Annotated in this window: 115 protein-coding genes, 3 tRNA genes and 1 pseudogene (1 of these 119 running past the window's edge); 47 read left to right on the forward strand and 72 right to left on the reverse strand. The window is 66.9% G+C overall.

What is annotated here, in order from left to right; all coding sequences use genetic code 11:
* From A3ES_RS0109735 to A3ES_RS0109750, 4 genes are all read right to left on the reverse strand, one after another.
* On the reverse strand, positions 1-1,612 hold the 5' portion of the coding sequence (locus A3ES_RS0109735) for an ABC transporter permease subunit (protein WP_020386612.1). It extends 350 nt beyond the left edge of the window; 1,612 of the gene's 1,962 nt are visible here — the first part of the coding sequence; it begins with the start codon at positions 1,610-1,612; its stop codon lies beyond the left edge, outside the window.
* Positions 1,612-2,700, reverse strand: a complete 1,089-nt coding sequence (locus tag A3ES_RS0109740; RefSeq protein WP_020386613.1) for a quaternary amine ABC transporter ATP-binding protein — start codon at positions 2,698-2,700, stop codon at positions 1,612-1,614. Before A3ES_RS0109740 ends, A3ES_RS0109735 begins: the two co-directional genes overlap by 1 nt.
* 156 nt (positions 2,701-2,856) lie before the next feature.
* Positions 2,857-3,321: a group II truncated hemoglobin gene (locus A3ES_RS0109745; protein WP_020386614.1), complete on the reverse strand. Its 465-nt coding sequence runs from the start codon at positions 3,319-3,321 to the stop codon at positions 2,857-2,859.
* A gap of 26 nt (positions 3,322-3,347) precedes the next feature.
* Positions 3,348-4,253 carry an aminoglycoside phosphotransferase family protein gene (locus A3ES_RS0109750; protein WP_040454406.1) on the reverse strand — a complete coding sequence of 302 codons (906 nt, stop codon included), beginning with the start codon at positions 4,251-4,253 and terminating at the stop codon, positions 3,348-3,350.
* 48 nt (positions 4,254-4,301) lie between these two features.
* On the opposite strand from A3ES_RS0109750, the gene A3ES_RS0109755 reads away from it, so the two are divergent.
* Positions 4,302-5,054 carry a hypothetical protein gene (locus A3ES_RS0109755; protein ID WP_020386616.1) on the forward strand — a complete coding sequence of 251 codons (753 nt, stop codon included), beginning with the start codon at positions 4,302-4,304 and terminating at the stop codon, positions 5,052-5,054.
* Here the strand turns inward: A3ES_RS0109755 and A3ES_RS0109760 are convergent, their stop codons facing one another.
* From A3ES_RS0109760 to A3ES_RS0109770, 3 genes are all read right to left on the reverse strand, one after another.
* Positions 5,055-5,732 carry a class I SAM-dependent methyltransferase gene (locus tag A3ES_RS0109760; protein WP_020386617.1) on the reverse strand — a complete coding sequence of 226 codons (678 nt, stop codon included), beginning with the start codon at positions 5,730-5,732 and terminating at the stop codon, positions 5,055-5,057.
* Between the two features lie 38 nt (positions 5,733-5,770).
* The gene (locus A3ES_RS0109765; RefSeq protein WP_020386618.1) at positions 5,771-6,610 is read right to left on the reverse strand and encodes a siderophore-interacting protein; all 840 of its coding nucleotides are present in this window, start codon (positions 6,608-6,610) and stop codon (positions 5,771-5,773) included.
* Positions 6,611-6,690: 80 nt separating this feature from the next.
* Entirely contained in the window at positions 6,691-7,779 is a 1,089-nt protein-coding gene (locus tag A3ES_RS0109770) for a hypothetical protein (RefSeq protein WP_157630423.1), read from the reverse strand.
* Positions 7,780-8,022: 243 nt separating this feature from the next.
* On the opposite strand from A3ES_RS0109770, the gene A3ES_RS0109775 reads away from it, so the two are divergent.
* Entirely contained in the window at positions 8,023-9,363 is a 1,341-nt protein-coding gene (locus A3ES_RS0109775) for an AAA family ATPase (RefSeq protein ID WP_020386620.1), read from the forward strand.
* Here A3ES_RS0109775 and A3ES_RS0109780 read toward each other — a convergent pair.
* The 10 genes from A3ES_RS0109780 to A3ES_RS0109825 all read right to left on the reverse strand — a co-directional run bounded on the left by A3ES_RS0109780 (position 9,360) and on the right by A3ES_RS0109825 (position 16,597).
* Positions 9,360-10,136 carry a cation diffusion facilitator family transporter gene (locus A3ES_RS0109780; RefSeq protein WP_020386621.1) on the reverse strand — a complete coding sequence of 259 codons (777 nt, stop codon included), beginning with the start codon at positions 10,134-10,136 and terminating at the stop codon, positions 9,360-9,362. The genes A3ES_RS0109775 and A3ES_RS0109780 overlap by 4 nt on opposite strands.
* Positions 10,133-10,462, reverse strand: coding sequence for an ArsR/SmtB family transcription factor (locus tag A3ES_RS0109785; protein WP_026162720.1), 330 nt, complete (start codon positions 10,460-10,462; stop codon positions 10,133-10,135). Before A3ES_RS0109785 ends, A3ES_RS0109780 begins: the two co-directional genes overlap by 4 nt.
* Positions 10,463-10,504: 42 nt before the next feature.
* Complete coding sequence (locus A3ES_RS0109790) at positions 10,505-11,743, reverse strand: MFS transporter (RefSeq protein WP_026162721.1); 1,239 nt, start codon at positions 11,741-11,743, stop codon at positions 10,505-10,507.
* 108 nt (positions 11,744-11,851) lie between these two features.
* Positions 11,852-12,289, reverse strand: a complete 438-nt coding sequence (locus tag A3ES_RS0109795; protein WP_020386624.1) for a type II toxin-antitoxin system VapC family toxin — start codon at positions 12,287-12,289, stop codon at positions 11,852-11,854.
* A complete protein-coding gene (locus A3ES_RS0109800; RefSeq protein WP_202806475.1) occupies positions 12,286-12,558 on the reverse strand; it encodes a type II toxin-antitoxin system Phd/YefM family antitoxin in 273 nt (90 codons plus the stop codon). The genes A3ES_RS0109795 and A3ES_RS0109800 overlap by 4 nt, the downstream gene beginning before the upstream one ends.
* Positions 12,559-12,653: 95 nt before the next feature.
* Positions 12,654-13,076, reverse strand: coding sequence for a VOC family protein (locus tag A3ES_RS0109805; RefSeq protein WP_026162722.1), 423 nt, complete (start codon positions 13,074-13,076; stop codon positions 12,654-12,656).
* Between the two features lie 17 nt (positions 13,077-13,093).
* Entirely contained in the window at positions 13,094-14,221 is a 1,128-nt protein-coding gene (locus A3ES_RS0109810; RefSeq protein WP_040454376.1) for an endonuclease, read from the reverse strand.
* Between the two features lie 122 nt (positions 14,222-14,343).
* Positions 14,344-15,051, reverse strand: coding sequence for a hypothetical protein (locus tag A3ES_RS0109815; RefSeq protein ID WP_020386628.1), 708 nt, complete (start codon positions 15,049-15,051; stop codon positions 14,344-14,346).
* Positions 15,048-15,329: a sigma factor-like helix-turn-helix DNA-binding protein gene (locus tag A3ES_RS0109820; protein WP_020386629.1), complete on the reverse strand. Its 282-nt coding sequence runs from the start codon at positions 15,327-15,329 to the stop codon at positions 15,048-15,050. The genes A3ES_RS0109815 and A3ES_RS0109820 overlap by 4 nt, the downstream gene beginning before the upstream one ends.
* A 323-nt stretch (positions 15,330-15,652) precedes the next feature.
* Positions 15,653-16,597, reverse strand: a complete 945-nt coding sequence (locus A3ES_RS0109825; RefSeq protein WP_020386630.1) for a glycoside hydrolase family 16 protein — start codon at positions 16,595-16,597, stop codon at positions 15,653-15,655.
* 153 nt (positions 16,598-16,750) lie between these two features.
* On the opposite strand from A3ES_RS0109825, the gene A3ES_RS56700 reads away from it, so the two are divergent.
* Entirely contained in the window at positions 16,751-17,467 is a 717-nt protein-coding gene (locus A3ES_RS56700) for a GntR family transcriptional regulator (RefSeq protein WP_020386631.1), read from the forward strand.
* Here the strand turns inward: A3ES_RS56700 and A3ES_RS0109835 are convergent, their stop codons facing one another.
* The 6 genes from A3ES_RS0109835 to A3ES_RS0109860 form a co-directional block, all read right to left on the reverse strand.
* The gene (locus tag A3ES_RS0109835) at positions 17,468-18,301 is read right to left on the reverse strand and encodes a carbohydrate ABC transporter permease (RefSeq protein WP_020386632.1); all 834 of its coding nucleotides are present in this window, start codon (positions 18,299-18,301) and stop codon (positions 17,468-17,470) included.
* Entirely contained in the window at positions 18,298-19,269 is a 972-nt protein-coding gene (locus tag A3ES_RS0109840) for a carbohydrate ABC transporter permease (RefSeq protein WP_083933318.1), read from the reverse strand. Before A3ES_RS0109840 ends, A3ES_RS0109835 begins: the two co-directional genes overlap by 4 nt.
* A gap of 4 nt (positions 19,270-19,273) precedes the next feature.
* Complete coding sequence (locus tag A3ES_RS0109845) at positions 19,274-20,545, reverse strand: extracellular solute-binding protein (RefSeq protein WP_020386634.1); 1,272 nt, start codon at positions 20,543-20,545, stop codon at positions 19,274-19,276.
* 235 nt (positions 20,546-20,780) lie between these two features.
* Positions 20,781-21,785 carry an ornithine cyclodeaminase family protein gene (locus tag A3ES_RS0109850; protein WP_020386635.1) on the reverse strand — a complete coding sequence of 335 codons (1,005 nt, stop codon included), beginning with the start codon at positions 21,783-21,785 and terminating at the stop codon, positions 20,781-20,783.
* Positions 21,782-22,912 carry an aminotransferase class I/II-fold pyridoxal phosphate-dependent enzyme gene (locus A3ES_RS0109855; RefSeq protein ID WP_020386636.1) on the reverse strand — a complete coding sequence of 377 codons (1,131 nt, stop codon included), beginning with the start codon at positions 22,910-22,912 and terminating at the stop codon, positions 21,782-21,784. Before A3ES_RS0109855 ends, A3ES_RS0109850 begins: the two co-directional genes overlap by 4 nt.
* Positions 22,896-23,519, reverse strand: coding sequence for a helix-turn-helix transcriptional regulator (locus A3ES_RS0109860; RefSeq protein ID WP_020386637.1), 624 nt, complete (start codon positions 23,517-23,519; stop codon positions 22,896-22,898). The genes A3ES_RS0109855 and A3ES_RS0109860 overlap by 17 nt, the downstream gene beginning before the upstream one ends.
* A 433-nt stretch (positions 23,520-23,952) precedes the next feature.
* Here A3ES_RS0109860 and A3ES_RS55460 point away from each other — a divergent pair, with 433 nt between their 5' ends.
* The gene (locus A3ES_RS55460; protein WP_202806476.1) at positions 23,953-24,342 is read left to right on the forward strand and encodes a PASTA domain-containing protein; all 390 of its coding nucleotides are present in this window, start codon (positions 23,953-23,955) and stop codon (positions 24,340-24,342) included.
* Positions 24,343-24,492: 150 nt separating this feature from the next.
* A complete protein-coding gene (locus A3ES_RS0109870) occupies positions 24,493-28,164 on the forward strand; it encodes a S8 family peptidase (RefSeq protein ID WP_020386639.1) in 3,672 nt (1,223 codons plus the stop codon).
* Positions 28,165-28,198: 34 nt separating this feature from the next.
* On the opposite strand, the gene A3ES_RS0109875 is transcribed toward A3ES_RS0109870, so the two are convergent.
* Positions 28,199-29,176, reverse strand: coding sequence for a helix-turn-helix domain-containing protein (locus A3ES_RS0109875; RefSeq protein WP_020386640.1), 978 nt, complete (start codon positions 29,174-29,176; stop codon positions 28,199-28,201).
* A 133-nt stretch (positions 29,177-29,309) separates the two neighbouring features.
* On the opposite strand from A3ES_RS0109875, the gene A3ES_RS53910 reads away from it, so the two are divergent.
* The gene (locus tag A3ES_RS53910) at positions 29,310-29,483 is read left to right on the forward strand and encodes a hypothetical protein (protein ID WP_157630424.1); all 174 of its coding nucleotides are present in this window, start codon (positions 29,310-29,312) and stop codon (positions 29,481-29,483) included.
* A gap of 9 nt (positions 29,484-29,492) precedes the next feature.
* On the opposite strand, the gene A3ES_RS0109880 is transcribed toward A3ES_RS53910, so the two are convergent.
* Positions 29,493-29,996 (reverse strand): YbaK/EbsC family protein, encoded by a 504-nt coding sequence (locus A3ES_RS0109880; protein ID WP_020386641.1) that lies wholly within the window; start codon positions 29,994-29,996, stop codon positions 29,493-29,495.
* 132 nt (positions 29,997-30,128) lie between these two features.
* On the opposite strand from A3ES_RS0109880, the gene A3ES_RS0109885 reads away from it, so the two are divergent.
* Complete coding sequence (locus A3ES_RS0109885; RefSeq protein WP_020386642.1) at positions 30,129-30,734, forward strand: GNAT family N-acetyltransferase; 606 nt, start codon at positions 30,129-30,131, stop codon at positions 30,732-30,734.
* 192 nt (positions 30,735-30,926) lie between these two features.
* Here A3ES_RS0109885 and A3ES_RS52450 read toward each other — a convergent pair whose 3' ends face one another.
* On the reverse strand, positions 30,927-33,257 hold the full coding sequence (locus A3ES_RS52450) for a S8 family peptidase (protein WP_083933320.1): 2,331 nt from the start codon (positions 33,255-33,257) through the stop codon (positions 30,927-30,929).
* A gap of 53 nt (positions 33,258-33,310) precedes the next feature.
* Positions 33,311-34,315 (reverse strand): AAA family ATPase, encoded by a 1,005-nt coding sequence (locus tag A3ES_RS52455; protein WP_157630425.1) that lies wholly within the window; start codon positions 34,313-34,315, stop codon positions 33,311-33,313.
* A 42-nt stretch (positions 34,316-34,357) separates the two neighbouring features.
* Here A3ES_RS52455 and A3ES_RS57015 point away from each other — a divergent pair, with 42 nt between their 5' ends.
* Complete coding sequence (locus A3ES_RS57015; protein ID WP_083933324.1) at positions 34,358-34,636, forward strand: helix-turn-helix domain-containing protein; 279 nt, start codon at positions 34,358-34,360, stop codon at positions 34,634-34,636.
* 29 nt (positions 34,637-34,665) lie between these two features.
* Here the strand turns inward: A3ES_RS57015 and A3ES_RS0109910 are convergent, their stop codons facing one another.
* A complete protein-coding gene (locus A3ES_RS0109910) occupies positions 34,666-35,499 on the reverse strand; it encodes a carbon-nitrogen hydrolase family protein (protein ID WP_020386646.1) in 834 nt (277 codons plus the stop codon).
* 80 nt (positions 35,500-35,579) lie between these two features.
* On the opposite strand from A3ES_RS0109910, the gene A3ES_RS0109915 reads away from it, so the two are divergent.
* Positions 35,580-36,074, forward strand: a complete 495-nt coding sequence (locus A3ES_RS0109915) for a hypothetical protein (protein ID WP_020386647.1) — start codon at positions 35,580-35,582, stop codon at positions 36,072-36,074.
* 115 nt (positions 36,075-36,189) lie between these two features.
* On the opposite strand, the gene A3ES_RS0109920 is transcribed toward A3ES_RS0109915, so the two are convergent.
* A tRNA-Leu gene (locus A3ES_RS0109920) sits at positions 36,190-36,273 on the reverse strand.
* A gap of 233 nt (positions 36,274-36,506) precedes the next feature.
* Here A3ES_RS0109920 and A3ES_RS0109925 point away from each other — a divergent pair.
* The 6 genes from A3ES_RS0109925 to pknB all read left to right on the forward strand — a co-directional run bounded on the left by A3ES_RS0109925 (position 36,507) and on the right by pknB (position 44,168).
* Positions 36,507-37,334 carry an FhaA domain-containing protein gene (locus A3ES_RS0109925; RefSeq protein WP_020386648.1) on the forward strand — a complete coding sequence of 276 codons (828 nt, stop codon included), beginning with the start codon at positions 36,507-36,509 and terminating at the stop codon, positions 37,332-37,334.
* A 10-nt stretch (positions 37,335-37,344) separates the two neighbouring features.
* Entirely contained in the window at positions 37,345-37,833 is a 489-nt protein-coding gene (locus A3ES_RS0109930) for an FHA domain-containing protein FhaB/FipA (protein ID WP_020386649.1), read from the forward strand.
* Between the two features lie 123 nt (positions 37,834-37,956).
* A complete protein-coding gene (locus A3ES_RS46765) occupies positions 37,957-39,354 on the forward strand; it encodes a PP2C family protein-serine/threonine phosphatase (RefSeq protein ID WP_020386650.1) in 1,398 nt (465 codons plus the stop codon).
* A complete protein-coding gene (locus A3ES_RS0109940) occupies positions 39,351-40,748 on the forward strand; it encodes an FtsW/RodA/SpoVE family cell cycle protein (RefSeq protein ID WP_020386651.1) in 1,398 nt (465 codons plus the stop codon). Before A3ES_RS46765 ends, A3ES_RS0109940 begins: the two co-directional genes overlap by 4 nt.
* A complete protein-coding gene (locus A3ES_RS0109945) occupies positions 40,745-42,196 on the forward strand; it encodes a peptidoglycan D,D-transpeptidase FtsI family protein (protein WP_020386652.1) in 1,452 nt (483 codons plus the stop codon). The genes A3ES_RS0109940 and A3ES_RS0109945 overlap by 4 nt, the downstream gene beginning before the upstream one ends.
* Positions 42,197-42,323: 127 nt before the next feature.
* Positions 42,324-44,168, forward strand: coding sequence for a Stk1 family PASTA domain-containing Ser/Thr kinase (gene pknB, locus A3ES_RS0109950; protein ID WP_157630427.1), 1,845 nt, complete (start codon positions 42,324-42,326; stop codon positions 44,166-44,168).
* A 62-nt stretch (positions 44,169-44,230) separates the two neighbouring features.
* On the opposite strand, the gene A3ES_RS0109955 is transcribed toward pknB, so the two are convergent.
* A complete protein-coding gene (locus A3ES_RS0109955; protein ID WP_026162728.1) occupies positions 44,231-44,848 on the reverse strand; it encodes an aminodeoxychorismate/anthranilate synthase component II in 618 nt (205 codons plus the stop codon).
* 43 nt (positions 44,849-44,891) lie between these two features.
* Complete coding sequence (locus A3ES_RS0109960; protein ID WP_020386655.1) at positions 44,892-45,662, reverse strand: DUF881 domain-containing protein; 771 nt, start codon at positions 45,660-45,662, stop codon at positions 44,892-44,894.
* Positions 45,663-45,749: 87 nt separating this feature from the next.
* Between A3ES_RS0109960 and A3ES_RS0109965 the strand changes: the two genes are divergently transcribed.
* Positions 45,750-46,016 (forward strand): cell division protein CrgA, encoded by a 267-nt coding sequence (locus A3ES_RS0109965; protein WP_020386656.1) that lies wholly within the window; start codon positions 45,750-45,752, stop codon positions 46,014-46,016.
* Positions 46,017-46,046: 30 nt separating this feature from the next.
* Here the strand turns inward: A3ES_RS0109965 and A3ES_RS0109970 are convergent, their stop codons facing one another.
* Entirely contained in the window at positions 46,047-47,069 is a 1,023-nt protein-coding gene (locus tag A3ES_RS0109970) for an ABC transporter substrate-binding protein (RefSeq protein ID WP_020386657.1), read from the reverse strand.
* 278 nt (positions 47,070-47,347) lie between these two features.
* On the opposite strand from A3ES_RS0109970, the gene A3ES_RS0109975 reads away from it, so the two are divergent.
* Positions 47,348-47,956 (forward strand): hypothetical protein, encoded by a 609-nt coding sequence (locus A3ES_RS0109975; RefSeq protein ID WP_020386658.1) that lies wholly within the window; start codon positions 47,348-47,350, stop codon positions 47,954-47,956.
* A gap of 19 nt (positions 47,957-47,975) precedes the next feature.
* Here the strand turns inward: A3ES_RS0109975 and A3ES_RS0109980 are convergent, their stop codons facing one another.
* Positions 47,976-48,875: an alpha/beta hydrolase gene (locus A3ES_RS0109980; protein ID WP_020386659.1), complete on the reverse strand. Its 900-nt coding sequence runs from the start codon at positions 48,873-48,875 to the stop codon at positions 47,976-47,978.
* 96 nt (positions 48,876-48,971) lie between these two features.
* Here A3ES_RS0109980 and A3ES_RS0109985 point away from each other — a divergent pair, with 96 nt between their 5' ends.
* The 3 genes from A3ES_RS0109985 (at position 48,972) to A3ES_RS0109995 (ending at position 51,418) form a co-directional block, all read left to right on the forward strand.
* A complete protein-coding gene (locus A3ES_RS0109985) occupies positions 48,972-49,505 on the forward strand; it encodes an EXLDI protein (RefSeq protein ID WP_020386660.1) in 534 nt (177 codons plus the stop codon).
* 156 nt (positions 49,506-49,661) lie between these two features.
* Entirely contained in the window at positions 49,662-50,630 is a 969-nt protein-coding gene (locus A3ES_RS0109990; RefSeq protein WP_020386661.1) for a daunorubicin resistance protein DrrA family ABC transporter ATP-binding protein, read from the forward strand.
* Positions 50,627-51,418: an ABC transporter permease gene (locus A3ES_RS0109995; RefSeq protein ID WP_020386662.1), complete on the forward strand. Its 792-nt coding sequence runs from the start codon at positions 50,627-50,629 to the stop codon at positions 51,416-51,418. The genes A3ES_RS0109990 and A3ES_RS0109995 overlap by 4 nt, the downstream gene beginning before the upstream one ends.
* A gap of 45 nt (positions 51,419-51,463) precedes the next feature.
* Here A3ES_RS0109995 and A3ES_RS0110000 read toward each other — a convergent pair whose 3' ends face one another.
* Positions 51,464-52,159, reverse strand: a complete 696-nt coding sequence (locus A3ES_RS0110000) for a pyridoxamine 5'-phosphate oxidase family protein (RefSeq protein WP_020386663.1) — start codon at positions 52,157-52,159, stop codon at positions 51,464-51,466.
* Between the two features lie 67 nt (positions 52,160-52,226).
* On the opposite strand from A3ES_RS0110000, the gene pdxR reads away from it, so the two are divergent.
* Positions 52,227-53,606: a MocR-like pyridoxine biosynthesis transcription factor PdxR gene (gene pdxR, locus A3ES_RS0110005; protein WP_020386664.1), complete on the forward strand. Its 1,380-nt coding sequence runs from the start codon at positions 52,227-52,229 to the stop codon at positions 53,604-53,606.
* Positions 53,607-53,801: 195 nt separating this feature from the next.
* Here pdxR and A3ES_RS0110010 read toward each other — a convergent pair whose 3' ends face one another.
* Positions 53,802-54,074 (reverse strand): hypothetical protein, encoded by a 273-nt coding sequence (locus tag A3ES_RS0110010; RefSeq protein WP_020386665.1) that lies wholly within the window; start codon positions 54,072-54,074, stop codon positions 53,802-53,804.
* A 251-nt stretch (positions 54,075-54,325) separates the two neighbouring features.
* Here A3ES_RS0110010 and A3ES_RS46770 point away from each other — a divergent pair, with 251 nt between their 5' ends.
* From A3ES_RS46770 to A3ES_RS0110025, 3 genes are read left to right on the forward strand one after another with little or no spacing between them, the layout of a single operon-like run.
* Positions 54,326-54,520 carry a hypothetical protein gene (locus A3ES_RS46770; protein ID WP_020386666.1) on the forward strand — a complete coding sequence of 65 codons (195 nt, stop codon included), beginning with the start codon at positions 54,326-54,328 and terminating at the stop codon, positions 54,518-54,520.
* Positions 54,520-55,089, forward strand: coding sequence for a DUF6879 family protein (locus tag A3ES_RS0110020; RefSeq protein ID WP_020386667.1), 570 nt, complete (start codon positions 54,520-54,522; stop codon positions 55,087-55,089). Before A3ES_RS46770 ends, A3ES_RS0110020 begins: the two co-directional genes overlap by 1 nt.
* The gene (locus A3ES_RS0110025) at positions 55,086-55,928 is read left to right on the forward strand and encodes a helix-turn-helix domain-containing protein (RefSeq protein ID WP_020386668.1); all 843 of its coding nucleotides are present in this window, start codon (positions 55,086-55,088) and stop codon (positions 55,926-55,928) included. Before A3ES_RS0110020 ends, A3ES_RS0110025 begins: the two co-directional genes overlap by 4 nt.
* Before the next feature lie 54 nt (positions 55,929-55,982).
* On the opposite strand, the gene A3ES_RS0110030 is transcribed toward A3ES_RS0110025, so the two are convergent.
* From A3ES_RS0110030 to arfA, 8 genes are all read right to left on the reverse strand, one after another.
* Entirely contained in the window at positions 55,983-56,357 is a 375-nt protein-coding gene (locus tag A3ES_RS0110030; protein WP_040454377.1) for a helix-turn-helix domain-containing protein, read from the reverse strand.
* 2 nt (positions 56,358-56,359) lie between these two features.
* On the reverse strand, positions 56,360-56,758 hold the full coding sequence (locus A3ES_RS0110035; RefSeq protein ID WP_020386670.1) for a hypothetical protein: 399 nt from the start codon (positions 56,756-56,758) through the stop codon (positions 56,360-56,362).
* A 232-nt stretch (positions 56,759-56,990) separates the two neighbouring features.
* Positions 56,991-57,893, reverse strand: a complete 903-nt coding sequence (locus A3ES_RS0110040; RefSeq protein WP_020386671.1) for a glycoside hydrolase family 43 protein — start codon at positions 57,891-57,893, stop codon at positions 56,991-56,993.
* Between the two features lie 77 nt (positions 57,894-57,970).
* Positions 57,971-60,193: a family 43 glycosylhydrolase gene (locus A3ES_RS0110045; protein ID WP_026162732.1), complete on the reverse strand. Its 2,223-nt coding sequence runs from the start codon at positions 60,191-60,193 to the stop codon at positions 57,971-57,973.
* Between the two features lie 23 nt (positions 60,194-60,216).
* Entirely contained in the window at positions 60,217-61,044 is an 828-nt protein-coding gene (locus A3ES_RS0110050; protein ID WP_020386673.1) for a carbohydrate ABC transporter permease, read from the reverse strand.
* Complete coding sequence (locus A3ES_RS0110055; protein WP_020386674.1) at positions 61,041-61,922, reverse strand: carbohydrate ABC transporter permease; 882 nt, start codon at positions 61,920-61,922, stop codon at positions 61,041-61,043. The genes A3ES_RS0110050 and A3ES_RS0110055 overlap by 4 nt, the downstream gene beginning before the upstream one ends.
* Entirely contained in the window at positions 61,919-63,223 is a 1,305-nt protein-coding gene (locus tag A3ES_RS0110060; protein WP_020386675.1) for an ABC transporter substrate-binding protein, read from the reverse strand. The genes A3ES_RS0110055 and A3ES_RS0110060 overlap by 4 nt, the downstream gene beginning before the upstream one ends.
* 182 nt (positions 63,224-63,405) lie before the next feature.
* Entirely contained in the window at positions 63,406-64,908 is a 1,503-nt protein-coding gene (gene arfA / locus A3ES_RS0110065) for an arabinosylfuranosidase ArfA (RefSeq protein WP_020386676.1), read from the reverse strand.
* A gap of 218 nt (positions 64,909-65,126) precedes the next feature.
* Here arfA and A3ES_RS0110070 point away from each other — a divergent pair, with 218 nt between their 5' ends.
* Positions 65,127-66,128: a LacI family DNA-binding transcriptional regulator gene (locus A3ES_RS0110070; RefSeq protein WP_026162733.1), complete on the forward strand. Its 1,002-nt coding sequence runs from the start codon at positions 65,127-65,129 to the stop codon at positions 66,126-66,128.
* On the opposite strand, the gene A3ES_RS46775 is transcribed toward A3ES_RS0110070, so the two are convergent.
* Both A3ES_RS46775 and A3ES_RS0110080 read right to left on the reverse strand, forming a co-directional pair.
* Positions 66,125-67,786 (reverse strand): M14 family metallopeptidase, encoded by a 1,662-nt coding sequence (locus tag A3ES_RS46775; protein ID WP_020386678.1) that lies wholly within the window; start codon positions 67,784-67,786, stop codon positions 66,125-66,127. The genes A3ES_RS0110070 and A3ES_RS46775 overlap by 4 nt on opposite strands.
* Before the next feature lie 154 nt (positions 67,787-67,940).
* On the reverse strand, positions 67,941-69,089 hold the full coding sequence (locus A3ES_RS0110080) for an FAD-dependent oxidoreductase (RefSeq protein ID WP_020386679.1): 1,149 nt from the start codon (positions 69,087-69,089) through the stop codon (positions 67,941-67,943).
* A gap of 102 nt (positions 69,090-69,191) precedes the next feature.
* Here A3ES_RS0110080 and A3ES_RS0110085 point away from each other — a divergent pair, with 102 nt between their 5' ends.
* A complete protein-coding gene (locus A3ES_RS0110085) occupies positions 69,192-69,767 on the forward strand; it encodes a TetR/AcrR family transcriptional regulator (RefSeq protein ID WP_020386680.1) in 576 nt (191 codons plus the stop codon).
* Between the two features lie 6 nt (positions 69,768-69,773).
* On the opposite strand, the gene A3ES_RS0110090 is transcribed toward A3ES_RS0110085, so the two are convergent.
* Both A3ES_RS0110090 and A3ES_RS0110095 read right to left on the reverse strand, forming a co-directional pair.
* Positions 69,774-70,514: a rhomboid family intramembrane serine protease gene (locus tag A3ES_RS0110090; protein WP_020386681.1), complete on the reverse strand. Its 741-nt coding sequence runs from the start codon at positions 70,512-70,514 to the stop codon at positions 69,774-69,776.
* Positions 70,515-70,582: 68 nt separating this feature from the next.
* The gene (locus A3ES_RS0110095; protein ID WP_020386682.1) at positions 70,583-71,125 is read right to left on the reverse strand and encodes a peptidylprolyl isomerase; all 543 of its coding nucleotides are present in this window, start codon (positions 71,123-71,125) and stop codon (positions 70,583-70,585) included.
* Positions 71,126-71,311: 186 nt separating this feature from the next.
* On the opposite strand from A3ES_RS0110095, the gene A3ES_RS0110100 reads away from it, so the two are divergent.
* On the forward strand, positions 71,312-72,073 hold the full coding sequence (locus A3ES_RS0110100; protein ID WP_020386683.1) for a hypothetical protein: 762 nt from the start codon (positions 71,312-71,314) through the stop codon (positions 72,071-72,073).
* 197 nt (positions 72,074-72,270) lie between these two features.
* Here A3ES_RS0110100 and A3ES_RS0110105 read toward each other — a convergent pair whose 3' ends face one another.
* A complete protein-coding gene (locus tag A3ES_RS0110105; RefSeq protein WP_020386684.1) occupies positions 72,271-72,597 on the reverse strand; it encodes a hypothetical protein in 327 nt (108 codons plus the stop codon).
* Between the two features lie 211 nt (positions 72,598-72,808).
* Positions 72,809-73,288: a methylated-DNA--[protein]-cysteine S-methyltransferase gene (locus A3ES_RS0110110; RefSeq protein ID WP_020386685.1), complete on the reverse strand. Its 480-nt coding sequence runs from the start codon at positions 73,286-73,288 to the stop codon at positions 72,809-72,811.
* Between the two features lie 139 nt (positions 73,289-73,427).
* On the opposite strand from A3ES_RS0110110, the gene A3ES_RS0110115 reads away from it, so the two are divergent.
* The 3 genes from A3ES_RS0110115 to A3ES_RS0110125 all read left to right on the forward strand — a co-directional run bounded on the left by A3ES_RS0110115 (position 73,428) and on the right by A3ES_RS0110125 (position 77,232).
* The gene (locus tag A3ES_RS0110115) at positions 73,428-74,156 is read left to right on the forward strand and encodes a DUF4328 domain-containing protein (RefSeq protein WP_020386686.1); all 729 of its coding nucleotides are present in this window, start codon (positions 73,428-73,430) and stop codon (positions 74,154-74,156) included.
* A 204-nt stretch (positions 74,157-74,360) separates the two neighbouring features.
* Complete coding sequence (locus A3ES_RS0110120; RefSeq protein WP_020386687.1) at positions 74,361-76,448, forward strand: DUF4328 domain-containing protein; 2,088 nt, start codon at positions 74,361-74,363, stop codon at positions 76,446-76,448.
* Positions 76,449-76,452: 4 nt separating this feature from the next.
* The gene (locus A3ES_RS0110125) at positions 76,453-77,232 is read left to right on the forward strand and encodes a sugar phosphate isomerase/epimerase family protein (protein WP_020386688.1); all 780 of its coding nucleotides are present in this window, start codon (positions 76,453-76,455) and stop codon (positions 77,230-77,232) included.
* Here A3ES_RS0110125 and A3ES_RS0110130 read toward each other — a convergent pair.
* A complete protein-coding gene (locus tag A3ES_RS0110130) occupies positions 77,218-77,637 on the reverse strand; it encodes a PPOX class F420-dependent oxidoreductase (protein ID WP_020386689.1) in 420 nt (139 codons plus the stop codon). The two genes, A3ES_RS0110125 and A3ES_RS0110130, sit on opposite strands and share 15 nt — an antisense overlap.
* Before the next feature lie 57 nt (positions 77,638-77,694).
* Between A3ES_RS0110130 and A3ES_RS0110135 the strand changes: the two genes are divergently transcribed.
* From A3ES_RS0110135 to A3ES_RS0110145, 3 genes are all read left to right on the forward strand, one after another.
* A complete protein-coding gene (locus A3ES_RS0110135) occupies positions 77,695-78,288 on the forward strand; it encodes a TetR/AcrR family transcriptional regulator (RefSeq protein ID WP_020386690.1) in 594 nt (197 codons plus the stop codon).
* Positions 78,288-79,220 (forward strand): aldo/keto reductase, encoded by a 933-nt coding sequence (locus tag A3ES_RS0110140; protein ID WP_020386691.1) that lies wholly within the window; start codon positions 78,288-78,290, stop codon positions 79,218-79,220. The genes A3ES_RS0110135 and A3ES_RS0110140 overlap by 1 nt, the downstream gene beginning before the upstream one ends.
* A gap of 176 nt (positions 79,221-79,396) precedes the next feature.
* Entirely contained in the window at positions 79,397-79,576 is a 180-nt protein-coding gene (locus tag A3ES_RS0110145; protein ID WP_157630429.1) for a hypothetical protein, read from the forward strand.
* On the opposite strand, the gene A3ES_RS0110150 is transcribed toward A3ES_RS0110145, so the two are convergent.
* The 5 genes from A3ES_RS0110150 to A3ES_RS0110165 are packed head-to-tail and all read right to left on the reverse strand — an operon-like array spanning position 79,554 to position 84,700.
* Entirely contained in the window at positions 79,554-80,588 is a 1,035-nt protein-coding gene (locus A3ES_RS0110150; RefSeq protein ID WP_020386693.1) for an S-adenosylmethionine:tRNA ribosyltransferase-isomerase, read from the reverse strand. The two genes, A3ES_RS0110145 and A3ES_RS0110150, sit on opposite strands and share 23 nt — an antisense overlap.
* Positions 80,585-81,304, reverse strand: coding sequence for an SDR family NAD(P)-dependent oxidoreductase (locus A3ES_RS0110155; RefSeq protein WP_020386694.1), 720 nt, complete (start codon positions 81,302-81,304; stop codon positions 80,585-80,587). The genes A3ES_RS0110150 and A3ES_RS0110155 overlap by 4 nt, the downstream gene beginning before the upstream one ends.
* A 38-nt stretch (positions 81,305-81,342) precedes the next feature.
* Positions 81,343-81,762, reverse strand: coding sequence for a discoidin domain-containing protein (locus tag A3ES_RS55465; protein ID WP_202806477.1), 420 nt, complete (start codon positions 81,760-81,762; stop codon positions 81,343-81,345).
* Between the two features lie 4 nt (positions 81,763-81,766).
* Positions 81,767-83,062, reverse strand: a complete 1,296-nt coding sequence (locus tag A3ES_RS46780) for a glycosyl hydrolase family 28-related protein (protein ID WP_051084677.1) — start codon at positions 83,060-83,062, stop codon at positions 81,767-81,769.
* 12 nt (positions 83,063-83,074) lie between these two features.
* A complete protein-coding gene (locus tag A3ES_RS0110165; protein ID WP_020386696.1) occupies positions 83,075-84,700 on the reverse strand; it encodes an FAD-binding oxidoreductase in 1,626 nt (541 codons plus the stop codon).
* A gap of 84 nt (positions 84,701-84,784) precedes the next feature.
* On the opposite strand from A3ES_RS0110165, the gene A3ES_RS0110170 reads away from it, so the two are divergent.
* The 3 genes from A3ES_RS0110170 to A3ES_RS0110180 all read left to right on the forward strand — a co-directional run bounded on the left by A3ES_RS0110170 (position 84,785) and on the right by A3ES_RS0110180 (position 87,961).
* The gene (locus A3ES_RS0110170; RefSeq protein WP_020386697.1) at positions 84,785-85,417 is read left to right on the forward strand and encodes a TetR/AcrR family transcriptional regulator; all 633 of its coding nucleotides are present in this window, start codon (positions 84,785-84,787) and stop codon (positions 85,415-85,417) included.
* Entirely contained in the window at positions 85,414-86,961 is a 1,548-nt protein-coding gene (locus A3ES_RS0110175; protein ID WP_020386698.1) for a glycerol-3-phosphate dehydrogenase/oxidase, read from the forward strand. The genes A3ES_RS0110170 and A3ES_RS0110175 overlap by 4 nt, the downstream gene beginning before the upstream one ends.
* A gap of 79 nt (positions 86,962-87,040) precedes the next feature.
* Entirely contained in the window at positions 87,041-87,961 is a 921-nt protein-coding gene (locus A3ES_RS0110180) for a DUF4328 domain-containing protein (protein ID WP_157630430.1), read from the forward strand.
* Here A3ES_RS0110180 and A3ES_RS0110185 read toward each other — a convergent pair.
* On the reverse strand, positions 87,944-88,708 hold the full coding sequence (locus tag A3ES_RS0110185) for a protein phosphatase 2C domain-containing protein (protein ID WP_020386700.1): 765 nt from the start codon (positions 88,706-88,708) through the stop codon (positions 87,944-87,946). The two genes, A3ES_RS0110180 and A3ES_RS0110185, sit on opposite strands and share 18 nt — an antisense overlap.
* Positions 88,709-88,712: 4 nt before the next feature.
* Complete coding sequence (locus A3ES_RS0110190) at positions 88,713-89,624, reverse strand: NAD-dependent epimerase/dehydratase family protein (protein WP_237744903.1); 912 nt, start codon at positions 89,622-89,624, stop codon at positions 88,713-88,715.
* A gap of 76 nt (positions 89,625-89,700) precedes the next feature.
* Here A3ES_RS0110190 and A3ES_RS0110195 point away from each other — a divergent pair, with 76 nt between their 5' ends.
* Positions 89,701-90,312 (forward strand): pentapeptide repeat-containing protein, encoded by a 612-nt coding sequence (locus A3ES_RS0110195; RefSeq protein WP_020386702.1) that lies wholly within the window; start codon positions 89,701-89,703, stop codon positions 90,310-90,312.
* 86 nt (positions 90,313-90,398) lie between these two features.
* Here the strand turns inward: A3ES_RS0110195 and A3ES_RS51155 are convergent, their stop codons facing one another.
* Positions 90,399-91,037, reverse strand: coding sequence for a VanZ family protein (locus tag A3ES_RS51155; protein ID WP_020386703.1), 639 nt, complete (start codon positions 91,035-91,037; stop codon positions 90,399-90,401).
* Positions 91,038-91,065: 28 nt separating this feature from the next.
* A complete protein-coding gene (locus A3ES_RS56705; protein ID WP_272944608.1) occupies positions 91,066-91,188 on the reverse strand; it encodes a hypothetical protein in 123 nt (40 codons plus the stop codon).
* Positions 91,189-91,499: 311 nt separating this feature from the next.
* Here A3ES_RS56705 and A3ES_RS0110205 point away from each other — a divergent pair, with 311 nt between their 5' ends.
* Complete coding sequence (locus A3ES_RS0110205) at positions 91,500-91,967, forward strand: GNAT family N-acetyltransferase (protein WP_020386704.1); 468 nt, start codon at positions 91,500-91,502, stop codon at positions 91,965-91,967.
* Between the two features lie 261 nt (positions 91,968-92,228).
* Here A3ES_RS0110205 and A3ES_RS51160 read toward each other — a convergent pair whose 3' ends face one another.
* Positions 92,229-92,546 (reverse strand): hypothetical protein, encoded by a 318-nt coding sequence (locus A3ES_RS51160; protein WP_020386705.1) that lies wholly within the window; start codon positions 92,544-92,546, stop codon positions 92,229-92,231.
* Between the two features lie 159 nt (positions 92,547-92,705).
* On the opposite strand from A3ES_RS51160, the gene A3ES_RS0110215 reads away from it, so the two are divergent.
* Positions 92,706-93,035 carry a nucleoside triphosphate pyrophosphohydrolase family protein gene (locus tag A3ES_RS0110215; RefSeq protein ID WP_020386706.1) on the forward strand — a complete coding sequence of 110 codons (330 nt, stop codon included), beginning with the start codon at positions 92,706-92,708 and terminating at the stop codon, positions 93,033-93,035.
* Positions 93,036-93,066: 31 nt separating this feature from the next.
* Positions 93,067-93,741, forward strand: coding sequence for an alpha/beta hydrolase (locus A3ES_RS0110220; protein ID WP_020386707.1), 675 nt, complete (start codon positions 93,067-93,069; stop codon positions 93,739-93,741).
* A 545-nt stretch (positions 93,742-94,286) separates the two neighbouring features.
* Here A3ES_RS0110220 and A3ES_RS0110230 read toward each other — a convergent pair.
* The 6 genes from A3ES_RS0110230 to gyrB all read right to left on the reverse strand — a co-directional run bounded on the left by A3ES_RS0110230 (position 94,287) and on the right by gyrB (position 100,549).
* Positions 94,287-94,359, reverse strand: a tRNA-Ala gene (locus A3ES_RS0110230).
* Between the two features lie 13 nt (positions 94,360-94,372).
* On the reverse strand, positions 94,373-94,504 hold the full coding sequence (locus A3ES_RS55995; RefSeq protein ID WP_020386709.1) for a DLW-39 family protein: 132 nt from the start codon (positions 94,502-94,504) through the stop codon (positions 94,373-94,375).
* Positions 94,505-94,535: 31 nt separating this feature from the next.
* Positions 94,536-94,609, reverse strand: a tRNA-Ile gene (locus A3ES_RS0110240).
* A 106-nt stretch (positions 94,610-94,715) separates the two neighbouring features.
* Positions 94,716-95,738, reverse strand: a complete 1,023-nt coding sequence (locus A3ES_RS53425) for a DUF3566 domain-containing protein (RefSeq protein ID WP_085955553.1) — start codon at positions 95,736-95,738, stop codon at positions 94,716-94,718.
* The gene (gene gyrA / locus A3ES_RS0110250) at positions 95,738-98,389 is read right to left on the reverse strand and encodes a DNA gyrase subunit A (RefSeq protein WP_020386711.1); all 2,652 of its coding nucleotides are present in this window, start codon (positions 98,387-98,389) and stop codon (positions 95,738-95,740) included. The genes A3ES_RS53425 and gyrA overlap by 1 nt, the downstream gene beginning before the upstream one ends.
* Positions 98,390-98,470: 81 nt before the next feature.
* Positions 98,471-100,549 (reverse strand): DNA topoisomerase (ATP-hydrolyzing) subunit B, encoded by a 2,079-nt coding sequence (gyrB, locus tag A3ES_RS0110255; protein WP_420323131.1) that lies wholly within the window; start codon positions 100,547-100,549, stop codon positions 98,471-98,473.
* A 281-nt stretch (positions 100,550-100,830) separates the two neighbouring features.
* On the opposite strand from gyrB, the gene A3ES_RS0110260 reads away from it, so the two are divergent.
* Genes A3ES_RS0110260 through A3ES_RS0110270 form a run of 3 tightly spaced genes read left to right on the forward strand, consistent with a single transcriptional unit; the run spans position 100,831 to position 102,601 of the window.
* Positions 100,831-101,457: a hypothetical protein gene (locus A3ES_RS0110260; RefSeq protein ID WP_020386713.1), complete on the forward strand. Its 627-nt coding sequence runs from the start codon at positions 100,831-100,833 to the stop codon at positions 101,455-101,457.
* Positions 101,454-102,047, forward strand: a complete 594-nt coding sequence (locus A3ES_RS0110265) for a hypothetical protein (RefSeq protein ID WP_020386714.1) — start codon at positions 101,454-101,456, stop codon at positions 102,045-102,047. Before A3ES_RS0110260 ends, A3ES_RS0110265 begins: the two co-directional genes overlap by 4 nt.
* Positions 102,044-102,601 carry a hypothetical protein gene (locus tag A3ES_RS0110270; protein WP_020386715.1) on the forward strand — a complete coding sequence of 186 codons (558 nt, stop codon included), beginning with the start codon at positions 102,044-102,046 and terminating at the stop codon, positions 102,599-102,601. Before A3ES_RS0110265 ends, A3ES_RS0110270 begins: the two co-directional genes overlap by 4 nt.
* Before the next feature lie 23 nt (positions 102,602-102,624).
* Here A3ES_RS0110270 and A3ES_RS0110275 read toward each other — a convergent pair whose 3' ends face one another.
* The 6 genes from A3ES_RS0110275 to dnaA all read right to left on the reverse strand — a co-directional run bounded on the left by A3ES_RS0110275 (position 102,625) and on the right by dnaA (position 109,996).
* Positions 102,625-103,971 (reverse strand): hypothetical protein, encoded by a 1,347-nt coding sequence (locus A3ES_RS0110275; RefSeq protein WP_020386716.1) that lies wholly within the window; start codon positions 103,969-103,971, stop codon positions 102,625-102,627.
* Positions 103,972-104,027: 56 nt separating this feature from the next.
* Positions 104,028-104,636 carry a DciA family protein gene (locus tag A3ES_RS0110280; protein WP_020386717.1) on the reverse strand — a complete coding sequence of 203 codons (609 nt, stop codon included), beginning with the start codon at positions 104,634-104,636 and terminating at the stop codon, positions 104,028-104,030.
* Positions 104,629-105,771, reverse strand: coding sequence for a DNA replication/repair protein RecF (recF, locus tag A3ES_RS0110285; RefSeq protein WP_020386718.1), 1,143 nt, complete (start codon positions 105,769-105,771; stop codon positions 104,629-104,631). Before recF ends, A3ES_RS0110280 begins: the two co-directional genes overlap by 8 nt.
* Before the next feature lie 30 nt (positions 105,772-105,801).
* The gene (gene gnd / locus A3ES_RS0110290; protein WP_020386719.1) at positions 105,802-106,722 is read right to left on the reverse strand and encodes a phosphogluconate dehydrogenase (NAD(+)-dependent, decarboxylating); all 921 of its coding nucleotides are present in this window, start codon (positions 106,720-106,722) and stop codon (positions 105,802-105,804) included.
* 36 nt (positions 106,723-106,758) lie between these two features.
* Positions 106,759-107,904: a DNA polymerase III subunit beta gene (dnaN, locus tag A3ES_RS0110295; protein WP_020386720.1), complete on the reverse strand. Its 1,146-nt coding sequence runs from the start codon at positions 107,902-107,904 to the stop codon at positions 106,759-106,761.
* A gap of 511 nt (positions 107,905-108,415) precedes the next feature.
* Positions 108,416-109,996, reverse strand: a complete 1,581-nt coding sequence (gene dnaA, locus A3ES_RS0110300; RefSeq protein ID WP_020386721.1) for a chromosomal replication initiator protein DnaA — start codon at positions 109,994-109,996, stop codon at positions 108,416-108,418.
* 643 nt (positions 109,997-110,639) lie between these two features.
* Here dnaA and rpmH point away from each other — a divergent pair.
* The 4 genes and pseudogenes from rpmH to yidC all read left to right on the forward strand — a co-directional run.
* A complete protein-coding gene (rpmH, locus tag A3ES_RS52470; protein WP_083933330.1) occupies positions 110,640-110,777 on the forward strand; it encodes a 50S ribosomal protein L34 in 138 nt (45 codons plus the stop codon).
* 30 nt (positions 110,778-110,807) lie between these two features.
* Complete coding sequence (gene rnpA / locus A3ES_RS56925; protein ID WP_020386722.1) at positions 110,808-111,305, forward strand: ribonuclease P protein component; 498 nt, start codon at positions 110,808-110,810, stop codon at positions 111,303-111,305.
* Positions 111,302-111,613 carry a membrane protein insertion efficiency factor YidD gene (gene yidD / locus A3ES_RS0110310; protein WP_020386723.1) on the forward strand — a complete coding sequence of 104 codons (312 nt, stop codon included), beginning with the start codon at positions 111,302-111,304 and terminating at the stop codon, positions 111,611-111,613. Before rnpA ends, yidD begins: the two co-directional genes overlap by 4 nt.
* Positions 111,614-111,616: 3 nt before the next feature.
* Positions 111,617-112,600, forward strand: a pseudogene (gene yidC, locus A3ES_RS0110315) (membrane protein insertase YidC); the annotation flags it as partial.
* Between the last annotated feature and the right edge of the window lie 104 nt (positions 112,601-112,704).

Below are 112,704 nucleotides of genomic sequence, written 5' to 3' on the forward strand. Positions count from 1 at the left end.
TGCCGTCGGCAACGATCTTGGTGGTCACCGGTACGGCGAACACGACCGCCGCCGCGATCGCGGTGAACCGGCTTGTCCCGAACAGGGCCAGGAACGGTACGAGGTACACGAACGGCGGCATCGTCTGACCGGCATCGAGAATCGGCCGCAACCAACTGTCCGCGCGGTGATTGCGGCCCGTCCACACGCCGAGCACGATCCCGACGGCGACGACCACGACCGTGGCGAGCAGGGTCGAGGCGAGCGTGACCATGCTGTCGTGCCACACGCCCGTCGCGACCAGGAGTCCGAGGCAAACAGCAGCCGGTACTGCGCCCCGCCAGCTGCCCAGCAAGGCGGCCAGCGCCACGATCACCACGGCGACGAGCCACCACGGCGACTCGGTGAGCAAAGCTTCGAGCGGGTTGAGTACGCCCTTGGTGACCGCGTCACGGACGCCGAACGTGAAGCCGCCGAAGACGTCCTGCACCCAGTTCGTCGCGTCGGTTGTGGCGACAGCGATCTTCGAGCCGATGTTGGCGCCAGTCGGGAAATCGGCCGCCCACACATAGGTCCGCGAGAACCAGACCGCCACTAGTGCCACGACCGCCCCAGCGCCGAGCAGCACCTTGCGCCGCAGGCTCGCAGTACGCCAGGGTCGGTCGCCGGCTGCAGTGGTCACCCGGTCGAGCACGATCGCCAGTACGACGATCGCGAGGCCGGCGTTGAACGCGACGCCGACGTCGAGCGTCTGCAGCGCCTTCAGCACGGTCTGCCCGAGCCCGGGCGCATCGATCAGCGCGGCGACGGTCACCATCGACAGCGCGGCCATGATCGTCTGGTTGATGCCGACGACGACCGTACTGCGCGACATCGGCAGCAGTACCTTCATCAGCGTCTGACCGCCCGACGAGCCGAGCGAGCGGGCCGCCTCGACGCTCTCGCGCGGCACCGAGCGGATCGCGTGCGCGGTGAGCCGGACGACCGGCGGGGCCGCGTAGATCAGCGTCGCGATGGTCGCCGCGGCCGGGCCGATCGCGAAGAACAACGTGAGCGGGGCGAGGTACACGAAAGTCGGCAGAGTCTGCATCAGGTCGAGGATCAGCGTCGCGACTTTGAAGGCGCGATTCGACAACCCCGCCCAGATGCCGAGCGGGATGCCCGCGAGCAGCGCCAGCAGAACGGCCGCGATGGTCAGCGAGAGCGTGTCCATGCTCTCCTGCCACAACCCCTGCAGCCCCAGGAACGTCAGCCCGGCGGCGGTCAGCACCGCGACCTTCCAGTTCCCGAAGGCCCAGGCCAGGTACGCCGAGACCGCGACCACGCCGAGCCAGCCGATCAGCGGCACCGGCCGCCCGTACGACGGTTGCGCGATCACCGCCTGGAGCAGGATGACGAACTGGTCGACGACGACCCGGATCGCGTCGAGGAAAGCGTTACCGCCACCCAGGAAGTCGCGCTGATCGGTCAGCCAGCGATGCAGGCCAGTGGTCTCCTGACCACCGAGCGCGAGCGTGTTGATGCCCTTCAGCACAAACCAGGCGGCAACCCAGGCGACCAGCAGGACGCCGACGATCACCCCGCGACGAGGCCGCCGTACCTCGATCTCGACCGAACCCGTGATGGAAGCCATCAGGAGAGGCGCCGCGCAGGGGCAGGAGCCGTTTCCCTGTCCGCGACGACGGCGAGGATCTCCTCGTCGCCGACCACGCCGAGCAGCTGCCCGTCGGCGACGACCTTCACCGCGCCGCCCGCCTCGAGCACCTGCCGGGTCGCCTCCCGGACCAGGACGTCGGGACCGAGCTCAAGGCCGGCCAGCTCCTCGCCGTCTCGCGGCTGACGGACGATCCAGCGCAGCGTGAGTACGTCGGCGCGCGGTACGTCGCGGACGAAGTCGCGCACATAGTCGTCCGCCGGAGCCCCGACGAGTTCGTCGCCGGTCCCGAGCTGGACCGCCTCGCCGTCGCGCATCAGCAGGATCCGGTCGCCCAGCTTGAGCGCTTCGGACAGGTCGTGGGTGATGAACACCATCGTCTTGCCGACCTCGCGGTGCAGCCGGACGACCTCGGTCTGCATCTCGCGGCGGATCAGCGGGTCGAGCGCGGAGAACGGCTCGTCGAAGAGCAGTACGTCGGGGTCGCAGGCGAGCGCGCGAGCCAGGCCGACGCGCTGCTGCATGCCGCCGGAGAGCTGTTCGGGGTACAGGTTCTCGTTGCCGCGGAGGCCGACCAGGTCGATGACCTCCTGGGCGCGGCGACGGCGATCGGGCTTGCTCTCACCGCGGACCTCGAGGCCGTACGAGACGTTGTCGATCACCTTGCGGTGCGGAAGCAGGCCGAAGTGCTGGAAGACCATCGAGAACTTGCTCCGGCGCAGCGTCCGCAGCCGCTTCTCGTCGGCGGCGCGCAGGTCCTCGCCCTCGAAGTAGATGCTGCCGGCGGTCGGCTCGATCAGCCGGGTCAGGCAGCGGACCAGGGTCGACTTGCCGGAACCCGACAGGCCCATCACGACGAAGACCTCGCCCGGGGCGACGTCGAAGCTCAGGTCGCGGACGGCCGCAGTACAGCCGGTCTGGTCGAGCAGCTGGGCCCGGCTCAACGCTGCCAGCTCAGGACGGCGCGGAACCCGGGCGGCCTTCGGACCGAACACCTTCCACAGACCCTGGATCGACAGCAGCGCCTCGCTGTCCTGCAAGTCGGGGTACTCGAGCTGAGCGGTCACAATGGTTCACCCTCGCATCCCGGCCACCGGGTTCGTCGTGAACCGCCGACAATATCGAAACGATAGGTCCCGAGTTCCCCCGCGGGTATCTGACACTTCAACCTTTACCTGGTCTTACCCCGGACCGCCCGCCCTGAAAGCCCATTGCCGCACCGGTTATGTCACAGGCTGGTACGGCGGCGCTTCGCCCCAGCCCCACTTCGGAACCGGAGCCATCGGTGGCGGCGTAGCGCCGGGCTGGGAGTTCGCGAGGGCGAGGCGAGTGCCCCACTCCACGTAGGCGACGAAGGCCGAGCGGAATTCGGGGTCGTCGGGGAGGCCGGCCGGGTCGGCGCTGGCGGCGATCAGGCCGGCCCAGCGGGAGCGCTGTTCTTCGGTGAGGCCGAGGTTCAGGTGATGGGAGAGCATCGCCGGATAGCCGCCGAGCTCGTCGGTGTAGCGGCTCGGGCCGCCGAAGACCTCGCCCAGCCAGAGGGCGACATGCTCGCGATGCTTGTCGCTCATCTGCGCGAAGACCGGCGCGAGGATCGGGTCGTCCAGCACCTTGTCGTAGAACACCTCGGTCAGCCGGAGGAATGCCTCCGCGCCGCCCGCCCACTCATATACCGTCGGTGTCGTCATGTAATCATGTAATCAGATCGAAGGGTTCATGTCAGGGCCCGCGCGATCTCCAGCTGGTTCGGGTCGATCTCGTCCTCTGCCTCGTCCTCGTCGCCCTCGAGATCCCAGAGCACGTTCTGCAGGATCCGCACCATCGTCCAGCCGATCGCACGCTCGCGCTCCAGCCCGGTCACCTCGAGCATGAGGTCGAACCGGCGGCGAATCGCCCGTGGCAGATCACCCGTCGCCACCAGGTCGTCCCACCGGTTGCCGAGCGCCGGGAGCAGCTCGAAGCACGGGTCACCCGCGAGCGGCTTCGGGTCGATCACCAGCCAGGGTTTGCGCTGCGACGCGAGCACGTTGTCGTAGTGGAGATCCCAGTGCAGCAGGCGATCGCCGGGCTCCTGCACCAACTCGGCCGCCTGCGCCGCGTACCGGCGTACGAGGGACTGCTGGTCTGGGTCGGCCAGCCGTGGAATCAGCCCGGGAGCGTCGTCCAGCATCTCGGCGACGATGTCCGCCAGCCGTCGCAGACCGGCCGGAGCCGGTACTACGCAGAGCCGGGTGAGCAGCTCGGCCAGGATCTGAGTGGCCTCGGTGTCGTCGGGGTGGTCACTGAGCGAGCGGGGCTTGAGCCGTTCCAGCAGGATCGTGGCGGTCTCCGGATCGTCGTCGAGCACCTCGACCACATCCTCGGTACTCCAGGTCTTCAGCCCGAGAGCCTCGCCCATGTTCTCGTCGGTGAACGGCTGCAGCTTCAGCATCGCCTGGGTCCCATCGGCGCTGACAACCGGCAGAACCACCGAGGCCATCCCATGCAGCGGCTTGCCATCGAGGCGCAACTTCCAGCGATCGAGGTACTCCGCCGCCAGCGCGGGCGAGGCCTCGAGCCACGGCAGCTGGTCCGACAGAGTCTCGAAGAGCGGGGCCGGTACCTCGAACAGCGCAGTCATCGTCGGCAACATTACGAGGTCGACCGGTACATGTGCTTGGGTTTTCCGGTGAGCTCACTGGACGCAAGGGACCGGCAGGCGCAGTTCGTCGTGTCGTTCATCTATCTCGGGATCCCGCTGATCTTCCTCGGCCTGACGCTGTGGATCTCCGCGGCCGCGGACAGCGAGGTCTACAACTGGCAGGCGGGGCTGATACCGCTCGCGCTGCTGGCCGCGGGATGGTGGCGCCGCGGGAAGAGCCGCTACAAGCCCATTCGCTGGGCCTGGGCCGGGATCACGATGGGCGGCGTGACGGCGCTGTTCACCTCGTTCTACACGATCGTGCTGGACTCGGGCTCGATCGCGATGTGGTTCCTGCCGGCCGCGGTCGTCGGCGCGATCATCGGTGCCGCCTTCGCGCGCTACGGCTTCCGCGCGTTGATGTACCCGGCGATCCCGGAGCTGGCCGAATCGCAGTACGAGCTGACCTTCCGGATGCGCGGGCTGACCCGGCTGCGGTTGTCGATCACCGCCGACCAGGTCGCCTTGCACGAGCAGATGGTGCTCCACACGGCCGAGGGCCGGCAGACGACAGAGCGCGACAAGCCTTACCCGCTCACGGCCGTGACCGGCGTCCACGACGTGACGCTGTCGGGCGCCGAGCGGCTCAAGTACCCGGTGACCATGAAGCTGGCTCCTCGGAGCAGCCCTGGTCCCGCGCTCATCTTGCAGGTTCAGGGCGACGACTGGGTCCTGCCGCACGACGAGGCACCGGTGATCGCCCAGATCATCAACCGCCGGATCGCCGCGGTCCGGACCTGATCAGCCGCCCCGCTCGTCCGTCCAGCGCATCGCCAGCGCAAACCCGAGATCGTCGTACTGCGCCCCCGGGAAGACGCTGTCGTAGACCAGCCGGAACTGCGCGCGGGACAGATACCGATCGCTGAGCAGGTGCTCGAGCCACGGCTTGCTGAACCAGAACCGCAACTCGAACCAAGCCTCACGCCACCCGATCCGCCGGACCTCCCGAGGAAACCCGAGTACTGCGCCCACTGTGTACGCCCGTCGCGGCGGAGTCGGATACAGATCGCAGACGTTGTCGACCACCGCCACCGTCCCACCCGGCCGGACCAGCGACTTCAACTGCTCCAGCCCGGCCCGGTAGTCGGGCAGGTGATGCATCATCGTGTGGCTGTAGACGAGGTCGAACCCGTCGTCCTCCAGCGCGAATGCGTCCGCCACCCGGTACTCCACGTTCGGCCGCGCCCGGCTCGCCCGGGCGATCTCGATCATCGGCTCGCTCAGATCGACCCCGAGCACGTAGCCGAAATCGTCCGCGAGCCGCTCCGCCGCGTGGCCGGAGCCGCACCCGACGTCGATCGCGCGCTCCCCGGTCACCCCCAGCCCGCGCACCCACGCCGAGTTCTGCCCGGGTTGCAGGCTGACGAAGTGGTCGTAGTCGATGGCGAACCGGTCGAAGAGCGCAGGATCAACAGTCATCGACCGGTACGACGTCCGCCGCGGCCGGATGGTTGGCGTCAGTCGCCGGCGGCTGCGCGTTCCTTGCGGGCGGTCTCGGCCTTTTCGGCCTGCCAGCCGTCCTCGTTCTTGCCGAGGCGCCAGTAGCCGGACAGCGAGACCTGGTCGCGGGTGAGACCGCGCTCGGTGAAGAGGTGGCGGCGCAGGCGCAGTACGAAGCCGGCTTCGCCGTGGACGAAGGCCTGGACGTCGCCGGCCGGGAACTCCAGCCCCTCGACCGCCTTGACCAGTCCCTCGCCACGCTCACCGGTGCCACCGGTCCGGTGCAGCCAGGTCAGCTCGACGTCGCCGGAGCCGCTGAACTTCTGCTCCTCGGTCTCGTCCTCGACCTCGATGAACACCTTCGCGTGCGCGCCCGGCGGCAACTCCTCGATCGCGGCGCCGATCGCCGGCAGCGCGCTCTCGTCGCCGACCAGCAGGTGCCAGCCGGCCGTCTCCTGCGGCGCGTAGCCACCGCCCGGACCGTTGAACCAGAGCTTGTCGCCAGGCTGAGCGGCCGCGGCCCACGGACCGGCGATGCCCTCGTCACCGTGGTGAACGAAGTCGATCGTCAGCTCCCGGGCGGCCTCGTCCCACGAACGGACGGTGTAGGTCCGCATCGTCGGCCACTGCTCGGACGGCATCTGCTCGCGGACGGCGCCCATGTCGAGCGGGTCCGGATACTCCACTCCCGGCTGGAGGAAGAGCAGCTTCACGTAGTGGTCGGTGCTGCCGTTGTCGACGAACTCGTCGCAGCTCAGCACCACTCTGATCATGTGCGGGGTGACGCGCTCGGTCCGGCGGACGATCGCCAGCTTCGCACGGCGGCTACGGGGTGCGGGGGTGGCGGGGGTGCTCACGCGACCACGGTCCTCTCGACCTTCGGGTGGAATGGGTTAGGCATACCTAACTCAGGCTAACCCACCCCACCCAACCGGCCTCACGTGCCGCGGATCACGAAGCTCTTGCTGATGCCGGCCTGGTACCGCCCGCAGGTCGGGAAGTAGGCCCGGTAGATGTTGTTCCCGCGGTACGACGGCTGCGCGAGGACGGTGAAGCGACCGCTCTGCCGGACGAGGTCCTGGCTCGCGTTGCGCCACTGCGACGCGCCGTACAGGCGTTGCAGGATCACCGGGCAGCGGAAGGGCGCACCGGCGACCGAGCCGTTGACGGGGACGATCGTGTTGACCGGCACGACGGTCTTCGACGGTACGGCGCCGATGATGCCCGGCCGGAGCGGGGCGAACCCGAGGCCGATGGTGTCGAAGAACTTGCCGCGCACCCGGACGCAGTTGAGCGAGTCGGCCGCGGACGCCGGGAACGACGTCACGAGGATGCCCGCCGTGTCGGTGAGCTTCGAGCCGGCGTCGTACTCGACGCACAGGTTGTCGTTGACGACCTGGAGCGGGAGCCTGCTGCCATAGGGCTTACCGGTCGCTGAGTCCCAGATCGCCGCCCTGAGCTGGTACGCCGAACCGAACGGAACCACCTTGGGAATCACCGAGACGCCGAGCCTCGGCAGGTGCACGCCGGTGACGGCGATACTCGGCCCGTCGAAGGGCGTCTCGGTCGTCATGCTGCCGTCCGAGCCATCCAGGGTGAAGCCGGGCATGACGCCGTACACCTTGAAGGTCCCGTTCGCCGTCGAGGGGACGTCGACCGTGCCGGTCCAGGTGCCGTTCTTCAGCGTTCCGGCCGTGCGCTTCAAATGCCCGGCGATCATCAGCCTGACCGGACCGATGCCGCCGGTGCGCTTCAGGAACACGTTGAGCAGCGTGTCGTTGTCGACCGGATCGTCCGAGTTGTAACCCGCCTTGACCGTGACCCCCACGGCGACCCGGTTCAGGCCCGACACGGCGACCGTCGGACGGCCCAGGTCCACGTCCGTGACGCTCAGCTTGGGATCCGGTGACTCCGCTGCCCTCGGTACCGCGGTGGCCATCGGAGCCGCCACCAGCATCGCCGCCATCGACACCATTCCCGCCAGTGCCGCTATCCCCACCCGCACCCGCCTCGCCCATGTGTTCATTTTTGCAGGATGACACGCGGGCGAGGCAATTGCCTAGAGCTTCCCGGGCATAATTCACAATGCCCGTCGGGCGAATTCAGAAAAGCAGCTCGGCAAATCCTCGCTTGAAAAGAATTACCCATTCATTTCCCGCAACTTTTCTGCCGGTTCCTGCATCAGGTCTTCTGAGGGGTTCAGCGCCAGTTCATCTGCTGGCCGCCTCGAACCCGCGTTCCGGCCCGCCGGAGCACCAACGCTGGCCGGATGAGTCAGGTCTTCGGCACGCCCCGGCGTCCGGCGTACACGGTCACCCGGACGGATCAGCTGGGTCGTCCGATCTCCCTCGACCGGCGCGGGCCCGAGAGCAACTCGGTGCTGTTCACCGGCGGCCCGGGGATGGGCAAGAGTCTCGAGCTGGACCGGGCCCAGGAGGTCGCCCGGCAGAACGGCTGGACCGCGGTACGGGTCGACGCGTCGCCTCGCGAGCCGCTGGAGAACCGGTTTGTCCGCGCGGTCAGCGAAGACCTCGGCGGCCTGCGCAAGCGGCACGGGTACTTCGCACTTCGCAAGCTGAAGAAGACGCTGCGGGATTTGACCCAGCGCAGTCGCAACCAGCAGAACGGCGCCGAGCTCCGGTTCGGGATGATGCCGGTTCAGGCGGTGGTCAAGAAGCAGTGGGATGCACCGGGCAAGGACGGTATCGGCAGCACGCTCAACCAGCTCGCCGACAATCTCGCCGAGTTGGCCGCGAAGAAGAAGCAGCCGGTGATGCTGATGGTCGACAACCTTGACGTCGCCTCCGAGCGGGACCTCGCCGCGCTGACCGAGCTCTCCGCTCATCTGGAGCGCAAGGGGCAGCCGGTGTACCTCGTCGGCGCGGGTGGCGAGATGGCGACGACCCGGTTGATGGCGGCGTCGGGCGGGATGTCTGGGATCGCGACTGGGGTCACTGGGCGGTTCGACGTACGGGAGTGTGGGCCGCTCGCTGACAACGAGTTGCGGCCGGCTGTGACCGAACCGCTGCGGCGGGCCGGGATTCCGTACCAGCAGGAGGCGGTGGAGAAGCTACTCAAGTCGGCCAACGGCAATCCGAGCCGGCTGCGGGATCTGTCCGAGACGGCGCTGCAGTTCGCGCGGCCGCCGTACGGGATCACGACTGATGTGGCGAAGCAGGCGACGGCTCACGTGAACGCGCAGGCTCGGGTGTTCTACCAGGCGGCGTGGAACACGTGCTCGCCTGCGGAGAAGGATCTGCTGGCCAAGGCCGCAGTACGGGGACCGCGGGGGATGGCGATGCCGGGCGAGACGCAGGCAGCCGGGCCGGGCAGGTGGCAGGAGATCGACGCGGCTCGCCAGGGTCTGGTTGCCCGCGGGATGCTGCGGGAGACTGGCGCGCGGGTGACCGTCGCTGATCCGGGTCTGCAGGATTGGGTGCAGACGCGCGTCGGGCAATCAGCTGCTCATGCAGGTGTGGCTCTGCCTGGTACGCCGGCGCCGGCGATTACGCAGCCTGGCGTTGCGGCGGTGAGTGGTGGGCGGCATCGCGAGGGTCAGGTCACCGCCACTCGTCAGGAAGGCAATACGACCTTCAGAATCAACCGCTAGCAGCAGCCGTCTTCGCAGGTGTCAGCTTTGGAGGGGGCGCAGCAGCCCTTGCCTTGCCAGGCCTGGATGCCTTCGCGGAGGGCGACGGCGGCGATGATGAGGCCGGCGATCGGGTCTGCCCAGGACCAGCCGAGGGTCGCGTTGAGGACCAGGCCGACCAGTAGCACCGCCGAGAGGTAGGTGCAGAGCAGCGTTTGGGTGCCGTCGGCAACTACCGCGTTGGAGCCGAGCGCCTTGCCGGTACGCCGTTGCGCAGCCGACAGCAGCGGCATGACGAGCAGAGACGCGATCGCCAGGCCGATGCCGACCGTGGATGCGTCCGGGCTGGAGCCGGTGGCCAGCGAGCGGACGGACTCCACTGTCACGTAGAGGGCGAGGCCGAAGAAGGACAGGGCGATCAGGCGGAGAGCGCGGCGCTCGCGGGTCTGGGGGAGTGGGTGCCGGAACTGCCAGAGGATGATCAGGCCGCTCGCCACCTCGACGATCGAGTCGAGCCCGAAGCCGACCAGCGCCACCGAACCGGCCACAGTCCCGGCGGTGATCGCGATGACGGCCTCGATCGCGTTGTAGCTGACGCTAGCCCCCGCAAGCAGCTGTGCACGCCGCCCAAGCCGCTTGCGCTCTCCTACCTCCGCGCCCGACGGCTGCGCCGTCGGGCGCGGAGGTGTGGTGAGGGGAAGCAGGCGTTGCTCGCTGGAGGCGACGGGGATCGGCTCGTGGGCCTCGGGAGCAGGCGCCAGGGGGCCGCGGGCACCGGGGGCGGGGTTCGTCATAGGCACTCCCCGGTGGTGTCTGGGCGGCAGCAGGCTGGGTCGACGGCTAGGACGACGGAGAGCAGCTGCGTGAGCGCAGTACCGAGGCTTGGGTCGGCTAGTTCGTAGCGGGTGCGGCGTCCTTCTGGCTCGGCGACCACAAGGCCACAGCCGCGGAGGCAGGCGAGGTGGTTCGACAGTGACTGCCGGCTGACGCCGATCCGCTCGGCCAGGTCGGCCGGATAGCTCGCACCCTCGCTCAGGACGAGCATCACCTGCGTCCTGGTCGGATCCGACAACGCGTGCCCGAAGCGGGCCAGCACTTCACTCCGGCTGATCGTGTCCACAGCCAGACAGTACAGCAAGGGATGTATTCAGCAGAAGCTGTATCAATCGGTGACCGGCGCCGGCACCGCCCGGATCGAGCGCTGCCAGAGCACGGCGAGCGGGATGGCCGCGATCACGCCCGCCACCCCGAACCAGCCGACCGCCTGAGCCGCATCGGTCTTATCTGCCAGGATTCCGGCGAAAAGCGGGCTGACGCCGGTGGCTGTGGTCAGGCCCGAGTTGGACATCCCGATCGCCTGGCCTCGCCGCGCGTCCGGCAGCATGAACGTCATCGACGTCGTCGTCTGCATCACCACGATCGTGCCGAACCCACCGGCCAGCACGAACAGCACGATCGAGACCCACAGCCCGGGCTGAAGCAGACAGACCGCCACCGGCGCCGCGGCCAGGATCGCGAACGGCCCGAGCAGCTTCGGCCGCCGCGCCTCGGGCACGAACTTGCTGAACAGGAACGCACCGATCACGCTGCCCAGCGGATCGGCCGCCAGGATCAACCCAACCGTCACCGAGCTGCCGCCGAACAGGGCGGCGTACGGCGCTGCCATCCCCTCGTAGACCGCGACGAGCGCCATCAGCCAGAGCATCAGGACGAGCGCCCGCATCCCACGGTCCGCGAACAGCAGCCCCCACGACTCCCCGGCTGACGCCCGCCAGGACCGCCGTACGCCGGTGTCGTCGGCCCCGGACCGGTCAGCCGCCGGTCGTGGCTTCAACCGGGAGCGGATCAGCAGGGCCGATCCGAAGAACGTGATCGCGTCGAGCACCAGGACGACGTACGGGTTGAAGACTGCGATCAGCAGACCGCCACCGGCGAATCCGGCCATCTGCGCGGACTGGATGGTGATGCTGCGAATCGCCATCCCGGTCGCGAAGCGTTCCTCGCCGAGCACGTCCGGCAGCAGAGCGAGCTGAGCCGACTTGAAGACCGGTTGCAGCAGCGACACGATCCCGACCAGGACACACAACGACCAGAACGGCATCCCCGGGATCGCCACCAGCAGGATCAGGCACCCACGCAGCCCGTCGATCCACATGATCAGCTCGCGACGCGGAAATCGATCCGCGAGCCCGGTCAGAAAAATGCCACCGAGCAACGACGGAACAAAGGTCAACGCATAGGTCAGCCCGGTCAGCGCAGCCGATCCCGTCTCGGTAAAGACCAGCACCGACAAAGCCACCCGAGCCAACTGATCCCCGGCCACCGACTGAAGCTCAGCCAGCCACATCGCCCGAAACTCCGGAACCCGAAACACTTCCTTGTAGCTCGTGCCACTCGCCATGGCCCGGAGCGTAGGCCGCCCCCAGTCCCCCACGGAAAGCATTCGACCCTAACGAAAACACTTGCCCACAGGCCTCGTAGACCAACCCGGGGCGGCGGGGAGCAGCATCTACAGGAAGTCGACCTCATTGACGTCGGCAACACAGAACCCGAGCGCCTCGCCCGCCTTCAACTGCTGGCGATCTCCAGAAGCGAAGATCAGGTCGCTGTCATTTACTTGTTCGGCGGTCGCGCAGTGGACCGCGTCATAGGCCCGCAATGCCTGCTGGGATGTCAACATCGCGGCGCGGCTGACCAGCCGATCGTCAGGCTCCACAACATAGAAGTCGGACCAGAACCGGTCCAGCACCTGCAAGGCTTCCGCCTCCCGCTCCCGGGTCAAGCGCTTGGTCCTGACCCCGAGCGCAAGCGCAGCGGCCGTTTCTACGTACAGCAATTGACTGGTGATCACATCATCGGCGTCATCCCAGAGCCTTCGACAAGCGGCCGACGACGGTTCTGGAACTAGCAGCGGGACGAACGCCGAGGTGTCGAAGTAGCAGATCATCGCCGCTGCTCTGCCACCAGATCACTCACCGTGCCGTCGGTCGGTGTGGGAATCGGCGCTGGGCGCTTGCGTCGCTTGGGGCGACGTACGCGCCCTTCAGCCACCAAGCGCTCCAGTGCAGTCAGCCGCTCCACAGGCACGATGCGCGCGATCGGCTTGCCGTGGTCGGTGACGGTGATCGTTCTTCCGTCGCGCACTTCGGCGAGGTGACGGCTGAGACCGTCGCGGAGTTCTCGGATGCCGACGTCCACCAGTCCTCCTGTGGTCACTTTCCCTCTTTCCATTGTAGCCATAACAATCATCCTTCGAGTGTTGTCGGCTGCAGCACTGAGGGGGAGGGCAGATCGCGGGCAGGCTGGGGCAGTTAGGTGGCGAAGACGTCCTTGTCGTTGGCGAAGGCTTTGAATTCGAGGGCGTTGCCGGCTGGGTCGTGCAGGAACATGGTCCATTGCTCACCGGGCTGGCCTTCGAAGCGGAGGTAGGGCTCGATGACGAAGGGGGTGTTGGCGGCGCGGAAGCGGTCAGCCAGGGTGTGGAAGTCGGGGATCTCGAGGATCAGGCCGAAGTGGGGGACGGGGACGTCGTGGCCGTCGACCGGGTTGTGGATCGCCTGTTGACGCGCGGGGGCCAGGTGGGTCACGAACTGGTGGCCGCGCAGGTTCCAGTCGATCCAGGTGTCGGAGCTGCGGCCACGTTCGCAGCCGACCACGGAACCGTAGAACTCCGCGGCGGCGGCGAGATCGTCGACCGGCATGGCGAGGTGGAAGCGTGGAATGGAAGGGCTCATGCCATCCAACCTAGACGCTACGGCCAGATCGAGGTGACCCATTCCGGGTGGTCGATGAACGGATTGCGGTTGTGCTGCCAGGTGTCGAAGATGACCTGGTTGCGGCGCTTCTCGAACGCGTCCGGCGGGTCGGCCGCGCTCCACGCCTTCAGCACCGACAGCTTGCCGATGTACGGCGCGCTGCCGTTGTTCACCGAGTTGTTCGGCTCCAGGTTCGGCCAGCCGTCGCCACCCTCGTAGCGCACCGCCATGTAGAGGATCATCCGCGCGACATCACCCCGTACCGCGGCCCGCGGCGAGAACGAGTCGCCGTCCGCCGCACACCCCGGGCACTCCGACACCGCACTGCCGCCGTTGTCGAAGTCGAGGTTGCCGCGGGCACCATTCACCGAGACGTCCTCGGGCCGCAGGTGATGGACGTCGGTACCGGGGCCGGTCGCAGTACCGAAGTCGCCGTGTGACTTGGCCCAGACGTGTTCGCGGTTCCAGTCGTTGACGCCGCCGCCGTTGGTGCTCTTGCTCTGCGAGCGACCGGAGTACAGCAGGATCACGTTGCTGGAGTTGGCCGGATCCTGGTCGGTGTCCTTGAGCGCGTTCCAGACCTGGTCGTAGCTCAGCTTGGTCTGGCTCGAGATGATCGTGTGCAGCGCGGACTTCAGCGCCGGCCCGGTCTTCCCGATCGCGTTCGCGTAGTAGTCACTCGGGTCGGGTGGGGTCGTCCCGCCGCCACCGAACGCGGTCGGATCCTTCAGCCCGGCATGCGGCGTGAAGTACGGCGTCAGCGTCCCGGTCACGCTGATCTTGGTCCCGATCAGCCCCGGATTCGACTGCAGCCCGTACTGCGAACGGAAGGCGGTCGTGATCTGGACGTAGAGCATGCTCGACGTACTGGTCTGCGAAGCCGAGTCGGCCAACGCGAGCGCGGTGTCGCCGGTGAAGTTGCTCCGGATCACCGTGTTGGCAGCGGTCGGCTGACCGACCACATAGCCCTCGACGGTGCCGGTCGAACCGTTTTGTTGCTGGATCGCCGCGCTGACCGACAGATTCGCCGTCGTCGCGGCTGTCGATGGACTGACGCCGAAGGCAAGTAACGCCAGCAGTACGCCGATGATCACGGCGGGACGCAAAGCACGGTGAGAAGGCACGGCATCTCCCAGGGGCGGTTGGGAACCACTGCAACGTTGATCAGTCTGCCCGCACCGCACCCTGGTTGAACGTCAAACTCCAGCAAAGGTTGTCCGACGATCCGGCAAACCCCCGATGACCGCTACTTCAGCTGGATGGTCCAGGGTCCGCCGGCGACGACGACGTCGGTGCGACTGGAACCGTCGCCGCTGTGGCTGAAGGTCTTCGTCGCGTAGATCTGGTAGTTGCCCGGTTCGAGCTGGGTTGAGCCCGGCACGGCAGTGCGCTCGCATCGGCGGATCGCCATGGCCACCTGCAGGGTGACGGTCTGGCCCGGACCGAACTTCCAGTGATGACCGGGCAAGGTCTCGCCGAGAGGCTCGGCCACGACGACCCCGTCTTTGACCACGACCACCCTCGGTGCGTTCGGCGTGCCGAACAGCTCCAGCGGCTTGCCGGTCGTATTGGTCATCTGGAGGGCGAACATCGCTGCAATCCCCTGTGCATCCCGGGTCGCCTCCTGCGGCTTCACGTCGAAGCGCAGCGACGGGTCGCCGGTCAGAGGCGCACTGAAGGTGCCCCCACAGGAGAAGGCGTTAATCCAACCCGCAGTGGCAGTCACCGTCGGCGTGGCCACAGGCGGCTGCTCCCGCTCACCACCCGGCAGTACTACGAACGCTCCCGCCGCGAGCATCACCGCCGTCGAGGCGCTGACGGCAGCCACCAACCCCGCGCGACGACGCCGGCGAGTTCGGATGCGCGGTACCAGTTGCTGCTCGTCCAGCTCCACTCCCGTAGAGCCCTCGGTGGCTAGGTCCTGCAAGAGGTTCTTCAGGTCTCCGGAACTCATCGCATGCTCTCCTCGGTCGTGCCGAGCTGAGCGGCCAACTTCGCCCTCGCGTCGGCCAGATGGCGTTTCACCGTGCCCTCGGCGCAGCCGAGCTGGTCCGCGATCTCGAGCTGTACTACGTCAGTGCCGACCCGCAGGCGGCTGAAGACTCGTAGCAGTGCGTCCTGGACCAAGTCGCTCGCCGCTGCGGGGTCGCCGGTCAGCAGATAGGCGTAGGACCGCAGCGCACTGCCGCGAGCCACTAGTAGCTCGCCGAACGCGGATTCCCAGTCAGCCATTCGCACCACCTTCCCTGTCATCTACCAAGACGAACAGGGGCAGTGCGGCGTTGGGGGGAGATTGAGTCGGTGGGGCGGGAGCGCGTGCGCTCGGCCGCCCCACCTAGGTGTACGGGCCCCCATCAGCTCGCAGCGGCTGCCACGAGCTGCTAGCCCATCCACCAGTGAGGCACCACTGGCGGGCGGCACCTCACCGTCTGGCAGGAGAGATCTCCCTCTCCGACGGGTGACGTGGTGCGGACGCCGTTACGGACCGTACTCAGTCCAGAACCGAATGTCCATGGGTTGCTGGGGGTGTCTCACGCTACTGACGGGTCACTGTTTCAGCAGCTGATCGTGTCCGCGTGACTGGCGCCTGCCGACCGGTACGAGTCGACTCGCGCGGTCGCCGCGGCGGGCGTCAGAACCTCGTTCTTGGCGTAGTAGACCCAGTCGGCCGCCTGGGCGTAGGTACTGGTGCCGCCGGAGTGGCCGGTCAGGTCGATGAACCACTGGTTGTAGTTGAGCGTCATCGGCCGCCGCGGGTAGACCGGGCGACCCGCGCTGTCGGTCGTGTGGTCCGCTGCCAGCGCTCCGTCGATGTAGTACTTCACGTGCCCGTCAGCGACAGTGGCGACCAGCGTGTGCCAGCCGGCGTGACTCCAGCGGCGCGCCTCACTGATCCGCCAACCGTCGAACGGATCCGCCTGGTAGGTGTTCCAGCTGGTGATGAAGTTCGTCGGGCCGGTCTCACCCCAGCCGCCGTTCGGCAGGTACTCCGAGATGTCGAGCTCGCTGTACGTCGGCTCCCAGTCGTAGTCGAGCGGCGAGATCGTGTAGAAGGTCTGGTTGACCGTGTCGCCGTCGGCACCACTGATCGGGGCATCGCTGAACTTGAACCTGGTCGCGTAGGTCCCTTCGAAGAAGCGCAGCCGGTTCTGCTGGACCTGGGCATGAGTGGTGCCGCCTGCCGTGCCGTTGGTGGAGGCGCGCAGCTCCAGGGACTTCTGGCCGTCCACCACCGGGAAGCTGACGTTGCTCGCGGCCCAGGTGGCGCCGCCGACGCCGGGACCACCTGCATTGGTCCGGACGCTCCAGTCGTGCCCGGTGAAGTTCGGGTCGGTCCGGGAGCTGTAGTTGAAGTCGTCGAAGAACGCACCACACGCGGCGGGCTTGCGCGGCTTCTCGGGTCCGGGGCGGGCGCTGGCCGTAGTACTGGCGCCGGCGGCGGCCAGAGCAGCCAGTACTACGGTTGCCGCGGTGATGCGGAGTTTGCGTGATCGAGCCATGGGTTTCACACACCTTCGTCTCGGGGCGGAGATCTCTTCGTACAGAACCCTTCGTAAAACGTGGTCTATCCAAGTGGTCAAGTCAACCCCTTGGTACGGAGTGAATGCGCTCTCATAGGTCCGACCTCTGGTAAAGATTGCTAGAGTTGCCTGATGAGGAGGACTGAAGCGCGGGATCGCCTGCTGCGGCTGATCGAGGTCCGCAACCCCGGTGAGGCCCTCCCCTCCGAGCGCAGCCTGAGTGAATCCCTCGGGGTCTCCCGCCCGACCCTTCGCGCCGCGCTCGACGATCTGGCCCGCGACGGACTGGTGGTCCGCGAGCATGGCCGCGGCACCTTCACGAGCTCCCGGAAGATCCACCAGGAGCTCGAACCCACCGTGGAAGGCGACTACCAGGTGCCGCCGGCCGAGGGCACGCCCTGGCAGAGCAAGCTGATCAGCTTCGAGCTCGTGCCCGCCGGCGCCAGACTCGGTCAGCGGCTGGAGATGTCACCGGGCGATCAGCTCGTCTCGGTGGTCCGGCTGCGGCTGGTCGACGGCGCCCCGATGTGCATCGAACGGATCAGGATCCCGTCCGCCTTCGTTCCCGGCATCACCGGCCGCGACTTCGAGGTCGGCTCGCTCTACGGGTTGCTGCGGTCGAGGTACCAGGTGGCGGCGAAGGACGCAGTACAGACGACTGAGCCGACCGTGACCGATGCGCAAGAGGCGGCGCTGCTCGGCGTACCGCTGCATTCGCCGGCGTTGCTGTTCGAGCGGACCACGCGCAACGCGGACCGCGCCGTGATCGAGTACACCCGCTCCATCTACAGGGGCGATCGGTACCGGATCACGACGCGGTTGACCTTTCCTGAAACTGATACAGCCTGACTAGCCTTTGACGGCTCCCGCTGCTACGCCTGTCGTCACTCGTCCCTGCAGGACAAGGAAGATCAGCAGCACGGGCAGCATGAACAAGGTCGCGGCGGCCATCGTCGCGCCCCAGTCCGTACCGAAGGTGTTGCTGAACGACGAGAGCCAGACCGGCAGCGTGCGCTGGTCCTGGTTCTTGATGATCAGCAGGTTCGCGAAGGCGAACTCGTTCCACGCGGTGATGAAGCCGAACAGCGAGGTGGACAGCAGGCCGGGCGCGAGCAGCGGGAAGACGATCCGCCGGAACGCCTGGAACTGGTTGCAGCCGTCGACCTGGGCGGCCTCCTCGAGCTCGACCGGGATGCCGTTCAGGAAGCCGCGCAACGTCACGATCGTGAACGGCAGCGTCATCATGAAGTAGATCAGCGTCAGCATCGGCAGCTTGTCCAGCATGTCCGTGTCGCGCGCGATCACGTACATCGGGATCAGCAGCGCCTCCCACGGCGTCATCTGCGCGATGAACACCATCAGGATGAACGCCTGCCGGCCCTTCCACTTCATCCGGCCGACCGCGTACGCGGCCAGGCAGGCGACCACCAGCGACATCAGCACGGCGCTGATCGCGACCATCCCGCTGTTGCGCCAGAAGATCCAGAAGCCGTCGGCGTGCACCGCCGTACTGAAATGAGAGAACGTGACGTGCGTCGGGAAGAACGACGGCGTCTCGGCCTGGATCTCCTTGGTCGGTTTGAACGCGGTCAGCACCATCCAGTAGACGGGGAAGACCGAGAAGGCGAAGACGCCGAGAGCCAGGACGTTCAGCGTGATCTTGCGGCTGAGGCGGGTCCTCACAGTTCACCCTCCTCCTTGAACATCTGCCGGAAGTAGGCCAGCAGCACCACGGCCAGGATCAGCACCGTGACCATCGAGATCGCCGCGCCCAGGTCGTACCGGTTCAGCGACTGGGCGATCTGGTACGCGTAGACGGGCAGCGTCAGCGTCGCGTCGCCCGGACCGCCCTGGCTGATCGCCCAGATCTGGACGAAGCACTTGAATACCCAGATCACCTCCAGGCACAGGATCAGCCCGAACATCGGCCGCAGGATCGGGAAGGTGATCAGCGCGAACGTCTTCACCGAGCCGGCGCCGTCGATCTGGGCCGACTCGCTCAGCTCCTTGGGCACCGTCGTCATCGCGGCGTACAGGGTCAACGCCGCGAACGGGACGGACTGCCAGACGATCAGCAACACGATGATCGCGAACGTCGAGTTGCCATCCGCGAACCAGGCTTTGCCGTCGTACTGCTCGAAGCCGAGCGCGACCAGGACCCAGTTGACGACCCCGAGCTGAGACTGGAAGAGCCATTGGAAAACGGTCGTCGCGGCGATCACCGGGATCGCCCAGGCGACCACCAGGCCACCCATCACGGCGAACCGCATCCACTTGCCCAGGGCACCGATCAGCAGCGCGACCAGGATGGCGAGCACCATGATCAGGCCGACGTTGATCGCGGTGAAGGCGAAGGTCCGCCCGACCACGCTCCAGAACTTGTCGTCGGACAGGATCGCCCGGTAGTTGTCGATCCCGACGAACTCGGCGCCACCGCGGATCAGCTGGGCGATGCCGAACTTCTGCACCGAGATCAGCAGGTTGCGGACCAGCGGATAGACCAGCAGGTACGCCGTACCGATGACTGTCGGCGCCACCAGCAGGTATGGGAGAACACGCGCCCACAGGGGTCGCCCCCGCCGGGCCGGGACCGGCGTACCGGTTCCGGGGGCGGGGGCTGCTGTGGTGGTCTCTGCTTCAGCCAGAGCCATGGCTCTACTTGGTGTTCAGGGCCTGGGTGATGATCTCGTCGGCTGACTTCGCCGCGGCGGCCGGGTCACCGCCGGTCAGCACCTTGGTCTGGTACTCCTTGATCGGGTTCTTCGCCTCGACCGCGGCCCAGTTCGGCGAGTTCGGCGTGGCCTTGCCGTTGGCGGCACCGGCCGCCATCGCCGCGACGCCCTCGTCCGCGCCGACGGACGAAGCCAGGCTGGTCCGGTTCGGCACGTACTTCATCGTCTTGGCGAGGTCGGTCTGCCACTTCTCGCCGGCCAGCTCCTTGATGAAGGTGTACGCCGCGTCCTGGCCGTCCGAGGCCACCGGGATGATCAGGTCGGAGCCACCGGTGAAGACGGCACCCGGCTTGTCGGCGGTCTTGCCGGGGATCGGGAAGAAGCCCAGCTTGTCCTTGAGTGCCGGGTTCGCCTGGGCGATCAGCTCGGCCGCACCCGGTACCGCGATCATCTGCGCGACCTTGCCCTGCGCGAAGACGTCGGTCTGGGTCGGCTTGGCCTCGTCAGAGTCCTTCGGACCCTTGCCGAGCGCCTGGATCTGCTGGTAGAAGTCCATCCCCTTCAGCGCCTCGGGGGTGGACAGCGCGCCCTTCCACTTGTCGCCTTCCTTCACCGCGAGGTCGCCGCCCTCGTCCCAGATGAAGCCGGACAGCACGTAGAAGTTCTGGCCGGGCAGGTAGATGCCCTGGTTGCCACCGGTGTTCAGCTTGGCGGTCGAGGCCAGCCACTCCTCGCGCGTCTTCGGCGGGGTGACGCCGGCAGCGGCGAAGAGGTCCTTGCGGTACACGACGACGCGGTTCGCGGCGTAGTACGGGATGCCGTACTGCTTGCCCTCGTACAGGCCGGGGCCGGCCAGGCCCTCGATCCAGTCGTCGCCCTTGAGGTCGGCCTTCTTGTCGGTCAGGTCCTTGACGCCACCGCTGGCCGAGTACTGCGCGACCTGGGTGTTGCCGACCTCGATCACGTCCGGCGCGTCCTTGCTGGCCAGGGCACCGATGATCTTGGTGCCGATCCCGTTCCACTCCTGGATCTGGACGTTGGCCTTGACCTCGGGGTGGCTGGCGGCGAAGTCCGCCTCGAACCGCTTCAGGAAGTCGTCGGAGACGCTGCCCTTCATCAGCCAGACGTCGATCGTCGTCGGGCCTGATCCAGCGGCGTCCTTCTTGTCGTCCGAACTGCCACACGCGGCCAGTGCGGAAAGGGACAGTACTGCCGCGACTGCGACTGCAGGTTTGGCAAGGGAACGGAACTTCATCGGATCACCTCGGGCGAAGTAGCCGGATCGGCCTCCGGCTGACTGGTATGAACCTGTCGTTCAGTGGCGTAGAGAATCGCCCAGGTTCTGCTGACCAGTCAATAGTTCAGGAGTATCCGTTACTAAGTCGTGAGAGCGTATCCGCGCGGAAACGTGCAGGAAACCTGGCGTTCAGTAGCGCTCGCCGCATTTGCCGTTGCAGATGGCGCAATAGACCAATTTCCTGGCTGGTAAGTTATTTGCCGGACCACCGCATCACCGCGGAGGCCACGGCCGCGTCCGCCGCCCCGATCCCGGTGAGGTCGGCAACCGACCGCGTACTGCGCAAGCTGCCGCCATCAACCTGCCGCCCCCACGCAGGCACGCCATCCCGCAGCCCCGTGCCGGCGGCTAGATCCCCGTCGCCCCGCAACACGGTTCCTGAGGCGAGGTCGGTGGCGGCCCGCAGTACGGCGCCGGCCGCCAGATCCGCGTCGGGCTGGATCACGCCGGCGCGGACCGCGTTGCCGAAGTCGCCGTGGTGGAGGCATTGGTCGTGGTCGTCGGTGGCGACAACGGCACCTGCGAACAACTCGACGGGCAGCTCGTGCTTGCCGGGCATGTCGGTGCCGATCCCGGTGACGTGCACGGCGTTCCGGAAGGCCTCCGCGGGCAGCGGCGCCCGCGCGGCCGTCGTCGTGATGACACACGGCGCGCCTTCGAGAGCGTCGGGCCGGGCGTCGATCCCTTCCTTGGCGAAGGCTTGGCAGAGCGCCTCGGCCGCTTCCGGGCGTCGACCCCAGACGCGCACCCGGTTGATCGGGCGCAGTTTGCGCAACCAGGTCACCTGCAGCAGAGCTTGCTCGCCGGTGCCGAGCACGGCCACCTCGTCGATCTCCGGCGGTGTCATCGCGTGGGTGACCAAGGCACCGGCGGCCGCAGTACGCCAAGCCGTCAGCATGCCTTCATCAGCAAGCACAGCAGCCGGTACACCGGTTGTCGCGTCGACGACGAGGATCAGCCCGTTGTTGACCGACGCGAAGGTGGAGGCGACCTTCACGGCGAAGTGGGGTGAGCCGGCGACATGGCCGGCCTTCACGTGGCAGTCGCCTGCGTGGTCCGGAAACTCGAGCACCATCGGCGGCGGCACCGACGTACGGGCTTCGGCATGGGCGATCAGCGCTTCCTCGACCGCTGCGAAGATCACCTCAGGCGTCGCGACCGCAGCGATCTCAGCCAATCCGAGCACGGGCAGAGTCATCGGCGCTTCTCCAGCCAGGTTGACCAGTGGTCGAGTGCTTCCTGTGGGCCTTGGCGGCCGACGCCTACCCGGAACCGGTCGGTCGGCGTCTCGGTCAGCTCCGAGCTGTAGATGCTCGACGGCAGCAGCAGCACGCCGGCCTGCTCGACCAGCTCCGTGCACATCGCCTCAACGCCGTCCGCACCGAGATAGCGCGGATAGCAGACGCACCCACCTTGCGGCGGGGTGAAGTCGAACAAGTCGGGGAAGCGTCCGAAGAAGTCCGCGAACAGGGGAAGGTTCGCCGCGACGATCCCGCGGTTGCGCTCCAGCAGCTGATCGCGGGCACGCAATCCGATCAGCGCGAGGATCTCGCTCGGCGCGGAGTTGCAGATCGACGTGTAGTGCTTGGCACGCTCCAGCTTGTCCAGCAGGGCGCGATCGCGACAAGCGATCCAGCCGATCCGCAGTCCGGGCAGACCATAGGCCTTCGACATCACGTTCAACGACAGCGCATTCGCGGACAGGTCGGCTGCCTGCGGCAACGACGGGCGGTCGAGTTCGAGCCCGCGATAGACCTCGTCGCTGAACAGCGTGATCCCACGCTCGTCACACAAGCTCACCAAACGCTGCCAGGTGACGGGATCCGGCACTGCGCCGGTCGGGTTGTTCGGGAAGTTGACCGACACCAGCTTGGTGTTCGGCCTGAGCGCGCGTTCCACCGCGTCGACGTCGAGCGACCAGTTGCTCTCGGCAACCAATGCGACGCCGGTGACGGCGCAGATCGACAACGGGATCGTCTCGGCCGCCTGGTAGTTCGGCGTCAGCACCACAGCGTGATCACTGGGCTCCAGCAAGGCGTGCATCGCCAGGTAGATCGCTTCCTCGGCTCCGGCGAAACACATCACATCCTCCGGCGCGACCACGTCATATGTGCTGGCGATCTCCTCCCGCAACGCGGGCAAGCCCCGGGTCTCGGTGTAGCCGAGCTCGAGCGTGTCCCACCGCCGCCGTCCGTCCTCGTCGGCGAGCTCCAGCAACTCGGACACCGCGATCGTCTGCGCGTCGGAGGCGGTGAGGTGATAGCGGGCGCTGAACTCCCAGCGCGAGAAGTAGGTCTCCAGCTTGAAGTCAGGAAGGGTTGGCATCGGTCTGCTCCTTACGGGCTTGGGCCAGCAGTTGGTAGAGGGCGGAGCGAGAGATCTTCAGCGCGCGAGCGACCGCCGGTACGCCGCGGCGCTGGCTGAGCACCCCCGCCTTGTCCAGGTGCGCGAGCAACTCCAGCCGGTCATCCTTGGTCAGTCGCTCGACAGTCACGCCGCGCCGGCGGATGTAGTCGGCGATGATCTCGTTCAAGGCCTCGGCCCAGTCGTGCTCGAACAGCACCCGTGGCTGACCGACCACCGGGGCGGCGAAAGCGGCCAGGATCCGGCTCGCCTCTTCGAACGCGGTCCGGTCGACATTGATGCACAGGACGACGTCGGGTTTGCCGTGCTCGTCTCGCAGTACCGCGCTGACGCTGGAGAGCCATCGCCCATCGGGCAGCGACTTCGGATACGGGCCGTAGACGTCCACGCCGGTCGCGGTCTGCTCGGCCAGCTCGCCGAGCAGCGACGGGTCGCCGACCGAGCGCTCGGAGAAGGCGTTCCAGATCCCGATCACCTCGTCCGTCACCGGGTCGTGCAGCACCACCTCGGCGTGCGGCGTGAGCAGCCGGGCGATCGCGTCACAGATCGGAGCAAGACGATGAACCATGAGTGGACACTACGTCCACGATGGACAAACTGTCCAATCCATTGGACTACCTCTACCCACCCGAGCGGGGCGGGGTGCGGCTTGCAGCACTACAGCCAGAGTTCGTGATGGCCGTTCTCCCTGCTCGCCTGACTGCCGGTTGGTGATGGTGCGGTTGGGCTTGGGGAGGCCAGGGGAGGCCGACGTTGTGCACGGGCTAGGCGTCGTACGGCGGGCTGGGCGCCTGGCCAGTGCTCAAGGTCGGGGCTGTGAGTACGCCGTACGCAGGCTTGCGGCACCGGGTGGGCGGGGAAGCGTGGGCGCGCACCAACTCACAGGCCGATCCAGCCACCAGCTAGCGACCGCTGCACCGCGGTCTCAAGGCGTGTCCCGTTAACACTCGGTTGCGGAGGTCCTCGCGCTGAGTAACCTCAGTGGCGAGAGGGGGACGCCGATGAAGATCGCCTGGTGCGCACCGCTGCTGTTACTCGTTGCTGGCTGCTCCGGCACCCAGCAACCCCAACTCCCGCCAACAGTCACCGTCACTGCCTCGGTGACTCCACCGGCACCGCCCTCTCAGCAGCCGCCATCGGAGCCGACCACCCCGCCCACTACCGCGCGGAGCGCCGTAGTACCGGCTGTGGTCGGCCTCAATCACCAGTTGGCCCAGGACACGATGCAGGCGGCCGGCTTCTACTATCTGACCGAAGTGGATGCCACAGGCAAGGGCCGGCTGCTGGTCAACGACCGCAACTGGGTCGTCGTCAGCCAGTCTCCGGTGGGCGGCGCCACCGCCGCCCATGACAGCAAGATCGTCCTCAGTTCGAAGAAGATCGGCGAGTAGCCCCTGTCTCGTCGGAAATTCCGCGCCTTGGCGTGGTTGCGCCATGTCGCAGGGACGGCAGTGGTGGACAGGCTACGGACGCGGGTTCCGGTTGCAGACTCACTCAGAAGAGGTGCCCTGCCCCCTACCTCTCTCGAAGGAGATCTGCCCATGTCCTCCGTACCTGTGCCGTCTAGGAAGGTCGCCGCCACCCTTGCGGCTGCTCTGGCGCTCAGTGTCGCCGCGGTGATCCCCGCCGGCGCTGCGCCGCCACCCGCCACTCCCCGCGCGACCGGCGTACCGGCCAAGTCGTCCGTCACCCTGATCACCGGTGACGTCGTGGAGATCGCCGACGCCGGCGGCGGGAAGAAGGCCGCCAGTGTGCGCCCGGCTCCCGGCCGCGAGCGGATCGCCTTCCACACCATCGAGGTCGACGGTGGCCTCCGGGTGCTGCCGAGCGATGCCGTGCCGTACATCTCGACCGGCGTACTCGATGCCGACCTCTTCGACGTGGACGAACTGATCGCCGACGGCTTCGGCGACTCCTCCGCCACGACACTGCCACTGATCATCCGGTACGCCGATCCGTCCGCCGCCCGCGCCCAGTCGCTGACCGGTACGACGACCACGCGCGCGCTCGACTCGATCGGTGGTGCGGCGGTCAGTGCGGCCAAGGACGAACTGCCCGAGCTGTGGAAGTCGCTCGAGCCGACCCAGAACGCCCGCGCGCTGAGCCGGGGGATCGCGAAGATCTGGCTCGACGGCAAGGTCCGTCCGGTGCTCGACAAGAGCGTGGCGCAGATCGGCGCACCCGCCGCGTGGCAGGCCGGGTACGAAGGCGCCGGCGTCGAGGTCGCAGTACTGGACACCGGTGTCGATGCCGGGCATCCGGACCTACAGGGCAAGGTCCAGCAGGCGGAGGACTTCTCCAGTAGCCCGACCGGCTCGGCCGACCACTTCGGCCACGGCACTCACGTCGCCGCGACGATCGCCGGCACAGGCGCCGGATCCGGTGGCACCCGCAAGGGCGTCGCCCCGAAGGCCGACCTGCTGATCGGCAAGGTGCTCGGCGACGACGGCTACGGCTACGACTCCTGGATCATCGCCGGGATGGAGTGGGCCGCGGCCGAGGGCGCGAAGGTCGTCAACATGAGCCTCGGCGGCGGGCCGACCGACGGCACCGACCCGCTCAGCCAAGCGGTCGACCGGATCACCGCCGAGACCGGCACCCTGTTCGTGGTGGCCGCCGGCAACGACGGAGCCGACGAGTCCATCGGCACCCCCGGTACTGCGCAGTCCGCGCTCACCGTCGGCGCCGTCGACCGCAACGACGCGCTGGCCGACTTCTCCAGCCGCGGCCCCCGTCTCGGCGACAACGGGTTGAAGCCGGAGATCACCGCACCGGGCGTCGACATCGTCGCGGCCCGCGCGGCCGGTACTGCGATGGGCGAGCCGATCGACAACCTGTACACCGCGGCCTCCGGTACTTCGATGGCGACGCCGCACGTCGCCGGCTCGGCCGTGCTGCTCGCGCAGATGCACCCGGACTGGAAGGCCGACCGGATCAAGAACGCGCTGGTCAGCACCGCCAAGACGAACCAGGACCTGAGCGTCTACGCCCAGGGTTCGGGGCGGGTGGATGTCGCCCGCGCCGTCGCGCAGGGCGTGTACGCGACCGCGACGGCCGACTTCGGTCTGGTCAGCGCCGGCTCGACCAAGACGATCACCTACAAGAACGACACCGCCGCGGCCGTGACGCTCACCCTGTCGGTCGATGTGGACAACCTGGACTCGGACAAGCCCGAGACGGACGCGCTGACGGTGCCGAGCAGCGTCACCGTGCCGGCCGGCGGCAGCGTCGACGTACCGGCCACGCTGGATCCGGCCAAGCTCGACCGCGGTCTGTACAGCGGCTGGATCGTTGCCACCGGCCCCAATGGCGTCGTGACGCACACTGCGGTCGGCACGCTGAAGGCCGGCCCGAAGCACACGGTCACGCTGCGCGCTGTCGACCGTGACGGCCAGCCGACCGGCGTACCGGTGATCAGCCTGTTCGGCGACAACTCGCGGTCGGACGTGCTCGCGTGGATCCCCAACGGCGCGGCCTACACGGCCGAGGTGGAGGAGGGCACCTACCTGATCCACTCGCTGGTCGAGGACTACAACGCGGAGAACGAGAACGTCAGCCTCTTCACCGACCCGAACATCTCGGTCACCAAGGACACCGAGATCGTCATCGACGCGCGCAAGGCGGTGCCGATCACGATCACCACGCCCAAGCCGTCCGAGCAGCAGGCGGTGCTGAGCTACTACGTGCATCGCGTGTACGGCAACGGCCGCAGCATCAGTCACGGCGTCATGCACTTCAGTACGGTCGAGCAGGTGCTGGTGACCGGCACGAAGCCCGTCACTGAGGGCAGCTTCGAGTTCTCGTCCCGCTGGCAGTTGGCCGCGCCGATCGTGCAGGCGAGCATCCAGGGCGTGACCGGGCCGCTGGACATCAACCTGTTGCACCAGTCGCCGTCGTTCGAGGGCAAGAAGCGGTTCCCGTTGGTCGCGGCCGGTTCGGACCTGCAGGGCGTCAAGGGTGCCATCGCCGTCGTCTCCACCAGCGAGGACGGCAGTGAGGAGGAGCAGATCGCCGCGGCCGCCGCGGCCGGTGCCGCGGGCATCATCCTGGTCCGGCCGCCTGGCTGGGGGGCATGGACCGTCTGGACGCCGATCGGCGACCGCGAGCCGATCCCGGCCATGGTGACCAGCAGTGGCGACGGCCAGAAGGTGATGGACCGGGCACGGCTGGGTGGCGCGACGATCGACCTGACGCTGACCACTTCGAGCCCCTACCTGTACGACGTACAGCAGGTGTCGAGCGGCTTCATCCCGGCGAAGATCGACTACAAGGTGACCACGGCGAACAGCGCGCGGGTGACCAGCTCGTACGTGGACAACGGGGGCTTCAACTGGGCCAAGGAGCAGCGGTTCGGCTGGCGTCCGTGGCAGACGTTCTCCTGGAACGACGCCCAGCGGGTCGTCCAGACGCCGAAGGTCCGGGAGGAGTGGGTGACCACCGGTGACTCGCTCTGGCAGCACCGGGTGCACCACCTCTACACGTGGAACAACATGGGGCCGTTGCTCGGCGGGCTGACCTCGCTGCCGCGCAGCTACAAGCCGGGTTCGTCCAACGAGACCTGGTTCGGCCCAGTGGTTCGGCCTGCGGCTGCTCCTGGGATCGTCTCCACCCGGACCGGGGACCGGCTGTCGTTGCGGGTGCCGGCCTTCGTGGACGCTGACGGGCACTACACCGTCGGGGAGACCACCTCTGCGTCTGCGGTGCTTAGCCGTGACGGCGCAGTGGTGGCTGAGCTGCCCGACGCGTGGGAAGACGTAGTCACGAGCAGTGGCGACGCGGCGTACAAGCTGGACCTGTCGACCGAGCGCAAGGACGAGGAGGGCGAGTGGAACTGGGGGACCAGCACTCGCACCATCTGGGACTTCCGCTCCAAGAAGGCTCCCGTCGACAAGGGTGTGGCGCTGCCGCTACTGCAGGTCGGGTACGACGTACCGGCTGATCTGACCGGCCGGGTGGCTGCTCGGCCGCATGTGATCGGGTTCAAGGTCCAGCAGCAGGCCGGTGCGGTTGCTGCGCGGTCTACTTCGCTGCAGGCGTCGGTGTCCTTCGATGAGGGCAAGACCTGGCGTCGGATCATCACTGTCGGAGCACTGGGTCGCTACGTGGCCGTAGTTCCGGCAGGCAAGGGGACTGTGTCGCTGAAGGTTGTTGCTGGCGACAATGCCGGCAACAAGGTGACCCAGACCGTCATCCGGGCCTACGGGCTCAAGTAGTCGTCTGTAGCCGGGTCCCTCTCGAGAGGCCCGGCTACAGCCATTTACGGCGCGCGGCCTGGAACGCCAGACCTGTGCGGGTGTCAACGCCGGCGAGAGCCATCATGCGATCGAGACGGCGCTGGACGGTACGGCGGCTGATGCCGAGCTGGGACGCGATCGACTTGTCTGGCACCCCGGCGACGAGCAGGGACAACAGGAAGCGCTCGTTGTCGTCCAGGCCCTCCGGATCCTGAGCTTCATCGGACTGCAGCTTCACTGGAGTCGCTGCCTCCCAGTGGCTCTCGAACAGAGCGAGCAGAGCGTCCAGTAGCTGGCCCCTGCCGATCACTGCGGCCGTCGGCTCGCCGATGCCCGCTTCGTCGTCCCGTACCAGCGGGCAGACCGCAGTAGCGCGGTCGACGATCGCCAGCCGGACGGGAAGCGTCGGCAGGGCCCGCGCCTCCTCACCCCAGCTCACGCCCTCCGCGATGGTGTCCAGCTCTCCCGGAGCCTCCAACAGGGCCCGCTCGTAGATCGCCCGGTAGCGGACGCCGCGGCTGAGCGCGCCGTACTCCTCGGTGTTCTCCGCGCCCTGCATCGCCAGTGGGTTGGCGCGACAGAACCAGAGGATCTCCGTACGGGCGGACTGCTGCAGATCGCGCAGGCGGTCCCGCAGAGCGGTAGCGCCGACGATCACCTCGACCAGGTGGTGCGCGTCCCGGCGGCTGGCACTGGCGCGGAACTCCTCACTCAACGAGGCCACCGTCTGCCGTGCGTGCTCAAGCGACTCCTGTCGCCGGAGCAACGTAGTACCGAGAGCTACGTCGGGTGGCAGTGGGCGGAACACCGGGTCGTCACCGGGCTGTACCGCGACCAGCCCCTTCGCCTGCAGTCGCTGCAGCACCTCGACCGCCTCCTGCTGCGGCAGCCGGGCGACCTCGGCGAGCTCCGCCGACCGCGCGACCGACAGGCCGACCAGCAGCCGGTACGCCTGCTCCTCGTCGGCGTCCAGCAACGATCCGTCCTGCATCGTGCCCACCTCCTCGAAACTCCACCTAATCGTGGCACCCAAGTGCCGTCACGAAACGCGGATCACGCTGTCACAACCGGTGAAAGACGCAATCGCGGACCTCCCGCCCGAGCCGCCATCGAGAGAGATCACCATGAACTGGACGGACTACGCCGGCCTCGCCGGCCTGGTTGCTGCCGCAGTACTCGTCGGCTGGACGCTGCTGGGCACCAACACCACTCCTCATCGCGGCACGCCACGACACTCGGGCCAGGTTCGCTCGGGTCCCGGGCGGCACCGGGCACCAGGGCGCTCCCGGCAGCGGTGACGGCGAGCCTCAGCTTGTGATCGACTCGATCCGCGGCTGAGCCAGTCGCACGTAGTCCTCCGTCACCAACGCCAGCGACCGGTCGAGCCGGGCGGCGTTGAAGAACAGCTCCGGTACTTCGAGGAGCTTCGGATCCACGATCAGCTCCAGCTGCTCGTGGTAGCTCACCGGCAGCACCGTGCCACTCACGCTGCCCGCGAGCTCCTCCGCGCGCGCCTTGTCGGCGAACGCGACGTAGCTGCCGCCGAGCAGTTCCTTGATGCCGTTCAGGTCCACGCGGGCGTCGCCGGGGACGACGGCGAGCACGTAGTGGCTCTTCTTCTTGCCGAGCTTGACCATCACCACGATGCACTTGGCGGCGGCCTTCAGCTCATTGCCCCGCAGGCCGCTGACCAGCTCCGTCTGCCCCTCCGGCTCGTGCTCGATCACCCGGTACCGCGCGCCGAGCGCGTCCAGTTCGCCGATCAGCCGCTCGTACGCCGGGTACACCGCAGTCTCCGTCTCACCACTCACAACCCAACAACTCCTTCATCTCGGCCGCCGCGCCCACTCCAACACGCGCCCCGCTAAACCGGTGCAGCGGGGTGGTGAGCCCGGCTATCCTCAAGCGCATGGGAGCGTTCCCACAACCTCTGGGAGGGGTTTATGCCTGAGATCCGCCCGTACCGCCCGAGCGATCGCGACGCAGTCGCCGACATCTGCGTCCGCACCGCCGACAACGGCGGCGATTCCCGCTCGCTCTACCCGGACCTGGACCTGATGCCGAGCATCTTCGCGCTCCCGTACGCCGTACTGGAACCGGAACTCGCCTTCGTCCTCACCGACGACGACCACCCGGTCGGCTACATCCTCGGCACCGCCGACACCCCCACCTTCGCCACCCGCTTCCGTACCGAGTGGCTCCCACTACTGGCCGACCGCTACCCAGCACCCACCCAGCCACCCAGCACCCCCACCGACCTGATGATCAGCCTCATGCACGACCCCGAGCGCCTGGTCATCCCCGAGGTAGCCGCCTACCCGGCCCAACTCCACATCGACCTACTCCCGCCGTACCAAGGCGCCGGCCACGGCCGAGCCCTGATGACCACCTTCCTCAACGCCCTCGCCACCGCAGGCATCCCCGCCATCCACCTCAGCATGCTCACCTCAAACACCCCAGCCCGAGCCTTCTACGACCGGCTGACCTTCCACCACATCCCAGTCCCCAACGCCGACACAGTCACCTACCTGGGCCGCAGTACGAGCTAGCTGTACGCAGATTGGTTAGCAGTACCCACCAGCGAACCGCCACCAAAATGTTGCTGAAGCATTGGCGGGTTGCAGGACGCCAGCGGCACCCGAAAACCGACTCACCAAGGCACCAAGCCCTGGCCGCCCGACTGCCCCCGCTCGAGTGGCCGGTATGTCCAACAAGAATTTGGGTGCCCCAGCCCGATCGCTTCAGCGCCGAGCCCTGATTCTCGCCGCGAGCCTCGCTCTCATCAGAGCATATAAGTTCAGGTCGTTTCGACTTTCGTCGGCTATTTCAATGGCCACAGCGTATGACTGATTCGCGTAGGACTGCTTCTGTCGCTCTGTCCACGGACTGCGGCTGTGCGTTATAACCAGAAAGTAGTCACCATGGTCAGGATCCCACGGGCCATCAATAAAGTCCCGCCGCAAGAGTGTCGTAGACGACAAGACCTGTTGACCAGGGTTTAGCAGCGGCCGATTCTCACCGGAGGGTAGATCCATCCGCACACCGCCGCCCGCGGCGGCTTCAGCGCGCGTGGGCTGCCGTCGATAGATGGATTCAATCTCGGCGACCGAGATGCCTCTGACGAATTCGACACTCATAGACCCTGCGATGTACTCACGACGCTCGCGGCGAACCGGAGGGTCGAAGGCCAAGGAGACACGAAAGGTCCGTTTGTGGACTCCTTCAGCAAACTCTGGCGGTATGGGCAGGCGGTACAGCACGGTCGTGTCGGCATCGATTTCAGATTCTGACGTCAAGAACACACGATTGTCGTTCGAGTCGAGCACATAATCCGCATCCGGCCGCCCGTAGCCGTGCCATCGCATGCCAGGAATTCCCGCAATAGATCCGCCAGGTGGCCGAGCAGATAGTGCACAGAGAGCTCGAAGTAAATTGGACCCTGCATCTGGATAACGCTCAGCGATGCGTGCAAACTCATGCGCCACCGAAGGAGCCGAGAAACTAGTTCCATAGCTCGGCCCGACGATCCTGCCCAAATTTGGTGGAATCGCCAGGATAGCTGCCGTCCCAGGGTCCTCTCTATCCAGGTACTCGCCATGATCCCAGGTCCAATTTCCTCCATGATGCGCGAACTCTGGTTTCAAAGTTCCCGAACGACCTATGCCTCTGGTTGGTCCGAGCCTAGTAAAGGGGGATGGCTGACCAGCCTTCGCAATCGCTAGATCTCCCCTATTAGCGAACTCCGGCACGTCACGCTTCGCATATGATCCCACCGTCACTACAATTGCGGCGTCCCCTGGTGCAGATACGCCAGATTCATCGGCATCTAGATAGGCGGGATACCCAGTAATCACGCGCTTGTCGCGAAGATCGAACTCTCTATTTCCTGCACTCACCACTATCAAGATCTTTAGTTCTCGAGCCAGCGAATCCAACGTGAAGGTAAGTTCATCACGTAGTGGTTCATTGCTTGCAGGAGACATTCGATTTAACGACAGGTTAATGATCCGGACGTCGCAGGCATTTACTAGCCATCGAATGGCATCTTCGATTGTCCTATGTGCAATACCAGCCACGGAGTCGCCATCCATAACTCTCGCCGACGCGACTGGGTACGGAACCGCCATCTCGCCGCCCAAGACAAGCGGGTCGAGGTCCCCCCAAATGGCGTTCGCAGCTACCGCTGTTCCGTGCATATCCCCAGTACCGAAAACGTGCGTGGCGGGGAACTCAGCTGATCCCACCAAATAAGGTCCGGTCAGGCCGTTCGATCTGTCGATGACACCATCAACGATACCGATCGCAATGGCCCCCGTTCTCGCTGGCTTCTTTGGCGCAACGGTGCTGAACAGCATTTCTTGGCGCACACTGGCTGATAGTGGCGCCCGCACTCTTTCGACAACTGAGAGTGCAAGTAATCTATCCAGAATTTGGCGGGTAACCATCAGACGGACAACAGTCCGATCAGGGCGTTCGTCGACACCTACAAATCGAGATCGTTCTGAAGCTGCCTCCGATCCAACTGCATTGCGGATTTCGTCAATTCTGGCGTGTACAGTCACCTCGGTCCGCGATGGCCAGATGAGGCAATCGACAACCTGCTCACGACTGAAATCCAAAACAGATAGAGACGCGTCAGCTCTGTCCTCTGGCCCATAGAGCTCCACACCTGTGATGTGGTCAATGAAGGATGCCCATGTTTTGGGGTGGCTCCAACTGAAATCCGCTCCGTCCGGAAGCGCCCGGTACTCCGTCACCAATTCGGCGAGAGCTCTCCGTGCTTCGACTGGGGACATCACGAAGTAGGTCCAGCCGCGTCCCTCGCCAAGTTTCTCTAGCTTTAGCCGGCCCAGCGGACCGTCGGGTAGGCGAGTGCTTCCGACGAACTTGAGCACGATCGGCGGGCCATCGATCTCAAGATCCTGGCCGATTACATCTTCGATTGCTTGCAACTCATCAGCAAGAGTTGCGCCATGAGACCGACGTGGAATAGGCGGCTCAACGACGGGTCTGGAGACAATCCGCCGATCAGTGAGGCGCTGCGGTTCAGGTAACCGTAAGTGATCAGCCATGTGAGAACTTCTACATCATTTGCCGATCACTGGCAATATTCGGCGACGGCAAATCAACTCCAACGCCGTGAGCCAGCCCGGCGCACTCCCTGCATGAGATCAGATTGAGTCGCGTGCATACGCCCGTCGGCGACTGCCACTCGCAGGGCGGAGTGAACTGCATACTCGCCAGCCGCATGAGGAAGCCCGACAAGACCGTCTGCCGCTGCCAACTCATCCACGTTTTCTGCTCTTCGACCAACAAGAAGCCGTTGAATCAGCTCGGTCATCTGTGAATGGTCGGGCGGAGGTATGTTCAGAACTTCATCAAATCGACGCCACAGAGCATTATCTAGGACTTGTTCGTGATTTGTAGCAGCGACAATGATGGAGGGGCCCGTATATCCATCTATCAGCTGCAGCATCGCGTTCACAACGCGGCGAAGTTCGCCGTGATCCGAAGGATCATCCCTGTCTTTGCCAAGGCTATCAAATTCATCGAATAGCACGACATAGGGCCCAGAACGAGCGAACTCCATGACTCTACGGAGATTCGAGGCGGTTTCACCAAGATAGCTCGAAACAACACTGTCAATTCGTACTGTAACCAACGGCCGCCCGAGTTCCGCCGCCAGAGCCGACGCTATGCTGGTTTTGCCGCAGCCGGGCGGACCGTAGAGCAAGATTCGATTCCGTCTTGGAACCCCCACTGCGTCGAGCGTGCCCCAGAGCCCTACCTCTATCGCGAGTTCTCTGAGTGTATGAGCAAGCTCTTGATTCAGAATCAGATCCCCAACAAAGCGATCACTCATTGCGACATCAACAAGCGGTACAGCGCTGTCGCGATCCTTGGGCGGATCCGGTAAGGGGATTTCTGACAGCGACAGGCGGTCGCCGCTCCCGCTCACGAGCAGTCGCCGAAGGTCCTGAGCAAGGACTACATGCCTCTTCGCTTCTTCTTCCTCAATGATCGCTTGAGCCGCTCGACGGAAGGCCAGATCATCGCGGTCACGATGTGCCGCGAGCAGTGCCTTGAGGTGCCTTCCTGCCATTGCTCCAATGTAAGTCAATGTGTCCACTGTGTCAAAGAAGTAGCGCTACTAGTTTGATATATTCGACGTATGCCGAACCGGCCGCCTCGCCTCGAACGCGCTCACGCAAGCGACGCATTCGTACTGGCGGACCGGCTTCGGACAGCCAGGCTCGAGCGTCGGATGAGTCAGCAATCGCTGGCCGCTGCCGCGCAGGTGTCAATCGGAGCAGTCAGAGCCCTGGAAGCGAAGAGAAGCGTTGATCCGAGCTTCTTCACAGTTGTCGCAATTGCGCGGGCTCTCGGAGTGCCGATCCAGGAACTGGTCGCCGCTGATCAACAGGCAACCGCCAGGGGCCCGCTGTCATAGCCGATACGCATCGAGGCTATGAGGTCGGATTAGGTGCAGGTGTGGTTGGTGGAGCGGGGGTCGTTGGTTACTCGGCGGGTGCGGTAGATGTCGGCTTTGCGGGCGGTGGTGCGCCAGGGGCGGGCGTGGGTGAGAGGGACTTCGTACGCCGGGTCGTTGCGGTCGATGGTGGCGATGGTGAGCTCGGCCGGTGCGGTGACCGTCGAGACGTAGGTGCCGTCGGGGGCGATCACGCCCGAAGGCATCAGGTCGGCGGTCTGGGCGGGCAGGGACATCGCCACCCAGTAGTTGTTGATCGCGGCGTACGCGCGGGCCTTGACCTCGAAGATCGAGTCGACCGGGTACGCCGACAGCAGCAGGCACTCGACGCCCAGCCGCTCGTAGTCGCTGAACAGGTGCGGGAAGTTGATCTCGATGCAGAGCGCGCAGCCGAAGCGGTAGCCGTCCACGTCGAAGACGATCGGCTCGAAGCCGGGGCTGAAGAAGCGGGTGATCTCGGTGTTGGAGCAGTAACGCTTGTCGTACCGGTCGACGACCTGGCCGGCGTCGGAGATCACGTACAGGCTGTTGTGCGGCCGGTTCGGCGGGGTCAGCGGATGGGCCGAGCCGAGCACCACCCAGAGCTTCAGCCGCGCGGCGAGCTTCTTGATCTTCTCGAGCTCCTCGCGGACCACCGTCCAATCGACCTCGGACCAGTCCTGGAACTGCTCCTTCGGATACCCCGACAGCTGCCCCTCCGGAAACTGGATCAGCCGTGCCTTCCCGGCCGCGGCGGATTTCATCAGCTCCCGGACCTTGGCACCGTTCTCCGCGGCGTCCTTGGTGATGGCTGGTTCTGCAACAGCAATACGAATCCCCGTCATCGCCCCACGGTCCCACCCCGGACCGACAATCCCGGCCGGACTCGCGCCGGATTGTCGGACCGTGACGGCAGGATGCAGGTATGAGCTGGTCCACCGTCCACGACCAAACCCTCCGCACCCGGTACGCCGAAGTGCACGACCTGGCCGAGTGGACCGACTGGATGCCCTTCGAGGCGGCGATCCCCAGCGCCCCCCGAGAACCCGGCGTCTACCTCCTCCGCGAGCCCGTCACCGGCATCATCCGGTACGTCGGGATGGCGGGCGAGCGTGCCGCGAGTGGCCGCCCGCAAGGCCTGTACGGCCGGCTGACCGTCTACCGCAACGGCCGAGGCGCCATCAGCGGCTTCGGCGAGGAAGCCCTCGACCGTGCCCTCGCCGACCCCCACTGGCTCGAACAGCAACTGAGCGACCTACGCCAGCACGGCCCAAAACGCACCCAGGACTGGGCCCGCGACGCCGTACTGCGACTCGACCTCGAGGTGAGCTGGTCGGTGACCCCGGACGCCAACGACGCCCGCTACCTGGAAACCCAGGTCCTGACCCTGCTGCAGACCCACGGCCTCTGGAACCGCTGACCGGCCGCCACGGCCCGGCCATCGAACACCCACTGTGATCCATGCCGCATCAACAAGCGGCCGGGAACAGCAAAAACTCCCAGTCAGACGTGCTGACCGGGAGTTGCTGTTGCTGTGCGCGAGGGGGGAGTTGAACCCCCACACCCTTTCGGGCACACGGACCTGAACCGTGCGCGTCTGCCTATTCCGCCACTCGCGCGTTGGCTGCTGAGAGCTGGTAAAAATGCCATCTGCGACCGAGAGAAAACACTAGCACGGCCTGCGGCAGACTCTGACATTGCGGGTTCGGTCGAACCTGCCGATACGATCGATCGTCGTACCAGTGTGTCCACCACGCACCGGTGGACACGGGGTACGGCGAGCCTCTTGAAGGTGCCGTACGGCAAGCACGATCGTTGGGTCCACCCGACGACCGACCGTGGAGGAGGACGCGTGCGACCGCTGCAGCGCTTCGAGCGCCGCCTGGAGGGCATCGTGAGTGGTGTCTTCGCGCGCGCGTTCAAGGGTGACGTGGAGCCGATCGAGCTGGCCGCGGCGCTCAAGCGTGAGATCGACAACACCGCGCGGATCCTGTCCAGGGACCGCCGGCTGGTGCCGAACCACTTCACCATCGAGCTCGGCCCGGGCGACTTCGAGCGCCTGAACGCCTACGGCCGGACGCTCAACCACGAGCTCGCGAACGAACTGCGCGACCACGCGGACATCCAGCGCTACACCTTCTCCGGACCGATCGAGATCGAGTTGACCCAGCAAGACGAACTGCCGACCGGCAAGTTCCGCGTCGTCAGCGCCACCGTCGGCACCCAGCGGCCGCAGCAACCACCGCCGCCCCCGCAGCCGACGTACCAGCCGGCACCCGATCCGAACGCGACGGTGCTGCAGAGTGCGCCGGTGCAGCCGCCGCCCGGCCCCCCGCCGGTACGCCGCGGCCACCCGCAGGTGATGCTCGAGGTGAACGGGCGACGCCGGCCGATCAACCCGCCGGGCGTCGTACTCGGTCGCGGGACCGATGCCGACATCCAGATCAACGATCCGGGGGTGTCCCGGCGGCATGCGGAGATCCGGTTGATGCCCGAGGGCCCCGGAGGTGTCAGGGTGGTCCTGGTCGACCTGGGGTCGACCAACGGCACCCTGGTCAACGGACGCCGGGCCGCCGAGGCCGAACTGACCGACGGATCGACGGTAAGGATCGGGAACACCACTATGACGCTGCGCCTAGCGGACGAGCCCATCGCCCAGCCGCCGAGCAGCGGGTGGTGACTGAACTTCCATGTCGGAACTGACGCTGACCCTGATCAAACTGGGGTTCCTGGCCCTGTTGTGGATGTTCGTACTCGCGGTGCTGTCCGTGATCAGGTCCGACCTGTTCGGCGCCAAGGTCGACGCCCGTGCGATCGCGCCGGCCTCGTCGCCGCAGCCCAACGGCCGGACGCCGAAGCCGGCCAAGCCCGCGAAGAAGCGCAAGGGCCTGCCTGGTTCGGTCACGATCGCCGACGGCCCGCAGGCCGGCGTGGGCGCGACCCTGGTCGCGGAGCCGGTCGTGATCGGCCGCGGCTCGGACTGCCAGATCCGCCTCGACGACGACTACTCCTCCACCCGGCACGCGCGGGTGTTCCAGTCCGAGGGCGACTGGTGGGTCGAGGACCTGGGCTCGACCAACGGCACGTACCTGGACGGCCAGCGGGTCACCCGCCCGGTCCCAGCCGAGATCGGCGGTTCCATCCGGATCGGTCGCACGACGCTGAACATCGCGAAGTAGGGCGCCGNCCATGACTATGCAGCTTCACTACGCCGCTCTGTTCTTCAGTCCCGGGCTGAACCATCGGCGGTTCCATCCGGATCGGTCGCACGACGCTGAACATCGCGAAGTAGGGCGCCGGCCATGACCCTCTCGCTCGACTACGCAGCACTGTCCGATGTCGGACGGGTGCGCCGCAACAACGAGGACTCGGCGTACGCCGGTCCGTACCTGCTCCTGCTCGCCGACGGAATGGGTGGAGCCGCTGCCGGCGAGGTCGCCAGTGCCGCCGCCGTCCAGGTGATCCGCCGGCTGGACAAGCCGGGGATCACCGGCCCGGACATGATGGAAGCCCTCGCAGGCGCCGTACATCGCGCGAACGAGCGTCTCTCCGAGCTGGTCGAGGAGGACCCCGAGCGCGAGGGCATGGGCTCGACCGTCACCGCGCTGCTCTTCGACGGCCAGGAGCTCGGCCTCGCCCATCTCGGCGACTCGCGCGCCTACCGGATGCGCGACGGCCTGCTCTACCAGCTCAGCCATGACCACACGTTCGTCCAGTCGCTGGTGGACGAGGGCCGGATCTCCAAGGAAGAGGCCTTCACCCACCCGCACCGGAACCTGATCCTCCGCGTCCTCGACGGCCGGCCCGACTCGGATCCGGACCTGGAGATGCTCGACGTCCAGGCCGGCGACCGGCTGCTGCTGTGCAGCGACGGCCTGCCCGACTACGTGAGCGACCAGGTGATCGCCACGTCGATGGCCGACGGTACGCCGGACTCCGTGGTGGTCGACCTGATCACCCACGCGCTCGAAGCGGGATCCAACGACAACGTCACCTGCGTCGTCGCCGATGTGGTCGAGACGGCTCCGGCGAGCGGGACCGATCCGCAACTAGTAGGCGCCGCGGCCGAGCTTGCCCAAGGCTCGACAGGCCCGGCCACGACGACCATGCGCGCCACTCAAGGCGACGGCAGTGGCGGCGGAGGTGGCAGTGCTGCGGGTCTCGACCCCGAGGAGCTCCGCTACGCGCCGCGGGCACCCAAGCGGTTCCTCTGGCTGCGGCGGCTCGCAGTACTGGTCGTAGTGCTCGGTCTGATCGGCGGAGGCGGCTGGTTCGCCTACAACTGGACGCAGAAGCAGTACTACGTCGGCACGGACGGTGACTACGTCGCGATCTACAAGGGAGTCGACGAGGTGGTCCCCGGACTCAACCTGTCCTCCCTGTACGAGAAGCAGACGCTCGAGGTCGACAAGCTGCCGACGTACAACCGGGAGCAGGTCGAGGGCACGATCCAGGCCGACCACCTGGCCGCGGCCCGTCAGATCGTCAGCGAACTGCAGCGCGCCGCCGACGAGTGCGCGGCTAAGCCGACACCCAAGCCGACCCCGAAACCCAGTACTCCGCCCGCGACGGGCAAGCCGGTCTCGACGCCGCCCAAGCCGCCGGCGACGACGGTGCCTGCCTCGACGCCGGCATCCACGCCGGTTGCCACGCCGAGCAACGGCACTGTCAACCCCGACGACTGTGACGGCGTCAGATGAGTATCGCGTCAACGTCCGTCATCCAGATCATCCCGCGCACCAGGCGTGGGGTGGAGCTGATGCTGCTCATCGTGGCGATCGGCGTCTCGGTCGGTGCCTACGTCAACATCGGCATCACCGTGCAGGACAAGGTCCCGGCCAGCACCGGGTACTACGCCGCCGGGATCGGCCTGCTCGCCCTGATCGCCCACCTCGCCCTGCGCTACCGCGCGCCGTACGCCGATCCGGTGCTGCTGCCGTGTGCGGTGCTCCTCAACGGCCTCGGCGTAGCCATGATCCACCGGATCGACCTCGGCCTGGCCGCGACCCGGGTCGCCAAGGGCCTGAACCCCAAGGCAGCTGCGGCGCCGCAGCAGATCACTTGGACGGCTGTCGGCGTGGTCCTGTTCCTGCTGGTCATCCTGCTGATCCGGGATCACCGGCGACTGCAAGCGCTGACCTACACGGCTGGCCTGGCCGGTCTGGTGCTGCTGGTGCTGCCGCTGGTCCCGGGCCTCGGGGTCGAGGTGAACGGCGCCCGGATCTGGATCCACCTGGCAGGGATGTCCTTCCAGCCCGGTGAGTTCGCGAAAGTCTGCCTGGTCGTCTTCTTCGCCGGGTACCTGGTGGTCAAGCGGGACGTGCTGACGCTGGCCGGCCATCGCTTCCTCGGCCTGGACCTGCCGCGCGCCCGCGACCTCGGCCCGATCGGGGTTGCCTGGGCGGTCAGCCTGGGTGTGCTGGTCTTCGAGAAGGACCTCGGCTCCTCGCTGCTGTTCTTCGGCCTGTTCCTGTTCCTGCTGTACGTCGCGACCGAGCGGGCCGGCTGGCTGATCATCGGTTTCCTGCTGTTCGCCGGTGGCGCCTTCTTCGCCTCCCAGACCTTCAGCCACGTGCAGGCGCGGGTCGACGGCTGGCTGAACCCGTTCGCCGAGGACCGCGGCCAGGTCGCGACCGGGTTGATGGGCCAGGCCTGGGGCGGCATCCTGGGCCGCGGACTCGGCCAGGGCCGGCCGGACCTCACGCTCTACGGCCAGAGCGACTTCATCATCTCCTCGTTCGGCGAAGAGCTCGGGCTGACCGGGATCATCGCGATCATCTTGATCTACACCCTGATCATCGAGCGCGGCCTGCGGACCGCGCTGGGCTGCCGGGACATCTTCGGCAAGCTGATCGCCACCGGCCTGGCGATGTCCTTCGCCCTGCAGGTGTTCGTGATCGTCGGCGGCGTCACCGGGCTGATCCCGCTGACCGGCCTGGCCACCCCGTTCATGGCGCTGGGCGGTACGTCGCTGGTCGCGAACTGGGCGATCATCGCGCTGCTGCTCCGGATCAGCGACCAGGCCCGCCGGCCGCAGACCCCCGCGGCGCCGGTCTCCGACGAAACGATCGCGATGGCGGTGCAGAAGCAGTGAACTCAGCAATCCGGCGGCTCGCCGTCGGCGCGATCATCCTGATGCTCGCGCTGATGGCCAACTCGACCTACCTGCAGGCCTTCCGGTCCAACGAGCTGAACGGGCGCAACGACAACACGCGGGTCCGGGACGAGCAGTTCTCGGTGAACCGCGGCCCGATCCTGATCGGTAGCTCACCGATCGCGCAGAGCAAGGAAACCAACGACCAGTACAAGTACCAGCGCACCTACTCCGACGGCCCGCTGTACGCGCCGGTGACCGGGTACTACTCCTTCCAGTTCGGGCGCGGCGGCATCGAGCTGAACCAGAACAGCGAGCTGAACGGCTCCGACCCGTCGCTGGCGTTCCGGCGAGTGGTCGACGTACTGACCGACCGGCGTCAGCAGGGCGCGAGTGTCACCCTGACGCTCAATGCGGCGGCCCAGCAGGCGGCGTACAACGCGCTGGGGAGCAAGAAGGGCGCGGTCGTCGCGCTCGACCCGAAGACCGGCAAGGTGCTCGCCCTGGTCAGCCGGCCGTCGTACGACCCGAACCTGCTCGCCTCGCACGACCTCGGCAAGGCCAGCGACGCCTGGAAGCGGCTGAACGCGAGCGACGACCGGCCGATGTCCAACCGGGCGATCAAGGAGCTCTACCCGCCGGGCTCGACGTTCAAGCTGGTCACCACGGCGGCCGCGCTGTCCAGCGGCAAGTACAAGCCGGACACCGCGGTGCACTCGCCGGCTCAGCTGCCCCTGCCGCAGACCACGGTCCCGCTGGTGAACGAGAACGGCAAGAACTGCGGTGGTAGCGACAACGCGACGCTGACCGTCGCTCTGCGGTGGTCGTGCAACACCGCTTTCGGCACGATCGGTCTGGACCTGAAGGCGGACGCGCTGCGCGAGCAGGCCGAGAAGTTCGGCTTCGGCGAGCGGCAGCTGCCCGAGCTGGGCGCGGTCGCGAGCCAGTTCCCGGGCGACCCGAACGAGCCGCAGATCGCCCAGTCCGCGATCGGCCAGTTCGACGTCCGGGCCACCCCGCTGCAGATGGCGATGGTGGCGGCCGGGATCGCCAACAAGGGCGAAGTGATGAAGCCGTACCTGGTCCAGAGTGTCCGGACCGGGGACCTGAAGACCATCTCGGAGACCAAGCCGGAGGCGTTGCACCAGGCGGTCAGCCCCGAGGTCGCGGCCCAGCTGACCGCGATGATGACCGACGTCGTCAACAACGGCACCGGCAAGCCGGGCCGGATCGACGGCGTCCAGGTGGCCGGCAAGACGGGCACCGCGCAGACGTCGAAGGAGCGGCCGCCGTTCGCGTGGTTCACCGCTTTCGCGCCGGCCGACAACCCGCAGGTCGCGGTCGCGGTGATCATCGAGGACGCGGGCGTCAAGCGCGACGAGATCGCCGGTGGAACCTTGGCGGCGCCGGTCGCCAAGAAGGTGATGGAAGCGGTGCTTGGCCGGTGACGACGATGCGATATAACCCGGTGACAGAGCGTCCGGCCGGCGGCAGCCCGTGCATGGCCCGGGCTACCGTGGGCAAATTGAGTGAATTATGGCCGAGTTCGATCCGCGCAGGTTGGAAGGCAGAGTAATGACATCGCAGGCACGTCTCGTCGGCGGGCGCTACGAAGAGGGCGAACCGCTCGGCCGAGGGGGGATGGCAGAGGTCCGCAAGGGCGTCGACAACCGCCTGGGCCGTACGGTCGCGATCAAGCGGCTCCGGGTCGATCTGGCCAGCGACTCCACCTTCCAGGCCAGATTCCGGCGCGAGGCACAGTCGGCCGCGTCGCTGAACCACCCGACGATCGTCTCGGTCTACGACACCGGCGAGGAGCCCGACCCGAACGGTTCGGGCGTCACCATCCCGTACATCGTGATGGAGTACGTGGCCGGCAAGACGCTGCGGGACCTGATCCGCGAGGGCCGCAAGATCATGCCGGAGCGCGCTCTGGAGATGACGTCGGGCGTGCTCGAGGCGCTCGACTACAGCCACCGGGCCGGCATCGTGCACCGCGACATCAAGCCCGGCAACGTGATGCTGACCCCGCAGGGCCAGGTCAAGGTGATGGACTTCGGCATCGCCCGGGCGGTCGCGGACACCACCTCCGACATGACCCAGACCGCGGCAGTGATCGGTACGGCGCAGTACCTCTCGCCCGAGCAGGCCCGCGGCGAGACGGTGGACGCCCGGTCCGACCTGTACTCGACCGGCTGCCTGCTCTACGAACTGCTCATCGGCCGGCCGCCGTTCGTCGGTGAGTCGCCGGTGTCGGTGGCCTACCAGCACGTCCGGGAAGAGCCGCTGCCGCCGTCCTCGTTCGACCCGGACATCCCGCCGGAGGTCGACGCGGTCGTCCTGAAGGCACTGACGAAGAACCGTGAGCACCGGTACCAGAGCGCCAACGAGATGCGCCAGGACATCCACCGGGTGCTGGCCGGTCAGCAGGTGACCGCACCGATGGCGGCCGTCGCCGAGACCCGGGCGATGGCAGCGACCCAGGCCGCGCCGGCCGCGGCCACCGTGGCGTACCAGCCGCAGTCCAACGACCTGCTCCCGCCCGACGACGGGGGTGACGAGGCGCAGACCGCTCGCGCCCGGCGCAACCGGGGGCTCGCGTACTTCCTGCTCGGCTTGGCGATCGTGGCCATCGCCGTCGGCGCCTACGCGATCATCACGAACATGGGCGACAAGAACAACAACCCGGCCGGTGGCGGCCAGACCACCGCCACCCAGCCGCAGCAGGTCGAGGTACCGAAGGTGGAAGGGCTCCCGCTGACCGAGGCGACTCAACTGCTCGCCGACCAGGGACTCAAGATCGCCCCCACCTATCAGACCAGCTCGACGGTCGGGAAGAGCACGATCATCAGCCAGGACCCGGTGTCGGGCACCAAGGTGGACAAGGAAACCGCGGTGTCCGTGGTGGTCTCGTCCGGGCGCGCCGAGCCATCCGCCTTCCCGGTACCGGATGTGCTCAACAAGTCGGAGTCCGAAGCCACCAAGCTGCTGGAGAATTCGGACGGCAAGTTCAAGGTGGCGTCGGAGTCGAAGACGGTCGACAACGAGGCACCCAAGGGCACGGTGATCGGGATCGAGCCGGGTCAGGACGGTCAGTACCCCAAGGGGACGAGGTTCACCTTGACCATCTCGACCGGCCAGGTCGAGGTACAGATCCCGGATGTCACGAACCAGACCAAGGAAGACGCCACCAAGACGCTCAAGGACCTCGGCTTGAACGTGGCCTACATCAATGACGACTCGAACCCGGCAGCCGTCGAAGGCACGGTCACCAGAATCAGCCCCAAGCCGGGTACGAAGGTCAAGGAGGGCACCAAGGTGACGCTGGCGATCGCGACCAAGCCGACCCAGCCGAGCACTACACCGTCTCCGAGCGAAACGCCGGAAGACCCGGCGACGCCGCCGATCATCGGTGGATAGCCGTCACTGAAGACCACGAAGGCCGCGGGAGTTACTTCCCGCGGCCTTTCGTTTTGCCTGGCTTAGCTAACGACCGGCGCCATGCCGGCGGAGCGCTCGACCGCGCCGACGTCGCCGCAGATCTCCAGCCAGTTGGCGAGCATCCGGTGGCCGCCCTCGGTCAGTACCGACTCGGGATGGAACTGCACACCCTCGACCGGCAGGTCGCGGTGTCGCGCGGCCATGATCACGCCGGCCTCGGTTCGGGCGGTCACCTGGAGCAGATCCGGCACGGTGTTCTGGGCGATCGCGAGCGAGTGGTAGCGGGTCGCGGTGAACGGCGACGGCAGCCCGGCGAGCACGCCGGCGCCCTCGTGGAAGACCTGGCTGGTCTTACCGTGCAGCAGCTCGTCCGCGCGGCCGACCACCCCGCCGTACGCGACTCCGATCGCCTGCAGGCCGAGGCAGACACCGAAGATCGGGACCCGGCCGCCCATCTCCTTGACGATGTCCACGCACGCGCCGGCTTCTTCCGGAGTACCGGGGCCGGGGGAAAGCAGGACGCCGTCGTACTCCGAGACCTGGTCGGGGGTGACCTCGTCGTTGCGCAGCACGGTCGTGTCGGCCTGCAACTGCTGCAGGTACTGCACGAGGTTGTAGACGAAGGAGTCGTAGTTGTCGACGACGAGGATCCGCGGCATGCCGACCATTGTCACAGACGGACCGCAACCGGGCCGCTCGGATTCAGCGACCGGTCGCCGAGGGGCTGGCGGTCGGGGTCTTCTCGAAGCCGGGCACGGTCGCGCTCTGCAGCTCCAGCGTGCCCTCGTAGGCGGGCATCGCGATCGAGGCCTCGTTCTTCACCTCGTAGCCGAGCTGGAACCGCACCACGTAGTCCTGGAAGTTCTCGATGTACTTCGAGTCGTCCAGCGCCTGCTGCAGTTTGCGGCGGTCACCGATCGCAGTGATCTTGTACGGCGGCAGGTAGGGCACGCCGTGCAGGACGACGGAGTTGCCGACGCATTTGATCCCCGTGGTGGAGATCACCCGGTGGTTCTGGATCGAGAGGGCGTCGGCGCCACCGGCCCAGAGCGCGTTCACCACCGCCTGGATGTCCTGCTGGTGGATCACCAGCCAGTCGGCGTCGACGTCCGGGTTGTCCTTGACCACCTCGGGCGGGGCGTCCTTGAGCGTGACGGTGAGGCCCGGCCCGGTGACGGGCGTAGTACCGACCTGGTAGGACAGGTCCTTCAGTTGCCGGGCCAGTTTGGGCTCGATCGAGCCTTGCTGGGCCTGCAGCTTCTCGATGTCCTGGGTCAGCGCCGCGTGCTGGCGGGTCAGGCTGGCGCTGCGCCGGCTCTGTTCCTCGACCAGGCCCGCGAGCGTAGTGTTACGACTGGGACGCAGATCGGTACCGCGGGCGTTCGTCGCGCTGGTTGCAAAGAGCAGCCCGGCGCACAGCAACGCCACCGGCGCACTTGCGCGCCAGAGCGAAAAACGCCGCAGCTTGCTCACCCGTGATCCCCTTGCTCTCGTCTGCACTACGCTAACCGAGGCCAGAGCTAGCTTAAGTGTCCGCTGTCCGTTACGAGGAGTCGAGTCGTGCCCGAGTCGAGCAGTCGCAAAACCAAGAAGTCTTCCACCGACAAGGTGAAGGTGGAGAAGACTCCCAAGAAGCCGCGTACCACCAGCCGGGTATGGGTCGCTCCGCTGATGCTGGGCTGCTGGCTGCTCGGACTGATCTGGCTGGTCGTCTTCTACGTGGCCGGCCAGAACATCCCGGTCATGCGGGACCTGAACAACTGGAACCTGCTGATCGGCATGGGCCTGATCGCCGTCGGCTTCGTGGTCTCCACCCAGTGGATCTAGTCGCTCTCTGACGTATCCGGGCCACGGATCTCAGTCGGCGACCGGGCGCAACCGGCTCAGGTCCGTGGTCAGCTGCCGCAGGGCGGGCGCGAAGGCTGCCCAGCTCGTCGGCGTCTCCGGGTTCCACGCCAGCGCCTGACCGGCCTTGACGGCCGGCAGCCGCGCGTACGTCGGGTACTTGGCCTGATCGGTGGTGAACACGGCGGCCGAGCGGGCGTCGTACAGGATCACGTCGGCCGGGTACTTGTCCGCGACCTCCCAGGAGACCTCCTCCCAGTGCGGCTCCGCCGGGTCGAACTTCGGGGTGATCAGCTCCAGACCGAGGCTCTTCAGCAGCGTCAGGTCCGCGAACGCGGCCGGATTGCCGAAATAGAGCTTGTCCGGGCCGCCGGACAGGAAGAGCACCCGCAGGCCTTTCTTCTTCGCCGTCAGCTCACTCAGCCCCTTCGAGGCCGCTGCGAACTCCGCCTTGGCGGCGACCACGGGCGCCGCCTTCAGATCCGCGCCCAGCGCAGCCGCGACTTCGGCGTACCGGTCGATCACCCTGTCCACAGACCGGCCCAGGTAGTTGACGCCCAGCGTGGGCGCGATCGCCTCGATCGCCTCGACGGAGTCCTTCGGGACGTACCAGAGTTCCTTCGGGACCTGGATCGGCGCGACCAGCAGGTCCGGTTGCAGCGCGGCGAACTTCTCCACCTCGAACTCACCGTAGGTCTCCGTGACCGAGGTGACCGTACTCAGGTCGACCGACCCGGCGAGGTTGTTCGGCTTGCCGTCGGCACCCTTGGTCGCCCCGAAAATGCCAATCGGCCGTACGCCGAGATCCCACAGCGCGGCGGCTGCTGAGACCTGCGCGACCACCTTCGCCGGGCGCTCCGGTCTGGTGATCTTCACGCCGCGATCGTCGGTGAACTCCCACGGCCCGGTGCTCTGGACCGTCGTTCCGGCCGGCTTCTGGTCGTTCGAGCAGGCGGCCAGCAGGGCGACGGCTCCGGCCGACGCGGCTCCGAGCAGGACTGACCTTCTCGACGGACGGGCAGGCGGAAAGCGCACGGCAGACTCCTCTGAGCAGATTGAATAGGCAAGCCTTACCTTATCTTCACGATGAATTACAGAGGTGTGGTTATCCACATGGGTATCCCCAGCTGTGCACAGTTTCCAGCGGGGTTGTCCCCAGGTTCTCCCAAGGTTTTGGACGGATCCGGGCCAAAACCCGCGAAATCTGTGGATAAAAGAGGTTTGAGCACTGCCTTATCCACAGCTGGGGATCGGTGATCGGCGTAGCGTCGATAAGGCCGATCGCCGGCAACTGGAGACAAGGGGATCTCACGATGTTCGTTCAGGTGATTCAGGGACAGGTGACAGACGCCGAACAGGCACACGCTTCGCTCGACCGATGGGCGGAAGAGCTGGCTCCGAACGCGAAGGGCTGGCTCGGTACGACGGCCGGGGTGACCGAGGAGGGCAAATTCATCGCACTGGCCCGCTTCGAGTCCGCACAGGCCGCCCAGCAGAACAGCCAGCAGCCCGCGCAGGACCAGTGGTGGAAGGACTTCTCTGCGAATCTCGACGGGGAGGCCACCTTCCACGAGACCGAAGACGTGGTCGTCGACCTCACCGGTGAACCGGACGCCGCCGGCTTCGTCCAGGTGATGCAGGGCAAGGGCACCGATCCGGACCGGGCCCGCGAGTTGATGTCAGAGGACTCCGACGCCTGGGCCGGGTTCCGCCCGGAGATTCTCGGCTCCGAAGCCGCGATGTACGGAGACGGTGAGTACACGATGGCCATGTACTTCACCTCCGAGGCCGAGGCCCGCGAGGGTGAGAAGAAGGAGCCCCCGCCGGAGCTCAAGGCTCAGATGGACGAGCTGAACTCGATGGCGGTCGGGATGCCGACCTTCTTCGATCTTCCCCATCCCTGGCTGTACTCGCCGCGCTGATTCAAAGCCCTCCCCGGGATCAGGCGTCGATCCCGGGGAGGAGCGCGCGCAGCTGGTCCGTCAGGTCGGCGGGGATCTCGTGGCCGAGGGCGGGCAGCTTGTGGATCGTGAGGCCGAAGGCAGTGAGCTGAGCCGCGGCTTCGTCCACGACCTCAAGCAGGTCATCCTCGGTGCCGATCAGAATGGTTGCCGGGGACAACGGCGCCTGCGCTTCCGCCGGCAGTTCCCGCAGCGCCGGAGCCAGTACTACGACGCCAGCCGCTCGCTCGGGTTGACCGGTCAGCGCCCAGTCGAGCGCGACCCGGCCGCCGGCGGAGAAGCCGGCCGCGATCAAGGGGAGACCGCGGAGTTCTTGGGGGAACTGGTCGAGCGCCCGGGCGACGTCCTTGCTGGCGAGTTCCGGCTCCGGCCAGGTGCGGTACATCGGCGACATCAGCTGTGAGGACTCCACGCCGACCAGCGCATAGCCAAGGTCGAGCACACCCGCCCAATCCCGCATCGCGTGTGAGGCCCGCTGCCCCGCGCCATGCAGAGCCACCACCACTCCACACGGCGGGGTAGTGGGGAGCTGGATGAGGGGTTCGTCCTGGGAGGTGATCCGGCGCGAGCGGGAGATGGCTACGAGGTTCTGGAAGGCGGGCAGCGGCTGCAGGGCGGCCAGGTCGTCGTCCTCGGTGAGGATGCCTTCGTCCCACCAACCGCCGGCGTCACTCGCCTGCTGCAAGGCCGCCACGGCCTCGGTGGACTCCCCGAGAGAGCCGAGCAGGCAGGCACGGAGATGGGCCAGCTCCGCCACCCACGGCTGGAGGTCCGGCTCGGCGGCGTCCATCAGATCCAGGGCGACCCGCTGCAGGCCCTCGTCATACAGGGCAGCGACGCGGTCGGTCAGCCGGTCGTAGCGGCTCTCAGCGGTGTCCACCGGACGATCCTGCCAGGCCGGGCGGAAGTTCGTGGCGAATATATGTAGACACCTACGTATGCCATGCGTATAGTTCTACGTAGGAGGAGAGAGACCATGCCGAACAAGACGATCTACGTTTCCGACGACGACCTGGCCCTCTACAAGAGGGCCCAGGAACTCGCCGGCAACCTGTCCCAAGCGATCTCGACCGCGCTCCGCCGGTACGTCGAGATGGAGGAAGGCCGGCTCGAGGGCTTCGACGAGATCACCGTCCGGGTCGGGCGCGGGACGGGCCGCAAGCAGCGGTTCTCCGGCGTACTGCTCGCCGAGGGCGGCCGGTCCAACAAGAACGGCTACGAGGCGTTCAAGGTCTACCGGAGCCGGACCGGGAAGTTCGTCCTGCACGCCGACCGGCGGCAGCAGTACAGCAGCGTCACCACCGTCGACGGCTCCGAGCAGGAGTTCACCGGCTGGCGCAGCTGGGTCGGCAGTTTCAGCAGCAACCAGACCTGGAGCATGGCTCAGGGCGAGGCCACGCTGCACGTCGTGGAAACGGTGCAAGAGCTCCGGGAGCTGATCCCGGAGGACCTCTACGCCCTGGTCGAGGACGCGGCTGATCAGCCGGCCGTGGAGGACCTCGACATCTGACCCGTCCACCAGTCACCAACTGAACCTCGCTGATCCCCCGAACGGCGGCTCGACCACCGAGCCGGCCGGCCGGATCAGCACTCCCTGAATCTCCTCCTCCCCATCCCATAGGCCACCTGGGTCAGGTTCACCCTGCCCGAAAACAAGCGAGGATCCATGAACAGCTCAACCCCGGCGATCGACGTCCAGGGACTGTACAAGTCCTACGGCGACAAACTCGTGCTCGACGGCATCGACCTGAATGTTGCCGAAGGCACCGTCTTTTCCCTGCTCGGGCCGAACGGCGCGGGCAAGACCACGGTGGTCCAGATCCTGTCCACCCTGATCACCGCCGACGCCGGCGAGATCCGGGTCGCCGGGCACGACCTGCACCGCAACCCCGAGGCGGTCCGGGCGGCGATCGGTGTCACCGGGCAGTTCTCCGCGGTCGACGGTCTGCTGACCGGCGAGGAGAACCTGATCATGATGGCCGACCTGTACCACCTGGGCCGGCGCGAAGGACGCCGCCGGGCAGCTGAGCTGCTGGAGCAGTTCGATCTGGTCGAGCCCGGCAAGAAGATGGCCATGACGTACTCCGGAGGCATGAAGCGCCGGCTCGACCTGGCGATGACGCTGGTCGGCAGCCCGCGGATCATCTTCCTGGACGAGCCGACGACCGGGCTCGACCCGCGCAGCCGGCACAGCATGTGGCAGCTCATCCGTCAGCTGGTCGCCGGTGGCGTCACGGTGCTCCTCACCACGCAGTACCTGGAGGAGGCGGACCAGCTCGCCGACCAGATCGCCGTACTGGACCACGGGCGGCTGGTTGCCCAGGGCAGCCCGGAGCAGCTGAAGCGGCTGGCGCCGGGTGGACACGTCCGGCTCCGGTTCAACGCACCGGAGGAGTTCGCCCTGGCTGCCCAGGCGCTGCAGGCGACTGCCCAGGACGACGACGCACTGGTCCTCCAGGTACCGAACGACGGCAGCGTGCACTCCCTGCGCGCCCTGCTGGCCCGGATCGACGACGCCTCCCTCGAGGTGGACGAACTGACCGTCCACACCCCTGACCTGGACGACGTGTTCTTCGCCGTCACCGGTCAGCCGATCGCCAACGACACCACCGACGAGAAAGTGACGAGCAAATGAGCACCGTGTCCTACCCGATGGCAGACACCGCCACCATGCTGCGCCGCAACCTGCGGCACGCCCTGCGCTACCCCGGCCTGTCGCTCGGCGCCGTCGGGATGCCGGTCATCATGCTGCTGCTGTTCGGCCTCGTCTTCGGCGACACCTTCTCGGCCGGTCTCGGCGGGGGCGGCAGCTTCGACTACATCGACTTCCTCACCCCGGGCATCCTGCTGATGTCCATCGCGTCCGGGACGATGTCCCCCGCGGTCGCCGCCTGCACCGACATGACCGAGGGCATCGTGGCCAGGTTCCGGACGATGGCGATCTTCCGGCCGGCCGTCCTGACCGGGCACGTCATCGGCGCGACGATCCTGACGGTCATCAGCCTGGTCCTGGTGGTCGGCTTCGCCATCCTGATCGGCTTCCGCCCGAACGCTTCGGTGGGGGACTGGCTGCTGGCGAGCGGGTTGCTGGTCGCGCTGACCGTCGCGTTCACCTGGTTCGCGGTCGCCCTCGGCCTGACCAGCAAGACGCCGGAAGGTGCGAGCAACATCGTCCTGCCGATCAGCTTCGTACTGCCCTTCCTGAGCAACACGTTCATCCCGCTGGAGTCGATGCCGAGCGGCATCCGCTGGTTCGCGGAGTACCAGCCCTTCACCGCGGTCATCGACACCCTGCGCCACCTGCTGCTGGGGACGCCGATGGACAGCGGCAACGGCTGGCTCGCCCTGGTCTGGTGCGTAGCGATCGCCCTGGTCGGCTACTTCTGGGCCCAGAAGAACTACAACAAGGGCACCGCGGCCTGATGCTCGCCCTTGCCCCGGCTACCGCTCCTCAGGTGGCCGGGGCTTTCACCATCCGCTGAGGTACGGGCCGCCGAGCTGGTAGGTACGGGTCTTGATGTGGGCGGGGACGTCGAGGTCGCAGTCGGGGTTGGTGATGGGCTCGTCGGCTACTACCCGCAGCGGGATGACGCCCGTCCAGTAGGGCAGGTCGAGGTCCTCTTCCTCGTCGTTGGCGGCGCCGGAGCGAGTCTTGACGGAGGCCTCGGTGAGAGGGAGGGCCAGCACCGAGGTCTTCGCCAGCTCCTTGCGATTCGGCGGGCGGACGGACGTGGAGCGCCCGGGGACGAGGTGGTCGACGATCCGGTTGAGCCCGTGCAGCTTCTCGTCGGGGTCGGTGATGACACGCGGTACGCCGAAGATGACCGCCGAGCGGTAGTTCACCGAGTGGTGGAAGGCGGACCGCGCCAGCACCAGGCCGTCGGCGTGGGTGACGCTGACGCAGACCGTCTGTTGGGGAGCCGCGACCACGCTGCGAGCGGCCACCGAGCCGTGCAGATAGAGAGTGCCGTCGGCGCCGGCCTCCAGATCCATCCCGTACGCCGTGGGCAGCACGAGCGGGGCTCCGTCCATGACCACGCCGAAGTGGCAGAACATGCCGTCGCGAAGGATGTCGTGCAAGGCGGCGCGGTCGATCGCGGCTCGTTCCTTCTCCCGGCGCAGCTTGGTCCGGTCGGTCGGCGAGAGCGGCGTGGTGATGGTCATGAGATCAGTCTGGTGGCTTAGTGGCATGCTGGCACGGTCCATTCCCGTACAAATCAGGTAGTCCACTTTGGATAGCTCACTCCCTCTCGTCCTGACCCGCGACGGCAGTGGCCCGCTGCATCTGCAACTGGCCGAGCAGTTCCGGGCGGCCATTCGCGACGGGCGGCTCCAGGCCGGGCACCGGCTCCCGTCGACTCGCGACCTGTCCACGGAGCTGTCCGTGTCGCGGTCGGTGGCGCAGGCGGCGTACGACCAACTGCACGCCGAGGGGTGGATCGCGGGGCGGACCGGTTCGGGCACGTACGTCGCGGACGTAGTACCGCTGCAGCCGGTACGACGCCCGCGGGCGCGACCGGCCGAGCCTGCAGGGAAGAAGCTCCTGACGCTTCGCCCGGGCATCCCGTACGTCGGGCCGACGGTTGATGCCGGCTGGCGGCGGGCGTGGCGGGAGGTGTCGACCCGGCCGCCGTCGCCGGGCTATGAGCACCCGGCCGGTCTCCCGGAGCTCCGCACCGCGCTGGCTGAGCACGTCGGCCGTGTCCGGGGTATCTCCTGCGGACCGGAGAATCTGATGATCACCAACGGCACCATGCACGGACTGCAACTCCTGCTGACCGTGCATGGCACCGCGGGCGAACGCCTCGCCATCGAGGACCCCGGCTTCGTCAGCGCCGTCACGACCGCACGCCACAACGGCCTCGAGGTGGTCGACATCCCGGTGGACGAGGACGGCCTGGTCGTCTCCGCGCTCGATCCGGATCTGGCGGCCGTCTACGTCACGCCGTCCCACCAGTACCCGCTCGGCGGCCGGCTACCTGTTGCCAGACGCAACGAACTCATCCGCTGGGCACGACGGACCGGCGCGACCCTGATCGAGGACGACTACGACAGCGAGTTCCGGTACGACGTCGCGCCGCTGCCCGCGCTAGCACAGCTCGACCTGGACCGCGTGGTCCACCTGGGCACGCTCTCCAAGGTGATCAGCCCGGCCCTGCGACTCGGCTGGCTGGTCGCATCCGCCGACGTGGTCGACCAACTGTCGGCGTACCGGGAAGAAGCCGGCGACTGGCCGGCCTGGCCGATGCAGGCAGCCTTTCTCGCGATGCTCCGCGACGGCTACCTCGACCAGGTCATCCGCAGATCCAAACGCCTGTACGCCGAACGCCGCAACCACACCTGCAAAGTCCTGGCCCCCCACGGCCAGATAGTCGGCCAAGACGCCGGCCTCCACATCACCCTGCTCCTACCCAACTCCCTCGACGACCGAGCAGTCGCCGCCCAAGCCCGAGCCGCCGGCGTAGCCATAGCCCCCCTCTCTGACTACCGCCGAACCACCCCCGGCCCCCCAGGCCTGGTAATCGGCTACGCCACCCCCTCCACCGAGGACCTGCACGCGGCACTCCAAATACTCGTCCGCGTCCTGGGCGATGTCCCGACCGACAGGTAGTGCACCCCATGTACGCCGTCTCGCCCGCACTGTCCAGGCGCGAGCCAAGGGCACCCACCGCACTATGTCCTGTCCATCGGGACAGGACCTGCGCCTCTGACTCGATCTCGGCGACTCCGGCCGCAATCTCCCGGCGGGCAAGCAAATTGTTCAACCGCTCGTTGCCCTGGGCAAACGTCGCCGCGGTCGCGCGGGTCATGGACGCACATCATTGACGTGCCGTCGGTAGACGGCCAGAGCCTTCTCAAGGGCTTCGGTGTCAGTGCGGTCCTCAGCGGCTCGCCAGACATCTCGCAGCCGGGCCACATGGAGCATCACCCGCGCCTCGATCCATCGCAGTTGCGCTGCGACGGCGAGCGTCTCCAACGCAGCATCGACGGCGTGAACCTGATGCAACTGATCGACCATGTCATCCATGGCCGGCTCGTGCTCGAGCAACTGCACGATGTTCTCGGTATCGGACAACATCCCCGTGCCCTTCCGATGGGAGTGGAACGGTCAGGGTGCCGAGGCAGGGGAACTGATTGGTCATCCCGGCACCCTGACCGGCATGAGAGGTACACAGTGCCGCTGACAAGCCAGGTCAGATGCAGAGCAATATTCCATATAGAAAGAGGAATATCAAGCCAATTCGATTACTCTGCAGGCAGATATTCCAATCATGACAGCATTGTGTCTATGGTTGCTCTGCCAGCACTCTGATCAAGGAGGACGTCCCGATGTCACAGCTGCTACGGATCGCCGGTGATTGCCCGGACAACAAGACCTGCCCGGCCACCTGGACTCGGGCCATCGACCCCGACTCCGTGTACGTCGTTGGGGCGATCGTCGAGGGTGACGATGAACTCCTCGCGAAGGCCGGACCCGGGGAGGCTGTTGTCCGGATTCCTCGTACCCTTTGGGAGAGCCGTTGATGTTGCCCGAGGATCAGGTGGACGCCATCTTCGAGGGTTTCCAGCGCAGCGCATTCCGCCTCGAGGCTCTCGACCACTACCAAGTCGGGTCGGACGGGGGAGACGTAGTGCGCTACTTGGCCGGCGAGCCCGAACCGGATCCGCAGCGAAAAGGGGCGTGGCTAGAGGTACTGCGTACAGAACATGCTGCGGGCAAGCTCCGGCACCGAGTGCACGTACTGCGATCACCCCTGAGCGATTACCTACGCTACGAATGCGAGTGGGGGTACGTGCCGAACGCCGAGGCTGGAGAGCAGATCCATATCCTCGACCTCTCAGAGCACGAACTTCGCACCGACCTCGAACTGCTCGAGGACTTCTGGCTCATGGACGACGAGACCGTTCTCCGCATGCACTACGACGAGCGCGGCGCCTACCTCGGCGCGAGTCTTACCGACGACGTCGTGCCGTATCGTCAAACCCGCGACGCCGCTCTGGCCGGCAGCGAGGACTTCACTACCTGGTGGAACCAGCACCCGCAGTACTGGCGAGCCAATCAGCGGGAGCCGGAGAAACCTACCCGAGCATGACCGCTACGAACGACGCGTCCGGGGCTCATGACCTTGCGACGACTCTGCGCGAGCTTCGACGCCGTGCCGGTCTGGGCGGCGTCGAAGCCGCTCGTCGCGCTGCCGTCAGCCAGTCGAAGATCTCAAAGCTGGAGAACGGGCGACTCCGGGCCGATCCCGAGGACGTTCGGATCCTGTGCGACGTCTACGACGTACCTGCTGACGAGCGGGACGACCTGATCAGGCTTGCGACCGAGCTGAAGTCCGAGAGCCAACTGTCGCGGGTCGTCCTGACCCGGGGAGCTGCACGCCTCCAACAGCAGATCGGCCAACTGGAGTCGAGGGCGAAGCTCCTGCGCAGTTATCAGCCCACGATGGTGCCCGGACTCCTGCAGACGCGGGCTTATGCAGAGCTCGTCTTCAGTGATGGACTCGCCGATGATGACGCCCATGCCGCGGTTGCCGCCCGCCAGGACCGCGGCAATATCCTCGACGACGATGCGGTGCAATTCGTGCTGATCATCACCGAGGGCGCACTACGCTGGCAGGCAAGCGATCCGCACCTCATGACCGAGCAACTGGACAAGATCATCGCGATCTCACGGCGCGCGAACGTCCAGCTCGGAGTCATTCCTTGGACGACGCCCGTCGAGGTCTTCTGCACTCACGCCTTCCACATGTACGACTCCGCTGCCGTGGTGATCGGCACCGAAGTCGCCGCGGGCATGCTTGCAGCGCCCGAGGACGTGGCCGTCTACCAGCGGCTGTTCGAACGGCTGCATACCGTGGCATCCATCGGGGACGATGCCCGACGAGAACTGCTCCGGATCAGGAACGACTACCAACTACTCGGAGGCTGAGCGGCAGCCTGCCAGGCGACGTACTCCGCGATCACGTGCCGTGAAGGCCGGATCTCAAGCCGAGTTCGCCTCGCGGAACTGGTCGAGATCCAGCTCGACTTCCACACCGTTGAGGATCGCGACGATCCGTGGCTGCTCGGCTCCGGTGGCGTGCAGGTAGTCCGCCAAGGTCGAAAGCAACATGTCATGCCGACGTTCCAGACGCGAGACGACGGCTTGCCCAACGCCCAGCTTCGCGGCTACCTCGACCTGGGTGAGAGCCCCAGCTCGCCGGATCGTCGCCAGGTTCGCGGCGTAGACCCGATCCATTTCCCGCGCCTCGACCTCGACCTCGGCAACTGCGGCTGCGACCTCGGGGCGGGCGAGCAACTCGTTCAGCCGATCATTAGCACGCCTGAAATTCGCCTCGCCGGCACGCTTTCTGCCCACCGCTACCCCCTCGTCGCTTCCCGTTTCCATTGATCGATCAGCCCGTCGGCGCGGGCTCCCACCGAGTTGCGGAAGACATCCCCGATCCGGGCCTTGTCGCCGGCGAAGAGCGCAACCACGACGACGTCGGAGTCGGGCGGGAACCAGCAGATGAGCCGGATCGCGACACCATCCCGGTATGGATGTGAGACCCGCCAGAGGGGATACCGCTTCGACTGCCGCACCCATCGCAGGGTCGCCGTTTCGGTTTCGCGAGTGGGCGGTTCCTTGAGGTCCTGGAGATGCTTGAGTTCGGCAGCGACGAGGACGAGCACCTGTTTCGCATGCTCATCCCCTTTGTCCGCTCGTGTTTCGACCCGGTCGAGCCAGTCACCGAAGTCCGCCGGCCAGTCGATCTGCACCTTAGACTATGTCACTGGAGTCATATGACTTCAAAATCATATCCTCAGATTCCTGCGGCGGCAAGCACTCGTCTGCCGACGCGCCTTCGCCGGTGTCCCGATCGACAGGTAGTGCACCGGGTGTACGGCGTCTCGGGCGCACTGTCCAGGCGGGAGGCAAGGATGCCCGCCGGACTACGTCCTGTCCGTCGGGACACAATCCGGTGGGATCACCCTCTTGATGCGGCCTGGACTAGGGCGTGGCCGGGTTCTGCTTCAGGGGTGGTTGGACTGCAGGGACGTCGCCGTTCCAGGTGAGTTCGGAGAGCCACATGGTGCGGCCGGGTGGGTCGACGCCGACCAGGGCTGGGTCCCAGGCGTGGTAGACGAACCAGTAGCGGTCGTCCTTGAGCAGGACCATGTTGTGACCGGGGCCGGCGGCGTCGTTCGATGAGGTGAGGATGGGGTCGCCGGTCTTCGTGCACGGACCGGTCGGCGTCGTACAGAGTGCGTGGCCGACCGCGTACTCCGCCTTGTCGAAGGCGTTGGCGGAGTAGAAGAGATGGAACTTGCCGTTGCGCTCGACAACATAAGGCGCTTCGACGAGATTGCCCTCCCAGGGCAGCGTCTGCTTGATCAGGCGGGTGGGTTCGCCGGTCAGCGTCAGGCCGTCGGGGGCTAGTTGGGAGACGTAGATCCAGGTGTCGACGCTGACCGCGTTGCCGTCGTTCTTCCAGTAGAGCCAGCGCCGGCCGGACGAGTCCTCGAACGGGCTCGCGTCGATCGAGCCACCCTCAGCTACCTGACAGATCAGGGGTTTGCTCGATTTGTCGACAAATGGACCTTCTGGCTTCGAGGCCACCGCGACACCGATACATTGCCGCCCGGACGCGGTGTCGGAAGTCGTGTAATACATGACGAAACGATCAGTTCCCTGTACTGCGACCTCTGGCGCCCAGACCTTGCCCGGTGAGGTCCATGCGGGCAGGGATGGCAACGCGTCGCCGACCTGGTCCCAGGACACCAGGTCCGTGGACTTCAGCGTCTGCACGTTGCCGAGCGGCCCGTTCGTCGCGTAGGCGTAGTACTGGTCGCCGACCGCGATCACGTGCGGGTCGGCGAAGTTGTTGTCGTACACAGGATTCGTGAAGCCCATCGTTGCCCTTTCAGCACCGCCGGGGTTGCTGCACCCCACCAACAAGAGGCTCAGCAGCAACCCCGGCCAGCGCAGCATCACTTGCTCGCGTAGAACCGCAAGTAGTCGAACGTAGCCACCGGCGGCGGGTTGGAGCCGGTCTGGTCGCCGTGCGTGTAAAGGCCGAGCTTCGGAGTCGTCCCAGCCGGCAGCACCCAGGCTGCACCCCAGGTCCACTGCTTGCCGTCGACACTGGTCCCCGCCCGGTAGACGTGCTCCCCAGCCGCATTGCGCTGGTAGGCGAGCCGCATCCACAGAGTCGGCGCCGATCGCCCGATCGCCGCAGCGCCGTAGCTGGTCGCCCCGTCAGAACGCGCCACGAGCTCCCGGCCGAACTCGGTCTGCCGCGTCCTCCAGATCGACACGTCCCCGAGCCGGGCGAAGTCGTTGTCGTTCAGGTACGCGATCATCCCCGCCTGCTGGTAGTTGCGGATGTCGCCCTCGCCGAGATCGAGATGCAGCTTCGTCTCCGCGATCCAACTGTCCCGCGCCGGCGTCTGGTGGAAGAGCAGCCCGGCATTGTTGCCCGAGCCCACCAGATCGGTGTTCTGCATCGGCCACGACAACTTGCCCTCGGCAACAACTGCTCGCGCATCCGGTCGCACCCACGACCACTGGTCACCAAGACCCGAGCCGTTGAAATCATCACCAGCCAACAACTCCCCAGCAACCGGTACCGCGGCGGCGCGGCGTACCGGAGCCGCCACCGGGCGAACGGTCAGGTTGTCGACCTCGGCCGTCCCCAGCCAGCTCACCGGAGCGGATCGCACCTTCAGCCCTGGTACGTCGAGTCGCGCCTCCGCGTAGAGGTCGCCGAGCCCGGTGTCGCTCACCCGAGCGGTCACGGTGGTGCCGAGGACCTGCACCGCCAGGTTGTTCCACTGCGACCGGTCGAAGTCGGCAGGTAGGGCAGCACTCGCGGTGCGCCCGCCGGCAGCGATACTCACCTTGCTGCCACGAGCGCTGACCACCACGGCGCCGCCGCCGAGAACGGTGGTGAAGCTACTCCCGAGCTTGACGTTGGCCTCGACGCGCACCGACCCACCCGGCACCGACTGCTTCGTCGTTGCCGCGCCGCGGATGGACGCAGTGGGACCACCAAGCGAGTCACCAGCCAGCCTGGTCGCGCCCAGCAGTCCGCCGGCTGGATCGGCCGAGTTGATCCCGGCCGCTGAGCCGGTCGTCGGCGCGGGCTGTGGCGTATCGGACGGACCGGCGCCAGCCCGGGTGCGCGGCCAGCCGTCGATCCAGTCGATCCGGTCGATCAGCATCGGCCGCCGGTTGATGCCGAACGGGTCGGTCAACCACGGCGTACTGCGGTCGATCGCGTGGTAGACGATGTGGTCCTGCCCGGCCGCGTCGGTCATGAAGGCGTGGTGGCCCGGGCCGATCCACTTGTTGCCGTTCTGGGTGATCACCGTCGTGCCGCCGACGCGCGACTCGTTCAGGCTCACCCCGTTGGCGTCCAGGAAAGGCCCACGGGGCGACTTGGAGCGGCCGGCGAAGACGGAGTACCCGGTGGTCGGGCCCGCACAGCAGTTCATCGACGAGCCCATCAGGTAGTACCAGCCGTCGCGGTAGACGACGTACGCGCCCTCGTAGCGGTCGCCGACCGTCACCTGGGTGGGAGTACCGACCGAGTGCAAGCCGTCGGGGGAGAGTTCGGTGACGGAGATGCCACCGTAGAAGCCGCCGCTGTACATGTAGCGCTTGCCGTCGGCGGCGGTGAGCATGGCCGGGTCGATCGTGCCGAAGTAGCCGCCGTTGCCGTCGGGCTTCGGGGCGACCACCGGGCTGTCGGTGGCGGTCCAGGGACCTGCGGGAGTCGGGGCGGTGGCCACGCCGATCCCCGGATCGCCACCTGGGTTGGCGAGTGTGTCGGTGACGGTGAAGTACATGACGTACCGGCCGCCGAAGTACCGGATGTCGGGAGCCCAGAAGAAGGAGCCGGGTGCGGCCCAAGCGGGTTTGGTGCTGTCGTTGAAGACCGTGCCGAGGTACTCCCAGTCGCCGAAGTCCTTGGTCCTGGCCATGTGCATCAGGCCGAACGGGCCGTTGGCGACGAGCGGGTCCGAGGTGGCGTAGGCGTACCAGTAGCCGTCGCGGCCCTGGATGATCGCCGGGTCGGCGAAAGTGTCGGCGAAGGATGCTGAGATGTCGTTGAGCGTGGTCACGGGTGGCGGCGCCGCGACTGCGGCCGTAGTACCGGCGGCAATCGCGACCACGGCAGTTACTGCTGCTAGTAAGCGTTTAGGAGGCATGGGCAGGGGTCCCCTTTCACAAATCAACCTTTGATGCCGCTGCGGGCGACACCTTCGATGACGTAGCGCTGGACGAAGACGTAGAGGATCAGTACCGGTACGGCGGCGACGGTCGCGCCGGCCATGATCACCGGGTAGTCGGTCGTGTAGGCGCCCTGCAGCAGGCTCAGGCCGGCCGGCAGGGTGAGGCGTTCGGGGCTGAACAGCACGAAGAGCGGCCAGACGAAGTCGTTCCAGTTGGCCAGGAACGACAGCACCGTCAGGGTGGCCAGCGCCGGCTTGGCGTTCGGCAGGATGATCCGGGTGAAGATGGTCCAGGCGTTCGCGCCGTCGATCAGCGCGACCTCCTCGAGCTCCTTCGGGATGGCCAGGAAGAACTGCCGCATGAAGAACACCCCGAACGCACCGGCCGCGCCGGGGACGACCAGCGCCCACAGCGTGTCCAGCCAGCCCAGGTTGTCCATCAGTAGGTAGTTCGGCATCAGGAAGACGAAGCCGGGGATGAACAGGGTCAGCAAGATGAAGGAGAAGATGAAATTCTTGAAGCGGAACTCCATCCTCGCCAGGGCGTAGCCGGCCATCGAGGCCACCACGACCACCAGCGCCGCGTGCAGGGTCGCCGCGGCAAAGCTGTTCAGCGCCCAGCGCAGTACCGGGTTCTGGCCGCCGGTGGTGAGGACCTCACCGAACGCCCGCCCACTCGGGTCCTGCGGGATCAGGGTCGGCGGATCGGCCTGCGACTCACCGACCGTCTTGATCGAGGTGACGACCATCCACAGCAACGGGACGATCACCAGCAGGGTCAGCAGCACGACCAGCACCCAGAAGAAGGCGGACGGTCTGCGTTTCATGACTTACGCTCCTTCATCAGCCGGAACACGACGAGGGCGACGATCGCCAGGCAGATCGCGAGCAGGTAGCTCATCGCCGCGGCCTGCCCCATCCGGAACTGGCTGAATCCCGTGTCGGTGATCACCATCAACGCCGTCGTGGTGGTGTCACCGGGTCCGCCCTGCGTGATCAGCAGCGCCTGGCCGAACATGTTGGCGCTGGCCAGCAGGGTGATCACGACGATGAAGACGGTGACCGGCCGCAGCCCCGGCAGCGTGACGTGCCGGAACTGCTGCCAGGTGCTGGCCCCGTCGAGCTCGGCCGCCTCGTACTGCTCGGCCGGGATGTCCTGCAGCCCGGCCAGGTAGATGATCGCGTTGAAGCCGGCCGTCCACCACACCGTCACCGCGACCAGCGCGACGAAAGCCCACGGCTGCTCGGTGGTCCAGCCGATCTCGGAGATGCCGAAGACGCCGAGGAAGGCGTTCAGGATGCCGAACGTGGTGTCCAGGATGTAGCGGAACATCAGGCCGATGACCGCCACACCCAGCACGTATGGCGCGAAGTACACGGCCCGGAAGAACGTCCGGCCCGGGAACTTGCGATTCAGCAGCACGGCCAGGCCGAGCGGTACCGCCACCAGGAACGGCACCGACGCGACCGTGAAGATCCCGGTCGCCCGCATGCCGTGCCAGAACGGCTCGGCCGTGGCCGACAGCGGGTCGAACAGGTCCTTGTAGTTCTGCAGCCCGACGAACGGCTTGCCCGGCAACTGGAAGTCCCAGTCGTGCAGGCTCATCCACAGACCGAAGACCGCCGGCCCGACGACGAACAGCAGGAACAAGGCGAGGTACGGCGCCAGAAACAGATACGGCGTAGCCCGGCCGTATCCCCTCACGCGCCGTACTTCTTGCGGTTGGCCTCCAGGATCTTGTCCGCCCGGGCGGCCGCATCGGACAGCGCCTTGGCCGGCTCGGTCTTCAGCAGGACGGCCTCGTTGATCGCCTTGTTCAGCTCGGCGAGCGCGTCACCGATGCCGGGGACGGGCGGCGGGAAGCGCAGGTCGTCGATCTGCGTCGCCAGCGCGGCCTGGTCCGTCAGCGCCTTGAAGTCGGCCGACTCGCGCACCTGCTTGCGAGCCGGGACCTGACCGCCCTTGGCCCACTCGAGGGACTTCTGGCTGACGTAGTTGACGAAAACGCGCGCGGCGGTGGACTTGTTCTGGTCCGGCGTCTTCAGCTTTGGGAGGCAGAACTGGTGCGAGCCGGCCCAGGCCGCCTTCTTGCCGCCGATGTTCGGCAGCGGCGCGACGCCCCACTCCAGGCCCTTCTTCTCCTTCAGCGTGTTGATGTTCCAGATGCCGTTCCAGTTGAACGCGTTCTTGCCGTTCTGCAACGCGATCGCGTCGGCGTCCTGGGCGACGTTCTTCGGGCTGTAGCCCTTCTTCACCAGGTCCGTGAACCAGGACAGCGCCTTCACCCCGGGCTCCTCGGCCCAAGTCGCCTTGGTGGACTCGGTGTTGAACAACTCGCCGCCGAACTGCCAGAGCAGCGCCTCGACGCTCAGCACGCCGGTGAACTGGAACGGCGTGGCCCAGTGTCCCTGGATGCCCTTGCCCTTCAGCGCTTCGAGCGCCGCCATGTACTCGTCCGCGGTGGCCGGCGGCTTGGCCGGATCCAGACCGGCCTGGCTCATCAGCGTCTTGTTGTAGAAGAAGCCGAGCGGGTGCACGTCAAGCGGGATCCCGTACCGCTTGCCGTTGTACTCGCCGGCCTTCCAGACCACGTCGGCGAAGTCCTCCTGCTTGAGCTCGAGCGCCTTGGCCACGTCGTCGAGCGGCTCGATCACGTTCCGGGCCGCGTTGGTGGCGAGTGAGTCGACGTGCATGATCGCGACCGCCGGGCCGCGGCCGCTGCTCACCGCGGTGGGCAGCTTCGTGTAGTAGTCGGCCCACTGCATCACGGTCATCTTGACCTTGATGTTCTGGTGCTCAGAGTTGAACTGGTCGACGATCTTGCGCATGAACGGGCCGTCACCACCGGTGAACCCGTTCCAGAAGTCGAGCTCGACGGCCGGGCCGTCGTACCCCTTCGCGCCGCCGTCGCCGGTCGCGGGCGCCGCGCCGGGCTTGCCCGCCGAGCCCGAGCCACAGCCGGCCAGTACGCCGGCCGCCCCCAGAGCGCCGAGTCCGCCCAGCACGAGTGTCCTGCGTCCGAGGTTGTTTGAGTGATTGCGGTGTCCAGGTGCGTGCATCGCGGTGGCGGAGGGGCGGCCTCGATGTTTTTCCATCGTGGTCGTTTCTCCGCTGCCGCGAGGTGCGTGCCTGGGCGCCGCAAGCGCCAAAGAACCTCGGACGCAGGACACTAGCCGGTTGATGGTGTTCACCGTGTACCTCCAGGGGAGAGCCTGATCATGTGCCACGAAGCAGGGGGCAACGTGGCCGTACAGCTGTCGTTGGTGACCTCGGTGCCGTCGATGCGCCGCGGCACCACCCGGTCCGGGTCCTCGGCGGTGTTGACCGCACTCCGGTCGTCGTCGTACAGAGCCAGGTGCTCGACCACCCGCAGTCCTGGCTTCACGGGGACCTCGAGGTCGACCTTGTCGGTCTCGCTCCGGTTCACCACGAACAGCACCACTTCGCCGGTGCTTTCCTCGTACGTCGCGGTGCTCCACAGCGCCGGCACCCGCCCGTACTCCGCGGTGTCGATCTCGGGGCCGGCCACTTCGGTTCGCAGTACCGTCGAGCCCGCGTACTTCGCGGTCAGCGCGAACGGGTGGAAGATCGTCTGCCGCCAGGCGCGGCCGTCGGGTTCGGTCCGGATCGGGCCGATCACGTTGACCAGTTGCGCCAGGCAAGCGATCTTCACCCGGTCCGCGTGCCGGAGCAGGGTGATCAGCAGGCTGCCGACCACCACCGCGTCGTCGACCGTGTAGGTGTCCTCGATCAGCGGGCCGACCTCGCGGATGTCCAGCCCGAGCTCGCCGGGGAAGCGCTGCTGGTACCAGACGTTCCACTCGTCGAACGACAAGGTGATCTCCTTGTCGCTGCGCTTGAGCGCCTTCACGTGGTCCGCGGTGGCGACGACCGAGGCGATGAACCGGTCCATCTCCTCGGCGGCCGCGAGGAAGCTCTGCTGGTCGCCGTCCTTCGGTTCGTAGTACGCGTGCAGCGAGATGTGGTCGACCAGGTCGTAGGTGCGCTCCAGCACGGTGCGTTCCCAGTCGCCGAACGTCGGCATGTGCCGATTGCTCGAACCGCAGGCGACGAACTCGATGCCCGGATCGACGCGGCGCATCGCGTTCGCGGTCTCCTCGGCCAGCCGCGCGTACTCCTCGGCGGTCTTGTGGCCGATCTGCCACGGCCCGTCCATCTCGTTGCCCAGGCACCACACCTTGATGCCGTACGGCTCCTTGTTGCCGTAGGCCACTCGGCGGTCGGGCAGTTCGGTGCCGGCCGGGAGATTGGTGTACTCGAGCAGTTCGACGGCTTCCCTGATCCCGCGGGTGCCGAGGTTGACCGCCCAGATCGGCTCGACGCCGGCCTTGCGAGACCAGGCGACGAACTCGTCGGTGCCGAACTGGTTCGGCTCGATCGCCCGCCAGGCCAGGTCGAGCTTGCGCGGCCGCTGGTCCTTCGGGCCGACGCCGTCCTCCCAGTCGTAGTTGGAGACGAAGTTGCCACCCGGGTAGCGGATCGTCGTCACGCCCAGCTCACGGACCAGGGCCAGCACGTCCTCGCGGAAGCCGTCCGGGTCGGCCGTGGCATGTCCCGGCTCGTAGATCCCGGTGTAGACGCAGCGGCCCATGTGCTCGACGAACGAGCCGAACAGGCGCCGGTCGAGGGCACCGACGACAAACGCGGGGTCAACCGCAAGACGCGCCACAGATCCTCCAGAGAGATCTTTACAACGATTAACCTGGAGTTCTACAACGATTGACATCCGCTGTAAAGAGCTGACCCCTCTCCTGTTCATTCGCCCCCTTTTCACCCTCTTTGGACCTCCCGGTTGACAGCGAGCCGGCCGGGAGGGTGAAAAGGGGGCGAATGAACAGGGGGAGGGCCGTGCAACACTCGGGCAACAAGCGGGCGAAGGGACTACGGATGGTGACCAGGCTGAGCGACGTGGCAGCACGCGCCGGCGTGTCGGTGAAGACGGTCTCCAACGTCATCAACGACTACCCGCACATCACCGCGCGGACCCGGGCCAAGGTCCAGGCCGCGATCGAGGCGCTCGACTACACACCGAACGTGAGCGCCCGGTCACTGCGCAAGGGCCGGTCGGACTTCATCGCGCTGGCGATCCCGGAGATGGCTTCGCCGTACTTCGCCGAGCTCGGCGCCGCGATCAGCCGGGCGGCCAAGAAGCGCGGCATCACCGTGCTGATCGACCAGACCGAAGGCGAGGCGGCGGCCGAGAAGCTGGTGCTCGGCGGCATGCGCGGCCAGTTGATCGACGGCATCATCTTCTCGCCGATCACCACCGCGCCGGCCAAGATCGACCTCACCGACACCGCGAAACCCCTGGTCCTGCTGGGCGAACGGCACGCGGGCGGCACCCTTGACCACGTCGCGGTCGACTCCGTTCAGGCGTCCTTCGACGCCACCACGCACCTGATCTCGATCGGCCGGCGCCGGATCGCCGCCATCGGAGTCGGCGGCGGCGCGGGCACGGGAGCCGTTCGGCGCAAGGGATATCGCAAGGCACTGAAGGCCGCGGGCCTGCCTCACGACCCAGCGCTGGAGCTGGCCGGGACGGGGTACCACCGCGAGGACGGCGCGTCCTCGATGCGGGAGTTGCTCGCCTTGCCGGAGCCGCCGGACGCCGTGTTCTGCTTCAACGATCTCCTGGCGATCGGCGCGCTGCGAACCCTTGCCGAGGCTGGGCTCTCGGTCCCTCGAGATGTCGCGGTGGTCGGCTTCGACGACATCGAGGACGGCCGCTACCACTCGCCGTCGCTGACCACGATCTCGCCGGACATGGACTGGCTCGCGGAGCACGCCGTCGGCCTGCTGCTGGACCGGATCGCGGGAACCGGTGAGGTCGACCGTCGCGACCTCACCGTTCCCTACACGTTGCAGATCCGGGAGTCGACTGCCGGCTAGAAGGCCGCCGCGCAGGTGCTCAGGTTCGCCGTGACGGATGCACCGCGAGCCACTGTGATCGAACGGGTTTCCAGTACTTGACCGGTCGGCCGCTCACAGGTCAGCGTCCACGACTCCGTGCCGCCTTGCTGGACGACGATCGGCCGGGTCGACGGGTTCGCGTGATAGGTGTACGTGCCACCCGCCGGCACGGTCATCGTGGTGTCCAGGACATCGGGGATGTTGGTGCCGTTCCACGTCTTGGTGTTGAACGACTTCTTCAGGCGCAGGACCGCACCGGCCGGGCCGGTTCCGGTGATCACCGAGTGGCGAGCCGGGTTGATCGTGCTCTCCGCGGCGATCAGGTAGGCCTCGCGGTTTCCCTTGCCCGCGGTGCTTCCCGAGCCGAAGTAGTAGTTCGGCACATTCGAGAAGGTCGGGTGGAAGCTGTTGCCGTGCTCGAAGGTGAACCCGAGACCGCCCGTCGCGTAGTACGACCAGTCCTCGGTGGTTCCGGTGGTGTCGTAGAGCTCGTAGCCGTACTGGCTGCGGTAGCCGTTCTGCGCGGCCATCTGGTCGCCCAGCGACTTGTAGAGCGTCTCGTCCGGGGTCTTGCCGGCACTCGCGTAGCCCGGCTCACGCAGTACCAGGTTGGAGTAGGTGTGGTTGGTGATCAGCGTGGTCGCCTGGTACGACGAGACGAGCGCCTGGATGTTGCGCGACTCGGGCTCGCTGAAGGCGCTCGCGCCGCGGTACGTCTCCGAGGTGAGGCTGGTCGACGCTCCGGGACCGCCCCAGAAGCCGGCATAGTTCCGGTTCAGGTCGGTGCCACGGGACTGGTTCGCGGACTGCGCGCACTGGCCGGCCGACGGGAGCTGCCCGTTGGTGATCCGGCAGTTCTTTCGCTTCATCTCGTAGCCGTAGGTGCGGCTCAGGTTGAAACCGTCGGGGTTCACCACCGGGACGATGACGACCCGCGCCTTGTCGAGGATGCTGGTGATCCGCGGCACGACGCCGTCGTTCTTCAGCAGGTCGTAGGCGAACTCCATGGTCAGCTCACCCGACGGCCATTCGCGCGCGTGGTGCAGGCCCATCATGATGAAGACGGGCTTGCCGCTGCTGACGTTCACGTCCCGGCTGATCTCGATGCCGCGGATCGTGCGCCCTTCCAGCGAGGTGTTCTTGAGCGTGATCGTCTTGACCTTCGTCGGGTACTGCGACGCCAGCGACGCGAGATCGTTCGTGTAGTCCGCGAGCTGCCGGTACGCCGTACGCCCGCTGGGCAAGGTCGCGAGGATCGCCTTGTTCTTAACGGCTTTCGCATACGCCGCGTCGGCGAGCTCGCGTTCCCTGTCGGCGCCGACCAGGTCGTCCTCGAGTACTGACCAGGTGAAACCGGCGAGCTTCAGTAGCCGGCGATCTTGATTGCCATAGGCAACCACATCGACGTAGTTCTTGCCTGCTGACTCGGCCAGGTCGAGGTCGAGGCTGGTCAGCCGCTTGCGATCGGATTCGGTCGCGATGTTGATCCGGAGCAGCTGGATCAGTTCAGCCTGCTCGTAGGCCTGGACCTTGCGATCGGGTGGTGCGACGGCCTGGACATTGCTGCCGGCGCCGACCAGGACGGCGGCCGCGATCGCGAGGGGGACAAGTCGGTGCCATCGGGCGGGATGGAACACGGTGACCTCCAGTAATGAGGTTGTTGCGATGGGTAACTGGAGGGTAGAGCGCTACCTGGCCGGGCGGAAGCTGTTCGGACAACAGTGCGGGGAAACCCGCACGCCCTGCCGACCGGCGGCGGCGTGTGGGCGGGTGCGGGTGATGCGAGGCCGGTTAGCGGTGGCCGATGGCGGCTAGTTGTTCGGCGAGGCCGCGGCGGAAGGTGGGGAGGTTGGCGAGGAGGCGAAGTACTGCGTTGCGGGCCGGGCGGATAGCTGCCGGGACAGTCGCCAGGCGGGTCAGCCGGTGAGCGAGTGCGACCACCCGCACGGCTTCAGCGCGACCGGCCGTCGCGTACTCATCGAGCTTGCTCTCGTCGCCGGTCGCCAACGCGATCGCCAGCGCCTCGCCCAGCGTCACGGCATCACGCAGACCGAGGTTCATCCCCTGACCACCCGCCGGGCTGTGGGTGTGCGCCGCGTCGCCGGCTAGCAGGATCCGCCCTTCGCGGTACCGGTCGGCCACCCGCTCGTGTATCCGGAACCGCGATCCCCAGATCACTTCGGCGACCCGGGCGCGGCGCTCCTTCGGACCCCGTGAGTCGAGCAGCCGCTGGGCATACTCGACATCCGGCTGCTCCGGTGCCTCCTCCACCTCGGCCACCAGCCGGAAGCTTCCGTCGGGTAGCGGGGCGGCCACCAGGATGCCGACCTTCGAGAAGTACAGGAGCACCTCTTCCTCCGGCAGACCGCCTTCGACCTTGACGTCAGCCAGCGTGAAGTTCAGCGGCAGGGTCCCGTCACCGGTGAAGCCCAGCCCGGCGAGGTCGCGGATGCTGCTGTGCATGCCATCGGCCGCCACGACGTACTGCGCCTTGATCACCTCACCGGATTCCAGGGAGACCTCCGCTCCGTCCGCGCTCTGCCGCACGCCGGCGGCGACGTACGGGCGGTGGACGGTGCCACCGAGCTCGGTCAGCCGGTCGAGCAGGACCTGCTCGGTGACGCTCTGCGGGATCATCAGGACGTACGGGTACGCCGTCGGCAGCTTGTCGAACCGGACCGGGACGAGGGTGCGATCCCCGTCGGCGATGTTGAACTGCTCGACGTGGATGCCGAGCTCGGTCAGCCGCTCGCTGACGCCGATCCGCTCCAGCATCTCCAGCGTCCGCGGGTGCACCACGGAGGCTCGTGAGGTGTTCGCCCCTGCCGCCTGGCGATCGACCACGGTCACCTGACGACCGGCTCCGGCCAGCGAGACGGCCACCGCCAGCCCAACCGGTCCAGCACCTACGACCAGCACCTCGGTCCGCTCCGGAATCATCGCGATCCCCTCTCAAGTCAACGACTGTTGGCCAACGCTTGTTGACTTCACTGTAGAGCGGCCGGCTAGCCAGGTCAACACCTGTTGACCTACGGTGGGGGCATGAGTCAGTCACCGGGTGAGCGGCGGTCCGACCGGACCAGGGCAGGCATCCTCGCGGCGGCACGGGAGCGGTTCGCCGCCGACGGCTACGAGCGCGCGACGATCCGGGCGATCGCGGCGGACGCGGCGATCGACCCGGCGATGGTGATGCGGTACTTCGGCAACAAGGAGAAGCTCTTCGCCGCGGCAGCCGAGTTCGACCTGCGGATGCCGGATTTCAGCGCGCTACCGCGGGAGGAGGTCGGGGCAGCGCTCACCAACCACTTCCTCGACCGCTGGGAGGACGACGAATCGCTCAAAGCGCTCCTCCGCGCGAGCGTCACCAACGAGGTGGCAGCCGAACGCATGCGTCAACTCTTCGCCGGCCAACTCGCCCCGGTCATCAAAAACCTCGCCGATCCAGCCGAAGCCGCAACCAGAGCCGGCCTGGTCGCCACCCAAGCCCTCGGCTTCGCCCTCTGCCGCTACGTCCTCGCCCTACCCCCGGTAGCAGCCCTCACCCGCCCCCAAGCAGTCGCCTGGCTAGCCCCCACCATCACCCGCTACCTGACCGGCACCATCGACCCCGCCCTCTGAGGGAGGTTAGCGGCGGGCTTTGGCGCGGCGGCGTTTGGTGTCTTGGAGGTAGAGCCAGGCGATGGCCGCGCCGGTGACGAAGCCGCCGAGGTGGCCTTCCCAGGAGATGTTCGGGACGATGAACGAGAGCAGCGCGGTGACGCCGATGTAGCCGATGATCCAGGTGACATCGAGACCTTGGGCCCTGCTGATCACCAGCAGCGCGCCGACCAGGCCGAGCACCGCACCGGAGGCCCCGAGCGTGGCACCGCCAGGCGCGGAAATCAGCCAGACCGCGACCCCGCCGCCGAGCCCGGACACGAGGTAGAGCACGGCGAACCGGAGCCGGCCGAGCATCTGCTCCAGCTGCGGGCCGAGCATCCAGAGCATGAACAGGTTCGAGAAGATGTGGAAGATCTGCACGTGGGTGAACGCCGACGTGATCAGTCGCCACGGCTCGGATTCGACCAGAACGGGGACCAGGACCAGATCCCTCAGGATCTGCGGGCTGCCCGACCGGACGGCGATGAAGACCAGCACGTTCAGGACGAGCAGCGTGATCGTGACGACCTGGTTGTTCCCGCGGGCGACACCGCCCAGCGCCGTGCGCTTCTTGGGGATCGACTTCACGCCCTCGTTGAAGCACGACGGGCACTGGAAGCCGACAGCCGCGCTGTTCATGCAGTCCGGGCAGATCGGCTTCTCGCACCGCTGGCAGCGGACTCCGGCGTGCCGACCTGGGTGCCGGTAGCAGACGGTCTCGGTCACGGCCTGGTCCTCCGCAGTCGTGAAAGTACGGAACCGGCCGCCGTCGAGGCAGCCGGTCCCGTGATGGATCAGACGGTCTTGCGCTCGATGGTGACGCTGGTGATCACGATCGGCTCGATCGGCCGGTCGCCAGGCGCGGTGTCCGCGGTGGCGATCGCGTCCACGATCTTCTTCGAGTCGTCGTCGATGACCTCGCCGAAGATGGTGTGCTTGCGGTTCAGGTGCGGCGTCGGGACCACGGTGACGAAGAACTGCGACCCGTTCGTGCCCTTGCCGAACTGGATGCCCGCGTTCGCCATCGCCAGCAGGTACGGGCGGTCGAACTGCAGCTCCGGGTGGATCTCGTCGTCGAACGCGTAGCCCGGCGAGCCGGTGCCGGTACCGAGCGGGCAACCGCCCTGGATCATGAACCCGTCGATCACCCGGTGGAAGCCGAGGCCGTCGTAGAAGCGCGCGGTGCTGGGCTCACCGGTCGTCGGGTCGGTCCACTCCTTGGTGCCCTCGGCCAGGCCGACGAAGTTCTGCACAGTCTTCGGCGCGTGATCGGGGAACAGCTTGATGACGACGTCGCCCTTCGTCGTCTGCAGCGTCGCGAACAGTTCTTCGGCCACGAGATACTCCTCATCGGTTACGGCTTACGGCATCGATCCTGTCATGGGCCGCAAGTTCGGGCCGCATCGACGTGCCCGGGACAGATCTCTGGGTGTGGTCCGGAGGTTTAGCACCCGGGTACGTCGTACGATGCAAACAAAGCGGCATTTGTCCAGAAGCCGAATCGAAGCGTCCATGGAGGAACCGTGGGTTTGTTGAAGTCCAAGGGCCGGGTCGAGACCGCGAAGGACAAGGTCCGACCGCTGGCCGGATCGGCTGTGGGCACCGCACGGGAGAAGGTGTCGCCATACGCCGAGAAGGCTGTCGAGCGCGGCGCCGCCGTCGCGCATGCAGCCGTCGAGAAGGCAGGGCCGGTGATCGACGACGCGCTGAGCAAGGTCGGGCCGGCCACCGAGCACGCGGCGGAGAAGGCGCGCGAGCGCTTCAACGACGACGTGCTGCCGAAGGTGACCGCCGCGCTGGCGACCCTCGCCGCCGCGGCCGAGCCGCTCGCCGAGGAGACCTCGCGCCGGGGCAAGGCCACCGCGGCCGCGCTCAAGGGCGAGATCGACGCCCCGGCGAAGAAGAGCCACAAGCTGCGCAAGGTGGTGCTGTTCCTCGGCTTCGGGGCGCTGGCCGCCGCGGCCGTGAAGAAGCTGCTCACCCCGCCGGAGCCGGCCTGGCAGTCGACCCCGACCAGCGGCCGCGACTACAGCTCCGCCCCAGCCGGTACGACGTCGCGCCCCGCCGCGGACAAGCCGTCCGCCGCCGCGCCGAAGGCTGAGACCAAGCCGGACACCGCGTCCGGCAACGGCAAGACCGAGGACGTCAAGGCAGCGGAGGCCAAGGCAGGGGCGGACGACGCCAAGGCCAAGGCGGACGAAGCCCCGAAGGCCTCGTCGAACGGTGCCACCAAGAAGACGGCCGGCCAGCGCCGCTCCACCGAGAGCAAGCCGACCGACTCCTGATCACCGGCGGGCCCGGGAGGGCCTGCCCATTCGCAACCGCAACGGCGAAGGCCGCGGCCCCCAGGTGGAGGTCGCGGCCTTCGTCACGTCACACCCATGTGATCATTCGCCCCGTTTTCACCCTCCTCTGGCGGCGACGGTCCGTGACACGCCGACCGAGAGGGTGAAAACGGGGCGAATGATCAGGTGGTTTGCGGTTAGTTCTCGGTGTGGTTCGGAGGCTCGTCGTCGTGGCCGCGGTCGGGCTTGCTGTTGGGGATCCGGCCGGCGGACAGCAGTTGGGTGGCGTAGCGGTGGGTGATGCAGGGGTAGCTGCCGCCGCACTCGCGACAGACGGCGTGGTTGCGGTGCAGCCACGGCAGCACGCCGAATCGTTTGATCCAGGTCAGCGGTTCACGGTCGGGCGCATGGGTCTGGAGTGCCGATCGGGCCGCGTCCTGGATCTCCGGCGCGGACCACTCTTCAGCGCTCTTGTCCATCAACTGGTTCAGGTCGTCGTGCGGCGCCGAGCTGGGCTGGGTCATCTCTTCGTCTCCGGGCAGTGGGCAGGGCGGAACGCTGGATGCAGACCGCGGCGGCGGCGGACGGACCGGTGCTCTTGGTCAAACGTGTGATCGAACTGTGTCAGTGCGATCGCACACCGCGACATTAGCGCTTGACCGGCCGACACCGCCCATCGAAACGGCCACGTCGGTAACTTCTTTACGCTTCGGCCGGAACTTCTTCACGGAGTGTTCAGAGCCAGGCAGTTTCGAGTGTCGTCCGGGCCTCTAGCTCGAGCAGGTGCCGCTTGGTCGGAATGCCGCCGCCGAAGCCGACCATCTTGCCGCCGGCGCCGACGACGCGATGGCACGGCACGATCACCGCGATCGGGTTCCGGTTGCAGGCGACGCCGACCGCGCGGGCGGCTCCTGGGTCGCCGACCGCCTTGGCGACATCGCCGTAGGTCTGCATCTCGCCGTACGGGATGCGTTGCAGCTGGGCCCAGACCGCGCGCTCGAACCGCGAGCCGCCGCGCACCGACAGCGGCAGGTCGAACTCGGTCAGCTCGCCGGCGAAGTACGCCTTCAGTTGCTCCGCGGCAGCCGTCAGTACGTCGTCGCGGGCCCGCTCCGGCCCGAGCTGGATCGGGCCGAACCCGAGCCGGCACAGGCCGTCGTCGTCGACGGCAAGGGACAGGTCACCGATGGGCGAATCGATCACGGACCAGCGCATGGCTCTATCGTCCCTCGCGGCACCGACACTTGTGAACGACACCGCGCGAACGCAACGGGTGGTTCTCGCCCGATCACTGTCTGTGTGCTATTTGTGTTTTTCCTCGTCGTACCGAGCTCGCCGTTCTGAGGGGGTGCACGTGACCGGTCAGCCGCCGATGGATCGGTGGTTCAGCTCCGAGCAGGCGATGGGACTGGGCGCCTCGGTGCTGATCGGGGTCGTGACCGTGATGAGCTGGGCCACCGCCTGGTCCGACTGGCACTCCTACCGGACGCTCCAGCGGTACCCCCACGACGACGCGAAGTTCGACCAGGCCGACCTGATCTCCGGCTCGCTCGGCATCGTTGCCGCGCTCGCGCTGTTCGCCGCCGCGGTGGTGTTCATCGTCTGGCTCTGGCGGGTCCGCTGGAACGCCGAGATGTTCTGCCGCGGTGAGCACCGGCTGACCCGCGGCTGGGTGCTCGGCAGCTGGATCTGCCCGGTGGTGAACCTCTGGTACCCGAAATGGGTGGTCGACGACATCGTCGCGGCGAGCGACCCGGTGACGCCGCCGCAGACGGAGTCACTGCGAGGCATTCCCGGCACCCGGCTGGTCTGGGCCTGGTGGCTGACCTGGGTGGTCGGACTGGTGCTGGACAACGTCGCGCAGCGCAGCGTCCTGGACGGCGCACCGCAGCTCTCCGAACTTCGGACGAATGCTGTGATGTCCGGCATTTCCGCCGTCAGCACCACGGCCGCGGCAGTACTCGCTGTGATGTTGATCCAGCGCGTCAACGAGCTGCAGTTGCAGCGTCCGTGGACGCCTTGGTGGGCCCATGACCAGGCCGGATCCCCGCTGGGCCGCGGATTCCAGCCTCCTGGCGGGTAACCAAAGCGTCACGGACGGTCGACTTCGTCGTTACAAGTGGTGATGGGCATACGAAAAGACCGTGTTAAGTCGATACCCTCTGTGCTGGCATCGACTCCACAGCGGTACTTACTTCGTGGTATCAATGTGGCTCGGTCACGCGGGGGCATGACTCGATCGAGACGCCGATCAGACGGAGTTCCAGCAACGCGAGGGACGCACGACGTGAGCCACCCGCAACGAGCAGTTCTTTCTGCTGTTGAAGAAAAAGATGAGTGGCAGCCACATGCCGCTGAGGAGTTTCAGCAGGTCGGCACGGTCGGAAAGATCGCGATCGGGCTGCTCGGCGCCTCCACCGTCACCCATCTGCTCTGTACGTGGTCCGACTGGAACACCTACGGCGTCGTGCACACCTATCTCGGTGGCGGCCCGAACGTCGACGACGCGGACCTGAACCGCGCCGACAGCATCTCCCGGATCACCTCGATCCCGAACGTCGCCATCTCCGTCGCCGCCGCCGTGGTCTTCGTGATCTGGCTGTGGCGGGTCCGGGTCAACTCCGAGGTCTTCTGCCAGGCCGACCATCGCCGCAGCCACGGCTGGGTGCTGGCCAGCTGGTTCTGCCCCGGCCCGAACCTGATCTATCCGAAACAGATCGTCGACGACATCTGGCTAGCCAGCGATCCGAAGACTCCGGTCTACGCCGACGACCTGCGCCGGCTCAGGAAGCCCCTCCTCACGAACGTGTGGTGGGTCGCCTGGGTCGGCGCTCTCGTGTTCGACGTGGTGATCCGCCGCGCGCTGATGTGGATGGAAGCGACCGTCGGCTCACTCCGCGGTATCGCCCTGGCCGGTACGGCGTCGCTGGCGCTGACCGCCGTTTCCGCCGTCGCCGCGACGCTGATCATCCGCAAGATCAACACCATGCAGACCAGCCGCGAGTGGATGCCCTGGTGGGACCAGCGCGAGCCGAAGCTGGTGGCAGTCCCGTCCTACCGGGTCGCGGCCGACGACGACACCTCCGAGCAGCCCGCGATCGCAGAGCCGATCGCCGCACCGGCTCAGCGGCAGCCCGCGCTGCAGCTGGCCACGGCCGGCGCCGTCGCCGAAGAGGCCCCGAAGTGGAGCCCCTTCGCTCCGGTCGCCAGTGCCCCGGCGGCCGCGTCCTGGGAGCAGGACTCCGGCCCGGCCACGGAGCAGTTCAGCCCGGTGGAGAGCTGGCGCGAGGACACCGGCCAGGTGATCGAGGCGACGCCGTCGTACCTGCAGACGGCCTCCGGTCTGGAGACGCCGACCTGGTCGAGCCCCTCCAACCCGTACACCCCGACGCCGAGCGATGACCTGCTGTCCGCGCCGCTGCCGAGCTGGCAGGCCGAGACCGTCGCACCGCCGTCCTACGCACCGACCCAGCCCGACCCGTACGCCTACCAGCCGGCCGCCCGCGCCGCGGAGCGGTCGGAGCCCTCCTGGGCCAGCTCGTACTCCGAGTCCTACTCGTACAGCGGCACCTCGGACTACCTCACCTCTTCGGAGCCGGTGTCCGTTCCCCCGCCCGCACCCGAGCCTGAGCCCGCGCCCGTTGCGCGCGCTGGTCGCCGGGCCGCTCGGGTCGCGGTCGACAGCCCTTCGTCGATCCAGGCCGCAGTGGCCTCGTCGGACAGCTACTACCAGCAGGCGCCGTCCCTCCCCGAGCAGGACGACTTCCTGACCCCGTCGAAGCCGCTCCCGCCCGTGCCGTCGTTCGGCCCCGAGCCGTCCCATACGCCGGAGCCCAGCTACACCGCGGCTCCCAGCTACACGCCCGAGCCGACGTACGCCGCCTACGAGGCCCCGGCCGCGCCGTCGAGCACCCCGGACTACGAGACGTCGTACACGTCGGACTACTCGTCCAACTACTCGTACTCCGAGCCGGCCACGCCGGAGCCGACGTACACCGCCGAGACCAGCTACACCTCGACGTCGTACGACAGCTACTCGTCGGAGAACAGCTCGTACGACGGCTACAGCTCGAACACGAGCTACGACTCGTACACGCCGGAGCCGGAGACGTCGTACACCGCGACGGACTACAGCGGCACGAGCTACGACAGCTCCTACAGCCCGAACTACACGCCGGAGAGCTACTCCACCGGCTACACCTCGGACTACAGCACCAGCTACTCCGACCAGCCGACCGGCACGGACTACCAGCCGTCGTCGTACTCCTACGAGGCCCCGGCCGAGCCAGCCGCCCCAGCTGCCCCGGCCGCTCCGGAGAAGGACGACTCGGAGATCACCGCACCACGCACCCACCCGCGGCGGCGTTGGGTCTGACGGAGTGACTTCACTCGCCTTCTCCACCCTCGGCTGTCCCGGCGAGCCCCTCGACCATGTCCTGGAGCTTGCCAAAGGCAACAACTTCACCGGTCTGGAGTTGCGGACCGCGGACGACGAGTTCACCCATATCGGGCTGACCGCCGCCGAGCGGCGCGTGCTGCGGACGCGGATCGAGGACGCCGGTCTCGAGATCCTTGCGGTCAACAGCTACGTGCGGCTGTGTGCTGTCGAGGAGCAACCGCTCGAAGCCCATCTCGAGCTGGCCGCCGACCTCGGCGCCCGAGGCGTTCGGGTGTTCCCGGGCGATGATCCCGACGCCGACACCGCGGAGTCACCGAGCGCCGGCGAGATCCGCGCCCTGGATCGCGTGACGTCCGCTCCGACGGACTCGCGCATTCTGCTCGAGACGCACGATTCCCATTCGGCCGGCCAGAAGATGGCGAGACTCTGCCGGCTGCTGGATGCGGACGTGCCCGGGCACAACGCGAAGGTGATCTGGGACAGCGCCCACACCTGGAGCCACGGCGAGACTCCTGCCGAAGCCTTCGAACTCCTGCAGCCCTGGATCGACTTCATCCAGATCAAGGACGAGGACTCCACCCAGGACTACAGGCCGGTCGCGATCGGCACCGGCGACTACCCGATCGCCGAGCTCCTGCAGACCTTGCAAGGCACCGACTACTGGCTCTCCCTCGAGTGGGAACTGAAGTGGCATCCCCACCTGCCACCCCTCACCGAGGCTCTGCCGGCCACCCTCAACTGGCTCTCACCCGCCAACTGAGTGCCTCGCCCGGCGAGGCGCGAAGCTGTCGTCCTCGTGGGACAGCGGCCGGCCATCCAGGTGCCAGCTCCATGAGGTCGTCGGCGTGATCCGCAGGTAGACACCGGCACCGAACATCCCCGCACGCTCGATCACCTCGGCGGTGCCGTACACCCGCAGAAAGCGTGGGGACCAGGGATCGATCGATACGAGGTCATCGATGACCAGAGCGACCTGCTCCTGCCCGGCCCGCACGTTCAGCACCTTGCGGGTCCGTCCCGGATCCACACCGCCGACGTAGAAGTGACGGCCGTCGTACTCGAAGCCGACCGGTACGACGTCCGGCTGGCCGTCCGGGCCGACGGTGGCGATCCGTGCGAGTCGCTGGGACTTCAGGTAGGCGAGTTCTTCCTCGGTGAATGACATGAGTCGAAGGTACAACGAGCGTTGCAGTTAGTACAACGGTCGTTGTAAGGTTGAGCCGTGGACAAGCGACAGGCAGTGCTTTCGGGCGGGTTGACCGTGTTCGCGCGGGATGGGTATGCCCGCGGGAGCATCGACGTGATCGCGGCGGAGGCCCAGGTTTCGTCGCGGACGATCTACAACCATTTCCAGGACAAGGCCGGGTTGTTCCGGGCAGTGATCCAGGACAGTGCGCAGCGGGTGGCCGCCGCACAGTTGGAGATCGTCGATCGGTATCTCCGCAAGGTCACCGAGCTGGAGGCTGACCTAATCGAGTTCGGCATCGCCTGGCGAACGCCGATCCCGGACTACGCGGAGCACTCCGCACTGGTCCGGCAGGTGAACGCCGAGGCCGGGCACATCCCGCAAGAGGCGATCGACGCGTGGCAGGAGACCGGACCACTCGCAGTACGACGTGCGCTGGCTGATCGTCTGGCCGCACTGGCTGACGAAGGGTTGCTCCGGGTCGAGGACCCGATGCGTGCCGCGCTGCACTTCTCCCTGCTCATCTCCGGCGCCAATCCGTCCTATCTAGGAGCACGCATGACACCCGAAGAAATCACCGAGGCCGTCACCACCGGCGTTCACGCCTTCCTGCACGGCTACGGCCGCTGATGCGCTACCGCCTGTTCGGGCCGACCGGGCTTCGCGTTTCCGAGCTCGTCCTCGGCGCCATGCGGTTCGGCTCGGTGGAACAGGCCCGGCCGATCATCGACGCGTACGCCGAGGCCGGCGGCAACTTCATCGACACAGCCGATGCCTATCGCACCGAGGAGATCGTCGGCACGGTACTCGCCGACCGCCGCGACCGATTCGTGGTCGCGTCGAAGTACACGCTTTCCCGCGACCACACTGATGTGAACGCGGCCGGCAACCACCGGAAGAATCTCCGGCTCGCCCTCGAGGCCAGCCTGCGCCGGCTCGGCACGGAGTACCTCGACGTCTACTGGGTGCATTGCTGGGACCCACACACGCCGATCGAGGAGACCCTGCGCGCGCTCGACGACGCAGTACGGGCCGGCAAGATCCTGAACGCCGGAATCTCGGACGCGCCGGCCTGGATCGTCGCCCAGGCGAACACGCTGGCTCAGTTCCGGGATTGGACGCCTTTCGCGGGACTGCAGGTGCCGTACAGCCTGCTGCAGCGAGACATTGAGCGTGAGTTGCTCCCGATGGCTGAGGCTTTCGGGATGTCCGTTGCTGCGTGGGCCCCGCTCGCGCACGGGAAGCTGGCGCGACCGGTCGAGGCGGCAGAGGACGATCGCGAGCGGGCGGTGCTTAGCGCAGTACAGGAGGTTGCCGAGGAGTTGGCCGTGACGCCGGCTCAGGTGGCGATTGCTTGGACGCGGGTGCGGTCGCGGACCGTCCTTCCGTTGGTGGGGGCGAGTTCGGTCGACCAGTTGACCGACAACCTTGCTGCTCTCGAGGTCGAGTTGCCGGCTGAGGCCGTTGCCCGGCTGGAGTCGGCGACCGGATTTCAGGTCGGCTTCCCGACTGATTTCATCCCCGCCGAGCTCTCGCATCCCGGTCAGGTGACAGGCCGTTGAAAACCGAATCAGTTCGGGCCTAGGCCACAATTTCGCTTCGGTGCATGACGTTCCACCCTGCTGACTCGTCAAAGGGGTGAAGTCCCAACGGGGGACCTCTTGCAGGTAAGGACATTCATGATGCAAAAAGACGAGTGGTGGAGGCTAGGGCACAAACCCGAGTGGTGGAGGCTGCGGTGAGTCCGCGGGCGGTCGACAAGCGGGCCCGGCCAGGTAACGAGGACACCCCGGCACCTGCCGGACCATCGACAACGCTCACCCCCGCCGACTTCGAGACGGCCGACCCGGCCGAGGTCGAGGCGGTCGACGACGGGGCGAAGGACGGCGGCAAGGTCAAGGACGGAGCAGCAGGCTGACGTCTCCGAACTCATGCCACAGGTAGGACTGTTCGAGGGCGGCGTCGTAGGCACGCTGGACGACGTCGCCCCCGACCACCGATTCCAGCAGCAGGAGATGAGATGCCTCCGGCGCATGCATGCCGGTGATCAGCCCGTCCACGACGGCCGCCGGATGGTCAGGCCCGAGCACCAGGTCGGTCCACCCCTTCGACGCAGCCACCGACCCATCGGGTTGCGCGGCCGACTCGATGGCACGAACCGCTGTAGTACCGACAGCGATCACCCGACCGCCATTGGCCTGCACCCAGTTCACCAACCGCGCAGTGTGCTCCGGTGCGTCGTACCGCTCGGGCAACGGCGCTTCGTGGCTCTCCAGCGAGGACACCCCGCAGTGCAGCAGGATCGGAGCGATCAGTACTCCGGCTGACGCCAACTGACTCACCAGCTCGAAGCTGAACGGCCTGCCTGCGCTGGGCATCTCCGCAGAGCCCGGCTGGTTCGCGAACACCGTCTGGTAGAGCGCCAACGGCCACCGCTGGCCGACGTACTTGTAGGTGATCGGACGGCCGTTCCTCCGCAGGTAGCCGACCACGTCAGCCACTGGCGGCTTGGCCCGCCACAGCCGGGTACTACTCGGCTCGTAGGGCTCCAGCAGCGTCAGTACTCCTTCAGGCAGCTCTACCTGGTCGCCTGTTGAGCCACCGAACATAGGCGAGCCGCCGTTGCGCAGCTCGACTACCCAGGAGCCGTCGTCGAGCGCTGTCGAGAAGTGGACAACTACTGGGGCGACACCCGAGCCGGTGATCCAGGAGCCCTCTACAGCGGCAGCCATCGTTCCCGAGGTGTTCACCAGGAGCAGATCACCAGGACGAAGGTGCTCGCCGATCCGGTCGAACCTGGTGTGCGTGACGGTCGACCCCTCCGCGACCAGCAGCTTCACCTGGTCCCGCGCGAGTCCGCGGGCCTCCGGTGGTTCGACCGCGTTCAATTCGTCAGGCAACGTGAAGCGGGTCTGTGGATGGAGTCTCACGAAGTCACCGCCGGAGCGAACTCGGCTGCCCGGTAGCGACCACTCGCAGGCCGGCTGTCCAGCAACTGCAGGAACGCCGGTACTACGGTCGCCGGCTCGGGCCGGTCCGAGATGTCCTCGCCAGGGAACGCCGCCTGGTGCATCGCAGTACGGAGGTCACCTGGGTCGATCGCGTACACGGCCAGTCCAGGGTGCTCTGCGGCCAGTACTGCGCTCGCGTGGTCCAGCGCGGCCTTTGCCGAGCCGTAGCCACCCCAGCCTTCGTAGGCCTCGACTGCCGCGTCGGAGCTGATGTTGATCACCGTCCCGGAGGCGGCAGCCAGTTCGGGCAGCAGCGCCTGAGTCAGCGCGACCGGAGCGATCACGTCGACCTCGTAGACGCGGCGCAGCTCATTCAGATCGGCCGCGGCAAACCGCTGCAGCGGACTGGCCCCGAGGTAGCTGGCGTTGTTGACGAGCAGATCGAGCCGACCAAGCTCGCCGACAGCATCGACGAGGTCGGCCCGGTGCTCGGGATCGGTGACATCACCGGCGAGCGGTACTACGTCGGTGCGGTCGGCGAGTGCGTCGGCCGCGTCCTTGAGGGCATCGGCGCCACGGGAGTCGATGATCAGCGCCCAGCCACGGTCGGCCAGTCCGTGCGCCAATGCGAGGCCGAGACCGGCGGAAGCGCCGGTGATGAGAGCGACGGGACGGGTCAGGGATTCAGGAGTCATACCCGCCACTCTCATACTTCAAGCGGACTTGAGGTCAACTATAGATCTCGTACTCCGACAGCTGACCCGCCGGCCAGCCTGTGTTGCCGGTGAAGGTGAGGCGGACGTGGCGCGTGTTCACCGCCGTCGACAAGGTGATCGTCGCCGTGTTGCCTGCGCCCGGGTCGAAGGTGCGACCGGTGGCCGCGGCCAGCTGGCTGTACGCCGAACCGTTGGTGCTGCCGAGTACCGCGAATGGTCTGGGTGCGTGCACCCCAGGCCGGCGGAAGCTTCAGCACCAGCCGCTTCACGTTCTGGTTGCTCCCAAGGTCAACGGTCAGCGACTGCGGCCAACTGTTGTTGGCGCTCTCCCAGTAGCTGTTCGCGTTGCCGTCGACAGTGTTGCCCGCAACGTAGTTCTGCACAGTGCTCGTCGCGGTCACCGGCCGGCCCGCAGCGAGGTTGCCTGTCGGCGGCACAGGGTCACCACCGTTGCCCGGCTCGACCCAGTTGCAGCCGCTCCAGGTGGAGTCCCAGCCGCCGTTGCCACTTCCGCGATTGATGGTGAGCGCGCCACTCGGATAGCCACAGTTGTAGACCCCGGCCCGTCCGACACCACTCGCCGAGACGTTGCTGATGGTCGCGGTACCGGTTGTTTCGGCCTGGAAGGCGAAGGTGCCGGCGCCTTCGATCGTGCCGCCGTCGATGGTCACGTTCTGAACCCGTCGCCCGGCGCCACCGCCGTCCACGAACTGGTACGCCGACCACGGGCTGGCCACCAACCGGTTGTTGACGAATCGCACCTGCGCGCTGATCTGGCTGTCGTACGCGTCCACCCGGATCGCGCCGTGCGGATGGTTCTGCCCCCAGTTCGGGTTCATCGCGCCGGTCCGGATCAGGGTGTTGCCGGTGACGTTGATCGTCCCCGCGAGCGGGAAGAACGGCGAGGCCGTCGGCGGTCATGTCGTAGAACCGGTTGTTCTCGACCACCAGGTTGTCGTTGTTGCCGGTCAGCCAGAGCCCGACCTTGAGGTGCTGCAACCACAGCCCAGAGACGATCGAGTTCGGGCCGAGGCTGCCGTTGACGAAGTTGTCCGGCGACTGGTCGTTCCGCTCGGTCACCTCGCCGATCACCGCGAAGTCGTGCAGCCGCACGTTGCCGCCGCCGTTCGGGCGGTCGATCAGGTGATGGCTGAGCAGTGTCGAGTGCCAGCGCCCGGCACCGCGGATCGTCACGCCGTCGGGGTTGATCGTGCCACCGACCCGGAACCGGCCGGCCGGGATCCACACGGTGCCACCAGTACCGCGGGCCGATTCGATCGCGTTCTGGATCGCGCCGGTCGAGTCGGTGGCGCCGTTCGGGTCGGCGCCGCGATCGGTGATCGAGATCGAGCCACCAGGCTGGCCGGCCGGTCCGGCGACATGCTCGAACTCGACGTCGTCGATCGTGTACGGCCCGGCGGTGTTCTCGCCATCGACCTGCAGTTTGATCTTGGCCCCTGCGTTGACGGTCTGGCCGAGTTGCAGACGGGCGTGGTCGTAGAGCTTGTGAGTTCGCGACCCGGCGATCCAGCCGGTGTCGACATAGCTGTACTTCGCCGTCACCGCGAGCTGCTGCGAAAGCTTCTGGCCGTTGACGTAGACCGACAAGGTGCCGCTGCGGCCATCCGGAACGGAGTACGCGACGTTGATGGCGTTGGTCGTTCCGGGGGCGGTGAACTCGACGTACTGGCCGCCATTGAGGGTGACGGCCTGCCGGTAGGACGGAGCTAAGCTCACGCAATAGTTCGACTACCTGCTGCAACTTTTCAACAGCTGTTGATACCACTGTGGATACTGGTCAGCTTTGGGCACCAGAATGCCGGGGTTGAGGATGCCGTTCGGGTCGAGGACGCGCTTGATCGAGCGCAGCGCTTCGACCGCCAGTGGGCCGATCTCGGTGGCGTACGCGTCGCGGTGGTCGGTACCGACGCCATGGTGGTGAGTGATCGTGCCGCCCGCGGCCGCTATCGCCTCGCTGGCCGCAGCCTTCGCTTGACGCCATTGCGCGACCGCGTCGTCGGTCTGGGCGGAGATGACGGTGAGGTAGAGCGAGGCGCCGGTCTCGTAGACGTGCGAGACGTGACAGAGCACGATCGGCGGTGTCCCTTGCCCGGACAGCGAGTTGACCAGCGCCTCGGTCACTTTCGCCTTCAGCGCCGGGAGCGTTGACCAGAAGCCGGCGGTCTCGAGCGTCTCGACCAGCGCGCCCTCGTCGAGAAGCGGATCGCGGAGATAGGGAGCGCGGTAGCGACCCTGCCGCCAGGTTTCGCCGGGACCTTCGCCCGCCGACTCGCCGCCTGCCGCTGTCAGTACGTCGGCCACCTCGGCGCGGCGTACCGCAGTACGGGTGCCTTCGAAGCCGACGATCGCGAGGGCTCCGCCGGATCCGCCGCCGAGGACATCGGGGTCGGCGAGGTTGATGGCCGTCTCGGCTTCGTCGGACAGCCGGAGTACGGTCGGCAGCGGGCCGTCCTGGGCGAGCCGGCGGATCGCGGCCAGGCCCTGGTCGAACGAGTCGAACCGCCAGCCTTCGAAGGTCCGCTGCTCGGGGCGCGGGCGGATTCGCAGTACGACGCTGGTGATGATGCCGAGCGAGCCCTCCGAGCCGAGCACGAGCTGGCGGAGATCAGGGCCGGCCGCGGACATCGGCGCGCGGCCGAGCTCGATGGTGCCGCGCGGAGTCGCCAGCGTGAGACCGACAACCATCTGATCGAAGCGGCCGTACCCCGCCGAGGACTGGCCGCTCGATCGCGTCGCCGCATAGCCGCCGATGCTCGCGCCTTCGTAGGACTGCGGGAAGTGCCCGAGCGTGTAGCCGCGCTCGGCGAGCAACGCCTCGGCGGCGGTACCCCGGACGCCGGCCTCGATGGTCGCCGTCCGGGAAACCTCGTCCAGCTCGACCAGCCGATCAAGCCGCCGCAGGTCGACGGCGACGAACGACGTGCCCTGCGGCGCAAGCCCACCGACGACCGAGGTGCCACCGGCGTACGGGACGACGGCGACGTGGTGCTCGGAGCACGCGGTCAGCAGAGCCTGTACTTCGTCGTGCGAGCCGGGGTAGACCACTGCGGCGGGCATGTCTGTGGTGTCGCCCGCACGATGGCGCAGGAGGTCCGGCGTCGAGTAGCCGCGGGTGTGGCCCCACCGCGTCTCGAGATCGGTCTTCACCTGCTCGGGCCCAAGCACCTTCGCCAGCAGTTGCACGATCTCGTCGGTTGCGCCACCTGAGGCAGTGGGCGCGACGGTGGCCGGCGGGCGCCGTACGCCGAGGTGTTTGAGTGCTTCCAACGCGGCGGCAGGGAGTTCGACTTCGGCGGCGGGATCGCCCCAACGGCCGGGCGTGAGGTTGACCACCGGGAGGTCGGACTCGGTCATGGAGGCTCCCCATCTGGGTTCTTCGGAGGTAGCGTCACCGAGGGGTGAAAACCCCGGCAAGTCGCTGATACACTATGACGTGTGATGTCTCAGCGTAGCAGCGAATCCGATACCTCTTCCAGCTCGACGGGCTCGTCCCGTCCGACGCCGGCCAACGCGATCGGCGAGGAGCGGATCCTGGACGCGGCGTACGAACTGCTGCTGGCGATCGGGATGCGCCGGATGACGATGGCCGACATCGCCCGGCACGCGGAGGTCTCCCGCGCCACGCTCTATCGCCGCTGGCCGAATGTGCAGGCGGTGGTCGCCGCGCTGATGACGCGCGAGTGGACCACAGCGCTCGTCTCCGCCTTCCAGCCCGACGCGATCGACGGCCGGGCCCGGCTGGTCGAGGGTGTCGTCGAGGTGGTCGCGAAGACCCGGGTCCACCCGCTGATGCGCAAGATCATCGAGCTGGATCCCGAGTTCCTCACGCCGTACCTGCTGGAGCGGCGCGGCAGCAGCACGGTCGCGCACCTCGCGCTGGTGAAGGCCGGGATCGAGGCCGGCCAGGCGGACGGTTCGATCCGGTCCGGCGATCCCGACTGGCTGTCGCGGCAGATCATCCTGGTCTCACTCGCCTCCGCGGTGTCCGGCCCGGTGCTGGCCGAGCCGAAGGAGTATGCCGAGCTGGACGAGGAACTGCGAGTGATGCTGACCCGGTACCTGACGCCATGAGCATGATCGCCGTCGGCAACGCGAGCCTCAACGCCGCACGGCGGACCCGGGAGCTCGACTGGCTCGACACGACCGGCCGAGTCGACGTCCTGGTGATCGGCGGCGGCGTCACCGGCGCAGGAGTCGCGCTGGACGCGGCGGCGCGCGGTCTCACCGTGGCGCTGGTCGAGAAGCACGATCTTGCCTTCGGCACCAGTCGCTGGAGTTCCAAGCTCGTCCACGGCGGGCTGCGGTATCTCGCTTCCGGACATGTCGGGATCGCCTACGAGAGTGCGGTCGAGCGCGGCATCCTGATGAAGACGACGGCGCCTCATCTCGTGCACCCGGTGCCGCAGGTCGCGCCCTGGTTTCCACAGGCCAAGTTCGCGCAGGCGGCCTTGCTGCGGGGAGCCTTCCTCGGCGGTGACGTCCTCCGCACCTTCGCCCGCACGAGCGATGATCACCTGCCACACTCCCGCCGCGTGAGCTCTGCCGAAGTACTGCGCTACGCACCGACCGTGCGCCCCGAGGGACTGCGCGGCGGCTTCCTCACCTGGGACGGCCAGCTTTACGACGATGCGCGGCTGGTCGTCGCGATCGCGCGCACCGCGGCGTCGTACGGGGCTCGCATCATCACCCATTGCGCGGCGGAGCAGGTGACAGGCCGGGGCGCGGTCCTGGTCGATCAGCTGTCCGGCCGGCGCCTCGATCTCGACGCCGGCATCGTCATCAACGCGGCCGGGATCTGGGCCGGACAAGTTGCCTCAGGCATCAAACTCCGGCCGAGCCGGGGGACGCACCTGGTCTTTCCGCAGTCGGCTTTCGGCGGGCTGTCCGCAGTACTGACCGTGCCGGTGCCGGGGGAGTTGCGGCGAGTGGTGATGGCGATTCCGGCGCCCGACGGCCGGGTCTATGTCGGGCTGACCGATGAGGAAGCGCCCGGTCCGGTCAGCGACGTCCCGCGGGCGACCGAGCCCGAGATCGACTTTCTGCTGACCACGATCAGCGCGGCGGTCCGGGTGCCGCTGACGCGTGCCGACCTGCTCGGTACCTACGCGGGTCTGCGCCCACTGCTCGATACCGGGCATCACAAGGGCGAGAACAAGACGGCTGACATCTCCCGGCGGCATGCGGTGATCACGAGTGCCGATGGGATCGTGACGATCGTGGGCGGGAAGCTGACCACCTATCGGCGGATGGCGGAGGACGCCCTCGACACCGCACTTGACCAGTCGGAGGTCGAAGTACGGCGGCCGTGTCTGACCCATCGGATTCCGCTGGTGGGTGCTGCCGGGCGCGCGCAGTTGGCGGCTGTGCGAGCGCCGGCACGCTTCGTCGAGAAGTACGGCATAGAGGCGACTGACGTGATCGCCGTGGAGCCGGAGTTGCTCGCGCCGATCGCGCCGGGGTTGTCGACGACACATGCCGAGCTACGGTTCGCAGTACGGCATGAAGGGGCGCTGACAGAGGACGACCTGCTCGACCGGCGAACCCGGATCGGGCTGTCCGCAGCTGATCGCGCGCTGGCGGTGCCTGCTGCCCGAGAGGCGTTCGCGGCGGTCTGAAAGTTGCACCAACTGGCCTGTGGACAACTCCTCGGCGCTCCCTTTTGCGGGTTAACTTGTTGGTGGGGAGGTGGGGTCGGTGAGTCAGCCGTATCCGGGGCCGCCCGGGCATTACCCGGCGCCCCATCCGATGATGCCGCCGCTGCGGACGTACAAACCGCTGCGGCGGATCACAGTCGTGTTCCTCGTCCTGATGGTGCTGACGACGATCGTCACCCTGATCCAGGCCGCGCTGATGTGGCGGTCGTACGACGACGTGAAGCGGTTCGTCTACGGGCTGCTGTCCGAGGACGAGGTCGACCGGGCGGCGGCGTCGATCGCCGGCAGCGGTCCGCTGCTCAACCTGGTCGGCCTGCTGTTCCTCAGCACCGGGGTCCTGTTCCTGGTCTGGCTGTGGCAGGCGCGGGAGAACACCGAGGTCTTCACGCCGTCGGCCGGCGTCACCTACCAAGGCGGCCAGCGGCTGGGTAGCGGGATGCACAGGCTCGACCAGGGCTGGGTGATCGGCAGCTGGATCTGTCCGCTCGTCCAGTTCTGGTTCCCGCTGCAGGTGGTCGAGGACGTGGTCCGCGCCAGTGCGCCGACCAAGAAGCCCGGGGCGCGGATCCGGACCTTGCTTTACGGCTGGTGGGCCTCGTGGACGACGTTCTGGGTGATCATCGTCGGCGGCAGCGGCGTCGCTCTGATCAGTTTCTTCGTCTGGATCCTGCGGGTCGTCGACCGCGCGGAAGCGGCCACCGAGAACAGCGACTATCTGGACCTCTACGACCTGCAGGACTTCATGGTCCGGCTGGCCCTCACGGTGAATATCGGCTTCACCGTCGCCGCCGTCCTGCTCGCCGTGGCCGGCGCGGCGATCGTCGTGCTGATGTTCCGCACCAACGCCTGGCAGGAGGAGCGGATGTCCTCGCAGCACGCCGAGCCCCCGGCCGGACCGCCGCAGTACGTGCCACGCCCGGCCTTCCCGTCGTACACGCAGCCGTCACCGTGGCAGCGGTAGCCGGCACAGTACTGCGGTCGCATCGTCATGCCGCTTGCCCCGGAACGTGCCCACGGCCGCATCCGTGTCATACCGCCTGACCTTGTCGATCAGCTTGCGAGGACCAGCCGTGTCGAGCACGTCGACCAGGTCCTCCCACGGGTGCCCGTAGCGCTCGGAGTACCGGGAGGCGCCGTCGGTCAGCACGGCGACCAACTCGACCGCCGCGCGTTCCGTCGTACCGGAGACTGCCTCGTACGCCGCCTTGGGTTCGGTGCTCGCGACCCAGAAGCCACCTGGCTGGTTCCGCAACCGGCGTACGGCCTCGAACGTGTACTCCGGCAGCAGGTCGATCCTGTCGTCCGCCACCACCGTCACGCGCCGATCCGGAGCACGGAGGACGACCGGGGAGTCCGCCAGCACCAGGTGCTCGACCTGCTCGTCGGAGACCCGAAGCATCGCCACGGTCGACGACGGACTGTCAGGGTTGGCCAGATCGCACGTATCCGCATGCTCACCCCGTACTGCGGTGATCGCGTCCGCAAGCAACTCGGCCAGCGGCGACTGCGACCGCCTGAGCAACGGGATCGCGAGCTGAGTCCCCAACCGGGCCACCAGCCAAGCCACCGAGTGCCTGCACCCCGAGTCGATCCCCGCCCCCGCAGTCGCCCCGTCGAGCACGACAACGAAGTCCGGCCCGCTGATCACCAGATCCTCGTTGGGCCCCAGCCGATCCGGAGCGGGCTCACATACCGACCAGTTCTCCACAGGGTCATTCTCGGGGGCGGGCGGTCCAGGTGTCGGTGAGGGACTGGTCGAGGGGGATCTTGCTGGACCAGCCGAGGTGGCTGCTGATCAGGGAGGTGTCGGCCTGCTGCCAGGCGACCGCGGCGGCGGGGGAGCCCGCGTGGCCGGCGTGGGCCTCGGCCTCGACGATCTTCGTGGCGATCCCGCTGAGCTCGACCAGCCGTTGGACCGCGTCTCGGGCCAGCGTCGCCTTACCCGAGCCGACGTTCAGTACCGGCGGTAGCTTGCCCTCCGCCGTCGCGACTGCGACCACCGCCTCGGCGACATCGCGGACGTCGACGTAGTCCCGCCAGGCTTCGAGCGAGCCCAGCTGGATCGTGTCGGTCGTGCCGAGCTGGCGGAGTACCCGGCCGAACAGGGTGCTCTCGGGCGACCCCGGGCCGGTGAGGTTGAAGGAGCGCAGCACGATCGCGTCGGCGCCGTTGCGTTGCGCCCGCAGTACGAGCTCGGAACCGGCCAGCTTGGTGTACCCGTACGCCGCCCCTGGGCGGAGCTCGGCCCGCTCGTCCTGGCTGGTGCCATGCGGCGCACCGCCGTACTCCGCGGCGGAGCCGATCTGGATGAAGCGCGCGTTGCTCGCGTGCCCGTTCATCGAGGAGAGCAGCGCCTGGACGGCGACCACATTGCCGCGGGTGAGTTCGAGGACGTCGCCCTGGGTGGCGGCCGCCGCGTTGACGATCACGGTCGGCTTGTAGAGCCCGAACTGTGTGTCCAGCGCGTAGCAGTGCCCGGTGGCCAGGTCGAAGCGCCGATGCGGATCACCGGTACTGCGCGTGAAGCCGCGGTACTCGATCCCGCGCTCCTCGAGCAGCCGGCAGATCGCACCGCCGAGAAACCCGCCGGCCCCGAACACCATCACTCGCTCTGATCCCGTCACATCTGTCATCCTCCCGTTCGGTCTGAACTTTGTCGGTGGCAGCAGGCAAACTGCGGACTAACGCGAAGGGAGTGCCGTGGCAGATCGCAAAGGTGGCCAGCCCGCACCGAAGACCGAGTCGACGATTCGCGACTGGGACGATGCCGACCCGTCGGGACAGACCTATACCCGGGTGCTGTTCATCGACTCCGACCTGACCGAGGTGAACAACGAGCGCGGGGTGTTCGAGGAATGCACCTTCCGGGGAGTCCGGTTCAACGCGTCGACGCACACCGAGGCGGCCTTCGTGAACTGCACCTTCGTCCGGTGCTCGTTCTTCGACAGCACCTTCACCCGGTGCAAGCTGATGGGCAGCATGTTCGACGACTGCACCTACAACCTGATGAAGGTCGAGGGCGGCGACTGGTCGTTCGTCGGCCTGCCCGGCGCGGACCTGCGCGGAGTCGAGCTGACCGGCACGAAACTGCGGGAGGCCGACCTGACCGGCCTGCGCGCGAGCAAGGCCGTACTGCGCGATCTGGACCTGTCCGGAGCGTGGCTGCATCACGCGGACCTCAGTGGTGCGGACCTGCGCGGCTCCGACCTGTCGACCGTCGACCCGCTGACGGTCGAGCTCAAGAACGCCATCGTCGATCTGCCCCAGGCCATCGTCATCACCACGTCGCTGGGCCTGGATGTGCGGCCCTGACCCGGGCCGTGCCTGTGGATATCTGCAGGGTTATGACCGGTCATCCCCCGGTTCATCCACAACCTGTGGAAAACCATCCAGGCTCCTCACCGCGCCCGGGCGGCGACCGGGCGGGCCTTGGCCAGCACCGGCGCCAGCTCACCCCGGCGATGCCTCGCCGCTGGGCGCCCACGAGTCACGAGTAGCGCGCCGTGCTCCACGACGTACCCGGGATTCGTCAGCGTGATCGGACGGGTGGCCACCCGCAGCGCGACCTGCAGAGCCGCGGCCAGGCCGACACCGGCGAAGGCGCCGAGCGTGTTCGCGATCAGGTCGTGCAGCTGACACGAGCGGCCGAGCGGCGGTATCAGCGCCTGGACCGCCTCGACTGCGGCGGACATTCCGATGCCGGCCGCGATCCCGTCGGCTGGCCGGCCAGTCGCCAGGGTCAGCAGGCCGGCGAGGGGGATGAAGAGCAGGACGTTGAGCAGGCCCTGCATCGAGGTGAGACCACCCGTCGTGGTCAGGTGCGTGCCGCAACTGCCGACACCGGGGAGCCGGTGCGCGGTCGGGCTGAGCGTGGCGGCGAGGATCAGCGCGAAGGCTGCGGGCATCAGCAGGGAGGCGACCCGGGGAACCACGTCACCCGGCCGGCGGATCGACGAGATGGCGATCGGAATCGCCATCCCGGTCAGCACAACCCAGGTGTCCAGCAGGTGCGGGATGCCGCGATAGGTCTCGAGCACTCGTCCGGAACCTCCGTGGTCGACCGACTCACGCAGTACCGGTGGGTGCCCGCGCGATGACGCCGTCAGTGGTTTGCCCGATGTCTTCCTCCACAGAGACTCCGGCGTCCACACAGGCGACCGCTAGGTCAGTCAGGACATCTGCACGCACCCGCAAACAAACAGTGAGTTCCTCGTGACAATCCGTACCACAATCGATGCATCAGGCAACAAAAGATTTGTAGCCTCGGGCAACGGATTGGACTATCCGGCCGACCCGGTGATCGTGGCGAGCACTGAACCGCCACGGTCTCAACTTTCCGCACCTGGCGAGCAACCACATTGTCCGTAGAGGGCAACGCGACAGGCACGGCCCCGTGCCTCTTGCCCCGCACCCAGGTCCCGGCCAGACTTCAGTTCACATCTGGGGACACGATCGACCGACAAGGCTCGGAGGCGACCGAGGTGATCACGTGCCTGGAAATGACCTCTCTGGACCAACTCGTCCCGGGCGAGACGCCACCGGTACCGGTGGAGCTGACCGAGGTCGGCGCGGAGTCGGCCGCCGTAGTCCGCTCGACCTACGTCCGGATCTGGGCACCACTCAGGGCCCACGGCCGGATGGAGTGGAGCGACGAGGAGTGGGGGGCCGAACTGTCCCACCCGGCCATCCGAACCTGGCTAGCCCGCGTGGAGGGCAACACCGCCGGCTTCGTCGAACTGGAACGCGGCACCAAGGGTGACGTCGGAATCGTGGTCTTCGGCCTCGTACCGGAGTACCAGGGCAAGGGCCTGGGCGCCGCCTTCCTGACCAGCGCAACCCAGAAGGCCTGGAAAATCGGCACCCCAACCAAGCGAGTCTGGCTCCAAACCTCCTCCGAAGACCACGCCCACGCCCTCAACAACTACCAACGCCGAGGCTTCCACACCTTCTCCACCAAACCCCAGTAGCGAGCCGGACCTCCGCCACTCACAAACCTCCCGTTTCCACCCGGGTGGATGCCTGTGCACGCCTGGCCGGGTGCGATCAGCCGAGGTTTGTGAGTGGCTGCGGTCCGGCCCAATGCGACGACCGCACGCTGAACATCACGAACTCCGGCTGTAGGACTAGTCGTCCTTGTGGTTGTTGACGTTGATCAGATTGCCGTCGGGGGCGCGCACGAAGAATCTCCGCAAACCCCAGGGTTCAGTGGTTAAACCATTCTTTTTGCGCTACGCCGAATCAGTCCAGGTTTTTGCTGTGGCGTCGGTGGGTCGTTCGGTGATCGTGTGGCGGTAGGCGTCAGCGTCGAAGCGGTACTCCACCAAGTCCGCGGGGTCGTGCTGCCACCGCTCAGTTTCGGAGTCGAACCAGGAGAAGGCGAAGTCCGACCAGACCACTTCGCGCTCGGAGTACGTGATGCGAGCGGTCAGCGCGCCACACATGACGTCGCCGCACTCTGGGCAGACATACAGTGCTACGCGGTCGTCGACATCCGGTGGTACTTCACCCAGCAGCCGCCGAGCCGCAAGGTCGTCCTGCTCGGGCACGAACCATCCCAGGCACGAGATGAGATCTTGCTTGTGACCCCGGACAACGGCCGTCCACCGACCTGGAACTCAAGAAGCCGTCGCGTCTGAACGGCGGAAGTGGCCTCCCGGTCACCCCAGGCGAGATCCAAGCGCATCCGACCAGAATATCGTTGCGCCATGGATCTGAACGACTATCAGAAGGCAGCCCTTCGCACCGCTGCACCGAAGGAGAAGCACAACGAGTTGTTTCACCTTCTGCTCGGGTTGGTAGGTGAAACAGGTGAGATCGCCGAAAAGGCCGAGAAGATCGTGCGCGACCAGAACAGCGACTTCTCTCAGTGGGACATCGAGGATCTGACCAAGGAACTCGGTGACACGCTGTGGTACGTCGCTGTCATCGCGGACTACTTCGGTGTCCCGCTGGAAGACGTTGCCCAACTCAACATTGCGAAGCTCGCCGACCGGCAGAACCGAGCGATGCTAGGCGGCAGCGGCGACAACCGTTAGCTGCAACCGCTGAGAGATCGAGGTGTGAGTCATGGATGACCAATCAACCCCCGCCCCGATAGCGGGGGAGCTCGTCACCGAGACCTTTGAGTACGACGGTGGCCGGCAGGTCACGGTGTACGTACCGCTGGATCCACCCGAGGCAGTCGTGTTCGCCGGTGACGGTCAGCTGATCTCGCAGTGGGGCGGGTACCTCGAGGCCGCCGACGTACCGCCCACGATGATCGTCGGTGCCCACCGGACGGACGATTCGGATGAGATGGTGCGCATCCGTGAGTACTCACCATCGTTCGACGAGGAACGGTTCGCCGCACACGAGAGCTTCTTCGTCGAGGACGTCCGCCAATGGGTGAAATCGCGCTTCGACATCGCCCTGCCCGCCGAACGCACCGCAGTGTGCGGCGTATCAGCGAGTGGAGAACTCTCCCTCGCATTGGGACTTCGGCACCCAGACATCTACGGGGCAGTCTTCTCAGCCTCGCCAGGCGGCGGCTACCGCCCACCTGCCGAAATGCCAAGCCCGCTACCCCGCACCTACCTCGTCGCCGGCACCCTAGAACCGTTCTTCCACGAGAACGCAACCCGCTGGGCAGACGCGCTACGCGACGGAGCAGACGTCGTGATGACAGAACGCCTCGGCAACCACGGCGACCCCTTCTGGGCAGCCGAGTTCCCACTGATGGTCGCATGGGCGTTTGGACCCTGAACCAGCCCGGTCTGCGACCCTCGAAAGCGCGGATCGCGGTATGTCCGAGCACTAGTGGTAGCGCAACCTGGTCGCGTGTGTCAGGCTTCCCGCCGTGATCAGATCGCCAGCCGTTCGCCGCCTGCTAATGGTGCTGGCGATCGCCCTGCCCGTCGCGGCTATCTGGTTGGCGTTCGATAACCCTGACATTCACGGCACCAGCCGAGGGAACGATTACACCTGCCTCGCGCCCTACGACACAGTGCTGAACGGGGCCGACAACTTTCCCGGAGGCGATCCGCCACCAGACGGGGAGGACATCGCACGCCGATGCCGCCAGGCGGGTCAACACCGATTCGGTCTGGCTGTAGGCAGCGGCTCCGCGACCGTGGCTGCTGGCGTTGCTATGCTCGCCGTTCGCCGCCGACAGCCGAGCGTCGAGCACTGATCAAATCAAACCCGTGCGCACATCGGCAGATCCGTGCGTTGCTCCGACACGTGAACAGACTTCTAGCCTGTCGCGGTCCGGCTCCAAATGTGGCCGTGACCTTGGGGAGATACTGCGGTGGAGACGAGGGGACTCGAACCCCTAACCCCTGCCTTGCAAAGGCAGTGCTCTGCCAGTTGAGCTACGCCCCCGTGGGGGTGTGTTTCAGCGGCCCGGGGTGACCGGGTCGACGGCCTCGGCCCAGAGGTCCTGCTCGGCGCGGGACTGCTGGGTCTTCTTGTAGACGAAGTATCCACCGACGCTGGCCAGCAGGACCAGCAGAACCTTCTTCAGCATCGGGTCTCCTTGGATCGGTGTCGATCAGGGGTGGGCCTAACAGGATTTGAACCTGTGACCTCTGCCTTATCAGGGCAGCGCTCTAACCAACTGAGCTATAGGCCCGCATCGCGGGGTCGAACCCGGGAGAGATTACCGCACTCGGCGCCTGTCTCCCAAACCGGTTCCGGTCGGGCCGTACTCCGGTCCGACCGAACCCGGCTCTGCGGCCTCAGTCCTCCGAGGCCAACGTCACTTCGAGGCCGCCCAGCAGGGTGGCCGCGATGTTGTAGAGGAACGATCCGAGCGTCGCCAGCGCGGTGATGATCAGCACGTCGGCACAGGCCAGCAGGGTGGTGAATCCCATCACCTTGCCGGTGTTGATGTAGTTCTCGATCGCGAACGGCTCGGCTTCGGTGGTGCCGAGTACCTCGCGCACCGTGTTGTTGATGTTGTCGAAGACGCCGGCCGCACCGATCGCGGACCAGACGATGAAGACGGCCACCCAGGTGACGATGCCGAACGCGATCGACAGCAGGAACGCGGTCTTCATCACCGACCACGGATCGAGCCGCGACACCCGCAGCCGCGCCTTGCGGGTCTGCGGCCGGCCCGAGGGCTTCGCGACAGGCTGGACGACCCGCTCGGGGGTCGCGCGCTTGGCCGTCGGCTCCGCGGCCAGTGCGGGCGGTGCCGGCGGAGCGGCCGGTGCCGCCTGCGGCTGCTTCGGCTGCTTCGCGGAGTCCTTCAGCGCGCTGGCCCGGTCGAGCACGGCCTGCTTGGCCGCGTTCAGCTTGTCCCCGAAGGTCTCGTTCGGAGTGTGGGTCGGGGTCGCCAACTTCCCCGTCTGCCCGTACGCCGATCCGCCGGGCTGGCCACCACTCGCCGGCAGCCGCGGCTCCGGGCGGCCCGGAGTACTGGGTGCTGGTCGCGGAGTGGTCGGTGCAGACCCGGCCGCGAACGGTGTCGATCCCGCGGCCGGTCTGACCGGCGGCTGCTGCGGTGGTCGCGCTGGCTGGGCAGTGGACCCACCCGGCGCCGACGGTCCGCCCGGACGAGGCTGCTGACGCGTCTCGCCGGGCCGCGGGCCGCTCGCAGTACCGGGTCTGGGCTGCTGGCCGTTGCCGTTCGTATTGCTACGGGAGGCCGGGGTGGCCGGTGGGGTGGACTGACCCGTCCCGGAGCCGCTCTGCGGCCGCTGGGACTTGGGGCTGTCCGCTCCATCAGGCCAGGTCGGCCTCGCGCGGTTGGTCATCAGGTGCCCTCCTGGCCGGCTTCGTCATCTTCGACCGTAGCCGCGCCATCGACGTCCGTCGAATGCTGGTCATCTGTGCTGACGCTCCCAGGGGTGGTTTCGGTTGTCGCCCCGTCCACATCCTGGGCAACTTCTTCCGCACCCTCGACGCTTTCGAGTTCTTCGTCGCTCACCGCGAGGTCGGTGTTACGGGCGATCGCGACGACGGCATCGGACTCGCCGACCCCGGCGAACTTCACGCCCATCGTGTCGCGGCCCTTCACCGGCACACTGTCCACCCGGCTGCGGACGACCTGGCCGCTGTTCTTGATCGCGAGCACCTGGTCGGCGTCGACGACGATCAGCGCGCCGACCAGCGAACCGCGCTCGTCGTTCAGCTTGACCGCCTTGATGCCCAGCCCGCCACGACCCTGCTGCCGGTACTCCGATACGCGGCTGCGCTTGGCGTAGCCCGCGTCGGTCACGGTGAAGACGTACTGCGTGTCCTCCTCCGAGCCGGCCTGGATGACGGCCATCGACAGCAGCTCGTCGCCGTGTCGGAACTTCATCCCGGTCACGCCGGAGGTGGCCCGGCCCATCGGCCGCAGCTGCTCGTCGTTCGCGGTGAAGCGGATCGACTGGCCCTTCCGGGAGACCAGCATCAGGTCGTCCTCGGCCGAAGCCAGCTCGGCGCCGATCAGCTCGTCGTCCTCGTCGCGGAAGTTGACCGCGATGATGCCGCTCTGCCGGGCCGAGTCGTAGTCGGTCAGCGCCGACTTCTTCACCAGGCCGCGCTTGGTGGCGAGCAGCAGGTACGGCTCCTGCTCGTAGTCGCGCAGCGTCAGAACCTGCGCGATCTCCTCATCCGGCTGGAAGGACAGCAGGCCGGCCACGTGCGAGCCCTTGGCGTCGCGCGCCGATTCCGGCAGCTGCCACACCTTGGCCCGGTAGACCCGGCCCTTGGTGGTGAAGAACAGCATCCAGTGGTGGTTCGTGGTGGCGAAGAAGTGCCCGATCTCGTCCTCGGCCCGCATGGTCGCCCCGCGGACGCCCTTTCCGCCACGGTTCTGGGTGCGGTACAGGTCGGTCTTGGTGCGCTTCGCGTAGCCGCCGCGGGTGATCGTGACGATCACTTCCTCGTCCGGGACCAGGTCCTGGACAGACAGGTCGCCATCGGCCGCGATGATCTCGGTACGCCGCTCGTCGCCGTACCGCTCGACGATCTCGGCCAGCTCGTCGCGGACGATGTTCCGCTGCCGGACCGGGTCGGCGAGGATGTCCTCGAGGTCGGCGATGACGACCTCGAGCTCGTTCAGCCGGTCGATGATCTTCTGCCGCTCCAGGGCGGCCAGCCGGCGCAGCTGCATGTCCAGGATCGCCTGCGCCTGGATCTCGTCGATCTCCAGCAGCGAGATCAGGCCGCCGCGGGCCTCCTCGACGTCCGGGCTGCGGCGGATCAGCGCGATGACCTCGTCCAGCGCGTCCAGCGCCTTCACCAGACCGCGGTAGATGTGCGCCTGCTTCTCGGCCTCACGGAGGCGGTACCGGGTCCGCCGCTGAATGACCTCGATCTGGTGGTCGATCCAGTGCGTGATGAACAGGTCCACGCTGAGCGTGCGCGGTACGCCGTCGACCAGCGCGAGCATGTTGCAGCCGAAGGTGTCCTGCAGCTGGGTGTGCTTGTAGAGGTTGTTCAGCACGACCCGCGGCTGGGCGTCGCGCTTCAGCACGATCACCAGGCGCTGACCGGTCCGGGACGAGGTGTCGTCGCGGATGTCGGCGATGCCGGTCATCTTGCCGGTGTTCACCAGTTCGGCGATCTTCTGCGCCAGGTTGTCCGGGTTGACCATGTAGGGCAGCTGGCTGACGACCAGGCTGGTCCGGCCCTTGGCGTCCTCCTCGACGTCCACGACCGCGCGCATCGTGACCGAGCCACGGCCGGTGCGGTAGGCGTCGTCGATGCCCTTGTAGCCGACGATCAGGGCGCCGTTCGGGAAGTCCGGTCCCTTGATGTTCTCCATGCACGCTGCCAGGACCTCTTCCTGGGTGGCGTCCGGGTGCTCGAGGCACCACTGCGCCGCGGCGGCAACCTCGCGCAGGTTGTGCGGAGGGATCATCGTCGCCATGCCGACCGCGATCCCGGCCGAGCCGTTCACCAGCAGGTTCGGGAACCGGCTGGGCAGGATCACCGGCTCCTGCGAGCGGCCGTCGTAGTTGGGGCGGAAGTCGACCGTCTCCTGGTCGATGTCGCGCACCATCTCCATCGCCAGCGGCGCCAGCCGGCACTCGGTGTACCGCATCGCGGCCGCCGGGTCGTTACCCGGCGAACCGAAGTTGCCCTGGCCCTGGATCATCGGGGCACGCATCACCCAAGGCTGCGCGAGCCGGACCAGGGTGTCGTAGATCGCCGAGTCGCCGTGCGGGTGGTACTGACCCATCACGTCACCGACGACGCGTGAGCACTTGGAGAAGCCGCGATCCGGGCGGTAGCCACCGTCGTACATCGCGTAGAGGATGCGGCGGTGCACCGGCTTGAGGCCGTCACGGACCTCGGGCAGCGCGCGGCCGACGATGACGGCCATCGCGTAGTCGAGGTACGACTGCTGCATCTCCGTCTGCAGATCGAGGGGCTCGATCCGGTCGTGTCCCGGAGAAATGGGGGTCTCGGTCATCTGGTGCTCGTCCCGTTCGTGTCAGTACGTCGGTGAGGTCGGCGCTGCGAGGAGTGCACCCGGGCAGAACCCGGGCGACCCTCAGATATCAAGGAACCGAACGTCCTTGGCATTGCGCTGGATGAAGTTGCGGCGGGCCTCGATGTCGTCACCCATCAATGTCGCGAAGGTCTCGTCGGCGCGGGCGGCGTCGTCCAGGGTGATCTGCAGCAGCACCCGGTTGGCCGGGTCCATCGTGGTCTCCCACAGTTCCTGCGCGTTCATCTCGCCCAGACCCTTGTAGCGCTGGATCGCGTTGTCCTTCGGCAGTTTCTTGCCTGCCTCGACGCCGGCCTCGATCAGGCCGTCCTTCTCCCGCTCGGTGTAGGCGAGCTCGGGTGCCTGGTTGCTCCAGCGGATCTTGTACAGCGGCGGCTGCGCGGCGTACACGTGACCGCCCTCGATCAGCGGCCGCATGAAGCGGAACAGCAGCGTGAGCAGCAGCGTCCGGATGTGCTGGCCGTCGACGTCGGCGTCGGCCATGATCACGATCTTGTGGTAGCGCAGCTTCTCCTCGTCGAAGTCCTCGTGAATCCCGGTGCCGAGGGCGGAGATGATCGCCAGTACCTCGTTGTTCTGCAGGACCCGGTCGATCCGCGCCTTCTCGACGTTCAGGATCTTGCCCCGGATCGGCAGGATCGCCTGGTACTTCGGATCGCGGCCACCCTTGGCGGAGCCACCGGCCGAGTCACCCTCGACGATGTAGACCTCGCACTCCTCCGGGTTGGTCGACTGGCAGTCGGACAGCTTGCCCGGCAGACCGCCGCCACCCAGCAGGCCCTTGCGGTTGCGGGCCAGGTCGCGCGCCTTACGGGCGGCGATCCGGGCACTCGCGGCCGCGGTGGCCTTGCGGATGATCTCGCGACCTTCCTGCGGGTTCTGCTCGAACCAGGCACCCAGCCGGTCGTTCACGACCCGCTGGACGAAGCCCTTCACCTCGGTGTTGCCGAGCTTGGTCTTCGTCTGGCCCTCGAACTGCGGCTCGCCCAGCTTGACCGAGATGATCGCGGTCAGGCCCTCGCGGACGTCGTCGCCGGTGAGCCTGTCCTCCTTCTTCTTGATCATGCCCTGGTCCTCGCCGAACGAGTTGACCAGTGAGGTGAGCGCGGCCCGGAAGCCCTCTTCGTGGGTGCCGCCCTCGTGCGTGTTGATCGTGTTCGCGAAGGTGTGCACCGACTCCTGGAACGAGCCGCTCCACTGCATCGCCACCTCCAGGCTGAGCGCGTTGTCGCCCTGGGCCGCCTCGAAGGCGATCACATCGCGGTGCACGGTCTCGCGGATGCCGGTCAGGTACTTGACGTAGTCGACCAGGCCGTCGTCGTACTTGAACGACTGCTCGGCCGGCTGACCGTCCTCGGTGAGCTCCAGGCGCTCGTCGCGGATCACGAGCTCGAGTCCCTTGTTCAGGAACGCGTACTCGCGGAAGCGGGTGGTCAGCGTCTCGAAGGAGAACGTCGTCGACTCGAAGACGCCCGGGCTCGGCCAGAAGGTGATCGTGGTGCCGTTGGAGTCCGACGTACCGACGTCGGCGAGGTCCGCGTCCGGGACACCGACGCTGAAGGACTGGGTGTAGGCCTTGCCGTTCTTGTTGACGTCCACCCGGAGCCGGTCGGACAGCGCGTTCACGACAGAGACGCCGACGCCGTGCAGGCCACCGGACACCTTGTACCCGCCGCCGCCGAACTTTCCACCGGCGTGCAGGACGGTCAGGACGACAGTGACGGCCGGCTTGCCCTCGGACTCGACGATGTCGACGGGGATGCCACGGCCGTTGTCGACGACGCGGACGCCGCCATCGGGCAGCAGGGTGACCACGATCTTGTCGCAGAAGCCGGCCAGCGCCTCGTCCACCGCGTTGTCGACGACCTCGGTGACGAGATGGTGCAGACCACGCTCACCGGTGGACCCGATGTACATCCCCGGCCGCTTGCGGACCGCATCCAGGCCTTCGAGGACCTGGATCGCGCTGGCGTCGTATTCCTTCTCGACCGCGCTGGACTGGATTTCACTGAGAGGTACTTCTTCGAAACCGGTGCTGTCGGCGGACGTTGTTTCGTCGATCTCGGTCGGCTCGTCGGTCACCGGCTGTTGTCCTCCTCGGACCCCGCGTACACGGGGCATCGATGCACAGTAGAAGCCGCCCCTACTGTGTTCATCAGCGGTGCGGCTTTCTCAACTGTTCCATCTTACCCGTCGACCGAAGCAGAACCTGCCATGAGGGGCCCCCAATCGCGGACAGGGCGTCTTTTCGGACTCCTCGCCATGTCCCCCCACGCGGGGTGGGTGCTCGGAAAGCGCTCATGGCGCTCAGTGGCTTCTGGCCGGATCACCCCTGACTGTCTGCGGACCGAGACTGGATCGGCCCGCGACCACCGGCCCTGCTGCCCCTTAGGATCGCTGCCGTGGAAAGTCTCGACGACGTCATCGACGCCATGATCGCCGACAAGGTGATCCACCGGCACCGCCGGAAGTGGCTGATCGCGCTCGCCCTCGTCGTCGTGCTCGCGGTGGTCATCTTCTTCACCGGGGGCTGGAAGGAGAAGCAGGGCCGCAAAGTCGACACGATGGACGCTCCGGTCACGATCGAGGCGGGCCGGTACGAGGTCGGCATCAGTAAGGCCACCATCTGGCGGACGCCGAAGACCGAGTACAGCCCGGCGAAGTCCCGGCTCGAGGTCGAACTCCAACTGAAGAACATCGACGAGGAGGAACGCGCTAGCCACCGCTTCGACAGCATGCTGCTGAGGTGGGTGATCGCCGGCAAGGACCCCGTCCAGCCCGCGGGCGTGAGCTGCAAGGACGAGATCGGCTATGTCCTCGTCTACGGCCTGCCCGCCGAGACGTGCATCGCGAAGTTCGACGTGTCGCCCAACTTCAGCACGGACATGACCGAGATCGGCATACTCGCCGAGACCTACAAGTCCGATAGCGGCCTGTTCGGCGCGACGGACAAGGCGTACTGGCAGAGCGAGACGGCGGTGGCCGTGGTCCGGGTACCGACCACGATCGAGACGGAGACCGACGAATGAAGCTGTATCGGCCCGCGACGGTGCTCGTCGGCATCTTGTTCGTCCTGCTCGGCGGGCTGACCCGCCTCGCCGGACCGGACCAGGTGTTCGAGGAGGACAACCGCGTGGTGAAGCGCGGCACCATCGGCCAGGCGGTTCCGTACGGCGATTCGACCGTCACCGTGCATCGAATGAAGTTCGCTCGGGCCTACCTGACCGGGGAGACCGGTAAGAAGGCGGTCGAGACGAGCGGGATCTATGTCGCACTTGAGTACGGCACGGTGCAGGGCACCCAGGACATCTCCAGCCCGAATGGCCAACTGACCACCGACAAGGGCACCGTCTACCTGCCGATCGCCGAAACCTATGGCAGCGACATCGACTTCCCCGCGCCGGGCTTCGGCGTGATCGGCTCGATCATCTTCGAGGTGAATCCGGCCGACCTCAAGGGACTCACCCTGAAGGTCAGCAACCTCCAACTGTTCAACGTCATGGGCCAAGACGTCGCCATCGACCTCGGCGTGCCGGACGAGAAGATCGCCCAGCAACAGATCGACGCCGCGACGCCGGAATATCTGATCGCCAAGAGCATCACGCGGGTTGCGTCATGAAGCCACCCCGGCGGGCGGCCCGGCTCATTGCCCAGATCTCGCTGCTGGTCGCCCTGGCCGCCACCAGCGCCGTGCTGATGCTGCGTACTCATCTCGGCGACGAGGAGACGATCTACCGGCAGGGAACGATCAACGAGGTAGTCCAGCAGGGACCGGTGACGATCGGCCGGGTGCAGTGGAAGCTGGAGTCGCTCGAGGTCTACACCCAACTGGTGGACGGCGAGAAGAAGAAGATCTCGCTGGACCAGCCGGAGGGCTCGGTAGTGATCCTGGCCAAGGTCTCGATCACGCCGCTGGACGGTCTGAAGATGGGCGCCGATGGCTTCAGTTGCTCATCCAGCCTTCGCGATGACCGCGGCAACCTATGGGGGCAGCAGAGCGTCTCCGGCCTTGCCCTGCCGACGAACTGCGGCGACGACGACCATCCGTTCAGCCGGAACAAGGCCGGTCTCCTCGCACAGGTCTACGTGGTGCCGCAGTCCGCGGTGCCACACCTGACCGGCCTCCAGATCGAGAGCCTGTCCGAGTACCGCCGGGTCTTGCTGGCCCGCTGACCTGACCCCCGCGGTACCGGCCGTCAGTCAGTGGGCGGTCCGGCGGGGGCGGACTGCGGCTCGGCCTGCTGCTTCGCGGCGGCGGCCTCGGCTCGCCGTTCGGCGCCGACCGAGATACAGAGGTCGAAAGCCGCCGCCAGCAAGGCGATCCGCAGCGTCTCGAAGAAGACGTCGCGGATCAGCATGGTGATCTCCATGTTCATCACGCCCCAGTCGGAGCCATGCACGCCGATCAGCCGCAGACCGCCCGTGAAGGCCCAGTCCTCACCCAGCTTCCAGAACGTGTAGACCATGCAGACCACGCCGAGGAATACCGGACCGACCCGGACCAGCAACCGGAACGCGGTCAGCGTCGGGTAGAACTTCTCCCGCAATCCCCCGAGCAGCAGGTTCGGCGCCTGGTTGGTGAGCGTCACCAGCCTGCTCTGCTTCGGCGTCTCGTCCGCCGGGACGACCTGCCTGCCGAAGCGTCGCTCGATCCGGGTCCCACGAAACACGCCGCCACTGGCCAGCACCCGGTGCCCGAAGACCACCGTGGTGATCGCGAGCCAGGTCAGCGGCTCGGCCACGCCGGACTTGAACAGCGGCCAGAGGCTCTCCCAGAAGAAGCCCCAGAGGAATTCGATCCCGGCCGGGATCGGGATGTGGATCCCCGCGAAGAAGTCCTTCAGCCCACCCCACCAGTCGACCGAGATGTACCAGACGTTCCGGCTCTCTATCCAGTCCCTGAAGTCGCCGACGGCGAACGGCGTGACGACGACCGTGATCAGCAGGAAGAACGCCTCGGCCCAGACCTGGGCGAACTTGACCGGCCGGCTCGGCCAGCGATCGTCGATCGCCTCGAGCACGCGGCGCAGTATGAGCAGGATCACGATGGCCGGCAGGTACGAATGCCAGCCGCCGTTAGCCAGTTCGAAATAGCTCGCGCCCGGTCCGGAGCCACGCTGGATGATGTTGCTGATCGACAACTCTTGGATCCGGTCGTCCAGGAATCCCCAGGCCGACCAAACCGCGACCAACGGCAGCAAGGTGACAGCCAGCAACTCCATCAGGCCCTGCTGGGTCGGGTCGGAGGTCTCCTCGGCTTTGTTGCTGGCCGCGTCACGCCAACGGTAGAGCGAGGTGGCACAGGTCCGGATCATGCCGACCGTTGCCGCGATCTGGATCAGCACACCGGTGGCGAAGACCCCGACACCCAAGCTCCCATGCTGGTGCTCGTCCAGCCAGATTGCGGCCTGGATGGAAGCCCGGAAGCCGAGGTATCCGGCCAGGAACCAGGTGGTCAGTGGCAGCAGGTTGCGCCACCACAGCCGGAACGTGTCGGCGATGAGGTGGACCATCTCGCGGAAGCCATCAACGATCGTGCGCATCGCGCCCGATCCTAGAGGACCGTCAGGGTCCAGCGCAGGCGCCGTCCGCCGAGGGATCAGCCGTAGGTGTCGCGAGGGCCGCGGCCGCCGCGGACAGTACGCGGGCCTTTGCGCCAGCTGGGGGCGTTGGGGCCTTCGACCTTCACTCTGGTGACGGTGCCGTCGCCGAGTTCGGCGTTCAGACGGCGTACCAGGTCGGGCGCCAGCAGGCGGACCTGTGTGGCCCAGGCGGTGGAGTCGGTGCGGACGGTGAGCTCTGTGTCCTGGTAGCTCTCCGGGCGACAGTGTGAGGCCATCTCCGGGCCGACGATCGACGGCCAGCGGGCCATCACGCCATGGACGGCGACGTCGACCTCCCAGCCCTGCTCGCGCATCAGCCGGCCGAGCGTGTTCGTGAGCAGTTGGGGATCGCGATCGTCCGCGCGTGCGCTGCTGACCTGATTGCCGGTCGGGCGGCGACGGCGCGTCTTCTTGACAGGCTGGATCGGACCCGCGCCCTTGAGCCTGCTGGCCAGCGTCTTGGCCAGATCGAGGCCGCGTTTGTCGTGCTCAGCCGCTTCGACGGACTCGCTCTCGGAGCCGCTCTCAGAGGAATTCTGGCGTTCCGGCTCGCCCCGCGTGGGTTCCGCGCGGGGTGCGGGCTCGGGACGGAGGTCCTCAGGCACGGCGTACCGTGCCCTCGCCGACGTCGAACCGCACACCGCTCAACTCGGCCGGTACGTCGGCGCCGACCGCTGCGGTGACCAGGACCTGTTCGGCGGGTGCGACGAGTTCGGCCAGCCGGTCGCGGCGACTCGTGTCCAGCTCGGCGAAGACATCGTCGAGGATCAGCACCGGCTCACCCCCGTCCGTCCTGAGCAACTCGTACGACGCCAGCCGCAACGCGAGCGCGAACGACCAGGACTCACCGTGACTCGCATACCCCTTCGCGGGCAAGTCCCCCAGTCCGAGTACGACGTCGTCGCGGTGCGGGCCGACCAGCGAAACCCCACGATCGAGCTCATCCGAACGGCGATCCCGTACTGCGGCCTGCAACACCTCCGCGAGCTGGTCCCGGCTGGCGACTCCCGGCTCCAGCGGAACGGACGACTTGTACTCTAGCCGGGCATCACCCTTGCCTCGGGCAACGGCATCGTACGAGCCAGAAACCAATGGACGAAGGGATTCCAGCAAGTCGAGTCTGGCCGCGAGTAACTCCGAACCGGTCCGGACGAGGTGCTCGTCCCACACCTCGAGGGTGCGCAACTGGGCCTCGACGGCGCCGCCGGAACGGTTCTGCCGGCGGGCGATCGAGGTGCTCTTGAGCAGTGAGTTGCGCTGCTTCAGCACCCGGTCGTAGTCCTGCCGGACGCCGGCCAGCCGGGGTGTCCGCAGGGTGAGCAACTCGTCCAGGAAGCGGCGCCGCTCGGACGGATCACCCTTCACCAACGCGAGATCCTCGGGCGCAAAAAGCACCGTACGGAGCAATCCGAGCACTTCGCGCGGCCGGGGGACCGGCGAACGGTTCACCCTGGCCCGATTTGCCCTCCCAGGATTGATTTCCAGCTCGACGACCAGATCACGGTCGTGGTCGGAACGGAACTCGGTCCGCACGATCGCCCGCGGAGCGCCGGCCCGCACGAGTGGCGCGTCGTTCGCCACCCGGTGCGAACCGAGCGTCGCGGTGTAGTGGATCGCCTCGACCAGATTCGTCTTGCCCTGGCCGTTCGGGCCGACGAAAGCCGTCACTCCCGCCTGAAGCTGGACCTCGACCTGCTGGTACGACCGGAAGTCGATCAGTCCGAGCGCGGTGACAAACACCTGAATTCCTCTGCTGGGCGGATCCTGAGGCTAGTGCTTGATCGGGGGTGTCGCGTAGGACGGGTCTTCGGAGGCGCCCTTGACGGCGTGACCGCCGAACTGGTTGCGCATCGCGGCGATCGCCTTCATCGCGGGGGAGTCGTCCTGCCGGGAGGCGAACCGCGCGAACAGCGACGCGGCGATCGCCGGCACCGGTACGGCGTGGTCGATCGCGGCCTCGACGGTCCAGCGGCCTTCGCCCGAGTCGTCGGCGTACCCGCGGATCTTGTCCAGGTGGGTGTCTTCCTTGAGCGCGTTGACCATCAGGTCGAGCAACCAGGACCGGATCACCGTGCCCTCGCGCCAGGAGTCGAACGCCTCCGGCACGTTCTCGACGATGTCCGCGGCCTCGAGCAGCTCGAAGCCCTCGGCGTACGCCTGCATGATCGCGTACTCGATGCCGTTGTGAACCATCTTGGCGAAGTGGCCGGCGCCGACCTGGCCGGCGTGCACGAACCCGAATTCACCCTCGGGCTTGAGCGCTTCGAAGATGGGCATCAGCGTGCCGACCGTCTCGGCGTCTCCGCCGCACATCAGCGCATAGCCGTTCTCGAGACCCCAGACTCCACCGGAGACCCCGCAGTCGACGAACTTGATGCCCTGGTGGGACAGCAGTTCGGCCCGGCGGATGTCGTCGGTCCAGCGGCTGTTGCCGCCGTCGATCACGATGTCGCCCTCGGACAGCAGGCCGGCCAGCTCGGTCAGGACCGGGTCGATGGCCTGTACCGGCACCATCACCCAGACGACCTTCGGCTGATCGGTCGCGGTCAGCTTGCCCACCATGTCGGCGAGATCGGTTGCGTCAGACAGGTCCGCGTTGTGGTCGAAGCCGACCACGTTCAGGCCCGCTTTGCGCATCCGCTCGCGCATGTTGCCGCCCATCTTGCCGAGACCGACAAGGCCGAGCTCCATCGTGAATCCCCTTGTTCTGTTGGCTTTTCGCTGGCTTCAGCTGTTCAGGCGAACCGGCATCAGCACGTACCGGAACTCGGTGATCGGGTCGCCGTCGAAGTCCTTGACGCCGGTCAGCTCGGCCGGCTTCGTCGCCTGCGTGAAGGCCAGGTGCGCGACCGAGGTGCCGATCGCGTTCAGACCGTCCAGCAGGTACGTCGGATTGAAGCCCACGGTAACCGGCTCGCCAACCACCCGTGCCTCGATCGACTCGGAGGCCTGCGCCTCGTCACCGCTGCCGGCGTCGAGCGTCACGGTGTCGTCGGAGAACGTCAGCCGGACCGGCGCGTTCCGCTCGGCCACCAAAGCGACCCGCTTGACCGCCTCGACCAGGGTCGCGGTGTCGATCCGGACCCGGGTCGCGATCGCGGCGTCGGTCGGGATGATGCCGCGAACCTTCGGGAACTCGCCGTCGAGCAGCCGGGTGGTGGCGCGGCGGTTGCCACCGGACACCTCGCCCTCGAAGCCGACGATGCCGTCACCGCTGCCAGGGGCTGCCAGGGAGACGATGATGTCGGTTCCGGTCATCGCTTTCGCTGTTTCCGAAAGCACCCGGGCCGGGATAAGGGCTGCAGCAGAGGCATCTGGGCTCTGCGGGTTCCATTCGAGCTCACGAATCGCCAGCCGGTACCGGTCGGTGGCCAGCAGCGAGATCGTGGAGCCCTCGATCTCGACCCGTACGCCGGTCAGGACCGGAAGCGTGTCTTCGCGACCCGCGGCGGTGACGACCTGAGCGACGGCCTGGGCGAAAACGTCACTGCGCACCGTGCCGCTGGCCGCCGGAAGGTCCGGCAAAGCCGGATATTCCTCTGTGGGAAGCGTTTGGAGCGTGAACCGCGAGGTGCCGCAAGTGAGTTGCGCCTTCGCGCCGTCCACAGCGATGTCCACGGGCTGATTCGGAAGACTCTTCGAGATGTCGGCGACGAGCCGGCCGGAGATCAGGCACTTGCCGGCATCGGCCACCTGGGCCGGAACCGTGACACGGACGGAAGTCTCGTAGTCGAAGCCGGACAGGGTGATCTGCCCTTCCTCCGCTTCGACAAGAAGGCCCGCAAGGATCGGGACGCTGGGTCGACTGGGCAAACTGCGCGCGGCCCAGGCCACCGACTCGGCCAGTACGTCGCGCTCGACGCGAAACTTCACCGCTGGGTGCCTCCTGTTTCGGCTGTGTGCCAGGCAGATCCTGCCACGGACAGATGTGATGTGCGCCAACCGGGCTTGACGTGGCGGTTCGGGCGGGTCGCGTCACCTTTGGTTCGCAGCTGGTGCGGACAGCCTGACAGGTGGGTCCTGAGGGCCGGCGGCCAGGTGCGAAATCGAGGTTTTCCCCAGGTTGGGGCGCCAGAACCTTTTGTGGACTGGGACCTCTCTAGAGATTCCATAGGGTTCTTCGCACGTGTGGATACTGTGGAAAAGCCGCGAGTTCGCAGGTCAGGGCCGGTTTTGCCCTGAGGACGAGGTGTGGACGAAATCGGGGTCTTCTCTGGACGGCTGGTGATGACGGATTTTCTCCACACAGCCAATCCACAGCCGAGACGAGAGTGTCCACCGACATACCCACAGTTATCCACAGGACTGTCCCCAGCCTGTGTGGTTCGTGTGACCGCGTCGTAGCGCTCGGCGTACACGCTTCCGGACCCGGTCACACGCCCGCTCATTGCTGCTTGGCCTGGTGCTTGATCCGGTTGGTCAACTCGGTGACCTGGTTGAAGACGCTGCGCCGTTCCGACATCAGCTGACGGATCTTCCGCTCGGCGTGCATCACGGTGGTGTGGTCGCGCCCGCCGAACTGCTGGCCGATCTTCGGCAGGGACAGGTCGGTCAGTTCGCGGCACAGGTACATCGCGATCTGCCGGGCCGTCACGAGCACCCGGCTCCGGCTCGAACCACACAGATCGTCGATCGACAATCCGAAGTACGAGGCGGTCTGGCCCATGATCATGCTGGCCGTCACCTCGGGCTTGCTGCCTTCGGGGATCAGGTCCTTGAGCACGATCTCGGCCAGGGACAGATCGACCGGCTGCCGGTTCAGGCTGGCGAACGCGGTGACCCGGATCAGGGCGCCCTCGAGTTCACGGATGTTCGTCTGCACCTTGCTCGCGATGAACTCGAGCACCTCGGGCGGCGCGGTCAGCCGCTCGGTGGCGGCCTTCTTGCGCAGGATCGCGATCCGGGTCTCGAGGTCGGGCGGCTGGATGTCGGTGATCAGGCCCCACTCGAACCTGTTCCGCAGCCGGTCCTCCAGCGCCTCGAGCCGCTTGGGTGCGCGGTCGGAGCTGATCACGATCTGCTTGTTCGCGTTGTGCAGCGTGTTGAAGGTGTGGAAGAACTCTTCCTGGGTCTGGATCTTGCCTTCCAGGAACTGGATGTCGTCGATCAGCAGCACGTCGACGTCGCGGTACCGGCGCTGGAACTGCGCGGCTTTGTCGTCGCGGATCGCGTTGATGAAGTCGTTGGTGAACTCTTCGCTGGAGACGTACCGGACGCGGGCCCCGGTGTAGAGGCTGCGGACGTAATGCCCGATCGCGTGCAACAGGTGAGTTTTGCCCAGCCCGGAGTCGCCGTAGATCAACTGCGGGTTGTACGCCTTGCCCGGTGCCTCGGCGACCGCGACGGCCGCGGCGTGCGCGAACCGGTTCGAGCTGCCGATGACGAAGGTCTCGAAGGTGTACTTCGGGTTGAGCCGCGCCTCGCCCTGCGCCTCGGTGGCCGTCTGGGTCTGGGCCGAGCCGTTCGGCGGCGGAGCGACCGAGCCGAGCGGTGGCTGAGAGATCTGCGCGACCTGCTCGGTGTGCAGCGGAATATGCGTCGGCTCCTGCAGCCCTTGGTGGATCGGCTGGCCGAACGGCTGACTCAACGGCTGGTTCGGAGGCTGGTTCAGCGGCGAGTGAATCACCGGTGCCTGCTCCCGTACTACGGGTTGCGGCTGCGGGGCCGGCTCCCGAAGCTCGGGATCGAGCGACGGGTCGACGGTGACGGCGATCCGGATGTCCCGGCCGAAGCTCTCGGTGAGGATGCGCTCCAGGTCGGGCCGCAGCCGGGTCTCCAGCTGGCCGCGGGTGAAATCGTCCGGGACGGCGACGATCGCGGTGCTCTCGTGCAGCGTCACCGGCCGGGAATTCGTCAGCCAGGCTCGCTGGTTCGGTGGTAGTCCGGCCAGCACCCTGGTCCAGGCAACGTCCAGATCATTCACTTCCGCCTTGCTCTCCGCATTGGCGGACTGGTCCTCGACCACGCGTTGCTCCCCGAATCCTTTGCTGCGGTGGCCGGCGCTCCCGGGTTCGTCCCCGATGCCGCGCGACCATTCGACCCGGCACCCCGCCCGTGCCGCCGGTCGGCCGCACGTAGCAGTTGCTTTCTCCCTCAGCCGGTTTCCTCATTGTCCACATCGTTGTCCACAGTTGTGAACGAAGCGCGGAGCTACTTGGTTACCGGTCTCGGGGTGTGGGACCTCTGGTGTGAGGGACTGACGCTAACAAGTCCGCCCACACCGCTTCAAGCCGTCATCCACAGGCTATGGGACTCAAATTGGGGGCAACCTGCGGCGTGTCGGGTAGACGTCGGAGCGTAGTCATGGTTGGCGTCGCCTCCGCGTGTCGCGCTGTGTAGCGGCGGTGACCTGGCAGTGACGAGGCCCCCGTCGACCGCTTCATCCACAGGCTTGTGGAAAAGTATGGGGATGACTGGTTTGACCTGTCCACAGGGCGCCACGTACCGTGGATCAGTCGGTGTTGAACCGGCCGTTTCGTGCTGCGCTCCCTGCGGGACCATCCTTCGTCACTGAAGGCTTCTCGAGCGGTGGGCAGGACCTGCACCAGGGACAGATCTATCAGTGGATTTGTCGACAAACGTGATCTCGAGTAACCGGAGTCATTCCAGTGAGCAAGCGGACGTTCCAGCCGAACAACCGTCGTCGGCACAAGAAGCACGGCTTCCGTCTTCGGATGCGCACCCGTGCCGGTCGCGCCATCCTCGCAACGCGTCGTGCGAAGGGTCGCCAGCGCCTCGCGGCCTGACGCCGGTGAGCTGGCGACAGTGACCACCTCGTGCTACCCGCGTCGAATCGGCTTCGCCGGTCCGACGACTTCGGCCGCGCCGTCCGTACTGGACGGCGTGCCGGTCGGCGTGCCGTGGTGGTCCATCTGTTGCCGGGGCCCGGCTCCTCGGCCGAGCCCGCTCGTGTCGGATTCGTGGTGAACAAGGCGGTGGGCAATGCGGTTCTGCGGAACCGCGTCCACCGCCGTCTGCGTGCCGTGATGGCTGCGCAGCTTCCCGGCCTGCCGGCCGGCAGCCTCACCGTGGTGCGGGCGTTGCCGCCGTCGGCCTCCTCGTCGTACGACGAGCTCGCTGCCGACGTGGACGGCGCGCTGCAGCGGGTCCTGACTGTGCCGACGAAGACCGCGCCGACGAAAACTGAGTCGCTGAAGACTGTGCCGCCGAAGACTGAGTCGCTGAAGACTGTGCCGCCGAAGACTGAGTCGCTGAAGACTGTGCCGCCGAAGACTGAGTCGCTGAAGACTGTGCCGCCGAAGGAAGGGCGATGAAGATCGCGCCCGTCAAGTACGGGATCATCGGCTTTCTGAAGTTGTACCGGAAGTTCGTCAGCCCGATGTACGGGCAGGTGTGCCGGTTCTATCCCAGCTGTTCTGCTTACGCCCTGGAGGCGGTCGAACGCCACGGCGCGGTGCGCGGTAGCTGGCTGGCGGCGAGGAGACTCGCCCGCTGCCACCCGTGGAACCCCGGCGGCTACGACCCCGTTCCACCCACAGATGTCGACCAGCGCGGAGATCTGATCTCCGCCAACCAGCCCGGATCGTCAGCCGACGCCGGGCCTGTGCAGCGAGGTGCTTGAGTGATTCTTCTGGCCATCCCCGAACTCGCATTGTGGGACGGGATCGTAGACGTTTTCAACGCCGTCATGACGCCGCTGTACTGGGCGGTCTCGGCACTGCTGGTGGGATGGCACTGGCTGCTGTCGCAGGTGTTCGATCCCGACAGTGGCTGGGCCTGGGCGCTCTCGATCGCCGGCCTCACCATCGTCATCCGGACCCTGCTGATCCCGCTCTTCGTGCGGCAGATCCGCTCCAGCCGGAACATGCAGCTGCTGCAGCCGAAGATGAAGGAGCTGCAGAAGAAGTACGGCCATGACCGGGAGAAGCTCGGTCAGGAAATGATGAAGCTGTACAAGGAGACGGGCACCAACCCGTTCTCCTCGTGCCTGCCGCTGCTGCTCCAGTCGCCGATCTTCCTGGCACTGTTCCGGGTGCTCGACCAAGCATCGAAGGGTGAGGCGCTCTCCAGCGTTATCGCTCCGCATGTCGACTCCCTCCGGCACGCGAAGATCTTCGGCGCCGAGATCTCCCAAACGTTCCTCCGGGCGAACGGCGACGGCTCGACCAACGTCAAGGTCGTCGCGGTCATCCTGATCATCCTGATGACCGCCACGATGTTCATCACCCAGCTCCAACTGATGCGCAAGAACATGCCGAAGGAGGCCCTCGAGGGCCAGGCGGCGCAGATGCAGAAGATCATGCTCTACGTCTTCCCCGTGTTCTTCCTGATCGGTGGCTTCAACTTCCCGATCGGTGTGCTCATCTACTGGTTCGTCTCCAACGTGTGGACGATGGGGCAGCAGTTCTACGTGATCCGCCGCAACCCGGCCCCCGGCACTCCGGCGTTCGACGCGATGGAAGCCCGCAAGCGCGAGCACAACCTGAAGGCCGGTAGGCCGGCCGACGAGGGCCTGGGCGATGACGCCGAAGAGGGTTCGGTCGCGACCGACCGGCGTCCGGCGAATCGGCAGCAGCCGAAGCGTCAGTCGCGCAGTACGCGGAAGACGGGCGCTCCGGCGGCCGGTGAGTCCTCGGCGCAGGACGCCCCCAAGGTGCAGGACACTCCGAAGGCATCGAGCAACGGCCAGCAGCCGGCGAAGAAGGCCGCAGC

Source organism: Kribbella catacumbae DSM 19601, assembly GCF_000372465.1.
Taxonomy (GTDB): domain Bacteria; phylum Actinomycetota; class Actinomycetes; order Propionibacteriales; family Kribbellaceae; genus Kribbella; species Kribbella catacumbae.

Coding starts and splice junctions, on each gene's coding strand:
- A3ES_RS55995 (WP_020386709.1), bottom strand. CDS start 94,504: ATGCTGAAGAAGGTTCTGCTGGTCCTGCTGGCCAGCGTCGGTGGATAC.
- yidD (WP_020386723.1), top strand. CDS start 111,302: ATGAAGATCGCGCCCGTCAAGTACGGGATCATCGGCTTTCTGAAGTTG.
- A3ES_RS0110040 (WP_020386671.1), bottom strand. CDS start 57,893: ATGGGCTTCACGAATCCTGTGTACGACAACAACTTCGCCGACCCGCAC.
- A3ES_RS0109990 (WP_020386661.1), top strand. CDS start 49,662: ATGAACAGCTCAACCCCGGCGATCGACGTCCAGGGACTGTACAAGTCC.
- A3ES_RS53910 (WP_157630424.1), top strand. CDS start 29,310: ATGAACTGGACGGACTACGCCGGCCTCGCCGGCCTGGTTGCTGCCGCA.
- A3ES_RS0109930 (WP_020386649.1), top strand. CDS start 37,345: ATGTCGGAACTGACGCTGACCCTGATCAAACTGGGGTTCCTGGCCCTG.
- A3ES_RS0110070 (WP_026162733.1), top strand. CDS start 65,127: ATGGTGACCAGGCTGAGCGACGTGGCAGCACGCGCCGGCGTGTCGGTG.
- A3ES_RS0110170 (WP_020386697.1), top strand. CDS start 84,785: ATGTCTCAGCGTAGCAGCGAATCCGATACCTCTTCCAGCTCGACGGGC.
- A3ES_RS0110025 (WP_020386668.1), top strand. CDS start 55,086: ATGACCGCTACGAACGACGCGTCCGGGGCTCATGACCTTGCGACGACT.
- A3ES_RS0110050 (WP_020386673.1), bottom strand. CDS start 61,044: ATGAAACGCAGACCGTCCGCCTTCTTCTGGGTGCTGGTCGTGCTGCTG.
- A3ES_RS0110140 (WP_020386691.1), top strand. CDS start 78,288: ATGCGCTACCGCCTGTTCGGGCCGACCGGGCTTCGCGTTTCCGAGCTC.
- A3ES_RS0109845 (WP_020386634.1), bottom strand. CDS start 20,545: ATGAAGTTCCGTTCCCTTGCCAAACCTGCAGTCGCAGTCGCGGCAGTA.
- A3ES_RS0110205 (WP_020386704.1), top strand. CDS start 91,500: ATGACCTCTCTGGACCAACTCGTCCCGGGCGAGACGCCACCGGTACCG.
- A3ES_RS0109820 (WP_020386629.1), bottom strand. CDS start 15,329: ATGGCTGACTGGGAATCCGCGTTCGGCGAGCTACTAGTGGCTCGCGGC.
- A3ES_RS0110130 (WP_020386689.1), bottom strand. CDS start 77,637: ATGTCATTCACCGAGGAAGAACTCGCCTACCTGAAGTCCCAGCGACTC.
- A3ES_RS0110275 (WP_020386716.1), bottom strand. CDS start 103,971: ATGCGCACGATCGTTGATGGCTTCCGCGAGATGGTCCACCTCATCGCC.
- A3ES_RS0109745 (WP_020386614.1), bottom strand. CDS start 3,321: ATGACGACACCGACGGTATATGAGTGGGCGGGCGGCGCGGAGGCATTC.
- A3ES_RS0109955 (WP_026162728.1), bottom strand. CDS start 44,848: ATGCCGCGGATCCTCGTCGTCGACAACTACGACTCCTTCGTCTACAAC.
- A3ES_RS0109855 (WP_020386636.1), bottom strand. CDS start 22,912: ATGCCAACCCTTCCTGACTTCAAGCTGGAGACCTACTTCTCGCGCTGG.
- A3ES_RS0109770 (WP_157630423.1), bottom strand. CDS start 7,779: ATGAACACATGGGCGAGGCGGGTGCGGGTGGGGATAGCGGCACTGGCG.
- A3ES_RS0109805 (WP_026162722.1), bottom strand. CDS start 13,076: ATGAGCCCTTCCATTCCACGCTTCCACCTCGCCATGCCGGTCGACGAT.
- A3ES_RS53425 (WP_085955553.1), bottom strand. CDS start 95,738: ATGACCAACCGCGCGAGGCCGACCTGGCCTGATGGAGCGGACAGCCCC.
- gnd (WP_020386719.1), bottom strand. CDS start 106,722: ATGGAGCTCGGCCTTGTCGGTCTCGGCAAGATGGGCGGCAACATGCGC.
- A3ES_RS0110105 (WP_020386684.1), bottom strand. CDS start 72,597: ATGACCCAGCCCAGCTCGGCGCCGCACGACGACCTGAACCAGTTGATG.
- A3ES_RS0109795 (WP_020386624.1), bottom strand. CDS start 12,289: ATGATCTGCTACTTCGACACCTCGGCGTTCGTCCCGCTGCTAGTTCCA.
- A3ES_RS0109790 (WP_026162721.1), bottom strand. CDS start 11,743: ATGGCGAGTGGCACGAGCTACAAGGAAGTGTTTCGGGTTCCGGAGTTT.
- A3ES_RS0109825 (WP_020386630.1), bottom strand. CDS start 16,597: ATGGCTCGATCACGCAAACTCCGCATCACCGCGGCAACCGTAGTACTG.
- A3ES_RS0109850 (WP_020386635.1), bottom strand. CDS start 21,785: ATGACTCTGCCCGTGCTCGGATTGGCTGAGATCGCTGCGGTCGCGACG.
- A3ES_RS0110010 (WP_020386665.1), bottom strand. CDS start 54,074: ATGTTGTCCGATACCGAGAACATCGTGCAGTTGCTCGAGCACGAGCCG.
- A3ES_RS0109995 (WP_020386662.1), top strand. CDS start 50,627: ATGAGCACCGTGTCCTACCCGATGGCAGACACCGCCACCATGCTGCGC.
- A3ES_RS0109860 (WP_020386637.1), bottom strand. CDS start 23,519: ATGGTTCATCGTCTTGCTCCGATCTGTGACGCGATCGCCCGGCTGCTC.
- A3ES_RS0110220 (WP_020386707.1), top strand. CDS start 93,067: ATGGATGACCAATCAACCCCCGCCCCGATAGCGGGGGAGCTCGTCACC.
- A3ES_RS52450 (WP_083933320.1), bottom strand. CDS start 33,257: ATGGCTGATCACTTACGGTTACCTGAACCGCAGCGCCTCACTGATCGG.
- A3ES_RS0110175 (WP_020386698.1), top strand. CDS start 85,414: ATGAGCATGATCGCCGTCGGCAACGCGAGCCTCAACGCCGCACGGCGG.
- A3ES_RS0109885 (WP_020386642.1), top strand. CDS start 30,129: ATGCCTGAGATCCGCCCGTACCGCCCGAGCGATCGCGACGCAGTCGCC.
- A3ES_RS0109940 (WP_020386651.1), top strand. CDS start 39,351: ATGAGTATCGCGTCAACGTCCGTCATCCAGATCATCCCGCGCACCAGG.
- A3ES_RS0109910 (WP_020386646.1), bottom strand. CDS start 35,499: ATGACGGGGATTCGTATTGCTGTTGCAGAACCAGCCATCACCAAGGAC.
- A3ES_RS0109985 (WP_020386660.1), top strand. CDS start 48,972: ATGCCGAACAAGACGATCTACGTTTCCGACGACGACCTGGCCCTCTAC.
- A3ES_RS0110080 (WP_020386679.1), bottom strand. CDS start 69,089: ATGATTCCGGAGCGGACCGAGGTGCTGGTCGTAGGTGCTGGACCGGTT.
- A3ES_RS0109870 (WP_020386639.1), top strand. CDS start 24,493: ATGTCCTCCGTACCTGTGCCGTCTAGGAAGGTCGCCGCCACCCTTGCG.
- A3ES_RS0109975 (WP_020386658.1), top strand. CDS start 47,348: ATGTTCGTTCAGGTGATTCAGGGACAGGTGACAGACGCCGAACAGGCA.
- A3ES_RS56700 (WP_020386631.1), top strand. CDS start 16,751: ATGAGGAGGACTGAAGCGCGGGATCGCCTGCTGCGGCTGATCGAGGTC.
- gyrA (WP_020386711.1), bottom strand. CDS start 98,389: ATGACCGAGACCCCCATTTCTCCGGGACACGACCGGATCGAGCCCCTC.
- A3ES_RS0109750 (WP_040454406.1), bottom strand. CDS start 4,253: ATGACTGCGCTGTTCGAGGTACCGGCCCCGCTCTTCGAGACTCTGTCG.
- A3ES_RS0110000 (WP_020386663.1), bottom strand. CDS start 52,159: ATGACCATCACCACGCCGCTCTCGCCGACCGACCGGACCAAGCTGCGC.
- A3ES_RS0110045 (WP_026162732.1), bottom strand. CDS start 60,193: ATGCCTCCTAAACGCTTACTAGCAGCAGTAACTGCCGTGGTCGCGATT.
- pknB (WP_157630427.1), top strand. CDS start 42,324: ATGACATCGCAGGCACGTCTCGTCGGCGGGCGCTACGAAGAGGGCGAA.
- gyrB (WP_420323131.1), bottom strand. CDS start 100,549: ATGCCCCGTGTACGCGGGGTCCGAGGAGGACAACAGCCGGTGACCGAC.
- A3ES_RS57015 (WP_083933324.1), top strand. CDS start 34,358: ATGCCGAACCGGCCGCCTCGCCTCGAACGCGCTCACGCAAGCGACGCA.
- A3ES_RS0110110 (WP_020386685.1), bottom strand. CDS start 73,288: ATGCGCTGGTCCGTGATCGATTCGCCCATCGGTGACCTGTCCCTTGCC.
- A3ES_RS0110020 (WP_020386667.1), top strand. CDS start 54,520: ATGTTGCCCGAGGATCAGGTGGACGCCATCTTCGAGGGTTTCCAGCGC.
- A3ES_RS0109780 (WP_020386621.1), bottom strand. CDS start 10,136: ATGACGAACCCCGCCCCCGGTGCCCGCGGCCCCCTGGCGCCTGCTCCC.
- A3ES_RS0109875 (WP_020386640.1), bottom strand. CDS start 29,176: ATGCAGGACGGATCGTTGCTGGACGCCGACGAGGAGCAGGCGTACCGG.
- A3ES_RS0109760 (WP_020386617.1), bottom strand. CDS start 5,732: ATGACTGTTGATCCTGCGCTCTTCGACCGGTTCGCCATCGACTACGAC.
- A3ES_RS0110215 (WP_020386706.1), top strand. CDS start 92,706: ATGGATCTGAACGACTATCAGAAGGCAGCCCTTCGCACCGCTGCACCG.
- A3ES_RS46765 (WP_020386650.1), top strand. CDS start 37,957: ATGACCCTCTCGCTCGACTACGCAGCACTGTCCGATGTCGGACGGGTG.
- A3ES_RS0109840 (WP_083933318.1), bottom strand. CDS start 19,269: ATGGCTCTGGCTGAAGCAGAGACCACCACAGCAGCCCCCGCCCCCGGA.
- A3ES_RS46770 (WP_020386666.1), top strand. CDS start 54,326: ATGTCACAGCTGCTACGGATCGCCGGTGATTGCCCGGACAACAAGACC.
- A3ES_RS0109775 (WP_020386620.1), top strand. CDS start 8,023: ATGAGTCAGGTCTTCGGCACGCCCCGGCGTCCGGCGTACACGGTCACC.
- A3ES_RS0109815 (WP_020386628.1), bottom strand. CDS start 15,051: ATGAGTTCCGGAGACCTGAAGAACCTCTTGCAGGACCTAGCCACCGAG.
- A3ES_RS0110085 (WP_020386680.1), top strand. CDS start 69,192: ATGAGTCAGTCACCGGGTGAGCGGCGGTCCGACCGGACCAGGGCAGGC.
- A3ES_RS55460 (WP_202806476.1), top strand. CDS start 23,953: ATGAAGATCGCCTGGTGCGCACCGCTGCTGTTACTCGTTGCTGGCTGC.
- A3ES_RS0110265 (WP_020386714.1), top strand. CDS start 101,454: ATGAAGCTGTATCGGCCCGCGACGGTGCTCGTCGGCATCTTGTTCGTC.
- A3ES_RS0110270 (WP_020386715.1), top strand. CDS start 102,044: ATGAAGCCACCCCGGCGGGCGGCCCGGCTCATTGCCCAGATCTCGCTG.
- A3ES_RS0110165 (WP_020386696.1), bottom strand. CDS start 84,700: ATGACCGAGTCCGACCTCCCGGTGGTCAACCTCACGCCCGGCCGTTGG.
- A3ES_RS0110155 (WP_020386694.1), bottom strand. CDS start 81,304: ATGACTCCTGAATCCCTGACCCGTCCCGTCGCTCTCATCACCGGCGCT.
- A3ES_RS0109915 (WP_020386647.1), top strand. CDS start 35,580: ATGAGCTGGTCCACCGTCCACGACCAAACCCTCCGCACCCGGTACGCC.